Source organism: Campylobacter sp. RKI_CA19_01116, from assembly GCF_025771405.1.
Lineage (GTDB): Bacteria > Campylobacterota > Campylobacteria > Campylobacterales > Campylobacteraceae > Campylobacter_D.
Map to the genome: position 1 here is coordinate 56,934 of NZ_JAKMQF010000004.1, position 82,623 is coordinate 139,556.

The 82,623-nt window shown below is 29.9% G+C and carries 84 protein-coding genes, 2 tRNA genes, 1 other RNA gene and 1 pseudogene (1 of these 88 cut by a window edge); 37 read left to right on the top strand and 51 right to left on the bottom strand.

Annotation, left to right across the window (positions count from 1 at the left end; translation table 11 throughout):
• Both murA and L8U41_RS04305 read left to right on the top strand, forming a co-directional pair.
• A protein-coding gene (gene murA / locus L8U41_RS04300; protein WP_039618249.1) for a UDP-N-acetylglucosamine 1-carboxyvinyltransferase crosses the window boundary here: on the top strand, positions 1-250 show its final stretch. The gene continues 1,007 nt to the left of window position 1, outside the view; 250 of the gene's 1,257 nt are visible here — the last part of the coding sequence; the start codon falls outside the window, past its left edge; the stop codon is at positions 248-250.
• A complete protein-coding gene (locus L8U41_RS04305) occupies positions 247-1,407 on the top strand; it encodes a molybdopterin molybdotransferase MoeA (protein ID WP_263727911.1) in 1,161 nt (386 codons plus the stop codon). The genes murA and L8U41_RS04305 overlap by 4 nt, the downstream gene beginning before the upstream one ends.
• On the opposite strand, the gene L8U41_RS04310 is transcribed toward L8U41_RS04305, so the two are convergent.
• Entirely contained in the window at positions 1,404-1,838 is a 435-nt protein-coding gene (locus tag L8U41_RS04310) for a hypothetical protein (RefSeq protein WP_263727912.1), read from the bottom strand. The genes L8U41_RS04305 and L8U41_RS04310 overlap by 4 nt on opposite strands.
• Before the next feature lie 12 nt (positions 1,839-1,850).
• Positions 1,851-2,129, bottom strand: coding sequence for a hypothetical protein (locus tag L8U41_RS04315; protein ID WP_263727913.1), 279 nt, complete (start codon positions 2,127-2,129; stop codon positions 1,851-1,853).
• Positions 2,130-2,238: 109 nt separating this feature from the next.
• On the opposite strand from L8U41_RS04315, the gene L8U41_RS04320 reads away from it, so the two are divergent.
• From L8U41_RS04320 to murG, 9 genes are all read left to right on the top strand, one after another.
• A tRNA-Gly gene (locus L8U41_RS04320) sits at positions 2,239-2,313 on the top strand.
• A gap of 71 nt (positions 2,314-2,384) precedes the next feature.
• A complete protein-coding gene (gene flgA / locus L8U41_RS04325) occupies positions 2,385-3,053 on the top strand; it encodes a flagellar basal body P-ring formation chaperone FlgA (RefSeq protein ID WP_052243086.1) in 669 nt (222 codons plus the stop codon).
• Positions 3,050-3,628 (top strand): UbiX family flavin prenyltransferase, encoded by a 579-nt coding sequence (locus tag L8U41_RS04330; RefSeq protein ID WP_263727914.1) that lies wholly within the window; start codon positions 3,050-3,052, stop codon positions 3,626-3,628. The genes flgA and L8U41_RS04330 overlap by 4 nt, the downstream gene beginning before the upstream one ends.
• Complete coding sequence (gene coaD / locus L8U41_RS04335; RefSeq protein WP_080956334.1) at positions 3,628-4,107, top strand: pantetheine-phosphate adenylyltransferase; 480 nt, start codon at positions 3,628-3,630, stop codon at positions 4,105-4,107. Before L8U41_RS04330 ends, coaD begins: the two co-directional genes overlap by 1 nt.
• A complete protein-coding gene (gene tmk, locus L8U41_RS04340) occupies positions 4,098-4,682 on the top strand; it encodes a dTMP kinase (protein ID WP_263727915.1) in 585 nt (194 codons plus the stop codon). Before coaD ends, tmk begins: the two co-directional genes overlap by 10 nt.
• Complete coding sequence (gene hisS / locus L8U41_RS04345; RefSeq protein ID WP_263727916.1) at positions 4,675-5,901, top strand: histidine--tRNA ligase; 1,227 nt, start codon at positions 4,675-4,677, stop codon at positions 5,899-5,901. Before tmk ends, hisS begins: the two co-directional genes overlap by 8 nt.
• Positions 5,898-7,727: a biosynthetic arginine decarboxylase gene (speA, locus tag L8U41_RS04350; RefSeq protein ID WP_214100648.1), complete on the top strand. Its 1,830-nt coding sequence runs from the start codon at positions 5,898-5,900 to the stop codon at positions 7,725-7,727. Before hisS ends, speA begins: the two co-directional genes overlap by 4 nt.
• Positions 7,724-8,329 carry a serine O-acetyltransferase gene (gene cysE, locus L8U41_RS04355; RefSeq protein WP_263727917.1) on the top strand — a complete coding sequence of 202 codons (606 nt, stop codon included), beginning with the start codon at positions 7,724-7,726 and terminating at the stop codon, positions 8,327-8,329. Before speA ends, cysE begins: the two co-directional genes overlap by 4 nt.
• A complete protein-coding gene (gene murG / locus L8U41_RS04360; protein ID WP_263727918.1) occupies positions 8,326-9,357 on the top strand; it encodes an undecaprenyldiphospho-muramoylpentapeptide beta-N-acetylglucosaminyltransferase in 1,032 nt (343 codons plus the stop codon). The genes cysE and murG overlap by 4 nt, the downstream gene beginning before the upstream one ends.
• Here murG and L8U41_RS04365 read toward each other — a convergent pair.
• The 5 genes from L8U41_RS04365 to L8U41_RS04385 are packed head-to-tail and all read right to left on the bottom strand — an operon-like array spanning position 9,350 to position 12,591.
• Entirely contained in the window at positions 9,350-9,967 is a 618-nt protein-coding gene (locus tag L8U41_RS04365) for a YggS family pyridoxal phosphate-dependent enzyme (protein WP_263727919.1), read from the bottom strand. The two genes, murG and L8U41_RS04365, sit on opposite strands and share 8 nt — an antisense overlap.
• Before the next feature lie 6 nt (positions 9,968-9,973).
• Positions 9,974-11,221 carry an RNA polymerase factor sigma-54 gene (locus L8U41_RS04370; protein ID WP_263727920.1) on the bottom strand — a complete coding sequence of 416 codons (1,248 nt, stop codon included), beginning with the start codon at positions 11,219-11,221 and terminating at the stop codon, positions 9,974-9,976.
• Positions 11,221-11,946: an LPS export ABC transporter ATP-binding protein gene (lptB, locus tag L8U41_RS04375; RefSeq protein WP_263727921.1), complete on the bottom strand. Its 726-nt coding sequence runs from the start codon at positions 11,944-11,946 to the stop codon at positions 11,221-11,223. The genes L8U41_RS04370 and lptB overlap by 1 nt, the downstream gene beginning before the upstream one ends.
• Positions 11,939-12,346 (bottom strand): tRNA (adenosine(37)-N6)-threonylcarbamoyltransferase complex ATPase subunit type 1 TsaE, encoded by a 408-nt coding sequence (tsaE, locus tag L8U41_RS04380; protein WP_263727922.1) that lies wholly within the window; start codon positions 12,344-12,346, stop codon positions 11,939-11,941. Before tsaE ends, lptB begins: the two co-directional genes overlap by 8 nt.
• A complete protein-coding gene (locus L8U41_RS04385) occupies positions 12,343-12,591 on the bottom strand; it encodes an RNA-binding S4 domain-containing protein (protein ID WP_039618276.1) in 249 nt (82 codons plus the stop codon). The genes tsaE and L8U41_RS04385 overlap by 4 nt, the downstream gene beginning before the upstream one ends.
• Positions 12,592-12,704: 113 nt before the next feature.
• Here L8U41_RS04385 and L8U41_RS04390 point away from each other — a divergent pair, with 113 nt between their 5' ends.
• The 9 genes from L8U41_RS04390 (at position 12,705) to rnpB (ending at position 18,961) form a co-directional block, all read left to right on the top strand.
• Positions 12,705-13,925 (top strand): argininosuccinate synthase, encoded by a 1,221-nt coding sequence (locus tag L8U41_RS04390; protein ID WP_263727923.1) that lies wholly within the window; start codon positions 12,705-12,707, stop codon positions 13,923-13,925.
• Positions 13,926-13,937: 12 nt separating this feature from the next.
• Complete coding sequence (gene rplI, locus L8U41_RS04395; protein ID WP_263708379.1) at positions 13,938-14,381, top strand: 50S ribosomal protein L9; 444 nt, start codon at positions 13,938-13,940, stop codon at positions 14,379-14,381.
• Positions 14,381-14,923, top strand: a complete 543-nt coding sequence (gene hslV / locus L8U41_RS04400; protein WP_133318899.1) for an ATP-dependent protease subunit HslV — start codon at positions 14,381-14,383, stop codon at positions 14,921-14,923. Before rplI ends, hslV begins: the two co-directional genes overlap by 1 nt.
• A complete protein-coding gene (gene hslU / locus L8U41_RS04405) occupies positions 14,920-16,239 on the top strand; it encodes an ATP-dependent protease ATPase subunit HslU (RefSeq protein WP_263727005.1) in 1,320 nt (439 codons plus the stop codon). Before hslV ends, hslU begins: the two co-directional genes overlap by 4 nt.
• The gene (era, locus tag L8U41_RS04410; protein ID WP_214100655.1) at positions 16,236-17,108 is read left to right on the top strand and encodes a GTPase Era; all 873 of its coding nucleotides are present in this window, start codon (positions 16,236-16,238) and stop codon (positions 17,106-17,108) included. The genes hslU and era overlap by 4 nt, the downstream gene beginning before the upstream one ends.
• A complete protein-coding gene (locus L8U41_RS04415) occupies positions 17,098-17,535 on the top strand; it encodes a hypothetical protein (RefSeq protein WP_263727924.1) in 438 nt (145 codons plus the stop codon). Before era ends, L8U41_RS04415 begins: the two co-directional genes overlap by 11 nt.
• A 135-nt stretch (positions 17,536-17,670) precedes the next feature.
• Positions 17,671-18,108 (top strand): hypothetical protein, encoded by a 438-nt coding sequence (locus L8U41_RS04420; protein WP_263727925.1) that lies wholly within the window; start codon positions 17,671-17,673, stop codon positions 18,106-18,108.
• Positions 18,071-18,610, top strand: a complete 540-nt coding sequence (locus L8U41_RS04425) for a hypothetical protein (RefSeq protein WP_263727926.1) — start codon at positions 18,071-18,073, stop codon at positions 18,608-18,610. Before L8U41_RS04420 ends, L8U41_RS04425 begins: the two co-directional genes overlap by 38 nt.
• A gap of 26 nt (positions 18,611-18,636) precedes the next feature.
• Positions 18,637-18,961: RNase P RNA component class A (gene rnpB / locus L8U41_RS04430), an RNA gene on the top strand.
• On the opposite strand, the gene L8U41_RS04435 is transcribed toward rnpB, so the two are convergent.
• The 17 genes from L8U41_RS04435 to L8U41_RS04515 form a co-directional block, all read right to left on the bottom strand.
• Positions 18,956-19,192, bottom strand: coding sequence for a hypothetical protein (locus tag L8U41_RS04435; RefSeq protein ID WP_263679417.1), 237 nt, complete (start codon positions 19,190-19,192; stop codon positions 18,956-18,958). The two genes, rnpB and L8U41_RS04435, sit on opposite strands and share 6 nt — an antisense overlap.
• Positions 19,168-19,539 carry a flagellar export chaperone FliS gene (gene fliS / locus L8U41_RS04440; RefSeq protein ID WP_263663313.1) on the bottom strand — a complete coding sequence of 124 codons (372 nt, stop codon included), beginning with the start codon at positions 19,537-19,539 and terminating at the stop codon, positions 19,168-19,170. The genes L8U41_RS04435 and fliS overlap by 25 nt, the downstream gene beginning before the upstream one ends.
• Before the next feature lie 18 nt (positions 19,540-19,557).
• Positions 19,558-21,861, bottom strand: a complete 2,304-nt coding sequence (gene fliD / locus L8U41_RS04445) for a flagellar filament capping protein FliD (protein WP_263727927.1) — start codon at positions 21,859-21,861, stop codon at positions 19,558-19,560.
• Between the two features lie 2 nt (positions 21,862-21,863).
• Positions 21,864-22,205: a FlaG family protein gene (locus tag L8U41_RS04450; protein WP_263679419.1), complete on the bottom strand. Its 342-nt coding sequence runs from the start codon at positions 22,203-22,205 to the stop codon at positions 21,864-21,866.
• A 121-nt stretch (positions 22,206-22,326) separates the two neighbouring features.
• Positions 22,327-24,120 carry a menaquinone biosynthesis decarboxylase gene (locus L8U41_RS04455; protein WP_263727928.1) on the bottom strand — a complete coding sequence of 598 codons (1,794 nt, stop codon included), beginning with the start codon at positions 24,118-24,120 and terminating at the stop codon, positions 22,327-22,329.
• The gene (hemC, locus tag L8U41_RS04460; RefSeq protein WP_263727929.1) at positions 24,121-25,047 is read right to left on the bottom strand and encodes a hydroxymethylbilane synthase; all 927 of its coding nucleotides are present in this window, start codon (positions 25,045-25,047) and stop codon (positions 24,121-24,123) included.
• Positions 25,038-25,433 (bottom strand): FxsA family protein, encoded by a 396-nt coding sequence (locus L8U41_RS04465; protein ID WP_263682265.1) that lies wholly within the window; start codon positions 25,431-25,433, stop codon positions 25,038-25,040. The genes hemC and L8U41_RS04465 overlap by 10 nt, the downstream gene beginning before the upstream one ends.
• Positions 25,430-27,130, bottom strand: a complete 1,701-nt coding sequence (locus tag L8U41_RS04470) for a proline--tRNA ligase (RefSeq protein ID WP_263727956.1) — start codon at positions 27,128-27,130, stop codon at positions 25,430-25,432. The genes L8U41_RS04465 and L8U41_RS04470 overlap by 4 nt, the downstream gene beginning before the upstream one ends.
• Positions 27,117-28,424 carry a glutamyl-tRNA reductase gene (gene hemA / locus L8U41_RS04475; protein WP_263727930.1) on the bottom strand — a complete coding sequence of 436 codons (1,308 nt, stop codon included), beginning with the start codon at positions 28,422-28,424 and terminating at the stop codon, positions 27,117-27,119. The genes L8U41_RS04470 and hemA overlap by 14 nt, the downstream gene beginning before the upstream one ends.
• Positions 28,424-29,317, bottom strand: a complete 894-nt coding sequence (locus L8U41_RS04480) for a polyprenyl synthetase family protein (protein ID WP_263727931.1) — start codon at positions 29,315-29,317, stop codon at positions 28,424-28,426. The genes hemA and L8U41_RS04480 overlap by 1 nt, the downstream gene beginning before the upstream one ends.
• Before the next feature lie 47 nt (positions 29,318-29,364).
• A complete protein-coding gene (locus L8U41_RS04485; RefSeq protein WP_263679458.1) occupies positions 29,365-29,772 on the bottom strand; it encodes an exporting protein in 408 nt (135 codons plus the stop codon).
• A gap of 29 nt (positions 29,773-29,801) precedes the next feature.
• Positions 29,802-30,065: a DUF2018 family protein gene (locus L8U41_RS04490; protein ID WP_039618310.1), complete on the bottom strand. Its 264-nt coding sequence runs from the start codon at positions 30,063-30,065 to the stop codon at positions 29,802-29,804.
• Positions 30,066-30,069: 4 nt separating this feature from the next.
• A complete protein-coding gene (locus L8U41_RS04495; protein ID WP_263706173.1) occupies positions 30,070-30,696 on the bottom strand; it encodes an HAD family hydrolase in 627 nt (208 codons plus the stop codon).
• On the bottom strand, positions 30,693-31,025 hold the full coding sequence (locus L8U41_RS04500; protein ID WP_257396833.1) for a hypothetical protein: 333 nt from the start codon (positions 31,023-31,025) through the stop codon (positions 30,693-30,695). Before L8U41_RS04500 ends, L8U41_RS04495 begins: the two co-directional genes overlap by 4 nt.
• Positions 31,022-32,647, bottom strand: a complete 1,626-nt coding sequence (locus L8U41_RS04505; protein ID WP_263663303.1) for a cation:proton antiporter — start codon at positions 32,645-32,647, stop codon at positions 31,022-31,024. Before L8U41_RS04505 ends, L8U41_RS04500 begins: the two co-directional genes overlap by 4 nt.
• A gap of 24 nt (positions 32,648-32,671) precedes the next feature.
• A complete protein-coding gene (locus L8U41_RS04510; RefSeq protein ID WP_039668403.1) occupies positions 32,672-33,046 on the bottom strand; it encodes a heat shock protein transcriptional repressor HspR in 375 nt (124 codons plus the stop codon).
• A gap of 12 nt (positions 33,047-33,058) precedes the next feature.
• Positions 33,059-33,931, bottom strand: a complete 873-nt coding sequence (locus tag L8U41_RS04515; RefSeq protein WP_039628332.1) for a co-chaperone-curved DNA binding protein A — start codon at positions 33,929-33,931, stop codon at positions 33,059-33,061.
• A 150-nt stretch (positions 33,932-34,081) separates the two neighbouring features.
• On the opposite strand from L8U41_RS04515, the gene L8U41_RS04520 reads away from it, so the two are divergent.
• The 7 genes from L8U41_RS04520 to L8U41_RS04550 are packed head-to-tail and all read left to right on the top strand — an operon-like array spanning position 34,082 to position 40,942.
• Positions 34,082-35,500, top strand: a complete 1,419-nt coding sequence (locus tag L8U41_RS04520) for a DegQ family serine endoprotease (protein ID WP_263727932.1) — start codon at positions 34,082-34,084, stop codon at positions 35,498-35,500.
• Positions 35,501-35,512: 12 nt separating this feature from the next.
• Positions 35,513-36,187, top strand: coding sequence for a response regulator transcription factor (locus tag L8U41_RS04525; RefSeq protein ID WP_039626094.1), 675 nt, complete (start codon positions 35,513-35,515; stop codon positions 36,185-36,187).
• Positions 36,184-37,425 (top strand): ArsS family sensor histidine kinase, encoded by a 1,242-nt coding sequence (locus L8U41_RS04530; RefSeq protein ID WP_263727933.1) that lies wholly within the window; start codon positions 36,184-36,186, stop codon positions 37,423-37,425. Before L8U41_RS04525 ends, L8U41_RS04530 begins: the two co-directional genes overlap by 4 nt.
• Positions 37,426-37,432: 7 nt before the next feature.
• Positions 37,433-39,460 (top strand): ATP-dependent helicase, encoded by a 2,028-nt coding sequence (locus tag L8U41_RS04535; RefSeq protein WP_263727934.1) that lies wholly within the window; start codon positions 37,433-37,435, stop codon positions 39,458-39,460.
• Positions 39,461-39,514: 54 nt separating this feature from the next.
• Positions 39,515-40,039 carry a thiol peroxidase gene (gene tpx / locus L8U41_RS04540; protein WP_039641481.1) on the top strand — a complete coding sequence of 175 codons (525 nt, stop codon included), beginning with the start codon at positions 39,515-39,517 and terminating at the stop codon, positions 40,037-40,039.
• A gap of 39 nt (positions 40,040-40,078) precedes the next feature.
• Positions 40,079-40,684: a Crp/Fnr family transcriptional regulator gene (locus L8U41_RS04545; protein ID WP_263727935.1), complete on the top strand. Its 606-nt coding sequence runs from the start codon at positions 40,079-40,081 to the stop codon at positions 40,682-40,684.
• A gap of 57 nt (positions 40,685-40,741) precedes the next feature.
• Positions 40,742-40,942, top strand: coding sequence for a DUF2892 domain-containing protein (locus L8U41_RS04550; protein WP_012661495.1), 201 nt, complete (start codon positions 40,742-40,744; stop codon positions 40,940-40,942).
• Here the strand turns inward: L8U41_RS04550 and msrA are convergent.
• From msrA to L8U41_RS04625, 15 genes and pseudogenes are all read right to left on the bottom strand, one after another.
• Positions 40,939-41,444 (bottom strand): annotated as a pseudogene (msrA, locus tag L8U41_RS04555) (peptide-methionine (S)-S-oxide reductase MsrA). The gene L8U41_RS04550 and the pseudogene msrA overlap by 4 nt on opposite strands.
• Positions 41,434-41,799: a hydrogenase maturation nickel metallochaperone HypA gene (locus L8U41_RS04560; RefSeq protein WP_263727936.1), complete on the bottom strand. Its 366-nt coding sequence runs from the start codon at positions 41,797-41,799 to the stop codon at positions 41,434-41,436. Before L8U41_RS04560 ends, msrA begins: the two are co-directional and overlap by 11 nt.
• Entirely contained in the window at positions 41,799-42,770 is a 972-nt protein-coding gene (hypE, locus tag L8U41_RS04565; RefSeq protein ID WP_263727937.1) for a hydrogenase expression/formation protein HypE, read from the bottom strand. The genes L8U41_RS04560 and hypE overlap by 1 nt, the downstream gene beginning before the upstream one ends.
• Before the next feature lies 1 nt (position 42,771).
• Positions 42,772-43,863 (bottom strand): hydrogenase formation protein HypD, encoded by a 1,092-nt coding sequence (gene hypD / locus L8U41_RS04570; protein WP_263727938.1) that lies wholly within the window; start codon positions 43,861-43,863, stop codon positions 42,772-42,774.
• Entirely contained in the window at positions 43,850-44,131 is a 282-nt protein-coding gene (locus tag L8U41_RS04575) for a HypC/HybG/HupF family hydrogenase formation chaperone (protein WP_012661500.1), read from the bottom strand. Before L8U41_RS04575 ends, hypD begins: the two co-directional genes overlap by 14 nt.
• Entirely contained in the window at positions 44,131-44,865 is a 735-nt protein-coding gene (hypB, locus tag L8U41_RS04580; RefSeq protein ID WP_263727939.1) for a hydrogenase nickel incorporation protein HypB, read from the bottom strand. Before hypB ends, L8U41_RS04575 begins: the two co-directional genes overlap by 1 nt.
• 63 nt (positions 44,866-44,928) lie before the next feature.
• On the bottom strand, positions 44,929-47,127 hold the full coding sequence (gene hypF, locus L8U41_RS04585) for a carbamoyltransferase HypF (RefSeq protein WP_263727940.1): 2,199 nt from the start codon (positions 47,125-47,127) through the stop codon (positions 44,929-44,931).
• Positions 47,108-48,622, bottom strand: coding sequence for a hypothetical protein (locus L8U41_RS04590; RefSeq protein WP_263727941.1), 1,515 nt, complete (start codon positions 48,620-48,622; stop codon positions 47,108-47,110). Before L8U41_RS04590 ends, hypF begins: the two co-directional genes overlap by 20 nt.
• 100 nt (positions 48,623-48,722) lie before the next feature.
• Positions 48,723-49,544, bottom strand: a complete 822-nt coding sequence (gene pepE / locus L8U41_RS04595) for a dipeptidase PepE (RefSeq protein ID WP_263727942.1) — start codon at positions 49,542-49,544, stop codon at positions 48,723-48,725.
• A 73-nt stretch (positions 49,545-49,617) separates the two neighbouring features.
• Positions 49,618-50,283 (bottom strand): M48 family metallopeptidase, encoded by a 666-nt coding sequence (locus tag L8U41_RS04600; protein ID WP_263727943.1) that lies wholly within the window; start codon positions 50,281-50,283, stop codon positions 49,618-49,620.
• Positions 50,259-51,575 (bottom strand): MATE family efflux transporter, encoded by a 1,317-nt coding sequence (locus tag L8U41_RS04605; protein WP_263727944.1) that lies wholly within the window; start codon positions 51,573-51,575, stop codon positions 50,259-50,261. The genes L8U41_RS04600 and L8U41_RS04605 overlap by 25 nt, the downstream gene beginning before the upstream one ends.
• A gap of 155 nt (positions 51,576-51,730) precedes the next feature.
• Positions 51,731-52,471: a phosphate ABC transporter ATP-binding protein PstB gene (pstB, locus tag L8U41_RS04610; RefSeq protein WP_214100477.1), complete on the bottom strand. Its 741-nt coding sequence runs from the start codon at positions 52,469-52,471 to the stop codon at positions 51,731-51,733.
• Positions 52,468-53,556, bottom strand: coding sequence for a phosphate ABC transporter permease PstA (gene pstA / locus L8U41_RS04615; protein ID WP_263727945.1), 1,089 nt, complete (start codon positions 53,554-53,556; stop codon positions 52,468-52,470). The genes pstB and pstA overlap by 4 nt, the downstream gene beginning before the upstream one ends.
• Positions 53,553-54,467, bottom strand: coding sequence for a phosphate ABC transporter permease subunit PstC (gene pstC / locus L8U41_RS04620; RefSeq protein ID WP_263727946.1), 915 nt, complete (start codon positions 54,465-54,467; stop codon positions 53,553-53,555). The genes pstA and pstC overlap by 4 nt, the downstream gene beginning before the upstream one ends.
• A gap of 16 nt (positions 54,468-54,483) precedes the next feature.
• Positions 54,484-55,467: a substrate-binding domain-containing protein gene (locus tag L8U41_RS04625; protein WP_263727947.1), complete on the bottom strand. Its 984-nt coding sequence runs from the start codon at positions 55,465-55,467 to the stop codon at positions 54,484-54,486.
• An 85-nt stretch (positions 55,468-55,552) separates the two neighbouring features.
• Here L8U41_RS04625 and L8U41_RS04630 point away from each other — a divergent pair, with 85 nt between their 5' ends.
• From L8U41_RS04630 to ccsA, 8 genes are all read left to right on the top strand, one after another.
• Positions 55,553-56,212, top strand: coding sequence for a response regulator transcription factor (locus L8U41_RS04630; RefSeq protein WP_257904279.1), 660 nt, complete (start codon positions 55,553-55,555; stop codon positions 56,210-56,212).
• A gap of 56 nt (positions 56,213-56,268) precedes the next feature.
• Positions 56,269-57,495, top strand: coding sequence for a sensor histidine kinase (locus L8U41_RS04635; protein ID WP_263727948.1), 1,227 nt, complete (start codon positions 56,269-56,271; stop codon positions 57,493-57,495).
• A 78-nt stretch (positions 57,496-57,573) separates the two neighbouring features.
• Positions 57,574-58,068, top strand: coding sequence for a non-heme ferritin (gene ftnA / locus L8U41_RS04640; RefSeq protein WP_012661514.1), 495 nt, complete (start codon positions 57,574-57,576; stop codon positions 58,066-58,068).
• 106 nt (positions 58,069-58,174) lie between these two features.
• The gene (locus L8U41_RS04645) at positions 58,175-58,810 is read left to right on the top strand and encodes a helix-turn-helix transcriptional regulator (protein ID WP_263702654.1); all 636 of its coding nucleotides are present in this window, start codon (positions 58,175-58,177) and stop codon (positions 58,808-58,810) included.
• A gap of 181 nt (positions 58,811-58,991) precedes the next feature.
• Positions 58,992-60,929: a cytochrome c family protein gene (locus L8U41_RS04650; protein WP_263727949.1), complete on the top strand. Its 1,938-nt coding sequence runs from the start codon at positions 58,992-58,994 to the stop codon at positions 60,927-60,929.
• A gap of 95 nt (positions 60,930-61,024) precedes the next feature.
• Positions 61,025-63,043 (top strand): rhodanese-like domain-containing protein, encoded by a 2,019-nt coding sequence (locus L8U41_RS04655; RefSeq protein WP_412175024.1) that lies wholly within the window; start codon positions 61,025-61,027, stop codon positions 63,041-63,043.
• 56 nt (positions 63,044-63,099) lie between these two features.
• Positions 63,100-63,699 carry a SoxW family protein gene (locus L8U41_RS04660; protein ID WP_263702658.1) on the top strand — a complete coding sequence of 200 codons (600 nt, stop codon included), beginning with the start codon at positions 63,100-63,102 and terminating at the stop codon, positions 63,697-63,699.
• A 9-nt stretch (positions 63,700-63,708) separates the two neighbouring features.
• Positions 63,709-66,408, top strand: coding sequence for a cytochrome c biogenesis protein (gene ccsA, locus L8U41_RS04665; RefSeq protein WP_263727951.1), 2,700 nt, complete (start codon positions 63,709-63,711; stop codon positions 66,406-66,408).
• A gap of 1 nt (position 66,409) precedes the next feature.
• Here the strand turns inward: ccsA and L8U41_RS04670 are convergent, their stop codons facing one another.
• The 10 genes from L8U41_RS04670 to L8U41_RS04715 form a co-directional block, all read right to left on the bottom strand.
• Positions 66,410-66,634: a hypothetical protein gene (locus tag L8U41_RS04670; RefSeq protein WP_039618362.1), complete on the bottom strand. Its 225-nt coding sequence runs from the start codon at positions 66,632-66,634 to the stop codon at positions 66,410-66,412.
• Complete coding sequence (gene lpxD / locus L8U41_RS04675) at positions 66,627-67,586, bottom strand: UDP-3-O-(3-hydroxymyristoyl)glucosamine N-acyltransferase (protein WP_263727952.1); 960 nt, start codon at positions 67,584-67,586, stop codon at positions 66,627-66,629. The genes L8U41_RS04670 and lpxD overlap by 8 nt, the downstream gene beginning before the upstream one ends.
• Positions 67,583-68,050: an acetolactate synthase small subunit gene (gene ilvN, locus L8U41_RS04680; RefSeq protein ID WP_039628356.1), complete on the bottom strand. Its 468-nt coding sequence runs from the start codon at positions 68,048-68,050 to the stop codon at positions 67,583-67,585. Before ilvN ends, lpxD begins: the two co-directional genes overlap by 4 nt.
• Positions 68,047-69,756: an acetolactate synthase large subunit gene (locus tag L8U41_RS04685; RefSeq protein WP_263702665.1), complete on the bottom strand. Its 1,710-nt coding sequence runs from the start codon at positions 69,754-69,756 to the stop codon at positions 68,047-68,049. Before L8U41_RS04685 ends, ilvN begins: the two co-directional genes overlap by 4 nt.
• Positions 69,757-69,839: 83 nt before the next feature.
• Complete coding sequence (locus tag L8U41_RS04690) at positions 69,840-70,397, bottom strand: 2-oxoacid:acceptor oxidoreductase family protein (protein WP_263702666.1); 558 nt, start codon at positions 70,395-70,397, stop codon at positions 69,840-69,842.
• Complete coding sequence (locus tag L8U41_RS04695) at positions 70,394-71,239, bottom strand: 2-oxoglutarate ferredoxin oxidoreductase subunit beta (RefSeq protein ID WP_263702667.1); 846 nt, start codon at positions 71,237-71,239, stop codon at positions 70,394-70,396. The genes L8U41_RS04690 and L8U41_RS04695 overlap by 4 nt, the downstream gene beginning before the upstream one ends.
• A 1-nt stretch (position 71,240) precedes the next feature.
• Positions 71,241-72,365, bottom strand: coding sequence for a 2-oxoglutarate synthase subunit alpha (locus L8U41_RS04700; RefSeq protein ID WP_039626148.1), 1,125 nt, complete (start codon positions 72,363-72,365; stop codon positions 71,241-71,243).
• A gap of 8 nt (positions 72,366-72,373) precedes the next feature.
• The gene (locus L8U41_RS04705; RefSeq protein WP_039668439.1) at positions 72,374-72,688 is read right to left on the bottom strand and encodes a 2-oxoglutarate:acceptor oxidoreductase, delta subunit; all 315 of its coding nucleotides are present in this window, start codon (positions 72,686-72,688) and stop codon (positions 72,374-72,376) included.
• 171 nt (positions 72,689-72,859) lie between these two features.
• Positions 72,860-73,756: a malate dehydrogenase gene (locus tag L8U41_RS04710; RefSeq protein ID WP_263727953.1), complete on the bottom strand. Its 897-nt coding sequence runs from the start codon at positions 73,754-73,756 to the stop codon at positions 72,860-72,862.
• Positions 73,757-73,774: 18 nt separating this feature from the next.
• Positions 73,775-76,276 carry an AsmA-like C-terminal domain-containing protein gene (locus L8U41_RS04715; protein WP_263727954.1) on the bottom strand — a complete coding sequence of 834 codons (2,502 nt, stop codon included), beginning with the start codon at positions 76,274-76,276 and terminating at the stop codon, positions 73,775-73,777.
• On the opposite strand from L8U41_RS04715, the gene mltG reads away from it, so the two are divergent.
• Positions 76,263-77,216, top strand: a complete 954-nt coding sequence (gene mltG, locus L8U41_RS04720) for an endolytic transglycosylase MltG (protein ID WP_263727955.1) — start codon at positions 76,263-76,265, stop codon at positions 77,214-77,216. The genes L8U41_RS04715 and mltG overlap by 14 nt on opposite strands.
• On the opposite strand, the gene L8U41_RS04725 is transcribed toward mltG, so the two are convergent.
• Together L8U41_RS04725 and flgL are read right to left on the bottom strand one after the other, a co-directional pair.
• Entirely contained in the window at positions 77,217-79,745 is a 2,529-nt protein-coding gene (locus L8U41_RS04725) for a DNA translocase FtsK (RefSeq protein WP_412175025.1), read from the bottom strand.
• A 353-nt stretch (positions 79,746-80,098) separates the two neighbouring features.
• Entirely contained in the window at positions 80,099-82,321 is a 2,223-nt protein-coding gene (flgL, locus tag L8U41_RS04730) for a flagellar hook-associated protein FlgL (RefSeq protein ID WP_263679453.1), read from the bottom strand.
• Between the two features lie 157 nt (positions 82,322-82,478).
• On the opposite strand from flgL, the gene L8U41_RS04735 reads away from it, so the two are divergent.
• A tRNA-Leu gene (locus L8U41_RS04735) sits at positions 82,479-82,565 on the top strand.
• Positions 82,566-82,623 lie beyond the last annotated feature (58 nt).

Here is an 82,623-nt window from a genome sequence, read left to right on the forward strand (position 1 = left end):
TGAGCTTTTAAGAATGGGAGCTGATATAAGATTAAACGGGCATATTGCTACTATAAATGGTACTAAAGAGCTTTTGGGGGCTGATGTTATGGCTACTGATTTGCGCGCATCTTCTGCTTTGATTTTAGCGGCTTTAGCAGCTAAAGGCACAAGTAAAATTCATAGAATTTATCATCTTGATAGAGGGTATGAAAATTTAGAAGAAAAATTTAAGAAACTAGGCGCAAGTATAAGAAGGCTTGAAGAATGAGAGATATTTTTGCAACTTTAGATTTTTTAAAAGAACAAATCAAAGCAAAAAATGAATTTCAAAGAGTAAATTTGACGCAAGCTTTGGGGTGTATTTTATATGAAGATGTTTTTGTGAAAAAAAACCTACCCGCTTTTGATAATTCTGCCCTAGATGGCTATGTGCTAAATTATACACATAAGAATGAATTACTAGAAATAAAAGGAAGCATTTTAGCAGGCGATAAAAATGATTATATTTTAGAAAAAAATGAATGCTATAAAATTATGACAGGAGCTAAAATTCCTCAAAATGCAAATACCATTTTAATGTTTGAAGAAGCTTTGCTTGAAGATGAAAAACTCAACGCTAAAAATGCTAAAGAAAACAATGCTATCCGTTTTAAAGGCGAGGAAGCAAAGCTTGGAGAGCTTTTGTTTAAAAAGGGGCAAAAAATCACTTCAGGTATGGTAGCTATGCTTGCTGCTCAAGGAATTTATGAGTTAAATGTCGTTAAAAAATTGCGTGTTGGAATTTTTTCAAGTGGAGATGAGCTTGTAGAACCTTGGGAAAATGCTGATGAATACAGCATATATAATGCAAATGCTTTTGGAATTTATGCTATTTTGCAAGATTATGCTGATGTTGAGTATTTAGGACTTATAAAAGATGATTTAAATGCATATAAAAAGCTTTTAAAAAATAAAGAATTTGATATGCTTATAAGCAGTGGTGGTGCTAGCGTGGGTGAGGCTGATTTTATCAAACAAGCTTTGCTTGAGTGTGATTTTAGCCCTATTTTTGAAAAAGTAAATGCTAAACTTTGTAAGCATGTAAAACTTTTTAGCAAAAGCGATATGCTTTTTCTAGCTCTACCAGGAAATCCTTTAGCTTCTTTAGTTTCAACGCATATTTTTGCAAAAAATATACTCAATTTACTTTATGGTAAAGAACTTTTGGAATTTGATAAAGCAAGATTGACTAAAGATTTAAATTTCAAAGGCCAAAGAAATGATTTTGCTTTTGGAAAATTAGTCGATGGATATTTTAAACCAAGCGAAACTAAATTTGGCTCAGGTATGCTAAAACCTTTATGTGAAAACACGCATATTTTAATCACGCAAATTGATGATATAAAATTAGCAAAAGATCAAGAAGTTAAAGTTTTAAAAATTTAAGCATTATATATAGGTGCTGAAAATACATTAAAAGTTTTTTCTTCTTTTTGATTTTGCTTTTCTTTAAACTGCCAAAAGCTTGTGCTGTGTTTTAAGTTATCATAATCTGAGCCTTGTATAGTGTTTAAATTTTCTGTTTTTGATGTTATTTTGTTATTTAATTGCTGATTAACTTTTTCTTTGGTTTGTTCTTCGAGCTTGATTTTAATTTGTTCTTTATAGCTTTGTTCATCTAAAACCATTTTCTTTTCATATTGTTTTGTTTCTTCGTTAAAAACTAACTCTTCTTTGTATTTTTTCATTTTATCTTCGGCAAATTTTTTATTTTGCTTTATCAAATAATCAAAAGGTAAATCATAAAGAGATGTTTTTTTGTCTTGACTTTTGTGATTATTTGAAAATAATTGTTGGAAATTATTAGAAATATTCATTTTTTTCTCCATTTAAATTTTTAAAAGACTATTTAGAATTTTTTCTTCATTTTTTTGGTATTTACTTTGGCGTAATTTCTCCCAAGCATATACGCCATAATCTTTAGAAATCGAACCTATATTTAAATCTGTATTACTAAAAGCATTGTTGCTATCTTTTTTATACTCTTTTTCCTCTTTGTCTTTAAGTGCATTAAGTGTAGCTTGAAATTCATCTGAAGATGTGTTTTTTTCTTTGATTTTTGTCATATTATTTAGGGTTAACGGACTATTTTTATCATTTACTTGCATGAGAACTCCTTTTTTAAAATTTAATAACTATAAGCAAAAAACATTCCTTAATTTTAAAAACTTGACAATAAAATAAAGTTTTGATAAAATCACACTCTACTTTCAAAATGCGGGAATAGCTCAGGGGTAGAGCACAACCTTGCCAAGGTTGGGGTCGCGAGTTCGAATCTCGTTTCCCGCTCCACTTCTTTTAACTAAAATCAAACTTTTTTAATGTATTATACGATTAATATATTTTTATAAAAGGTCGCTGTATTGTTTTTTAAGCAAATCATTCTAGTTTTATTTTTCTATACTTTTAGTTTTGCTTCGAATTTTGATGAAGTAAAATTAGCTTTGATTAAAGAATTTAAGACAAATTATCCGCAACTAGAAATCATTTCTTTAGATCTTAACACTCAATCAAGTTTACCTGCTGATTTTAATCAATACATTTTTTTAAAACTAGGTAATCATAATTTTGATAGAGCAGATGGTTTTGTAAAGGCTGAATTTAAAACTCCAGAGCAGTTTAAAAAAAATATATTTTTTAAGTATTTTTTAAAGGCAAAATTGGAAGTTTTACAAACCACGCGCCCTATTGCGCGTAATGAAAATTTAAGTCCTGCTAGTTTTAAAATTTTAAAAATTCCTTTTGATAAAGCTCCCCAAGGTGTATTAAAAAAAGATGAAATCGCAAATTTAATAGCCAAAAGTAATATAAGAGAAAATATGATTTTAAAATATAATATGTTTAAAACCAAAACCCTTATACAAAGAAATGATTCTGTTTACGGGGTTATCAAAGATGGGGATTTAAGCATGATAATAGAATTAAAAGCCTTACAAAGCGGGAATTTAAACCAAAGAATTCGCCTTAAAAATAAAGATGGAAAAGTCGTGCATGGTAAAGTTATTAGTAAAAATTATGTGGAGCTAAAATGAAAAAAATTTTAGTAGGTATTAGCGGGGCTAGTTCTTGTGAACTTGGCTTTTTATTGTTAAAACATTTAAAAGAAAAAGGGCAAATTTATGCCATTATAAGTAAAAATGCAAAAATAAGCTTTACAAAAGAAAATTCTCTTTTAGAAAATATAGACTTTTTGCAATACATAAAAGATAAATTTGAACTTGAACATGTAAATTTTTTAGATAATGAAGATATTAGTCAATGCGTAGCAAGCGGATCTTTTGGCATAGAAACGACTTTTATCACACCTTGCTCGATTAACACTTTGGCAAAAATTGCTTGTGGTATAAATGATACTTTACTTACAAGAGCTGCAGGAGTGGCTTTAAAAGAACGTAAAAAACTCATACTTGGGGTAAGGGAAATGCCCTATTCTACTTTAAATTTAGAACAAATGGCTAAACTTTCTAGCTATGGAGTTATCATTGCTCCTCCTGTAATAGCAAGTTATGCTAAGATTGATAATTTGGAAAAATTATATGAATTTATCATAGGAAAATGGCTTGATCTAGCAAATATTGAGCATAATTTATACCAAAGGTGGCGATGATGGCTAGTTGTATATACCCAGGGACATTTGATCCTATCACTAATGGACATTTAGATGTGATCATTCGAGCTAGCAAGATGTTTGAAGAAGTAGTTGTTGCCATAGCTAAAAGTGAGAGTAAAAAGCCTATGTTTAGCTTAGAGCATAGAGAAAAAATGGTAAAAATTGCTACAAAAGACTTAAAAAATGTTAAAATTACAACTTTTGATAACTTACTAGTAGATCTTGCTAAAAATTTGCAAATAAATATCATTATAAGAGGCTTAAGAGCGGTGAGTGATTTTGAGTATGAATTACAACTTGGTTATGCAAATCACATGCTTTGGGAGGATTTTGAAACTATATATCTTATGCCAAATTTAAAAAATTCTTTTATTTCAAGCTCCATAGTAAGATCAATTTGTATGCATAATGGCGATGTGAGTAAGCTTGTGCCAAAAGAAATTATACCTTTATTAAAGGAGAGAGATTGTATATAGCTTTTGAAGGGGTTGATTGTGTAGGCAAAAGCACGCAAATAGAGCTTTTAAAAAAATATTTTCATAATGCATTTTTTACCAAAGAACCAGGTGGAAGTGAGCTTGGGGTGCATTTGAGAAAAATTTTATTAGAAAGTAAAATGCAATTTTCTAAAAAGGCTGAGCTTTTGCTTTTTTTGGCAGATAGAGCAAATTTAATCGACATGCATTTAGCGCATAATAAAAACAAACTTATCATTTCAGATCGTAGTTTTATTTCTAATATGGCTTATGCAAGATGTGATTTTGATCAAAATATTTTATTTGAGTTAAATTCTTTTGCCACAGGTGGGCTTTTTCCACAAAAGGTTGTGTTTTTGCATGGTTCTAAAGAGCTTATTGAGCAAAGACTTTCTAAAAAAGATTTAGATAGTATTGAAAAAAGAGGGATTGAATATTTTTTAAATATACAAAAAGCTTTAGAAGAAACTTTAGAGTTTTTAAAAACTAAAATAGATATAAAAATTTTAAAATTAGATGCTTCTTTGAGTATTGAAATTTTACATGAAAAGATTAAGGAATTTATAGATGATTAATGCTTTAAAAGGAATGAAAGATTTACAAGATGACCAAGCTATTCTTTATGAAAGAGTAGTTAAAACTTGTGAAGAAGTAGCTAAAAACTATGGTTTTACTTTTATTAATTGTCCGCATTTAGAACTTACTAAGCTTTTTAAAAGAAGTGTTGGAGAAAGCTCTGATATAGTTGGTAAGGAAATGTATGAATTTGTTGATAAAGCAGGCAATGATGTGTGTTTGAGGCCTGAAGGGACAGCTGGGGTGGTAAGATCATACATAGAAGCTAAAATGGATAAGGCTCAAAGTGTTAAAAGATGGTTTTATCATGGTTCTATGTTTCGCTATGAAAGACCACAAAAAGGAAGATTGCGTGAATTTCATCAATTTGGTGTAGAAAGCTTTGGTATAGCAAGTGTGTATGAGGATGCGAGCATTATTTTAATGCTAAATGAAATTTTTAAACGCTTAGAAATTCACACAAGCTTGAAAATTAATTCTTTAGGCTGTAAAGAATGTATAGGTGTATATAAAGAAAAACTCATAGCTTTTTTAAATTCTAAAGAAGGTTTTTGTGAAGATTGCTTAAGAAGAAAAGACTTAAACCCTATTAGAGTGCTTGATTGTAAAAATGATCATTGTCAAGGTTTAATCGAAAATGCGCCAAAACTAAGTGAAAATTTATGCCCATGTTGTAAAAAAAATTATGAAAAATTACAAAAACTTTTAAAAGAAAATGATGTTGAGTTTGAATGTGATGAGAAATTAGTGCGTGGGCTTGATTATTATTCTAAAAGTGCATTTGAGTTTGTTAGTGATGAAATCGGTGCAAAGGCTGCTGTGGCAGGTGGTGGAAGATATGATAGATTAATTGAATACTTAGATGGTAAAAGTGGCTATGGCGTGGGTTTTGCTATGGGTATAGAAAGGATTATGGCTATTTTAGAGCAAAAACAAAGCGTAAAGTCAAGAGAAGGAATTTATCTTTGTGCTATGGATGAAGCTTATATAGATACTATTTTTAAATTAGCAAATACTTTAAGAAAAAAACATAAAGTGCATTTAAGTTATGAAGCAAAAAAACTTGCAAAGCATTTAAACCAAGCAGATAATGCTAATGCTAAAATCTTTTTGTGTATAGGTGAAGATGAAATGCAAAAAGAAGAGATTTTTTATAAAAATTTAGAAAATAAAGATACTAAAAATATAAAATTAGCAAATTTGGAGAATGAGTTATGATTGATTATGGTATTAATATTTGGGGTGCGAATAATTTTATCATCGAAAATGGCAAAGTATGTGTAAATCATGGTAAAAAACCTGCCATTATAGATATAGTAAATACTTTGCGTGATGATGGTTATAAGGGGCCATTATTGCTTCGTTTTCCTCATTTAATCCATAAGCAAATTGAGCAGATTTATGAAAAATTTTCTAAAGCAAAAAAAGAATTTAACTATAAAGGTTCTTTTAATGCTGTGTATCCTTTAAAAGTCAATCAATATCCAGGTTTTGTAAAAAATTTAGTCAATTTAGGCAAAGAATACAACTATGGTTTAGAAGCAGGAAGCAAGGCCGAGCTTTTACTAGCCATGGCTTATAATAATGAAGGCGCTCCTATAACAGTTAATGGTTTTAAAGATAAAGAACTCATAAATATGGGCTTTATAGCGTGTGAAATGGGTCATAATATCACTTTAACTATGGAAGGACTTAATGAACTTGAAGCGATGATTGAAATTGCTAAAAATCGTTTTAAGCCAAAGCCAAATATAGGTTTAAGGGTGCGTTTGCATTCAGCTGGGGTAGGAATTTGGGCAAAAAGTGGTGGTATAAATTCAAAGTTTGGTTTAACATCTACTGAGCTTATTGAAGCGGTAAATCTTTTAAAAGCTAATAAGCTTTTAGATCAATTTACTATGATACATTTTCATTTAGGTTCGCAAATTACTGAAATTCATCCTTTAAAAAAAGCTCTAAATGAAGCGGGTAATATCTACACCGAGCTTAGAAAAATGGGGGCAAAAAATTTAAAAGCTATTAATCTTGGTGGAGGCTTAGCAGTGGAATACTCTCAGTTTAAAAATGAAACAAGTAGAAATTACACCTTAAGTGAGTATGCAAACGATGTTGTGTTTATTTTAAAAGGCATTGCAGAGCAAAAAAAAGACTTAGAGCCTGATATTTTTATAGAAAGTGGGCGTTTTGTAGCAGCTAATCATGCTGTTTTAGTAGCGCCTGTTTTAGAGCTTTTTTCTCAAGAATACACAGAAAGTAAGCTTTTGTTAAAAGATAAAAACCCAAAACTTATTGATGAACTTTATGATTTGTATAAAAACATTAAAGCTTCTAACGCGCTTGAGTATCTACATGATAGTATTGATCATATGGAGAGTATTTTAACCTTGTTTGATTTGGGTTATGTAGATTTACAAGATCGCTCTAATAGTGAAATTTTATTGCATTTGATTATGAGAAAAGCTATTTCTTTAGTAGGTGATCAAGCTGATTTATCGAGTTTGCAAAATGAAGTACAAGAAAAATATTTAGTGAATTTTTCAGTATTTCAGTCTTTACCTGATTTTTGGGGTTTAGAGCAAAATTTTCCTATCATGCCACTTGATAGACTTAATAAAAAACCTACAAGAAGTGCAAGTATATGGGATATAACTTGCGATAGTGATGGAGAAATTTCTTATTCTAAAGATAATCCTTTGTTTTTACATGATATTGATGTAGAAGCTGAAGATTATTTTTTAGGATTTTTCTTAGTGGGAGCTTATCAAGAAGTCCTTGGTATGAAGCATAATCTTTTTACACATCCAACCGAAGCTTGTATAAGTATTAATGAAAAGGGTTTTGAAGTAGAAAGCGTACTAGAGGCTCAATCTATTTTAGATACCTTAGAAGACCTTGATTATGATATTCATGCAATTATGGACAATATTAATGAAAAAATTTATGCTTCAAAACTTGTTAATGAAAATCAAAAAAAGCATATTTTGGGTGAAATTTATTTATTCTTAAATGATAATGGATATTTAAAAAGCATAGGTTCTAAATGAGTATTTTCAAACTAATCAAAGAAGATTTTTCTATGCCAAAACAAAAAGATCCTGCATATAGATCTTGGGTGGAATTAGTTTTTAACTATCCTGGTGTTTGGGCTGTGGTAAATTATCGCTTTGCGCATTTTTTTTACCAAAAAGGTTTTAAAAAAATAGCAAGGATTATTAGTGGAATTTCTCAGTTTTTTACCGGAGTTGATTTACACCCTGGAGCGCATTTAGGTAGAAGGATATTTATAGATCATGCAAGTGGGGTTGTGATTGGTGAGACTTCTATTATAGGTGATGATGTTTTGATTTATCAAGGTGTTACTTTGGGTGGAACGAGTTTAGATAAAAATACCAAAAGACACCCTACTATAGAAGATGGCGTGATCATAGGTTCTGGTGCTAAAATTTTAGGCAATATTACCATAGGTAAAAATGCAAAAATAGGCTCAAATGCAGTTGTATTAAAAGATGTTGGGTCAAATTTAACAGCTATTGGTATACCTGCTTATATTAAAGAACATGGTAAGATTGATTATGAAGAAAAAATCGCTAAATTAGAAGCAAGGCTTGCTATTTTAGAAGAAAAGCTAAATAAAGAGGATAAATGATAGCAATTACAGGTGGAGGCACAGGAGGACATTTAGCTATAGCTAGATGTTTATTGCAAAGTGTAAGAAAACAAGGCATAGAATGCATTTACATAGGAAGTGAAAATGGCCAAGATAGACTTTGGTTTGAAAATGAAGATGGTTTTTATAAAAAATACTTTCTAAGTTCTCAAGGCGTTGTTAATAAAAAAGGCTTAGCTAAGGTTCAATCGTTTTTGCATATTGTAAAACTTGCAAGAAAAACAAAACAAATTTTAAAAGAACATAATATTAAAGCAGTTTTTAGTGTGGGTGGATATAGCAGTGCTCCAGGCGCTTTTGGTGCTTTAATGGCAAATATCCCACTTTTAATCCATGAGCAAAATTCAAAAATAGGAAGTTTAAATTCACTTTTAAAGCCTTTTTCTAAAGCTTTTTTTACTGCTTTTGATGATCAAGTTAATAAAGCAAGTACTTTCTTTTGTCCTTATCCTATTAGTGAAATTTTTTCACAAAAAGCAAGAGTGAGAAAAGAATTAAAAAATATTATTTTTCTTGGTGGATCTCAAGGGGCTAAATTTATAAACGATCTTGCCTTAGAAAATGCTTTATACTTTAAAGAAAAAGATATAAATATCATTCACCAATGTGGTAAGAATGATTATGAAAGATGTAAAAAAGCTTATGAGGATTTAAATGTTAATGTAGAGCTTTTTGACTTTGATAAAAACATTATAGATAAAATTTCTAAAGCAGATTTAGCTATATCAAGATCAGGTGCAAGTAGTCTTTTTGAGCTTAGTGCAAATTTGCTTCCTTGTATTTTTATTCCTTATCCATATGCGGCTAAAAATCATCAGTATTTTAATGCTTTGTATTTAAAAGAGCGTAATTTGTGTGAAATTTTAACTCAAGAAGAGAAACATCAATTTTTAAATTTGGTAGAAAATTTCTCACTAGAAGAAAAATCTATAGCCTTGCAAGAGTTAAAAAGTGAAAATGGTGCAGATTTTATGATAGAAAAAGCAAAACAAATGGGGTTTATTTAAATAAAATACTCCCCAAACGCACCATATTTGAGCCACATTTTATAGCTAGTTCAAAATCCCCACTCATGCCCATAGAGCAAATTTTTGCCCCGTGTTTTTGTAAATTTTCATAGATTTTAAAAGTTTGCTCAAAACTTTCTTGAACTTTTTCCTCATCCATAGAACCTATACACATAATACCTATAAGGTTTAAATTTTTACACTCTTCTTGTATTTGCAAATACTCTTCTATGGCCTTATTTTGCTCTATGCCACTTTTAGAACTTTCATTGGCAGTATTTATTTCTAATAAAGTATCTAATTTATAATCAAGTCTTTTATCTACAGCTTTGGCGCTTTTTAAGCCATTACAAGATTGCCAAAGTAATGGGTTTTGTTTGATTAAAAGATTGATTTTATTACTTTGAAGATTACCTATAAAATGCCATTTGATTTTTAAGTCTTGAAGTTTTTCTTTTTTTAAAGCTAAAGCTTGGACTTGATTTTCTCCAAACTCTATAACACCTTGCTTAAAAAGCTCTCGAATTTGCTCATCTTGAACATACTTGCTAGCTGCTACTAAACGTACATTTTGTTTTATGGTTTTTTCAAAAATACTTTCTAAATTCATCTTTTCCTACATCAATTCATATAATTTTTTACGCTCACTTGAGCTTCCTATACCAAGTTGCATACGATATTTAGTAATAGTTCTACGCCCTAGTTGCACACTTGGGAATTCTTTTTGAGTGAGTTCAAGAATTTTTAAATCACTCAAAGGTTTTTTAGGATTTTCTTTTTTAATTAAATTACTAAGAAAATCTTTAATAGTTGCATTAGAAGTTTCACCATCATCAACTGCAGTAGTAAAGAAAGACTTTAAGGGTATTAAGCCTCTATCACAACTTAAGTATTTATTTGCAATTGCTCTTGAAATGGTAGAGGCATTTCTTTCAAGATCTTGTGCTAAGTCTTTAAGTTGCATAGGTTTGATATCTCCGCCCATGAAAAAATCATATTGATATTCTATAATCATAAGCCCTAGTTTATAAAGGGTAGCTTTACGCATGGCTAGTGCATCGATTAAATTTTTAGCATCTTTTAAATAAGCACTTAAAAACTCATGATCTAAACCATCTGCTTCAAAAGCAATTTCAGGGTAATAATCATCATTAATTTTAATTTTAATTTCACCATTTTCTTGATAAATAAATATATCAGGAATGATTTCCATGCTCTCTTCAAAATACTCTAAAAAAGGCGGAATAGAGATTTTTTTAATTATCGCTATAGCCTTTTTATACAAAGGATCTTTGATAAAATCTTTTGCATTTTCTAAATTTAAAATCAACATTTTGCAAAACTCATAAAGCTCATCATCTAAGTCAAAATGCTCTAATGCAAAAATAAAAGCTTCTTGATTGTCTTTTGCCCCTACTCCAACGGGATCAAGGTATTTAAATCTTTGTCTGATTTTTTCTATTTCTAGAGGATCAAATTCACCTAAAATTTCTTCATCATACTCAAAATAACCTTCATGATTTAAACATTCTATGATTTTTTCAGCAATGGTTTGGGATTTTTTAGTAGGAAAAAATGGTGGTATGATTTGCTCGCTTAAAAGTTCATACACATTTTTTACTTCCAAGCTTTTTGCATCAATCATTTGCGTGGTGGTGTTTTTGCTAAAATATTCTTGATAATATTTGTTTTGATTGTTTGTAATGCTTGAGTTTTCTTTGATCTCTATAAAAGGATTTTCTTTAGCAAATTCATCTAAGCTTTCTTTTAGATCTTCAATGTTAGCTTGCAATATAGGAAGCCAAGATCTTAAGGTTTGTGATAGTTTTGTTTTTTGTGTTATAGAGGTTTTTTGTTTAAGCATTATTCAAGTCTAAACTCACTTCCAAGATAGTATTTTTTAACATCTTCATTATGTGCAATTTCATTAGCATTGCCACTAGCTAGCAACCTTCCACTTCTAATTACATAAGCTCTATCGCAAATTGCTAGAGTTTCTCTTACATTATGATCAGTGATTAAAACACCTATATTCATAGCTTTTAAGTCATTAATCAAGCTTTGAATTTCACTCACTGCGATAGGATCAACCCCAGCAAATGGTTCATCAAGAAGTAAAAATTTAGGATCACACATAAGCGATCTTGCGATTTCACAACGCCTTCTTTCACCCCCACTTAAACTCATACCTTTTCTGTGTCTAATAGGTTCTATGCTAAGTAATTCTAGCATTCGTTCTATCTTTTGTTCTAATAAATTTTTATCCTTATATATTACTTGGGCAGCTAAAAGTAAATTTTCTTCTACGCTTAAGTCTTTAAAAACACTACTTTCTTGAGGTAAATACCCAATGCCAAGCTTTGCTCTTTTATTAAGCGGTTCTTTTGTGATATCTTGTGAGTCTAAAAACACCTGCCCACTTGTTGGTAAAATAAGCCCACATATCATATAAAAACTTGTAGTTTTTCCTGCTCCATTAGGCCCTAAAAGCCCCACAACTTCCCCACTTTGTACTTCTAGTGAAACATCGTGTATGATTTTTGTTTTTTTAATGATTTTTTCTAAATTTCTAGCTTCTAGCTTACTCATGTATTATATACTTTCTTTTATTTTCATAAGGAATGATTTGTAAAATTATATTAAAAATTTGATATTTATCTAAATATTTTTTTAATTTTTCATCACCCCACTCTACCAAATGCAAACCCTCTTCAAAAAAATTTTCAATCAAGCCATTTTTTAAAAGTCCATCAAAACCTTCTTGATAAATATCATAATGATATATTTTACCTTGTTGAAAATTATATGCTTGCATGATAGAAAATGTAGGAGAATTAAGCGTTTTTTCTACTCCAAGAAATTGAGCATAATTTTGCACCAAAGTAGTTTTACCGCTTGCTAAATCCCCTTGAAGTAAAATAACTCCATTTTTAGGTAAAATTTCACAAAGCTTATAAAGCTCATTTTGACTTAAAATCATTTCTTTCATTGAATTTTTACCACATATTTTTCTTGCATAGCTTTTGGTATGCTTTTGGTTGTTGGTATATCTAAGACTTTATAGATATTGGTATATTCTATAAATTTAATGCTTATTTCATCGCCAATTTTTACTTCTTTACTAGCTTTAACCACTTGATTGTTTATACTTACTACGCCACTTTTGCACATATCCTCTGAAATAGCACGACGCTTAGTAATGTTAACTACATTTAAAAACTTATCTATTCTCATAAAAATATTTTATCAAAAAATACAAGAAAATGTTATAAAATGTCTAAATATTTTACATTATATTAAGCTAAATTCGTTAAATTTTAAAATTATTTTTACAAAGAGGAAAGACAATGAAAAAAGATATCAAAAAAGTGGTTTTAGCATATTCTGGTGGACTTGATACAAGTATAATTTTAAAATGGTTACAAGATGAGTATAAATGTGAAGTGGTAACTTTTACAGCAGATATTGGACAAGGTGAAGAGCTTGAGCCTGCTAGAAAAAAAGCGCTTTCTTTGGGTGTAAAAGAAGAAAATATTTTTATTCAAGATTTAAAAGATGAATTTGTAAAAGATTATGTATTTCCTATGTTTAGAGCAAATGCTATTTACGAGGGAGAATATTTACTAGGTACAAGTATAGCAAGACCTTTGATAGCAAAAGCTTTAGTAGAAATAGCAAATAAAACAAAAGCAGATGCTATTAGTCATGGGGCAACAGGTAAAGGAAATGATCAAGTGCGTTTTGAATTAGGCGCTTTGGCGCTAAATCCAAATTTAGCCATTATTGCTCCTTGGAGAGAATGGGATTTAAATAGCCGTGAAAAACTCTTAGCTTATGCGCAAAAACATGGCATTGATATAGTTAAAAAGCCAGGTAAGTCACCTTATTCTATGGATGCAAATTTATTACATATTTCTTATGAGGGTTTAGTGCTTGAAGATCCTGCGGCTAAACCTGAAGCAGATATGTGGCGTTGGGTGAAAGATTTAAAAGAAACTCCAAATGAAAGCGAAGTGATAGAGCTTGAGTTTAGCAAAGGTGATTTGTGTGCTATTAATGGAGAAAAAATGACTCCTGCGCAGCTTTTAGCAAAACTTAACGAGCTTGGTGCAAAACATGGTGTAGGTCGTCTTGATATTGTTGAAAATCGCTATGTGGGTATGAAAAGTAGAGGTTGTTATGAAACTCCAGGTGGAAGTATACTTTTAAAAGCACACCGTGCTATAGAAAGCATCACTCTTGATAGAGAAGCAGCGCATTTAAAAGATGAATTGATGCCAAAATATGCAAGTTTGATTTATAATGGTTATTGGTTCTCACCTGAAAGATTAATGCTTCAAGCCTTAATTGATGAGTCACAAAAATATGTAAATGGTAAAGTTAAACTTGAATTATATAAAGGTAATGTAATGGTAATAGGCAGAGAAAGTGCGAATGATAGCTTATTTAGTGAGGCTTATTGCACTTTTGAAGAAGATGCTGTGTATGATCAAAAAGATGCAGCAGGTTTTATAAGATTAAATGCTTTAAGATTTATCATCGCAGGTAAAAATGGAAGAAAATTTTAAAAAAGGAAAACAATGAAAGTATTATTGATTAAAGATGTAAAAAGCTTAGGAAAAGCAGGAGAAGTTAAAGAAGTAAAAGATGGATATGGACAAAATTTTTTAATTGCCAAAGGTTTTGCTAAGGCTGCTACACATGAAGTTTTAAAACAATATGAAGCAGAGCAAAAGAAAAAGGCAGAAAATTTAAGATTTGAGCTTGCAAATTTGGAAAAAATAAAAGAAGAATTATCTAAAATCACTATTTGTATAGCTAAGCCTGTGGGAGCTAATGGAAGCTTGTTTGGTGGGGTTACTAAAGATGAAATCGCTCATGCACTAAAAGAGCAAAAAGGCATAGAGCTTGATAAAAAAAGCTTAGAATGTGATACTATAAAAGAACTTGGTGTGCATGAAATTTCAGCAAAATTAGGTCATGCGATTCATGCTGTATTTAAGCTAGAAGTTAAAGGAGAATAATGTTTCACGCAACTACAATTTTAGCTTATAAAGGTAAAAATAAGTCTGTAATTGGCGGAGATGGACAAGTAAGTTTTGGAAACACTGTTTTAAAAAATAATGCAGTTAAAATTAGAAAATTAAATAATGGAAAAGTATTAGCAGGCTTTGCAGGAAGCACTGCTGATGCTTTTAATCTTTTTGATATGTTTGAAAAACTACTTTCTAGTTCTAAGGGTGATTTATTAAAAGCTGCGATAGATTTTTCAAAAGAATGGCGTAAGGATAAATACCTAAGAAAACTTGAAGCAATGATGCTAGTATTAGATAGAGATCATATATTTTTACTTTCAGGAACTGGAGATGTAGTTGAACCTGAAGATGGCGCTATAGCTGCTATTGGTAGTGGGGGTAATTATGCACTTTCTGCTGCAAGAGCGTTGGCTAAACATTCAAATTTAGATGAAGAAGAATTAGTCAAAGAAAGCTTGCAAATAGCTGGTGAAATTTGCATTTATACTAATACAAATATTAAAACTTATGTAATTGAGGATGATAAATGAATTTAACTCCAAAAGAGATTGTGAAATTTTTAGATGATTATGTAATTGGGCAAAAAAATGCCAAAAAAATCATAGCAATTGCTTTAAGAAATCGTTATAGAAGAATGCAGCTTAGCCCTGAACTTCAAGATGATATCATGCCAAAAAATATTTTAATGATAGGATCAACTGGAGTTGGTAAAACAGAGATTGCAAGACGCCTTGCTAAGATGATGGGGCTTCCTTTTGTAAAAGTTGAAGCAAGCAAATATACTGAAGTTGGTTTTGTTGGGCGTGATGTAGAAAGTATGGTTAGAGATTTAGCTAATGCTGCTTTAAATTTAGTAAAAAATGAAGAAAAAGAAAAAAATAAAGAAAAGATTAATGAATTTATAGAAAATAAGATTTTAGAAAAACTTTTACCGCCTTTACCAAAGGGTGTTAGCGAAGAAAAACAAGAAGAGTATCAAAATTCTTTAGAAAAAATGCGTGTGAAATTAAAAGCTGGTGATTTAGATGATAGCACAATAGAAGTTGAAATTTCACAAAGTGTATTTGATACTAATCCAAATTTACCACCTGAAATGGGTGCTATGCAAGATATAGTAAAAGTTATTGGTGTGGGTAATAAAAAAGTTAAAAAAGAAATGAAAGTAAAAGATGCAAGAATAGCTTTAGTTCAAGAAGCAAGTGAGAAAATTCTTGATATGGAAAGTATTAAAGGCGAGGCTTTAAGAAGAGCAGAAAATGAAGGGATTATTTTTATCGATGAGATAGATAAAGTAGCGGTTTCAAGCTCAAATTCAAACCGCCAAGATCCAAGTAAAGAAGGGGTGCAAAGAGATTTGCTTCCTATAGTTGAAGGTAGTACTATACAAACTAAATTTGGACCTTTAAAAACTGATCATATTTTATTTATTGCAGCAGGTGCTTTTCATCTAAGTAAGCCAAGTGATTTAATCCCTGAACTTCAAGGGCGTTTTCCTTTAAGAGTTGAGCTTGATTCGCTAGATGAGGATGCTTTATATGCTATTTTAACAAGACCTAAAAATTCATTACTAACACAATATATTGAGCTTTTAAAAACTGAAAATGTAGAGCTTGTTTTTGAAGATGAAGCTATTAGAGAAATAGCAAAAATAGCAAGCAAGGCTAATGAAGAAATGCAAGATATTGGTGCAAGACGCTTACACACGGTGGTGGAAAAACTTTTGGAAGATATTAGTTTTGAAGCAGATGAATATGCTGGAAAAGTTTATAAAATAGATGATTTTAAAGTGCAAGTTAAGCTTGGAGATATCATAGAAAATAAAGATTTAGCTAGGTATATCTTGTGAAAAGTGGCTTTATAAGCATAGTGGGTAGAACTAATGCGGGAAAAAGTTCTATCCTTAATTCTTTATTAGAAGAAAAAGTTGCTATGGTTTCTCATAAGCAAAATGCTACAAGAAGAAAGATTAATGCGATTATAATGCATGAAAATCATCAGCTTATTTTTATAGATACGCCAGGTTTGCATGTAAGCTCTAAGGCTATGAATCAGCTTATGATTGATTTGGCGATTAAAAGCATTGCGGATTGTGATGTGATTTTATTTGTAGCTAGTATTTATGATGATATTAAAGATTATGAAAATTTTTTAAGTTTAAACCCTAAAGTGCCACATATTGTATTAATCAATAAGGTTGATTTAGTAAAAAAAGAGGTTTTGCTTAAAAAATTGAGTGAGTATTCTCAGTTTAGCTCACATTTTAGTGCTATTATCCCCTATTCTGCTAAGCAAAAATTTTATAAAAAAATTCTTTTAGATGAGATGATTAAGTATTTGCCTGAACATCCGTATTATTTTGATCCTGAGTTTATTACTACCACAAATGAAAAGGATATTTATAGAGATTTTATCTTAGAAGCTATATATGAAAATTTAAGTGATGAAATTCCTTATAGCACTGAAGTAAAAATAGAAAAAATCAAAGAACTAGAGCAAATTTATTATATCAATGCTATTATCATTACAGATAGTAATTCTCACAAAGGAATGATACTAGGTAAAGATGGAGCTACAATTAAGCGTATAGGCAAAGAAGCTAGGGTTAAAATAGAAAAATTAGCACAAAAAAAGGTAATGCTAAAATTATTCGTTCAACTTGAGAAAAATTGGCACAAAAACGAGCAAAACCTTAAGAAAATACTTTATGATGAGTAAGAAAACTATTCTAAAAGATTTTCTTGCTTATGAAAAGCTTTTATATATTAAATTTGCAAATCCTATTAGTGAAGATGAAATTTTAAAAAAGAGCTTTGAGGAGCTTGGTCTTAAAGATGATTTTTCTTATAAGCTAAAGTATTTTCAAGATAAATCTTTTGCATATGTATTCTTGTGCAAGTATGAAGATATTTTAGATATTGATTATATAATACCTGAACCCCTGCTTTTTGAAGTGTATTTTAAGAACGATGTAAATAGTGAAAATCTTGCATTATTATTTAAAGAAAAATATATAGTTTTAGTGGAGTATTTAGGATGTGATTTTCAAAATTGTAAAGTTATACCATTAAATGTTTATGATAAAATATATGAAGAAAAATTAAAAAATACTTATAAGCACATTATAAGCATAGATGATACTTAAAATCTTAGTAGTTTTGATAAATTTAATAGTAATATTTTTTATCAAAAATTACTAAAAAATTGCGATCAAGTCAAGATTAATTTTACCAACAAAGAAAAAATAAATCATTTAAAATCTTTTAGTTTTAAGATTTTATTGGCTTTTGTTTGTGGAGTTTTACTAGCTTTAGCTTATCCTTTGTATTTGTATACACAAAAATCATTTTATGAAAATGAGAAAACAAAATATGAAAATTTAATAAAAAAGCAAGATGATATTTTAGAACAGGTAAAAATTAATCAAAAGCAAAATCAAGAGTTTAAAAAACTACAAGAAGAAAATGAGTTAAAGGTTGATTTGTTACAAAAATTTTATGCAAATGCATTTTGTTATAAAGATTTTTATGATTTTTTAAAAGTTTTAAATTCTCATCAAGCTCATATAGAGGCTTTGCATGTTAAAAATAATGATTTTATTATAGAGCTTAAAAATGACTATGAATTTTATGAAGATTTTAAAAAGCATCATTTTGTATTAAAAAATAAAGAGGTTAATAATGGAAAAATCACTCTTGTTTTTGAAAAATCTTTATAAAAATTTAGAAAATATCTTTGCTAAGTTATCTGAGCGTGAATTTATATTGTCTTTGATAGTTGTTTTTGTTTTTGGTTTTTTCATGGTTTATATGGGTGTTTTTGACTATTTTGAAAAACAAATGAAGTTGTCAAAAGATGAACTATATAATTTACAAACAAAATACGAGCAAAAACAAGAAGTGATTTCTGATTTAAAAGAAGATGAAAATATATCTTATAATGATCGCTCGTTTTTAAGCATAAATAAAGATTATCAAAGTATCCTAAAAGATATAGAAAAGAATCTTAATGGAATTCAATCTTTGCAAATTCAAAGTTACAAAAGTCAAGATGAATATTTTGCTTATTATGAATTAAGATTAAGTTTTGTTGGCGATTTTATTTTTTTAACGCAGTTTTTGCAAAAATTAGATCCTTGTATAAAAGTTAAAAATTTAGAACTTGTAAAATATGAAAATAAATTAAAAATTACATTAAATCTTGTTTTTGCTCTGGTATAAAAATAATTTTTTTGGTAGAATTTGTCTAAACATGGCAAGCGATCGCTTCTTTTTGAAGAGGAAAGTCCGAGCTGCAATAAGACAAAGATTCCATCTAATGGATGGCTAGGGCAACCTAAGGGAAAGTGCAACAGAAAGAAAACTACCATATTTTATATGGAAAAGGTGAAACGGTAGAGTAAGAGCCTACCAGTAGCTTTGGTAACAAAGCTAGCTATGTAAACCCAATCTGCAGCAAGAAGGGGTGGTTTTTGTCTTATAATATAACCCTTCGCTTGAACTTGTTTGTAAAAACAAGTCTAGATAAATGATCGTTCTTGACAGAACTCGGCTTATAGCCATGTTTTACTTTATGTAAGCAGAAGCTTTTTTGAGTTTTTGTAAATTAACAGCTATTTCATCTTGCTTTTTTTTCATAAAAGCTATCGCTTCATTAGTTAGCGCTAAAGCCTCATTGGGACAATCTTTATAATCCGGTTTTTCCATAAGTTTAACTATTTTTTCTACATCTTCAGTATAGACAGCTAGTTTAAACTCATCAATCCATTTTTTTTCACTCATTTTTGGTGTACTTCTCTCCAAGCTTCTAATAAGCCTTTTACTACATTTATTACTTCATCTACTCTTGCTTCACTGTTTTCTATGTTTGCTAAAGAAAGAAGTTGTAATTCTCTAGTGTATAAGCCACTTAAATAATGTGCTACTTCGCCGCCCTTATCATAATCAAGACAATTTAACAATTCAATAAAAATAGCACTAGCTCTTTTTACATAATACACTCTTTCTTCTATATTTTCATTTTGTATAGCTATTTTTATCCTACTTGAAAAGCGTAAAATCCCACTATATAGCATTTCTATAAGTTTCTCTTGGGATTCTACACCAGTTTGATTTTGTGAATATGCGCTATAAACTGCACTATTTAGCATTTAAACCCTTTCTTTATTTTAAGAATTTTGATTATTTGCTGCATTGATCATATTTGCAATAACACTTGCTTGGTTATTTAGTTGTGCAATGATACCATCATATGCTGCCCATCTTGACCACATTGTATCATATCTACTTTCTATGGAAGCTTTGGTGCTTTCTATGGTTTCATTTAGATTTTTTGATTCTTTTGTTAAAGATGCTTTATAACCTCCAAATGAACCTTCAGAACTCATTATTTCACCCATGGTATTTTTTAGCATACCAAAAGTTCCAGTTTCTTCTTTATAAACTGAATATAAGGTTCTAGAACTTAAACCAAATTTTTTCAAAAATTCATTATCACCTTGAATTTCTAAGTTGCTACCTGAAGTTCCTTTGATTTTAAATTGAATTTGTTGATTTTCATTACCTTGGTTAATGATTTCAAAGCTAGCCTCTAAACCTTCTAAGCCAAAACTATTTATATGATCAACCAAATTTTTAGCTTTTTCAATATCATCTTTACCTGTTAATACAAAAGGATCTCCATTTGGAGTTTTGCTTAAATCTATGGTTGTATCATTATAAGTGATAGTAAAACTACCTTCTTTAAATTCTATATCTTGATTACCAAGATTACTTACTCTATCACCAGCTAAATCAATATCTTCAAAACCATTACTTCCTACGAAAAATTTTTCAGCTAATTCAGGATCTTCGTTAAATTTAGAGTTAAATTTTCCTGAATCAAAAGATAAAACACCATCGTTTAACGTTAAGCCATAATCAGCCAAAGATAAACTTACTTTAGAGGAAACTTCAATCCCTTCTGAACTTTCACTATCACCAACCGTAACAGTTCCATCTACTGTTATAGTTTGAAGTAAAATATTGTTTATCTCAGATTTTATATTATAAATTTCGCTAACACCTACAAAATTCCCTTGTACTCCTGCTTCTGGATCATATTTTGTCGCTGCATTAAGATTTATCATTAAATCATTATAAGCAGTGACTAAACTTTCTAAAGATTGCGCAAGTGCTTCAGTGTCTTGAGAAACGTTAAAGGTTATTTCTCCTTTTTGTTTTAATTCTAAGGTAACATCTGGAGCTATATCAGTGATAGTATTAGTTGGTCTTGTCATTTTAACACCATCTACACTAAAGATAGCGTCCATACCTTTTTGGATGTGATTTTCATTGTTTGAAGCTACATTGTAGCCTTGTGGAGTGCTAGTATCTAGAGTAATGCCAAATTTATCTTTCAATAGTGAAGTAGCTTTGCTATCTCTAGCATAATTGGCTTGATCTATATTTCCTTCAGTATCAGTTGCATAACCACCATCAAAAAGACTTAATTGCCCACCATTGGTAGCTCTAAAAGTAAAAGATTTTCCATCATCTCCAAAGCTTAATTCCACTTTTCCATTGGTTTGTTTTTTTAAATCTTCTGCTAAACTTTTATAAGTAGTATTCTCGTCTATATCAATGGTAAATCTATCATATCTTTCACCATTTTTAATAACAAAAGTAAAAGAGGTTTTTTCTCCTGGGTTAAGTAGTTTGTCATCAAAGCTTCCACTACTAATTTGTCCGCTTATTTTATCTTTATTTTCTTCTCCAGCACCTGTTGGTCTAAAACCATACAAACCACCAGCACTAATGCTATTTTTATCAAGTCCCCAACCCATAGCATTTAATAACTTTTCATCACCTGAAAAAGAAATATTATTTTTAGTTCCTGTTTCAGTACTTTGTACTACTAAGCGGTATGGATTATCTCTATCTCCTGTATTAACTATTTTAGCTTCTACTTTTCCACCTGTTGCGGCATTTATTTTTTCTGCAAGCTGAGATACAGTAGTGCTTTCATCAATATCGATTTTATAATCTTTTCCATCTTGGGTAATAGTAAAAGAAGTTTTGCCATCTACACCTTCTATACCCAAACTACCCATTACAGTAGCAGTTTTATCTTTAAATCCATTACTTTGATACACGTCTTTTTGTGCAAGTTGATCAACAATAACTTTCATGTTTGTAAGGTTAGATAAAGATCCTACTGTTAAACCAGCAGCAGCGCTATCTCCACTTACACTAGGTGATACTTTTTTCTTGTTAAATTGTGAAGCATCACCTAAGCTATTTACGGCTGTTTGAAACGCAAGTAGCTTAGCTTCAAGTTCTGCTAGGTCTTTTTGTCTTGAAGTATTAGTTTCAAGCTGTGAGTTATAAAGACCTAAATGCGCATTCATTTCTGCTTCTTTTAGCTTGTTTAATGTATCGCTTGTTAAAACTCCTGAACCTATTCCTAAACTTCCTAAACTACCTACTGCCATAATTAACTCTCCTTATCAAAAATAGTGCCAATAACACCTTGAAAATGTTCTATTAGCTTCATAACTTCCTCACTAGGAATTTTGCGTATTAACCTACCAGTATCTTTTTCGGTTACACTAACATACATTTCATTGATTTTATCATTATATGCAAAACGTACGTTTGTTTCTAGTGTTTCCATTTGATTATTAAGTTTTTCTGTTGCATTTTTCAATTTTTCATTTAAATTCTCATCTTGATTATTTAAATTAGTTTGCTGTTGATTTTCTTGAGATACTTTTCCAGTACTTTTTGTATTAAATTGTGCTGTGTTTGCATCCCTTTGAATATTTCCAATGTCCATTTTAAACTCCTTTTTAAAAGACTTTAAAATACTCTATCGACATAATTTTAAAAAACTTAATATTTAGATTAAAAATCTCTATATTATTAATAAGCAAAAAGTGTTCTCAAAAAGCTTAAAATTAAAAAATTTCAAACTTTTTGAATAATTTTTCATCATTTGGAAGTAAATTTCTTGTAATAAGTCTATCTATGACTTCTTTAGAGCAATTTGTCATTAAAGGCCATTCTTTATGATAATCTTCTAATGATCCTTTATTTGTTGCATCAATCGCAACGCAATCTTTTTTGATAAATATATCTCTTTTTGCATCTATATTATTTACCACACGCCAAATTAGCATATAAGGATTTTCTAAAATAGCATCTGAATCTAAGAAAACTAAAATTCTAAAATGTTTTTTATAAGTTTGTAATTTTTCAAAAACTTGAGTTATTTTTTCTTTTTTATCTATCAAAATCACGCAAACTGGAGCAAAGGTTTGAGTGTAAAATTGCTTTAATTTTAAAATACTTTGATCTTTTTCTTTAAAAAGTGAAAGTAAAGCCTCATCGCTTAGAATTTCAAGTTCAACTTTTTTCTCATCACCACATGCATCAAGCCCTGCTTTGCCACCATAACAATAAGTGCTTGAAGCATGGTCGAGTTGATCACAAATTCCTTCGCTAATAAGTAATTTTTCTTCATCAAAGCGATTGAGTATATAAGGTACGAGTTTGTCATAATCTTTCAAACAAGGCGCATTTTCATCAACAAAAATAGCATGTTTTACAAAACTCATTTGCCCTACTCCCCAAAAAGTATGCATTACTTGTTTTGCATGAGCTGGGTATTTTGCTTCTATTTTAGCCAAGATTAGATTATGAAAAACCCCATTTTCAGGCATGTTATAATCTATCAAATCAGGGGCATTTGTTTGAAGTAAAGGTAAAAAAACTCTTTCTGTTCCAAGTCCCATGTATTTATCTTCTAAAGGTGGTTTTCCCACAACAGTAGCTTGATAAATCGCATTTTTTTTAGCAAAGATTTTTTCTACTTTTAAAATAGGACAAAGTTCAACAGGGGTATAAAAACCTGTATGGTCTCCAAAAGGTCCCTCAGGTGCGAATTCATTTGGATCTACAAAGCCCTCAATTACAAAGTCACTATCATAAGGTACGTAAAGATGGTTACTTTTGCATTTTGCCAAAATGGCAGGTTTTTTCTTGATAAAACCATAAAGTAAAAGTTCAAAAATTCCTTTTGGCAAAGGCGCTTGAGCACACCAAATATATAAAGGATCTCCACCTATGGCTATGCTTACTGGCATTTTTTGATTTGCTTTTTTATACTCATGGAAAAAATGGCTCGCATCTTTGTGAATTTGCCAATGCATAAGCAAGGTTTTTTCATCAACTACTTGCAAACGATACATTCCAAGATTATTTTGCTTTCCATCTATACTTTGAGTATAAACTTGCCCCATGGTGATAAAAGGCGCAGCATCTTTTTCCCAAGTTTTTAAAATAGGCATATCATATAATGAATTTAAGCTTTTATAGTTGAATTCTCCATCTTTTTTAATGCGTTTTGGCGGGATATTTTTTAAATCAAGTAGGGTTTTGAAAAAATTTAATTTTGCACCAAAGCTTTGTGGTATATGCATTTTAAGTAAAGATCTAATTTCTTTAGCTACATCTTCATAGTCTTTTTCAAATGCTAATTTTAAAGCTTTTTCATTACAAAAAGTATTTAAAAGAACAGGATAATCGTATTTTTTACCATTTTTGACTGCATTAGTAAAAAGTAAGGCTTTTGAGTCTTCTTTTTTGACTTCTATATAAGCTAAATGTGCCATCTCAAGATCAACATCAACGGGTTCATGAATGGTTTTTAATAAATTATTTTTTTCTAAAAGATCTATGAATTTTTGCATTTATATCATACTCTCTGCTTCTTTTAAAATTTCTTTTGCACCTTTTGCTATCATTTCTTTAGCTAAAAGCTCGCCCGCTTTTGCGTAATCTTGCTTATTAATCATTCTTTTTTCTTTGAGAATTTTACTTGCATCAGGTAAGCCTACTATGGCGCGAATCTCTATTTTTTCATCAATGATTTTTGCATTAATACCTATAGGTACTTGGCAGCCACCTTCTAGAGTTTTTATAAAATCTCTTTCTATATGGGTTTCTATAAAGGCATTTTCATCATTTAAACATTCAAGGTATTTTAAAATTTGTTTATCATCAATGCTTTCTATACCTAAAGCTCCTTGGGAAGCTGCGGGTATCATCTCATCAAGTTCAAAAGCTCTAATGTATTTTATTTCTTTATCTAAACCTAAGCGTTTAATACCAGCTAAAGCCAAAATAATAGCGTCAAATTCTTTAGCTTTAAGTTTTTCTAAGCGCGAGTTGATATTACCTCTTAGAGAAATGATGTTTAAATCAGGCCTTAACGCTAAAAGTTGCATTCTTCTTCTAAGACTTGTAGTGCCTACTTTTGCACCTTTTGGAAGAGCATTTAAGCTCTCATAATACTCACTTAAAAAAGCATCATTTACCACTTCTCTTTTTGAAATAGCAGCTAAAACTAAGCCATCAGGAAAGAAGCTCGGCACATCTTTTAAGCTATGCACAGCTAAATGCGAATCGCCTCTTAACATACTTTCTTCAAGTTCTTTTGTAAAAAGTCCTTTTCCGCCTATTTTAGCCAAAGGTGAATCAAGTAAAACATCACCTTTAGTTTTAAAACCCTCTAAAGAAATTTCTAATTCAGGATGTGTTTGGGATAATTTGTTTTTTATATATTCGCTTTGCCATAATGCAAGTTGGCTTTTTCTTGTTGCGATGATTAATTGCATTTTTTATGCTCCTGTATGATTTCTACATCTATGATTTCTTCTTCGTTGTTTGTTTGATGATATTTTCTTTTTTGTTTTGTAAATAATTTTAATATCATCATGAAAAATAAGAGTAAAATTCCTAAAAATGTACTTAAAATTCCTGGTATTAAAAGCAAAATTCCTACTATGGTTAAAGAAAATAATTTAACCATACCAAATAAATTTGTATTGGTATTTTGCATAGTGATGAGATTTGTCCAAGTCTTTGCTAAAAACATTGCACCTAAAAACATACTTGCAAAAACTATCATAAAAAAATTTAAAAAACCAAAAAAGGTTATAAATAAAATACTGGCGATTAATTCTAAAATCAAAAATGCACTTAAATTTGTTTTTACCATCATAGAATTTTCTCTAAGTGTGAAATTACTTCTTGGGTTTTCAAAACTTGTTTTTCTAAGGTATTTCTATGAATCAACTCTACTTCATCATTTTCTAAGCCCTTGCCTACAACTAAAGCATAAGGAAAGCCCATTAATTCAAAATCATTAATCTTTACACCAAAACGCTCATTTCTATCATCAAATAAAATCTCTTTATCACTAAAATGAGTGTAAATTTGTTCAGCAAATTCCATAGCTTTTGTATCTTTTATATTAGAAACGATGATATCCAAAACAAAAGGAGCTAAAGTTTTATTCCAAATACAACCTTTTTCATCATGACTTGCTTCTATGGCAACAGCTACTAAACGGCTCACTCCCATACCATAACAACCCATAGTGAAAAATTGAGCTTTACCATTTTCATCTAAATAGCTTGCATTCATTGCTTTTGAGTATTTATTTCCAAGTTTAAAAATATGGCCTACTTCAATACCCTTGCTTTGCTTAAGCTTATGCTGGCATTTTGGACAAAGATCATGCTCTTTAACTGCCGCAAGATCTTTAAAGCGTTCTTTATTTAAATTTACAACATTGATTCCGACTAAATGATAATCTTTTTTATTTGCACCAATAATCATATTTGTTTCATTTTCAAGCTCATGGTCAATATAAAAATCAACGCCATTTAATCCTACAAAGCCGATAAATCCTGGCACTAAACCTGTTTTTTCTAATTCTTCTTCACTTACATCGGCCAACTCTAGTGCATTTGCTGCATTTAGTGCTTTAACTTCTTGTAATTCATCATCACCGCGTATAAAAAATACTACAATTTTTTCTTCATTTTCATAAATAGCTTTTTTAGCAATAGCTTTAATAGTATAGTAAGGGTTAATTTTAAAAAATTCCGCTAATTCTTCTATAGTTTTTACATTTGGAGTGTGAAATTGTGTAGCAAAGTCAGCTTCTGGCCTTTCATCTTCACAACTTTTTTTAGCTCTTTTTGCTGCTTCAATATTTGCAGCATAATCACAATGCTCACATAATAATATATCATCCTCGCCATTTTTAGCCAAAACCATAAATTCTTTTGAACCACTGCCACCAATAGCCCCGCTATCAGCTTCAACAGCTCTAAATTCAAGTCCTAATCTTGTAAGAATTTTACTATAAGTTTCATGCATAAGATTAAATTCTTTGTCTAAATCAGCTTCGCTAGCATGAAAGCTATAGCCATCTTTCATTAAAAATTCCCTACATCTTAAAAGTCCAAATCTAGGCCTAGCTTCATCTCTAAATTTAAGTCCTATTTGATACAAATGCAAAGGAAGTTGTTTGTAAGAATTTATTTTATTTCTTACTAAAGCTACCATAGCTTCTTCATGGGTTGGCCCTAAAACAAAATCATTTTCTTTTCTATCTTTAAAGCGTAAAAGCTCTTTACCAAAAACATTAAATCTCCCACTTTCTTTCCAAAGTTCAGCTGGGGTATTAAAACTTAAATTTACTTCTAAAGCCCCTGCTTTATCCATTTCTTCTTTGATGATATTTTTAATCTTATCTAAAACTCTTTTTCCTAAAGGTAAAAAATTATACAAACCACTTCCAATTTGTTCTACAAAGGCACCTTTAACTAAAAATATATGACTTGGTAAAGTAGCATCTTTTGGATTTTCTTTTGTGCTTATGGCATAAAATTTACTAAATTTCATGATTATTCTCCAAATTAAATTCACATTTATAAAGGTTTAAACCTTCCATATTTTCATTTTTTAAATCAAACACATAACGCATAGCATTAATTACTGAATCATTTTGCATAGTTCCGCTTAGTTTTTTTAAATTTACGCTAGGATGATGTAAAAATGCATTCATTACTTGTCTTATAAGCTTTCTTGCTTCTTCATGGTTTGAGTGCTTTAAATATCCTTTATCTATAGCCTTTTGTAATTGTTCTTTAGCGATTTCATCAGCTTGTAAGCGTAATTGCTTAACTAAAGGCAAGGTTGCTAGTTTGCTTAGATGTTGAAAAAACTCATTTGTCATAGTACCTACTATGGAATAAGCAATTTGGGCTTGGTGTTCTCTTAGGGTTAAATTTTTTCTTACAACTTCTTCTAAATCATCAACAGCATAAACTATATTTTTTTCATTTGCTTTTACATTAATATCCCTAGGCACTGCTATATCAAAAAAATATCTTTTATAATCTTTTTCTTCTAATAAATCATTGGTTATGATAGCATGTGGAGCGTTTGTGGCGCTAAAAAATATCTCATATTGATTTAGTACTTCTTTTAAATTTGCAATACTTTCATAGCTTGCATTTTCACCTAAATCCTCGCAAAGCTTTTGGGCGTTTTGTATATCTCTATTTAATATCAATACTTTAGCCTTGGCATTTAATAAATGCTTACAGGCTAGTTCGCTCATTTCCCCTGCACCTACTACAACAGCAGTTTTATTTTCTAAATTTAGGAGTTCTTTGGCTTTTGCTACTGCTACTGAAGCAACTGAAATAGGATTTTTAGAAATTTCGGTTTGATTTCTAACATTTGCCGCACATTTAAAAGCATAATGAACTGCTCTAGTTATATGCACACCACATCTTTGCTCTTGCAGGGCAAATTTATAAGCATCTTTTAATTGTCCAGCAATTTGTGTTTCACCAATAACCAAGCTATCAAGCGAACTTGCCACAGAAAATAAATGATGGATGGCTCCGCTATCTTCATAAAAATCAGCCTTGGTGCTTAAATTTTCTCTATCAACCCCACAAAGCAAACTAAGTGTTTTTAAAATATGCTCATTAATGCTTTCAACATCCCCAACAAAAAGAAAAATTTCAACCCTATTGCAAGTACTAAGCACTAAGCTTTCTAAAATTTTATTATTAGTATGGATTAGCTTTAGTAATTCTCTTTTTTTGTCTTCATTAGAAAAGGAAAGTTTTTCTCTAGTAGCAATATCTGTATTTTTATGTGTAAAACTGATGCAGTAATAATGCATTAAAATTCCCTTTCTATCATGCTTTTAATAATATCTTCTAAATCTTTTATATTGTATTTTTTTATAGCTTTTAGTGCATTATTTGCATAAGTGTTTAGTTCTTGGCCAACTTGATCAAAAATTTCATGCTCTTGCATTTTATTTTTAATCCAAGCAAGCTCATTCACACTTAAATCTTTCTTGTAATAAGACTTAAGTATTTCTTGATCTTGTGGATTTAATTTTTCATGTAAATACATATAAGCAAGAGTGGTTTTACCTTCTTTAAAATCATTCATAGCAGGTTTACCTAAAGTTTGCTCATCACCTTTGATATCTAAAATATCATCTACAATTTGAAAAGCTAAACCTAAATTTTTACCATATTCTGCAAAATCATCTTCATTTAAATTAGCAAGTATTGCCCCACACCTTGCACTAGCTTCGATTAAAATGGCTGTTTTATTATATATCATTTGTAAATAAGCGTTTTTATTAGTATTGAAAGTTTCGCTTAAATTTACATCCATTAATTCACCAACAGAAAGCATTACAACGGCATTAGAAATGATTTTTGCTAATTTTAAATCAATCAAAGAAAGCTCATAGAAGGCTTTTGAGTATAAAATATCTCCAAGCATGATGGCATTTTTAGCTCCAAATTGTGCATTGATAGACTTTACACCTCTTCTTAATTTTGCTTCATCAATCACATCATCGTGCAATAAGCTTGCAGCATGAATTAACTCTATAATAGCACAGATTTTATAGCTAATATCACTTTCCCCAGCTATTTTTAAAAGTAGTTTTGAGCGTAATTTTTTACCACCTTGAAGTTTTGAACTCATGGTTAAAATAGGCTCATAATTTAATTCAGATAAAAATTCATGCATATACTGATCGATCTTTTGCACTATGCTTTCCTTAGTTTTCTTATAATTATATTTTATTAAATTTTACTTTAGTTTTGATTAAGAGTGGCTTTTCTAGGGTCTAAAAATTCTACTTCTAATTTCTTATCTCTATCTTCTATATACACAGTAAAAATAGCCTCACCTTTTTTAAAATCACTAAATTCAAGTATCAATCTTGCTCTATCTATATGAGGATTTTTATAATCAGGCACTAAGGTTTGATCAACCCAGTTTAAATTTCTTCTTAAAGACATCACAAATTGTCTAGGGTATTTTTTATACTTTGAATGAACAATGATATTAGTTTGATCAAATAAAGTCCATGAGAAGTCAAAATAATAAATCTCATCAGGATAGTCAATTTCTTTTATTTTTACACTTGCTTTTTCATCTTTACTCAGGGTAAATTTATAAGTATAATCAAAAAATACTTCAGCCTTTAAAAAGTTAAACATCAAAAATAAAGATAAAAGTAAACGCAAAATCAACCCTCATGCCCTAAAATTTCAGCACTTAAGCCTATGTAAAAATCATTTTTTCTCTCATCTATTAAGAGTGAATTTTCCATTTGAAATTGCGCTACATCGCTTTCATTTAAATTATTTTTTTCTAAAAGCTCTATCATAGCGATATGATCGGCTAATAATTTTTCTAAAACATTTTCCAATGCACCTAAATTTGCATATTTTATTGTTTCAATAAATTTTTCTTTAGGGCTTTTTGCAAACATTTCATCAAAAATATCCATTTTTTTAACCTTTCATGTGAGTTTGAATTTTTTCTATTAAAGTAATTTTATCGTTAACTTCATCTAAATCTTTAGTTTCTTTTTGCCAAGAAATATGTATATAATCCATCTTAGCATTTTTAGCACAAAGTCTGTCTTTTAAACTATCGCCTATAAAAATACTTTTTTCATATTTTGCTTCATCTGCAATTAATCTTAGCATCATAGGATCAGGCTTAGCTTCTATACCATAACTAACACCTAGTATTTTATCAAAATATGAAAGAATATTTTGTTTTTTTAAAATAGGCACCAAGCTTTCTTGAGGTGCATTAGTAGCTATAGCCAGATAACAATCGTTTTTTTTACAAAATTCCAAAACCTCAAGCACACCATCAAAAAGCACCACACTTTGATCATAATGCTTAATAAAATATTTCTCATAACCTTCTTTAAAACTAGTATGTGAGTAAGTATCAACCCCATAAAAAATCTTAGCATAATTTTGCCCAGGAGTATTGATAGTATCTAAAATAAACTCTCTTTTTAAAGGTTCTAAATTTAAATCCGCTCTTATTTCATTTACCGCACATACTATAGCATTAGCACTATCTATAAGCGTGCCATCCATATCAAAAATTACATTTATCAATATTCATCCTTAAATTTAATTTTATGTTTGTCTTTTTTATAACTTTGATTATTTTTTAGCTTATATAAGGCATTGGCTTTTGAAGCTAGGGTTTTTTGATCCAAACTCTCATCTAAACACTCATTTACAAAAAGCTCTAAAGCCTTAGTATAAGTAGAATCCAAAAACACCGCTTGAACTTTTTCAAAGATTTTAGCATTTTTTTGCATTCTTTCTCTAAAAAGTGTTAAATCAAAATCTTCCCTTTTTAAAGCACTTACAGCAGAGTTGGTAAATTTTTCTAAAGCTCTTACATATTTAACTCTTAAAGCTTTTTCATCATTTTTCATTCTGCTGCACTTGTATTGATTCTACATTGTAATGCTTCTTGTACTAAATTTCTAGCTATTGAAGCTTCAGCATCTACAATGTGTAAATGTTTATCAGTGTGTGGGAAAATGATCTTAGCACCTGTACCACTTGTTTTTAAAACCGTTTGTATGGGTTTATTGAAATTAGAAAGCACTTGATAGAGCATATCAAGTTTAGCTTCATTGCTTATAGTTATAATAGCAACTGAACATTCTTCTATATTAGCTACCTTTAGTGTTTCTACTTGCGCTACACTAGCAAAAAAAACATTCTCATTTCTGCTACGCCCAAGTTCAACTAAATTTAAATCACTTTCTAAAACTAGATATGGAATACCTGTTTTTTTGATCTTTTGCACCACTTCTTGACCTAATCTTGTATAACCAAAAATGATAAAATGATCTTTCATTTTTTGATCACATAGATAAAATTTAGCCATATCATTTTGCTCACCTTCGGCTGCGTTGGCTATTTTTCTAAGATTATTTAAAATAAAAGGTGTTGCAACCATAGTGATGATAGAAACTATAATAAAAATTTGTGCTGTTTTTTCATCTATAAGCGAATTTACTTGCATTAGTGAAAACACCGCTAGAGCAAATTCTCCAATTTGAGAAATACTCAAAGCAGTTTTTAAAGCTACTCTTTTTCTCGTATAAAGGATTAAAAGACCATAAATTACTACAAATTTTATCAATAACACCAAGCTTACAAAAACAAAAATCAAAAACCAATTTTCAAAAACTATATGAAAATCAATTTGCAAGCCAACACTGATAAAGAAAAACCCTAAAAGTAAATCCCTAAAAGGAACCAAATCTGCTTCTATTTTATGTTTATATTTAGTTTCAGCTATCAAAGCTCCAGCTATGAATGCTCCAAGCGAGTAAGAAAAACCAAAAGAATGTGCTAAAAAGCTTGCTCCTATTACGGTAAAAAGTATAGTAGCGATGAAAATTTCATTTGCATTGGTCTTAATGATAAATTTTAAAACATAAGTAAAAAGGTATTTGCCTATAAAATAAAGCAAAACAAGTAAAATCACAGCACTGACTAAGGTTGTAAATAAAAGCTTTGAAATATCAGCGTTTTGAGAGCTAAATATATCAATCATTAATAGTAGTGGTATCACAGCAATATCTTGAAAAAGCAAAATTCCCAAAGCTTTTCGGCCATATTCTTCATTGATATCGCCACTATCATTAAGTATTTTTAAAACTATAGCTGTAGAAGATAAAGCTAGGGCAAAACCTGCTATCATTGCTATATGATTTGCTATACCTAAAATATAAGTTACAAGCAAAGTACAAACCAAGCCACAAGTTAGCATTTGTAAACTTCCATTTAAAAACACTTCTTTTTTCATTGCTAAAAGGTGTTTAAATGAAAATTCAAGCCCTATGGTAAACATTAAAAAAACTATACCAAACTCAGCCACATGGATAATGATTTCATTGGTGCTAAAACCATAAAATTCACGCACAAACAAACCTGTGGCTATATAGCCTATAATGGTTGGAATTCCAAATTTTTTAAGTATAACATTAAGTACGACAGCAACTGCTACTGCAGTTAAAAATAAAGTTATAAAAGCATCCACTCACCAACCTTTTGTAATGTTTTATTATTTTATTTTTTCTAAAAAAATTAAGTCAAAATTGCTTCTGTGTTTTACTACTGCTCTTGATTTTGAAGGATTATCTCTTCTATCAAGTTCTAATCTTAATTCTTCAATGGTATTTTCAAACTCATCAATTTTTGTTTTTAGCTTTAAAATCACATCAACACCAGCTAAATTAACTCCAAGATCTCTTGTTAAGCGTAAAATCATTTTGATTCTATCTATATCTTTTTGAGAATAAAGTCTCATTTTACCATCGGTTCTACTTGGTTCAACCAAACCTTCTTTTTCATATTGTCTTAGAGTTTGTGGGTGTATGCTTAAAACCTTTGCAACAACACTTATAAGATACACCGGTTCATCATAACTATGCTCCATTGCATACTCCTTTTAAGGTAATTTTTCTTCTAAAATTTTTACAAATTCAGGATCAAGGCTATTAATATCAGGTATTTTTACATTTAAAATTAAATACATATCTCCATAAAGGTCTGTTTTTCTATTTTGCACCCCATAGCCTTTAAGTCTGATTTTTTGATTGTTTTTTGAATTTGGTGGTATGGTGATTTTAACTTCTTTTCTTGGAGTATGTACGCTGATTTTATCTCCAAAGAGTGCTGTTTTTAAACTAATTTCAACCTTTTTGTATAAATCATCATCTTCTCTTTCATATTCATCACTTTTTTCAAGCTCTACCTTTAAAATCAAATCTCCTTTTTGTCCTTGAAAGCTTTTTCCTTTACCTCGTATGCGTAACTTTTCGCCATCTTTTATACCATGTGGAATTTTGATTTTAACTTGTTCGTTGTTGATATTTATAGTATGTTCACCACCTAAAATTCCTTTTTCAAAAGGAATTTTAACACTTGCTTGTAAGTCTAAATCCTCTTCAAAACCCCCAAAACCTCCAAAACCACTTCTAAAATTATTACTAGAGCTAAAGCCTCTGCCAAAACCCCCAAAGCCTCCGCCAAAAATATTATTCAAAATATCATTGATATCAGCTCCGCCTGCATTTCTTGAAAAATCATGAAAACTTTGCCCACCAAACATAGAATCACCATATCTATCATATTGAGCTCTTTTTTTCTCATCACTTAAAATTTCATAAGCGGCGTTAATTTCTTTAAATTTTTCCTCAGCACCTGCTTCTTTATTGATATCTGGGTGGTATTGTCTTGCTAATTTTCTATAAGCTTTTTTTATTTCATCTGCGCTAGCATTTTGCGAAACACCTAGTGTTTCATATAAACTATTACTCATTTTTTTATTCCTTATTTTTTATAAGATTATACCATAAACTTTAGTCTTAGTCAATCAAGTTTTATAAGTTTTAAAACTAAAGGTTTTATTTACAATTGCGTAAAAATAAAATTTTATACTTGCATAAATTGATTTTACAAAGGATAATACATGAAAAAAACTATGGTTCTTTCTTTGGCATTAGCAACTAGTCTTTTTAGTGCTAGTATTGATTTTAAACAAGCAGATGATAATGTAAAAAGATCTTTACCAACTGATAATCAAAATACTATACTCTCTTATCATGATTCTATACAAAAAGTTAAAAATTCAGTTGTGAATATCTCAACTTCTAAAACCGTTCAAAGTAATTCCTTTGGGATTGATGATTTTTTCAATGATCCTTATTTTAAACAATTTTTTGGTTTTGATTTTCCACAAGCTCCAAAAAGTAAAAAAAATAAAAAAGAAGTAGTAAGTTCGCTTGGATCTGGTGTAATTATTTCAAGCGATGGTTATATTATAACAAATAATCATGTTATAGAAGATGCTGAAAAAATTACTGTAAATTTACCTGATTCAAGTACTGAATATAAAGCTAAATTAATCGGAGCTGATCCTAAAACAGATTTAGCAGTGATAAAAATAGAAGCAAAAAACTTACCTGCTGTGATTTTTGCTGATTCGGATAAATTATTAGAAGGTGATGTAGTATTTGCCTTGGGTAATCCTTTTGGTGTTGGAAGTAGTGTTACAAGTGGAATTATCTCAGCTTTAAATAAAAATAATATAGGTTTAAATCAATATGAAAATTTCATTCAAACGGATGCTTCAATTAATCCTGGAAATTCAGGCGGGGCTTTAGTAGATAGCAGAGGGGCTCTAGTTGGGATAAATTCAGCCATACTTTCAAGAAGTGGAGGAAATAATGGTATAGGCTTTGCAATCCCTTCTAATATGGCAAAATCTATTGCACAAAAACTTATCGAGCATGGAAAAATAGAAAGAGGATATTTAGGTGTAGTTATAGGAGCTTTAACTCAAGATATTAAAAAAGCTTATACCAATCAAGAAGGAGCTTTAATAACAGAAGTTCAAAAAGACTCAGCAGCTTATAATGCGGGATTAAAAAGAGGTGATTTGATTATAAAAGTAGATAAAACTGTGATTAAAAGCCCTATGGATTTAAAAAATTATATAGGAAGTATTGATCCAAAACAAGCTATAGAGGTAACTTATGAAAGAGATAATAAAGTTAAAACAGCTAAATTTATGCTAAAAACAGATGAAAAATCGCTACAATATGAAAAAGATTATATTGATGGTTTAAAATTAGTAGAGCTTGATTCTAAAAATAAACAACAATACCGCATACCTGAAAATATTAGTGGTATTTTAATCACTGAAGTTACTCCAAAATCAAAAGCAGAAAAAATAGGCTTTGAGCAAGGTGATATTATTATAGGTATTGATCAATATGAAGTTTCAAATTTTAAAGAATTATCTAAGGCTTTAGAATTAAATAAAGGCAAAGAATATGTTAAAATTTGGATTAATAGAGGTGGTATGGTTAGAGCTTTACTTTTTTAAGAAAGGAAGAAAATGACAAATATTTTAATGATAGAAGATGATTTAGAATTAGCTGAGATTATAGCTGAATATTTAGAGCAATTTGATATGAAAGTAGATATTGCTCATGAACCTTATATAGGTCTTTCAAGACTTGCTTTAAATCCTTATGATTTAATCATTTTAGATTTAAGCTTGCCTGGACTTGATGGACTTGAAGTTTGTGAAGAAATTCGTAAAAAATATGATACACCTATTATCATTTCAAGTGCAAGACATGATATTAGCGATAAGGTTGCTGCGCTTGATTTGGGTGCAGATGATTATTTACCAAAACCATATAATCCTCAAGAACTTCAAGCAAGAATTAAAAGTCACTTAAGAAGAATTTCAAACACCAAAACCGCTCAAGCTCAAGTTAAAAAAGATCTTGTATATGATAAATATAAACACACTATTACCATGAAAGATCAAGAAATTAGCTTTACTAATGCTGAATTTGATATTTTGAGTTATTTAATTAAAAAAGAAGGTGGAGTGGTGAGTCGTGAAGAACTTGTGTATAATTGTAGCTCTATTAGTGAAGACTCTAGCAATAAAAGCATAGATGTAATCATTAGTAGAATCAGACAAAAAATCGGAGATGATCCTAAAACTCCAAAATACATTCATTCAATCAGAGGCATAGGATATAAATTAACTCAATGAACAAATCATCGATTTTTTATACTATAACCTTTGTTTTCTTGCTTGCTAGTGTTAGTGTGATTTTGGCATTTTTATGGCTTATAAAATATGATCAGCAAAATTACACTAATGAGCTTAATGCGAAATATTCTTTTATAGCCAATGCAAGATTATTGTATTTTAACCATGTAATTAGCGAAAAAGAATTTTATGAGCAAACAAAAAATTACAAAATGATAGAACTAACAACCCCATCTTCTATAAGAAAAATCATCTACAAAGCTGAAACCATAGCACGCGCTCAAACTAGCACAGGTGTAGTTGAAATCATTACTTTAGAAGATAATGTATATTTAAAAATCATTTTTGATGGTAAGCTTTATTTGTACAAAGATTTAGAATATCAAGGTTATCGTTATTTTGTGATTAAGCTTATTGCTAGTATAGTAGTAATGGTTTTATTGATTTTATATATTTTTATCATTAGAAAATTAAAACCACTTAGAGCTTTAAAAAGACAAATAGATAAATTTGGCGAAAATAAACTCAATGAAATTCAAAATGTTAGCAAGGGAAATGATGAAATTTCTCAAGTAGCAACAGCCTTTTATGAGTCTATTTTAAGAATTCAAAAACTAAACACTTCAAGGCAGTTTTTCTTAAGAAATATTATGCATGAGTTAAAAACCCCTATTACTAAAGGCTTAATCACTTTAGAAATGCTTGAAGATAGCAAATATAAAGAAAGATTAGTGGGTGCTTTTAATCGTTTAGAAATTTTGATTAATGAATTTGCAGCCATTGAACAAATTACTTCGGGTGCTGGTTTAATTAATTTAAAAAAATACAATATCTTAGATCTTTTAGATGAAGCTAAAGATATAGCTATGAGTGATGATGAAAAGGTAAAGATTAGTATAAAAGAAAGTTTTAGTGTCAATGTGGATTTTAAACTTTTTACTACTGCGATGAAAAATATGATAGATAATGCGACAAAATATTCTGATGAAAATTGCGTTACCATAGAAATAACTAAAGATTATCTTTGCTTTAAAAACAAAGGAAAAGCCTTAGATAAAGACTTGAAATACTACACTCAAGCCTTTACACAAGGAAAGAAAAACAAAGATAGTTTTGGACTTGGATTATATATTGTTAAGACTATTTTAGATTCTCATAAACTTGCGCTTTATTATGAATATAAAGATGGTATCAATCATTTTTATTTTAATGATATACAAAATATAATTTTAAACTAGGAAGCTCATGCCCTTATCGCGTTTAAATGAAGAACAATACAAAGCTGCTAGTGCTCCTTTTGGACACAATCTTATCATAGCAAGTGCAGGCACAGGTAAAACTTCGACCATAGTTGCAAGAATAGCCTTTTTACTTCAAAATGGTATAAAGCCTGAAAAAATTATGCTTTTAACCTTTACAAACAAAGCTAGTAAAGAAATGATAGAAAGACTTGGCAGGTATTTTGATAAAAGTATTACTTCAAAAATCACAGCAGGAACCTTTCATAGCACTGCTTATTCTTTGCTTAAAGAGTTAAATCATGATATTATTTTAAAACCTGCTAGTGAGCTTAAAATTCTTTTACGTTCCATTTTTGAAAAACGCACTTTTCATCATTTAAGCGACACTAAACCTTATATGCCAAGTTATTTGTATGATGTGTATTCTTTATTTCAAAATACTAATGCAAATTTAGATGAATTTTATAATTGGTTTTGTCAAAATTATGATGAACAAGCTGTTTATGCTGAAATTTATGAAGATATTTTAAAAGAATACGAAGAAGAAAAAGCACGTTTTAATTATGTGGATTTTAATGATTTATTGATCAAATTAAAACATGTTTTAGCTTCACATCATTTTGAATTTGATGAGATTTTGGTAGATGAGTACCAAGATACTAATACTTTACAAGGTTCATTAATTGATGCTTTTAAAAGTAAAAGTTTATTTTGTGTGGGGGATTATGACCAAAGTATTTATGCTTTTAATGGGGCTGATATTTCTATTATAGGAAGTTTTAAAGATAGATTTATCGATGCAAATATTTTTACTTTAAATAAAAACTATCGTTCTAGTAAAAATATACTTGCACTGGCTAATAAGGTAATTTTAAACAATGAAAGATTATATCCTAAAGAATTGATTGTAACTAGAGAAGGAGATTTTAAAGCACCAAGTTTGCTAACTTTCAATGAATTATTTGATCAATACTCTACCATAGCAAAAATAATCTTACAAAGTGGAGTTAATCTTGATGAAATCGCTGTTATTTTTAGAAACAATTCTAGTGCAGATGGAGTAGAAGTTGCCTTGAGAGAACTTGGTATAGCAAGCAAAAGAAAAGGCGGGGGAAGTTTTTTTGAAAGCTTGGAAGTTAAAAACTTTTGCTCTATGCTTGCAATCGTGCTTAATCCAAAAGATATCATGGCTTTTATACACTTACTTGAATATACCAAAGGAGTTGGCGGGGTTTTAGCAAAAGATATTTTTGACGCTTTATTAAAACTGGGACATTCTAGTTTGATTAAAGGTTTTTTAAATCCTGATAATAGTGTGAGTTTAAAAAAATACAAAAAACAAAGTTACCAACTAGGACTTTTTGATGATATTGAGGAGCTAGCCTCGCCTTCAAGATTTAATCTAAAAAGTGAATTTAACACCCACCCTATTTTAAGCCTTCCTAAAATCAACGAGCTTTGTGCGAAAAATCTTGAAAAAATTTATCTTTTTATTAAAAAAGCAAGCGAGTGTAAGGTTTCAACTCAGCTTGTAAATTTAATCTTAGAAAATGATTATTTTAAAGAAATTTGTGATATTTTAGCAACCAAGAGAGCGACTAATAAAAACTCCAATGTTGATTTAAATAAAAAAAATGAAATTTTAGAAAAAATCAATGCAAAAATGTTTGTATTAAAAGAACTTGCTAAAAATTACAGTGATAATTATAAATATTATAATTTTCTTACTCTTGGTGCTAGTGAAATGAGTAGCGGTAGTGGTGTTAATCTTTTAAGCATACATGCTAGTAAGGGGCTTGAGTTTGAGCTTGTATTTGTAATTGATCTTGCACAAGGAAGATTTCCCAATCAAAAACTCATGAGCATGGGTGGAAGTTTGGAAGAAGAAAGAAGGCTTTTTTATGTAGCAGTAACTAGAGCTAAGGATACTTTATACTTAAGCTATGCAAAATATGACAAGATTAAAAAAAGCAATTATCAACCCTCGTGTTTTCTAATCGAAGCAGGTATGTGCAAAGAAGAACAAAAATAAGACTTTATTAATCTTTTTATATTATGATTAATAAAAATCATTCAAGGAGAAAAAATGAATAGTGTATTATTCAAAGGAAATAAAGTAAATCTAAAAGGAAACAACATCCAAGTTGGCGATATGGCTCCAAATATCACCTTAAAAGCTAAAGATCTTTCAGGTGTTGAAATTGCTCCAAAAGGCAAAACTCAAATTATTATCAGCGTGCCAAGCCTTGATACTCCAGTATGTGCAACTGAAGCTAGAGAATTTAATAAAAAAGCAGCAGCAAGTGGTGTAGAAGTAATCGTAGTTAGCATGGACTTACCATTTGCTATGGGTCGTTTTTGCTCAACTGAAGGTATAGATAATTTAACTGTTGCAAGTGATTTTGTTTCTAAAGAATTTGGTGAAAAATATGGTGTTTTAATGGCTGATGGTCCACTTGAGGGAATTTTAGCTAGAGCAGTGTTTGTAGTTAAAGATGGTGTGGTTGCTTATAAAGAATTAGTAAATGAAGTAACAGAACTTCCAAATATGCAAGCTCTAGAAAGCTTCTTTAGTCAAAGTTGTGGATGTGGTGGTTGTGGTTGCCACTAAAATTTAAAAGCCTTTTATAGGCTTTTAAAACTTAAAAACATGGAAAATTTTCTTTCTCGTTTTGAAATAGAAAAACAAGATCTCAAACTTATACAAGAGCACTTACAAATAATAAACACTGAAAAAGACTTTAAGGTCAATGATAAATGTTTAGGATTTATAAAAATTTTAAAAGGTGAGCTTAGAGCTTTTATTTTAACCCCAAATGCAAAAGAAATAACACTTTTTCACCTTAAAGAAAATGACGAATGCGTTATTTGCTCTGAGTGTAATATGGATGGCATATCTTATGATGTTTTTATACAAAGTACTCAAAATACAAGCATAGCCATCATCCCCTCAACAATTTTTCAAATTTTAAAAGAAAAATACCCAAAAATTAATAATTATGTTTTAAGTTTAATCACCAAGCGTTTTAACACCTTAATCAAAGTTTTAGAACAAGCTTTATTTATGCCTTTATCTTCTAGAATTTGTGATTTTTTGAAAGAAAATGCTAGCAACAATACTTTAAAAATTACCCATGAAGCTTTAGCTAATCACTTAGGAAGCGCCAGAGAAGCCGTTTCAAGAATTTTAAAAGAATTAGAAAAAGAAGGTAAAATCAAACTTGAAAGATCTAAAATAATACTAATTTCTTTGTAACTTTATCACAGAAATACTTTTAAAATTTATTTATAATATCAACAAAAAGGAGAAATTATGAGTAAATTAGAAAGAGTGCTTAGAATAGCTTTAGCCATAGTGGCATTTTCTTTAGGAGTTTATTTTTCAACTTGGTGGGGATTATTGGGTTTAATTCCTTTATTAACAGGTATTTTTGCTGTTTGTCCTATAAGAGTACTTAGTGGAAAACAAGCTTGTCCACTTGGGGTTTGCCCTATTTCTAAAAAGAAAAACTAGGAATGATTTGCTAGTTTTTCTAGCTTTGGTGTAATGACAAATCTACAATAAGCTTGGCTGGGATTATTTTTAAAATATTTTTGATGATAATCCTCAGCCTTATAAAATTTTTCTAATTTTAAAACTTGTGTAACTATAGCTTTAGCATAATATTTTTGTGCTTTTTGTAAAAAATCACTAATGATTTTTAACTCCTCATTAGTTTGATAAAAAATAACTGATCTATATTGTATCCCCTCATCAGCACTTTGTTTATCTAAGCTTGTTGGATCATGCATTTTGAGAAAAATTTCTAAAATTTTTCTAATGAAATTTGTTTTTCATCATAAATTATCTTAGCTACTTCTATATTTTCATCGCCATTTATCACGCTTTCATAATTTGGATTTGGCTTACCACCGCTATAACCTACTTCTGTATAAACTACGCCTTTAATTTCATCAAACACAGCTTGAGTACACCAAAAACAACCCGCACCTAAAATGATTTCTTTATTTGTCATTGTTTTCTAAATTCTCGTTTTCTTTTAAAACAAGTTGCATAAGATAAAGTTCTTCTCCATCTATGATTTTTAAATCTTTATCTTCGCATTTTGGGCACCAAAAGATATTATTTTCAAGCACTCCACTAAAATGGCATTTTTGACACTCAACTACTACTTCTTGAATATGCATAATAAATTTAGCATTTTTACATAAGGGACTATTTTCTTTAAAAGTTTCAAAGCTTCTTTGTAAAAGTGGAGGCTCAACCCCACTTAAGCGCCCTATTTTAACATGCACTTCTTCAATAATTTTTCCTTGAGCATATTCTTCGCAAAGCTCTAGTAATGATTCTGTAATACTTAACTCATGCATTAGCAAATTCTTGGTAAAAGTTCGCCTTTTGGAGCTTCTAAAATGCGTTTTGCTCCATAAGCATTTTCTAAAACCACTCTTGCTTTTTCATTAGCTGTGATTTCACCTATAATAGCTGCATTAGCATTGAATTGTTTTAAAATTTCTAATGCTTTTTGCTCATCTTTTTTATCTACACAAATAATAAAAGTTCCTTCATTTGCAAGCTCATAAGGCTCATATCCAAAAAGCTCACAAACCCCTAAAACTTCATCACAAACTGGAATTTTTTCTTCATATATTAAAAGCTCTAAATTGCTTAATTTAGCCCATTCATTTAAAACCGCACTAAGTCCACCACGCGTAGCATCACGCATTGCTTTTATAGAAATATCTGTATTTAAAAGTGCTAAAACTTCATCTTTTAAGCTTTTACAATCACTTTGGATATTTGCCTCTAAATTATTTCTTTCAACCAAAACCGCACAACCATGAGCTCCAATATCCCTTGAAACTAAGATACTACAACCACTTTTTAATTCTTTGGTATTGATTTTTTGTATATTTTTACCTATACATGAAGTATTAATATATATTTCATCGCCTTTATTTTTAGGAACAACTTTAGTATCCCCACAAACTAGTTTTACTCCTGCTTTATCACATTCTTCTTTTATAGATTTTAGTATAATTTTTAACTTTTCTATCTCAAAACCCTCTTCTAAAATCAAAGCTAGTGATAAATATAGCGGTTTTGCTCCCACCATTAATACATCATTTACGCTACCACAAACTGCTAATTTTCCTATATTTATATCTTTTAAAAAGATAGGATTTAGTACAAAAGAATCGGTGCTAAAAGCTAAATCATCTAAAATAGCAGCGTCATTTGCTTCTTTTAAAACATCATTTTCAAAAATAGAAAAAATTTCATTTATCAAAGCATTCATTTCTTCGCCACCACCACCGTGGGCTAGAGTAATTTGTTTCATTTTATGCCTTATCTTGATAGTATTTATAATAAGCCGCACAAGCTCCTTCACTAGAAACCATACAGCTACCTATAGGATTTTTTGGAGTGCAAGCTTTTGCAAACACCTTACAATCATAAGGCTTAGCCAAGCCTCTTAAAATTTGACCACAAATACAAGCTTTACTCTCATCTTTACTTTGCACTTTACAATCAAACACTTTACTAGCATCTAAGTGCGCAAATTCATCTTTTAAACAAAGCCCACCATTTACAATCACTCCAAGACCTCTAAATTCAAAATCACAAGGTTTAAAGTATTTTTCTACTAAAGCCTTAGCTTTTAAATTTCCTTCTTTACTAACTACTCTGTGATATTCATTATAAACTTCAAAAGTATTTGCATTCATTTGCTCTACTATATTTAACACACTAAGCATTATATCAACTGGCTCAAAACCACTCACTGCTATAGGAGTTTTGTATTTTTTAGCAATAGGTTCATAAATATTTGATCCTGTGATAACGCTTACATGAGAAGGCCCCAAAAAGGCATCAATTATTACATTTTTATCTTGCATGATAGTTTCTACTGCGGGTGGAACTAATACATGATTGATATGAAAAAATAAATTTTTTAAATTTAAGGCTATACTTTTTTCTATAATCACCCCACTCATAGGTGTAGTTGTCTCAAAACCTATGGCAAAAAAGATTATATTTTTTTCAGGATTTTTTATGGCTATATCTATCACATCCAAAGGTGTATAAAGCGCTCTAATATCAGCTCCTTTGGCTCTAAGATCAATTAAGCTTTTATAACTTCCTGGCACTTTAAGCATATCACCTAATACACAAAAGATAGTATTTGGCATACTTGCAAGCTTTAAAGCTACATCAATACGCTCTCTTGGCATAACACATACAGGACAACCTGGGCCATGAACAAAATTAATTTCTTTTGGCAATAAATCAGGTAAACCAAATTTCATAATACTATGCGTATGTCCACCACAAATTTCCATGATATTAATAGGCTTAGTAATTTTAGAAGCAATAAGTTCTTTTAGGGCTAAAATTCTTTCTTTATCTCTAAAATCATTAATTAAATCCATTTTTTAGCCCCATATCGCCTTCGTTTTCATCAATTTGCCCATTTTGCATTTTCTCTGCTATATCAGCATAAATTTTTAAACTCTCTTGCGCAGCTTGAGTGTCGATTTTTTCCATAGCAAAACCCACATGTATAAGCACATAATCGCCTACTTTTAAAGGTTCGCTTATCAAGTCTAAACTCACCCTTCTTTTAACCCCTAAAGTTTCTACTATGGCTGAATTTAGCTCATCAATTTCTAAAATTTTAGAAGGTATAGAAAGACACATTAGTTAAGCTCCTTTTTCATTTTTAGATAATTTATCCAAAGATCAAATCCTGTTTTTGTTTTGCTATCTAAAATCATAATATCTATTTTAGGATTTAGCCTTTTAGCAGCCATAGAAGCTGCTTTAAAATCAAAGTCAAAATGCTGAGCTAAATCGGCTTTAGCAATGACTAATAAATCAGCCTTTCTAAACATCACTGGATATTTTTCTACCTTGTCACTACCTTCTGTTACTGAAAGTAAAACTACATTTAAATGCTCGCCCAAATCATAACTTGCAGGACATACTAAATTTCCCACATTTTCAACAAATACTATATCAAGCTCACTAAGTTTAAAATGATGTAAAGCTTCATGCACCATAAAAGCATCTAAATGGCAAGTTTGTCCTGTGGTGATTTGATGAGCTAAGCCTCCTGCTTTGATAATGCGATTTGCATCGTTATTAGTTTCTAAATCCCCTTCAACCACGGCTATTTTTAAATCATCTTTTAAAGTTTTTATAGTTTCTTCTAAAAGTGTTGTTTTACCGCTTCCTGGAGAACTCATTAGATTAATACAAAGAGTATTATATTCATTAAAATGCTCTCTATTATGAGCTGCTTGATGATCATTTTTTGATAAAATTTTACTAATAACATTAATAGTTTTTTCATCTTTTAAAGCTGGATTTTCATGATGGTGTTCATGATGATGTTCATGTCCATTAATAGAACAGCCACAATCTTTACACATAATCTTTCCTTTATATTTTTATTTTATTGTATATAAAAAAGTATTAAAAAAATATGAGTTTTATTAAGTTTTTAAAGATAAATAATGCACAAGCTGCCCAAGTGCAATAGAGCTATCATTGCAAGGAAATTGTAAAGAAGTTTTATAAGTGAATTTTTTTCGATCTAAAATTTCAAGTAAGGTTTTATTTTGAAATACCCCACCACACAAAAGCACTTCTTCTTTAAAATCTTTTGAATATTCTATAATTAAATTTACAATGCCATTAAGCAAACCTGTGCTAATTTTAACCTTATCTTTATCTTCTAAAGCTTGTAAAAAAGCATTTTTAAAGCAAATTTCTTTTTCTTGGATATCAAATTTGTAACTATAATCAAGATTTTTATCATAATATTTTTCCATCAAAAGTCCAATTTGTGCTTCATAATCAAGCTTTTGTATATCAAAAGCAAAAGCGCCAAAAGCATCAATAATCCTACCAAGAGAACTCGTATATAAAGAGCTTTGAGTGTAAATTTTTTTAAGATTATTTAATTTTACTTGAGAAAATTTAGCTAAAAACTCGCTAGCTTTGTTTTCTAAATTAAAATCAAAAATCAAAGCTAAAGCTAAATTTGTGATATTTTTAATATCTGCATTAATGAGTTTGAAATTTTTAAAATGATTTAACCTTTCATAGTTTTTTAAATTCGCTCTAAAAATCTCACCACCCCAAATTTTTCCATCATCTCCATAACCTGTTCCATCAAAAACAAAGGCTAAAACATCATTTTTGTAAATTTTGTGTTCAAATAAACAAGCACACAAATGTGCATAGTGATGTTGCACGCGAAAATTTTTATAATCTTTAAATTCTTTTACATAGTTAAATTGTGGGTGTTTATCGCTTAAAATATGGTCAAAATTTAGTTTATAAGAGTTTTGAAAGAAAGTTAAAATTTTAAAAAATCTCTCTTGTATGTCTAAACTTTTCATATCGCCTATATAAGGAGAAATAAAAATTTGATTTTTAAAAAAACAAGCAAATTCGTTTTTTAACTCACTTCCTAGAGCTAGAATATTTTCTTTTGTATTAAAAATATCTGCTGTATTGATATAAAGTGGATTAAGGCCTCTTGAAGTCCTTAAAAACATTACTTCTTTACCAATAACTTGAGCAATACTATCATCGCTTGAGTTGTGTATTGTTCTATCATAATCAAGATAAAAATCAAATACATCACTAAGTTGCTCTAAAAGTTTTGTTTCTTCATAAATAATGCTTTGTGAACTTAAATTAGCACTTGTTGCAATGATAGGTTTTTTAAAATGTTCAAAAAGCATTAAATGTGTTCCCATATAAGCTAACATAATACCTATTTTATTGGTATCTGATGCTAAGCTTTTATGGATATTTTTGCTATTTAAAATAACTATGGGTTTTAAATTTGAAGTTAAAAGTTTTGCTTCAGCTTCATTAATAAAAGCTAATTCTTGAGCCATTTTAAGATCTTTTACCATGATAGCAAAAGGCTTTTTAGGGCGATTTTTGCGTATTCTAAGTTCATTTATAGCATTTTCATTTGTACTATCACAAATTAAATGAAACCCACCCATACCTTTAAAAGCTATGATTTTACCTTCTTCTAAAAGCTTTGCAAGCAAGATAAAAGCTTTTTCATCTTTGGCTAAAATATCTTGATTTTTATCTTTTAAAAAAATAGTAATTTTACATTTTGGGCATGAGAGTGGTTGGGCATGAAAACGACGATTAGTAGGATCTTCATACTCGCTTTGACAAAAAGAACACATTTTAAACTCATCCATAGTCGTATTAACTCTATCATATGGAAGTTTTTTTATAATAGAAAATCTTGGCCCACAATTTGTACAAGTGATGAAAGGATATTTAAAACGCGGATTTTTCTCATCATAAAATTCATTATAACAATCCTCACAAAGAGCAAAATCACTTAAAATCGGGCTAAATTTTTCACTATCTTGTGAAGTACTTATACTAAATTCATTATAAGTTTTTTGAAGTTTTTTATAAGAAAAGCTAAAATCATCTATCCTAGCTAAAGGTGGTAAATTAGCAAAAAGTTTTTCTTTAAAAATTTCTAATTCATCATTACTACACTCAAGGATTATAACAACACCTAAGCTATTATTATAAACTTCACCTTTTAAATTAAGCTCTTTGGCTATATTAAAAACAAAAGGACGAAAGCCAACGCCTTGCACTAGCCCTTTAATATGAATTTCATATCCAAAGTGGGACATCACTTAACTTAAAAAATGGTATGTGTTTAAATACATTTTTACTAAGGCTTTTGTGCTCAAACAAACTTCCACTAAGCACAGCACAATCAACTTGCTCTTTAGCCTTTAAATCATCAAATAAATCCCTTAAAAAATACGCCAAACTCTCAACAACACCTAAGGCTATGATTTGATTTTCTACTCCAGCAAGCTTAAAACTCATCACGCTTCTTAAGGTCTTAGTATAGTCAAATTCTTTTTGCTCATTATGCTTAAAATCTATCCTAACACCTTTTGCCATTTTACTCTCATCTGCTAAGGCCAAAAGCGCTAATGCTGCTTTTTTCTCGTCTTCATCAAGCTCTAAAATCATCCCTACCATGCCAAAAAGATTAAAAAAATTATTAGCCATATTAAGTTCTTTTCGTACAAGAATAAATTCTTTTTCATAATTAGCTAGCAATCTCTTAGCAACATCATCTTGACTTATAGTTTCATAAAACTCATCAAAGCTTTTTGGTAAATTTAGTTTTAAAAGATTGATTTCTTTATCAAGTAAGATAATATCATCATTTCTTTTGCTAAGTTCTAAAAGCAAAGGCTTTTTGTCTTTAAAATCAGACAATATACAAGAAATTCTTGCAAAATTTTTATCTTCTTTTTGAAAAATCAAATTTTTAAACTCAGGTAAAATATAATCATAACCCCTACAAACTACTAGTTCATTTTCGATTAAAGCTACTTCAAAATCATCCTCAAAATGTTCTAGCTTTTTAAAATTTAAAAACTTAATTCCTTCTTTTTCAAGCTCAAAACACAAGGCAAACAAGAAAAGATTATCATATATTTTTATTTTAAAATACTCATGATTTAATTGATGATTTTGTCTAAAAATAGCATTAAATTTAAGTTTCATTAGAGGCTTTTCAACCCCTGCTAAGATTTTAAACTGCTCGTTATTACAAGAAAAAAACACATTGATATGCTTTGGATCACTTGGCATTAAAAAATCATCCAATGCTTCATTAAAAATTTCAAAAGCATATACTCCTTTTGAGTTTTTAAAATATATTTTTTCTTTGTTTTTTAATTTTTCTAAGGCTTTTTTTAAATTATCGCAGAAATTTTCTTTAGTGATTTTTATAAAATCTTCTTCTATCTTAAACTCTTCTTCTACAAAAACACCCCATTCATTTTCTAAAAGCTCGCCATTAGTATAAGCATTTGCATTAAGTCTTGTTAAAAAACTTCTTTTAGTGAAGTTTTTTTCTTTTTTTATAGGTGTAAAATCTTCTTCTATAACTTTTAAGTCGAATTTGTTTAAAAAAACACTGTGGCTGATATTTTCTAAATTAGAACAAAAGGCTTGAATTTCATCTTTTTCGCCTTTAACTTTAATAATGATTTTTTCATCTTTTTGCTCATAGTTATACACATAATCTTTAGCATAATAAGCTAACAAAAACTCAAAAATATCGTTTTTAGATTTATAATCAAAAGTAATTTCTAAAAGCAAGTTTAAAACCTTAAAATTAAATTTTTAAAGCATAAATATAACAATTTTAATTCTAAGGAAAGCTTAAACAAGCTATCTAAAATATAGATAGCTTGTTATTTTAGTAGTTAAATTCAGAACCGATAGCGATTTTTTGAATTTCTTTTTTGTTTTCAAGTTTTAAAAGTGGAGCATTTTTATCCATACCTAAAACTTTTGCTTTTTTTCCATCAAGTAATAATGCAACACCTTCAGGCAAAGCATAAACAACTACTTTAGGATTAACAATCAAAAACTCTTCAAGTCTTTCTTCGCGGCTTTCACCATTGTGTCCTACTGGCTTACCTGAGATAAAATGCGGGTTGATTTGATGAGGGAAGATATTAAAAGTGTTGAATGATTTTGGTTCAACTATAGGCATATCATTAGTTGTCATCATAGTTGCACCTGCTACGTTTGAGCCTGCTGACCAACCAACATAAGGCACACCCTCGCTTACTCTTTTTGCGATGAGTTCAACTAGGTTATTATTGTAAAGTTGATTTACAAGTTCAAAAGTATTTCCGCCTCCTACAAAAATCGCATCAGCACTTTTAACAATATCAACAGCATTACCTCTATGCACACTAATTATTTGAAGACCTAAACTCTCTAAAGCTTTAGCAACTTGTGCTTCATACTGTTCATAAGTTTTTCTAACACCTGCATAAGGTATAAATGCTACTTTTTTGCCTTTTAAGTTATTTTTTTCAACAAATTCTTTAAGCCAAGGTAAAGCATGGTTTAAATACCCAGTGTCTTTATAGCCTGAGCTTGAGAGCAATAAAGCTTTTTGCTTATCTTTTGGAAAATTAACCACATCGTTAGCATTTAAAGCCACACCGCTAAAAAGCATAGCAGCTAAACCAAGAACACCTACTTTTAACAAATTTCTTCTTTTCATTGTTTTTCCTTTAAAAGATATTTAAAAACAATTTATTTTAATAAATGATTTTTTAAATTAAAATAAATTTTTGTTAAAAAATAAGACTTTTTAGAAAAACCTCTCTTGTCTTGTAATCAGGCATTAATTTATGTAAAAAATCATAAAATTCTTTTTGATGATGTGGGTAGATTAAATGTGTAAGTTCATGCAAAATCACATATTCTATAGCTTTTATAGGTTTTTGCATGAGTTTTAAATTTAAGTTTATATATGCTTTTTGATGATTGCAAGAACCCCATCTTGAAATCATTTCTTTAATGCAAATTCTTTGCACTTTTCTCTTGTGGATAAATTGCCATTTTTTTATAAAATACTCAAAAATCACCCTAGCACTACGCCTTAAGAAAAGATCTAAGGACTTTTGATTTTTTGCAAAAATTTTATCTTTTTTTATAAGAACTTTTTTATGATTTTCGTTAAAAACTAGCTTGTATTTTTTACCTAAAAAATACAATTCATCACTTGCTAAAACTACTCTTTTTAAAGAAAGTTCTTTTTCTTTGGCTCTAATCCAACTTTCATTTTTTTCTAAAAATCTTAAAACATCTCTTTGCTCATAATATAGCGGTATACTAAGTTTGAAATTTAAATCCCTATCTATCCTAAGTCTTAGATATTTGAGTTTTTTCTTTTCAAAAGCAAAACGAAATTCTTTAAATTCTAAAATTCCTTTTATACTAGTGCTTTGCCTTGCCATTTTTTACTTTTCCATCTGTATGAATTGACTATACCGCGTAAAAACTCATCTGCACAAAAACCTATCCAAACTCCCAAAATTCCAAGTCCAGCATAAAAACAAAGCACATAACCAACTGGTAAAGAAACCCCAAGCATAAACACCACTCCACTTAAAAACGGAAACCTCGCATCACCACTTGCTCTTAGTGAATTTACCATGACTATATTAAAAGTTCTTGAAATTTCTAAGAAAATTGAAAGCGCAAAAAGCGGTATCATAAGCTCTTTTAAACTCTCTTCAAGCTTTACTACACCCATAGTGAAATCTTGCAAAACATAATTAAGTAAAGCTATAAAAGCACTTGCAACCACGCTAAAATACAAAGCTATCCAAGTATGTTTATAGGCCACATTTAAGTATTTTGCGCCGACTAATTTACCTATGATAATTTCATTTGCTACGCTTATGGCTTGTCCTACTAGCATGATAAGTAAAGAAATTTGAAAGTAAATCGTTTGAACGCTTAAATTTTCTTTACCCAAACTTGCTACAAAAGCAAAAGCTATGGTGTATTGTATAAACCATATCAAATGTTCTCCTGCTGCAAAGCCACCGATATTAAAAATCTTTTTAAGTACCACTTTTTCAAGGTTTATCATCTCTTTAATTTTAAGATGAATTTTGAGCTTAAAACTAAGTATTGCTATAAGCATACCAAAGGCTACCAAACGCCCAAGTATATTACTAAGCCCTACTCCAAAAAGCTCTAGCTTAGTAAAATGCAATACATAAAAATTTCCTATAAATATCACAACATTCATCAATAAGGTAGTAAACATAACCCAATAAGCCATATTATACACCCTAATAATAGCAGCCAAAACTATACCCATAGCATCAAAAAACAAACAAATTCCAAGCATATGCAAGTAAATTTCACTGTCTTTTAAAAGTTCATTTGGAATTTGCAAAAGATAGAGCAAAAACTCTCCATGCCATAAAATCAAACTTCCACACACAAAACCAAGCAAGGCATTTAAAAATAGACTTTGATGAATTGCCTTTCTTGCTAGAGTGTAATCCTTAGCTCCTAAAGCTTGAGCGATCACTACACTACAACCCACACTTAAAAAACTAAAAATAATAATAAATAAATCTGCTACTTGATTACCCGCACCCATAGCCCCAACTAAAAAGTTAGAATACTGCGAAACCATCACAGTGTTGATAATCAAAGAAAAATATCTTAAAAACATTTCAAGTAATATAGGCATACTAAGATGTTTAAGTGAAAGTTGTTTGCTTGCCATGAATACTCTTTTGATAAAAAGTAAAAAGTAATTTTACTTAAAAATTACTTTTTTAAAGATAAATATATTTTTAATTTTGCTGATTTCAAGAATAAACAAATGTATTTTAGAAATTTTGATTAATTATATCATCAAAATTTCTAAATAAATAAAAATTATCCAAAAGCTCCATTTAAATAAGCTTTTGTTTTTTCTTCTTTAGGATTTTCAAAAAATTCCTTACTCTCTCCAAATTCTACAAGCTCTCCTAAATGAAAAAACGCAGTATAATCAGCCACGCGCTTAGCTTGTTGCATGTTATGTGTTACCATAATCATGGAAAGATTATGACTTAATTCTTTAATAAGCTCTTCTATAACACTTGAAGATATAGGATCAAGTGCAGAAGTTGGTTCATCTAAAAGTAATAATTTTGGCTTTATAGCCAAAGCTCTTGCAATACAAAGGCGTTGCTGCTGACCACCTGAAAGTGCTAGAGCATTTTGTTTTAGTTTATCTTTAACCTCTTCAAAAAGCCCTACTTTTTTAAGACAATCTTCCACCAAAGCATCTTCTTCATCTTTGTTTTTAATCATCCCATGGAGTTTTGGAGCATAAGAAATATTATCATAAATGCTTTTTACAAAAACATTAGGTTGTTGAAATACCATTCCAACTTTTTTTCTAAGCACGACTAAATCTTGATTTTTAACATCTTTTCCATCAATCTCAACAAGACCATCGATTTTTGCTATTTTGTCATTCATCCTATTAAAACAACGCAAAAATGTGGATTTTCCACAGCCTGAAGCACCTATTAAAGCTGTGATTTTATTTTTTTGAATTTCCATATTAATATCAAATAAAGCTTGTTTTTTACCATAAAATAAATTTAGATTTGTTGTTTTTGCTATCATTTTAATTTTCCTTGAAAATATCTTCTTAAAAGTATTGCTGCTAAATTTAAAATCACCAAAAGAGATAAAAGCACTATAATCCCTGCTGCTGTTCTTTCTAAAAATGCACGCTCTGGCATAGCTGACCATGAAAAAATTTGAGCAGGTAAAACACTTGTTGGTGCAAAAACACTATTTGCTACATCAGGTATAAAAGCTATCATACCTATAATCATTAAAGGCGCAGTTTCGCCAATAGCCCCTGCTAAAGTTAAAATAGAACCTGTTAAAATCATAGGCATTGCCAAAGGTAGCATAATGCCTTTTATCATTTGAATTTTAGTCATGCCTAAAGCATATGCAGCATTTTTCATATTAATATCTACACTTTTTAAAGCAGCTTTAGTTGAAACAATAATAATAGGCAAACTCATAATAGCCAAAGTTAATCCCCCAACTAAAGCACTCGAACGCGGCATCCCAAAAAGATTAATAAATACTCCAAGTCCTAAAAGTCCAAATAAAATACTAGGAATGCTAGCTAAATTATTTATACATACTTCTATAAAATGCGTAAATACATTTTGCGGAGCAAATTCTTCTAAATAAATAGCTGCCCCAACTCCTATTGGAATGCTTACAACCATGCATACTAACATCACAAGCAAAGTTCCAACCACAGAGGCAAATATTCCTGAATTTTCAGGTGATTTAGAGTCTCCATTAAGGAAAAAATTTGTGTTAAAACTTAGCTTAATTTCTTGTTTTTGAACTAATTCATCAACTAAAGTTTTTTGTTCATCACTTAGTTTATTGTAGTTTTTTTTCATATATTGATCAACTTCAGAATTTGCTAAAAGCCAAGATTTTTCTTTGATTTGACCCGTTCTTATTTTCCTTTGTTCAGCACGCGATAAAAGCTCATACGAAGGGTTATTTCTATCAGCCTGGGCATAAATGTAAGTTTGCTTAAAAGCTCCTATCCCAAGATACCCTACGCTTGATAAAAAAACACAAAGAAAAATAAGGTTTATATAAAACCCCATTTTACAGAATCTTTTGAAATTTTTTGAAGCTTTTTTTCTTTGTTTAAAAAGTTTTTTCATAAATTTTTCCTTTTATGGAAGCGATTTATCAAATAAACGCTAAAAATATTAATGATTAATGTAATAATAAAAAGCACAAGCCCTAAAGAAAATGCACTTAAAGCTAAAGAACTATCAAAAGCTTGATCACCGCTTAATGCTTCTACTATTTTTACAGTCACTGTTGTCATATCTTCTAAAAAATTCATTGTTAAATTTGGACGCAGTGAAGCAGCCATAACAACAATCATTGTTTCACCTAAAGCTCTTGAAAGTCCTAAAAGACAAGCTGCAACTATACCTGGCATTGCTTCTGGTAAAATTACTGCAAATACGACTTCTTTTTTAGTCATACCTAAAGCATAAGCTCCATTTATCCTTTTTGAACTTACAGCTTCAATGCAATCTTGTGAGAGTGAAGCTACTATAGGAACTATCATGATACCCATGATAAAACCTGCACCTAGGGCGCTTTGAAAACTAGCTTTGATACCAAAAAGAGAAAAAAACCACACTATAAAAGGAGCTACAACTATGGCTGCGAAAAATCCAAAAACTACAGTAGGAATTCCTGCTATGATTTCTAAAATAGGTTTTAAATAGTTTTTAGATTTTTTACCTGCAAATACTCCAAGATAAATAGCACACATTATGCCTAAAGGTAAGGCTGTTAACATTGCTATTAATGAAATATAAAAAGTTCCCCAAAATAAACTCAAAGCACCAAAAACACCATGCTTGCTACTTCCATCAGCACCTACAAATGCAGCATCTGCTGCCCACTGACTTGAGAATAAAAAAGTAAATACGCTTTCTTTTTGAAAAAATTTTAATGCCTCTATTAAAATAGTTAGCATAATAGCAAAGCTTACTACTACGCTAACAAAAGCACAAAGAAAAAGCGTTAATTTTATTATTTTTTCTTTTATCAATTTTTCATCCTAAAAATTAAAAAACTTTCCCTGCTTTAACAAGCTCATCAGTTAATAAACCTTTTTCTTCTATATGTTTTTGGGTTTGTTTTAAAGTTTTTTCATCCAAAGGAACCAATCCTATTTTTTCTAATTCTGCTCCGCTTTTAGCTAAATCATCACTCATATAAATTTTTGCAAATTCAAATACTTCTGGATTTTTCTTAGCATTCATATATATAAACAAAGAACGAGCTAGTTTATATTTTCCTTCGGAAATATTCTTCTCATCAGCTTTTACACCATCAATATCAACTGCATTAATCTTATCATCATTACTAGCTAAAAATCCGTATCCAAAAAGCCCAAAAGCTTCTTTATCAACAGAAAGTTTTGAAACAATTAAATTATCGTTTTCTCCACTTGGTATAAATGCTCCATCTTGGCGTATAGTTTTATACACACCTTTATATTCAGGAATTTTTTTAGAAATATCTATCATTACAAGCTCTTCTATACTATCTCTTGTTCCTGAACTTGATGGAGGGCCATAGATGGTAATTTTTCTATTTGGTAAATTTTTATTGATTTGTTGCCAATTTGTATAAAGATTTGGGACTAATTTTCCATCTTGTGGAATTTCTTTAGCCAAAGCTAAAAATAACTCGTGTAAGCTTATATTTAATGGAGCATTGATTTTATTTTGAGCTAAAACTATGCCATCATAACCTATCATAATACCGACTATATCACTCACGCCTGATTTTTTACAAGTTTCAAATTCACTTGGCTTAATTGCTCTTGAAGCATTAGAAATATCAGTAATTCCTTCACAAAAAACTTTAAAACCACCGCCTGTGCCAAGACTTTCAACTATAGGTGTTTTTGTATTTTTTATAACAGCATATTCTTCAGCAACAAAAGAAGTAAAAGGATAGACAGTAGATGAACCTGCTATTTTTAATTCTGCTGCGTTTAGACTAACAAAAGTAGCTACACTTAAAGCCAAAAGTTTTTTCATTTTTTCTCCTTAGTTAAAAAGTAATGAAAATTTAAAAAAACTTGGAAACATTTTGGATACATGTATTTTTTGATATAATTTTTATATGTTAAATATTATTTTGATAGAAGATGATAAAGATTTAAATGAGTTAATTAGTTTAAGACTTAGTCAAGAAAATATAAAAATTTATAGTTATTTTGATTTTTTTGACTTAGAAACCTTTCTAGATACAAACGAAATAGACTTAATCATCATGGATAGAAATTTACCAAGTGGCGATAGTGTAGAGATGATAAAACAATTAAGAAAAAAAGGTTATATGGAGCCTGTGATTTTTCTTAGTGCAAAGACTTTACAAAAAGATATTTTAGAAGGTTTTGAGCAAGGCTGTGATGATTATATATGTAAACCCTTTGATTTTAATGAGCTTTTATTTAGAATTAAAGCTGTAACTAAAAGAAATAAAACTCCAAAAGAACAAATTTCTTATCAAGATTTTACCTTATATATAGAAGACAGAAAACTAACCTATAAAACAAATACATTTGAAAATTTATCAACCCTAGATGTAGAACTACTCAAGTGTTTTTTTAATTACAAAAATCAACTTCTAAGCCGTCAATTTTTAAGTGAGCAAGTATGGAAAAATGACACAACAAGCGATAAGACAATCAATACAGCTATTTTAAGATTAAAACAAAAAATTCCACAAATTAAAGAGAATATCATTTCAGTGCGCTCGGTAGGCTATAAATTGTGCTAAAAATAAAAACATTTTTCCTTTTTACACTTGGATTTTTTTGTATTGCTTTTTTTATATTGTTTTATTTTTTTAATGAAAGCTATATCAATACTACGGTAAAAAATACTTATGAGCAAAAACTAAAAACACTCAATGATGTTTTACAATTTCAGTTATTAGATACACTAAATTCTAACAATATCAAGCAATTTGCTCAAAATACTAGAGCAGATTTTATCATTAAACAAAATGATGATATTTTTTCATCATTAAAAGATTATTCTTATTTTCTAAAACATTTTAAGTCTAATTTTACCCATGATTTTTATAAGCAAAAAGAAATTTATTTTAAAGCTTATGCTTATAAAAACTATCAATACATCATCATTGTATATCCTAAAATACACTCTTTGGTGCAAAATTTTTGGATTAAAAATATTATTATTTTTTCTTTCTTTTTACTTGTACTTGTTGTGTTTTATTTTGTTGTATTTAATTTTTTCAAAAATTATTTTCAAGAATTATTATTGTTTGTTAAAAGTATCAAATCAAATACTAATTTCATTTTAAAATATAATTTCGTTTATGAATTAAAAAATTTAAATTTACGCTTATTGAAAATTAAAAAATTACTCATCAAGCAAGAATTAAAAAACAAAAAACAAGCTAAGAAAATTCAAACCAAAAACACCCAATTAAGCAATGTAATCAGCGCTATATCACATGAGCTTAAAAACCCTATAAGCGTTATAGATTTGAGCTTGCAATCTTTAAAAGAAACTAATGATGAAAATATGAAATTATTTTTACTTGAAAAAATTCACAAACAAAGCGTAAAAATCAACCAACTAACACACAAACTCAATTTTGTTTTTAATCTTAATTTTAATTCTTTAAATTTAGAAAAATTCGACCTATATGCTTTAAGTAAAAATTTATTAGAAAGTTTTAGAGATGATAGGTTGAAAATTCAAGGCCAAACAAGCTTTATCATAGCGGATAAATTTCTCATAGAGCAAGTCATCATTAATCTAATAGACAATGCCTTAAAATACAGCAAAAAAGAGGTGTTAATCATCATAAAAAATCAAAATTTTACTATCATAGATCAAGGTGTAGGCATAGAAGAAAAACACCTTAAATTTATAACAAAAAAATTCTACAAAGCAAACTCAACACAAAATAACTCTTTTGGACTAGGATTGTTTTTGGTTAAAAAAATACTCACTTTACACAAAAGTTCTTTAAAAATTCAATCTAACCTACAAAAAGGTAGTATTTTTTCTTTTAGTATTAATTTATAATTTTTATAAATACACTTATTAATGTATTTTTAATGTAGTTCTAACTAATATAACAAAAATAATTCATAAGGAGAAAAAATGCTTTCTAAAGAAGTAGTGGCTTTATTAAACGAGCAAATCAACAAAGAAATGTATGCAGCAAATTTATATTTGAGTATGAGTTCATGGTGCTATGAGCATAGCTTTGATGGTGCGGGTGCGTTTTTGTTTGAGCATGCAAGAGAAGAAAGTGATCATGCTAGAAAACTCATCACTTATTTGAATGAAACTGATTCTAAAGTAGAATTAAAAGAAGTTAAAAAACCTGATAGTGATTTTAAATCATTGCTTGATGTGTTTGAAAAAACTTTTGAGCATGAGCAAAGCATTACCGCTTCTATTAATAATCTTGTAGATTTTATGCTTTCAAGTAAAGATTATTCTACTTTTAATTTCTTGCAATGGTATGTAAGCGAACAACACGAAGAAGAAGCGCTTTTTAGAGGTATAGTAGATAAAATCAAACTCATAAGCGATAATGGCAATGGCTTATATATGGTAGATCAATACATCAAAAGCTTAATTAATAAATAATATTTAGCTTCCATAAAATTTGGAAGCTAAATATCTTTTAATTTAAAAGAATTCTTGCAAAATAAAAGTAAATTTGCTAAAATACTTTTTATTTAAAAGGATTTTTATGCAAATGAATGAAATTACTGATAAACTTAAATTTATACTCCAAAAAGAAGGCATAAAAAATGCCAAAGATTCTGATGTAGCTAAAATGCTAAATATTAATCCAGATACCTTTTATAGTATGAAATTTAGAAATTCCATACCTTATAAACAAATACTTCATTTTTTAAATGAAAGAAATATCAACATCAATGCATTTTTTTATGAAGACTCTCTTGAGAGCAATACTCCAGCACTTGATTTAAACTATAATGTCTTAAAATATTATGATGTTAATGCTTCTATGGGAGGTGGAGCTTTAAATGATAATGTAAGTTTTTCAGAAGTGATTATAGATGAAAAACTAAGTGATTTTTTTGGCTCTAAAAATTGTGATATCATCCCATGTATAGGCGATAGCATGGAGCCTGAAATTAAAGATGATTCTTTGTGCTTAGTAGATAAAAGCAAAAGCTTTAAAGAAGGTGGGGTTTTTGCAGTAAATACTAGAGATGGTTTGTTTATCAAACAAATTTTTAAAAGTAATAAAGGCGGGGTTTATCTACACTCTTTTAATCTAAGTTATGCAGATGTTCATTATCAAAATGGCGATTTTTTAATCGTGGGTAAGGTAGTGGGGACTATAAGTAGAATTTAGTATGTAGCAAATAACTTCTTTTTCTATATGATAATTTTTATTATTTAAATTAATAAAAAATAAATATAAATATATTTTAAGTTAATTTTTATTAAAAAATAGTCACAATTATACTTTAATAGTTAATAGATAATAAATAAGAGTATTTTTATCTTTTAACAAAACACGCGAAAGGGAAGTTATGAAACACAAATTAGCTAAGGTTGCTACCTATGCCTGTTTAGCCTTAGGTATAAGTTTAAGTTCGCAAGCTTTTGCTTCTTCAGAGCCTAGAACTCTTGATGGTTATGTAGCTCAAGAGGATGCATTTTTTGACTATCTTTACAAACATCACCCTATTTTTAAATATGAAAAAGAAGGGCGTTTGGTAGGTAAATTTACTCATAGTGATAGAACAGAAAACTGGGTTTTAAATCAAAATGGGGCTAAATTTGCTGCTGAGCATGATTTAAAACAAGCTTCTATTACTTATCGCTTGCCTTATGAATCTTTTTTGGATTTTCCAAACAAATTTGTAGGCCCAAAAAAATGCGGTGAGTGTCACCCTGCTCAATATGCTTCTTGGGAGCGTTCTCGCCATGCAAAAACCGTGCGTTTTCCGCATGAAATGGAAGAAGTTGGCGGAGCTGAAGGTTTAAAAAAACCTATGTATAACTCTCAAGCTACTATTTTACCTGATGGAATTTATCCAAATGATGTTTATGCTCTCATTGGAACACCAAGAACAAAATATGGTTTTATAGATAGATGGCTTGTGCGTGGAACTTACCATGTTGAAGATGGAAATTTGAGTGATTTAAGTGGTAAATTAACCGCCGGAGGTAATCAATTCTCAAGACTTTGGAGTGAGTTTTTAACCCCTGAAATGGCACAAAAAATAGCTGCTTTTGCACCTGGTTTTCCTACTAAAATGGAAGATTTTGGAGGAAATGGCTCTCAAGTATGGGGAACAAACTCTTATGCTGCAACTTATAAAGAAAAAGCAGTTTTCCAACCTGCTACTGCATATTGTGAAACCTGTCATACTTTTAAATTTGATTTTAAGAGTAAGGAAGAATTTTACAAAGCACTAGGTAATCCAAAAGAACTTCAAAAACATACCATCTCAAAAGGTATTACTTGCGAGGAATGCCACGGGGCTGGAGCACATCTTTATGGAGCAAGAGGTGCGGGTATGCCATCAAATTGTGAAAGATGTCATCAAAGATTTTCATATAATGAAGCTGATGCTAAAATCAATCCTAGAAAACCTTTCAATGCGTATTTTAAATCAAGTTGTCCTGCGTGTGGAACAGAAGGTGCTCAAATGTATTCTTCAGCACACTATGATAAGGGTATGAGATGTAATACTTGTCATGATCCACATGAAGTAACTTTTAATGATTGGAAAAGCGGTTATACTAAGACAAAACTTAAAAAAACTTGCAAAGATTGTCATGAAACCCAAGCAAGCTTTTTCAAAAAAGGTGGAATTCACGCAAAAGATAGCTGTACAGCTTGTCACATGCCAAATATGATGAGTTGTGAAAACTTTGGAGCGGTTCAAAACCCTGATAAAGGTGGGTTTGATAATGTTAGAGCTTCACATATTTGGAATATCAAAGTAGATAAAACCGCAAAAACACTTAACCCACCAGAAGGTAAAGAAAGATCACCTAAAGTTGGTGGTTGGACTATAGCTAGAGATGATGAGGGTAGATTTTTCCTTGATTTAATGTGGAGTTGTGGTAGAACTAGTTTTAGTGATATTAATCTAATGGGTCCTGGTGCAAGTGGTTGTCATAGTCCTGTGCAATCAACCTTACCTGAAAAACTTCACTTTAGCAATCAAGAAATGATTTATGATAAAGTAATGCAGTGGCAAAACCCTGTTAAAGAAGGTTATGAGAAAATTAGAAAAGGCATAGCAAATATTGATAAAACTTTTGCTGAAAAAACCAAACTTTCAGTAGAGCAAAAATCAAAAGTACTAAGCCTAACAAATCAAGCTCAAGCCATAGCTGATAGACTAGAAAAAGATGGTTCTTGGGGTGTTCATGGACCTGCTTATTCTAAGAAAATCATAGAAGAAGCTTTAATTTATATCCAAGAAGCACAAAATATCCTAAATGGTAAATAAAAACAAAGGAAGAATGAAAAATTCTTCCTTCAAATAAGGAGCTAGTCTTGAAAAATTTAATCACTCGACTTTTTATTGTCCTTTTTACTCTTTTTATGCCATCAGGATTTATTTTTGCTGAGGCTAATGGAGAAATAGGCTCAATAGAAGGTGTAAAAAGCATTAGCTTAGCACAAGCTCAAGAAATGCTAGATCAAAATAATACTTATTTTTTTGATGTCAACTCAGAGCAAGATAGACAAGCTAATGGCTATATACCTAATTCCATATCAACCTATGTGGAAAATTGGCAAAATTTACTACCTAATGATAAAAATGCAAATTTAGTATTTTATGGTTTAAATCGTTTTAGATTTGAAGCTTCTCAAGCTGCTGCAGTTGCTATAGAACTTGGCTATAAGAACTCTGTTGTAATGCTTGATGGCATTGAATCATGGGTAACTTCAGGTAGAAAAGTTGAAAAAATAGACACAGTTAAATGGGAAAAAGCTAAAGAAATTATCGAGTTTAAAGATACTATTCACTCAAGATTTAAATTTAGCAATACCCCATCTTGTCGTGATTGTCATGCTCAAAAAGGTAAAGGCATTAGGGCTGATATTGCAGCAAGTAAAAACTTAATCAATCAAAAATGCGCAACTTGCCATGAAAAAGCAAGCAATGCTTTAGCAAAAAGCGCTCATGGGGTGCAAGAGTTCTTACCTGCTCAAGATATACAAAAGAAAAAAGAAAAACCATCTTGTGCGACTTGTCACTCTATTCATGTTACCCCAAAACATTCAGGAATTTATTCACAAAAACAATTAGTCGATCAAAAATGCGCACAATGTCATAAACAAAAAAGCACAACTTTTCATATGACTTTCCATGGTAAAGGTATGGTATTAAGCACACCAGGTGAAACTCCAAGTGTTGCTACTTGTTCTGATTGTCATGGCAAACACAATATTTTAAAATCAAGTGAAAGAAGCTCAACTCTCTCGCCAATAAACCGTGTTCAAACTTGTAAAACATGTCACCCAAATGCAAATGAAAATTTCGTAAATTGGATGGCACATGCTGATCATAGTGATGGAGAAAAATATCCTGGATTACATGGTGCTTATATATTTATGACTATTTTGGTAATTTCTGTATTTGTTTTCTTTGGAGCTCATACTATACTTTGGTGCTTGCGTTTAATTGCTATGCGTATAAAATATCCTAAAGAATGGAAAGAAGCAAGAAAAGCAGCACATGAAGATAAAGTAAGAATAAGAAGATTTAGCACTTTCCATAGAATTCAGCATTTCTTTATGGCAGCTAGCTTTTTGGGTCTTGCGTTCTCAGGCTTACCACAAAAATTCTATGATTCAGCGTGGGCTAAACCTATGATTGATTTAATGGGTGGAGATATCATTAATGCAGCAACCATACATCATATTTCAGCTATAGTAATGTTTGCAGTATTTTTCTCTCACATTGGAGAAATCATCATTGTAAATTGGAAACGCCGTGATGTAGCAAGAGATCCAATCACTGGCAAAATAAGCTTTATGAAAGTTTTAAAAGCTACTTTTGGTCCTGATTCTTTAATGCCAAATTGGCAAGATTTTAAAGATATGAAAGATCATTTTAAATGGTTTTTTGGTTTTGGACCAAGACCGCAATTTGACCGCTGGACTTATTGGGAAAAATTTGATTATCTAGCAGTATTTTGGGGTATGTTTGTTATTGGTATTTCAGGGCTTATTTTATGGTTTCCTGCTTTCTTTGGTAAATTTTTACCAGGTGAAGCAATCAATTTAGCAACCCTACTTCACTCTGATGAAGCTTTACTTGCTACAGGATTTATTTTTGCAATTCACTTCTTTAATACACATTTTAGAGCAGATCGCTTCCCTATGGATATGGTGATTTTCTCAGGAAATGTTAGCGAAGAAGAGATTAAACAAGAAAGAAGCGTATGGTATAAACGCTTAAAAGAAAGTGGAAAATTAAGCACTTTATATGAAAATAAAAGTAATTTCAAAGCATATCAATGGCTAGCTAAACTTGCAGGATTTGCAATGCTAATCACTGGTTTGGTATTTTTATTTTTAATGCTTTATACTTTCTTTAACACTATCTTATAACCTTATTCGCTATAATAGCGAATAAGGACTTTTCCTAACTTTTTCAAGGATTTTAAATGTTTAAAACAATACTCACACTTAGTTTTTTAAGTATTTTTTTTATAGCTTGTTCTAATGAAGAAAAACTTGATTCTAATTTAATCTCAAGCGGTACACAAATTTCTAAAGAAAATTTGCAAAAAGCAAATGATTTAGATAAAAAATCTTATGAAGAAATAGCTCATTTATTTAAAGATAATACAAATATAAAAAGTGGTGATAAAAATATTTTAATCATTTTCAGCGCAAATCATTGTCTTTATTGTGATAAATTAAAAGAAGAGATTAAAAATGATAAAAAAATACAAGAACTTATAAAAGAAAAATACAGCTCATATTATATAAATATAAGCTATAAAAAAATTCATACATTTTATAAAAACCACAAAAGCGACTTAAGTACAGCTGAACTTTCTAGTATTTATGATATAGTAGCCACCCCTACTATTGTAATTTTAAACAAAAACAGTCAAACTTTGCTAAATTATCCTGGTTTTATTAGCGCAAAAAGATTAGGCGCTACAATGGAGTTTTTAAACCAAAAAGAAAATCAAAATTTAGACGAAGCAGCCATAGCACAAAAACTTATACATTTTTATAAAGAAAATAATATTTAAGGGTTAAAAATGCAGTATTTTTTTTCTTTTGCGATGAGTTTTTTACTAATGAGCATATACGCCATAGCTTGCGCTGTGGCAACCTTTATAGAAAATGATTTTGGTATTAGCGCAGCTAAAGCTTTGATTTATAATAATGCTTGGTTTGATATGTTGCATTTATTACTAGGTTTAAATTTAATCGGAGTGATATTTTATAACAAGCTTTTTCAAAAGAAAAAATACTCTATCTTGCTTTTGCATTTATCTTTTATAGTGATTTTAATCGGTGCTGGACTTACTAGATATTTTGGCTTAGAAGGAGGAATGCATATAAGAGAAAATCAAAGCTCTAACACCATAGTTGCTAGGGAAGAATTTATAAAAATTACTGATTTTGATACTAATGCTAGTTTTGAATTTCCTATTAGCTTTACCCCACTAACTCAAAAGCATTTTGAAAAAACTATTGACTTAAATGGCGAAAAATTAATCATAAGCTCCATCAAATACACTCCGCAAAAAGATTCTATTACACCTGCTAGCTTAAAATTAAATATTAATTATCAAAAAGCAAATACACAAATAATCTTAAATCCAAATTTTACAAACAAACAAGCAATGCATTTTAACTTACAGGGAAAAAATTTTACTATCAATTGGGGGCCCAAAGAAATCAAACTTCCTTTTGCATTACACTTAAAAGATTTTATACTTGAGCGTTATTTAGGCTCTATGAGTCCATCTTCTTATACTTCAAAAATTCAAATCATAGATGAGCAAAATAATATTAACTTAGATTATGATATTTTTATGAATAATATTCTTGATTATGGTGGATATAGATTTTTTCAAAGCTCTTATGATCAAGATGAGAAAGGCACCATACTTTTAGTCAATAAAGATCCTGGTAAAATTCCTACTTATATAGGTTATACTTTATTGATTTTAGGATTTTTATGGGTTTTATTTGACAAAAACTCAAGATTTCATCGTTTAAGTGTTTATTTAAAAAAAGGTCAAAGTTTTATATTGTTTATTTTGCTTTTTGCAAATTTACAAACTCCACTTTTTGCACAAGAAAATAAAAATGAAATTTTAAATTTAATCTCAAATTTGCAAAAAAATTCCTATGGGCATTCTCTAAATTTTGCAAGATTACTTGTGCAAGATCATAATGGTAGAATCAAACCTTTAGATACTTTGGCAATGGAGTTTGTTTATAAAATCACTCAAAAAGAAAAATTTTTAAATCTTCACTATGATCAAATTTTTCTAGCAATGATGATTTATCCTAAAGAATTTAGAAAAATCAAAATGATAGCTACAAAAACAAGCAAACTAAGAGAATTAATAGGTGCAGATATAAATGAAAAATACATAGCATTTGATGATGTGTTTGATAATGGGATATATAAACTGAGTAATTATATTGAGGAAGCTAACCGCAAAAAGCCCTCACTAAGAACTAGCTTTGATAAAGATTTGCTAGCCTTAGATGAAAAAATAAATCATGCATATTATATTTATAGTGGTCAAGCTTTAACTATTTTTCCTGATATTAATGAGCAAAGTTTAAAGTGGTATTCTCCGGTGCAAATTTTACCTTTTGCAAAAGAAGATGTAGAGCGTTTACAAATGCTTTTAGTTAGCTATTTTTTACAAGTTCGTAATGGTGTTGAAAATAATCAATGGCAAGATGCAAATGAAATTTTACAATCCTTAAAAGACTTTCAAAATCATTATGGAAGCAGTGTTTTACCACCAAAAGAAAGATTAGATCTTGAAATACTGCTTAATCATTATAATATCTTTGATAATCTAACTTTTGTTTATATTAGCTTTGCGTTAGTTTTTTTCTTTTTAAGTTTTTATACTATATTAAAAAATATTTCTTTATCTGCCTTTGTATATAGATTTTTTTACATCATTTTAAGCATGTGTGTAATCATACATGCGCTAGCTTTAATCATTCGTTGGTATGTAGGTGGGCATGCTCCTTGGAGTAATGCTTATGAAAGTATGATTTACATAGCTTTTGCTTGTGCGATAAGCGCTGTGATATTTTTTAAAAAATCACTTTTGGCTTTATGTAGTGCGAGCTTTTTAGCAGGTATTTCACTTTTTGTAGCTCATCTTGGCTTTATGGATCCTCAAATTGGAAATCTAATACCTGTTTTAAAATCATATTGGCTTAATATTCATGTATCGATTATAACAGCAAGCTATGGATTTTTAGCACTTTGTTTTATTATAGGGATTTTGAGTTTAATTCTTTTTACTTTAAGAAGTAAAAATAAAAATATAGATTTAAATATCACCAAACTACACTGCGTTAATGAAATGTCTATGATAATAGGGCTTGCAATGCTTACAATAGGAAATTTTTTAGGCGGAGTTTGGGCTAATGAAAGCTGGGGAAGATATTGGGGTTGGGATCCAAAAGAAACTTGGGCTTTGATTTCTATTGTAGTTTATACCATGGTATTACACTTAAGATTTATTTTCAAAACTTATTTTATTTTTGTTTTTGCAAGTGCTAGCGTTTTAGCCTTTTATAGTATATTAATGACTTATTTTGGAGTAAATTTTTACCTTTCTGGACTTCATTCTTATGCAAATGGCGACGCCTTCCCTATACCAACTTTTATATATGTTTTGATTGTGCTTAATTTTGTTTTAATTATTAGCGCAGGAAGAAAACGGGATTTAAATACGCCTAGTTTCTAAACTAGGCTTTGCTTTTTTCTATTTCTTGAAGTGCTAGGATAAGATCTTTTAAATTTTCATAAGGAATATGAACTTTCCAATCTATTCCATTTTCCTTTTTTAAAGCCACACCTATACTTAAGACATCATTGCTTCCTATACCATAAGGATTAGAAAGATTACAAAGGCTTATTTCTCCACTTTTACTACCATGTAATTCTATAGTTTTAAATACTTTTTTACTCATGTTTATCCCTAAAAGCTGTGATAATTTTTGCTTGAAATTTTAGCCAATCTTTTTGAAGCATGATAGGAAAACCACCATAAACCCTAGCACCTTCTAAATTTTTAGTGACCCCGCCTCTTGCGGCTATGGTGGCAAAATCTCCTATTTCTAAATGCCCGCTTGTAGCACTTTGTCCACCCATAGTAACATTTTTACCTAAAATACTTGAACCTGAAATTCCACTTTGAGCTACTATAAGACAATTCTCCCCTACTTCACAATTATGCCCTACTTGAACAAGATTATCAATCTTTGTACCTTGCTTTATGATAGTACTTTCAAAAACTGCTCTATCAATAGTCGTGCAAGCTCCAACTTCTACAAAATCTTCTAAAATAACATTTCCATTATGATAAATCTTATAATGCTCGCCATTTTTTGTATGCGCATAACCAAAACCATCACTACCTATAACACAATTTGCCAGCAAATGGCATTTTTTACCTATTTTAGTGTCATTATAAATCACAACATTTGGATGGATTATAGTATATTCACCTATACTTACATTATCGCCTATATAAGCACCTGCCATTATCACTACATGATCAGCTATTTGGACATTTTCGCCTATATAAACATTTGGCATAATCTTAGCACTTTTAGCGATTTTAGAATTTTTCTTTTCACTAGAAATTAAAGGTTTTGCAAAAAGCTTACTTAAAAGTGCAAAAGATAAATGTGGATTATCAACAACTAGCTTAATACAATCTTTTGAAACTAAATTTTCAAATTCTTTGGAGACTAATATAGCCCCAGCTCCACTAGTTGCAATTTTTTTAGAGTTTTTTTCTCCATCGCAATAACTAAGTTCAGTAAAACTTGCATTATTCAAAGAATTCAAAGCTGTAATTTCTATATCATCTCCACAATATTCTATGCCTAAAAATTTAGCAATTTCACTAATTTTCATTTTACCTCCATTAAAATAGAACCACTTCTAACAACACTAATAGGATTATACTTTTTCATGGTTTTTAAAAAGTTATCGATATTTTTTGCATTATCACTTGCCATTACTATAATAAACTCATCATCACTATAAGTCACACTGCCATTATAAGCTTTTAATATAGCATCTAAGCCTGCAAAATTTTCATTTAAAGCAATCTTTACCAAAGCTGTTTCTTTTTCTATAAAATCACTAGAATCAATCACCTTATAAGTAGGTATGAGTTTATGAAGTTGTTTAATAATTTGCTCAAAAACTTTTTCATCACCTAATGTTACGATGTTTATCCTTGAGAATTCTTTGTCATCAAGTGGAGCAACTGTAAGAGATTCTATATTATAACCACGCCCTGAAAAAAGCCCAACAACGCGTGATAATACCCCATGTTCATTTAATACAATGACAGAAATTACCCTTCTTTTCATTTTTTATCCTTGTTTTTATAACTAGGTAAAATCATATTATAAATTGCTCCACCTGCAGGCACCATAGGTAATACATCTTCATAACGATCTATAGCTACATTTAAAACACAAGTTTTTTTAGATTCTAAGGCTGCTTTAAAAGCTTTTTGAAATTCTTCTTTACTAAAGACATTATAACCTTCACAATGAAAACCTTTAGCAATAGTAACAAAATCAGGCTGGCTTGTTAAATCTGTATTAGAAAATCTTTCTTTATAAAACATACTTTGCCATTGTCTTACCATGCCTAAAAAAGAATTATTTAAAATGATATTAATCACTTTGATTCCATAGGCACTTGCTGTCATTAGTTCTTGGATATTCATTAAAAAAGAACCATCACCTACAAAATTTACCACCATTTCTTCACCCACAGCTAATTTAGCTCCAAGCGCAGCTGGTAAAGAATAACCCATAGTCCCTTGCCCACCGCTTGTTGCAAGTTGTCTTGCATAATTAAAAGGATAAAATTGTGCTACCCACATTTGATGTTGCCCTACATCAGTAATTATCCTTACATCAGGAGCTAATCTAGCACATTCTTCTATAACCCATTGAGGTTTTAAAACTTCATCACTATCTTCATAGATTAAAGGATATAACTGTTGATATCTTTGTAAAGTTTTAAACCATTCTTGGTATTTTGTATTATCAAAACTTTCTTTTTTTAATTCTTCTAAGGTATCTAAAATAACACTTTTAATATCCCCAACTATAGGAAAATGCGCTTCGATGATTTTAGAAATAGAGCTTGGATCTATATCAATATGAACGATTTTTGCACCCTTGGCAAACTCACTTGTTTTACCAGTAATCCTATCATCAAACCTAGCACCCACAGCAATGAGCAAATCACACTCACTTAAAGCAATATTTGCACAATAACTCCCATGCATACCTGCCATTTTTAAATTAAGCTTATCATCACTTCTTAAAGTCCCTAGAGCCATCAAAGTTTCAACTGCAGGAATTTGACAAAAATGAATTAATTCTCTTAATTCATCACTAGCATTAGAAGCCACACAACCTCCACCTAGGTAAAATAAAGGTTTTTGAGCATTTTTAATCAAACTTACTAATTTTTTAATTTGCTTGATATTTCCTTTATAGGTTGGCTTGTAAGTTTTCATAGAAATTTCTTTAGGATAATGCCATTTACCTATAGCAGCAGTAACATCTTTAGGTATATCAATATGCACAGGCCCTTTTCTACCTGTGGTTGCAATATAAAAAGCTTCTTTTAAAATTTTAGGTAATTCTTCAATATTTTTTACTAAATAATTATGTTTTACACAAGGCCTTGAAATACCTATAGCATCGATTTCTTGAAAAGCATCGGTTCCTATTAAAGAATTTGCAACTTGAGCTGAAATTAAAACTAAAGGTATAGAATCACTATAAGCAGTAGCCAAGCCTGTAACTGTATTGGTAAAACCAGGTCCACTTGTAACTACTGCCACACCAACCTCACCACTCATTCTAGCATAAGCATCAGCACTATGTAAGGCCGCTTGCTCGTGTCTAACTAAAATGTGTTTAAAATGAGTTTGCTTATAAATTTCATCATAAATATTTAAAGCCGCACCACCAGGATAACCAAAAACTACTTTAACATTTTCTTCTTTTAATGCTTCACAAATCATTTGCGAGCCATTTAGCTCTTTCATTATTTTACCTTTTTGCTTAAAATGGAAAATATTATAACGATAATTTAATAAATATTATTTTATAAGGAGAGTTTCTTGAAAAATCAAGAAACTACTTGTGCTTTTTTAGCGTATTCTATACCTAAATCAAAAGCTTTTGCATTTGCTTCTTTAGTTTTTGCAGGTACCATATCAAGCATAGTTTGTTTTAACGCATCAATATCAATACATTTGCTCATATAAGCAGCTATAGCTAAAGCAACAACTGATTGAGTGGCTACATTACCTACTTCTTCTTTAGCTATAGTAATAATAGGAATTTCAAAAATTTTCCATCTAGCATAATCTTCTTTGCTTGGATGAACTAAATTTGGCTCTACAACTATAACACCGCCATCACAAACACCATCTTTGAAACTATGATAACCCTTATCAGCAGTTGAAAGCATAAAACTAACTTCACCTTCTACTGCATAAGGAAAAAAGATTTCACTTTCATCAATGATAATATCAACCTTAGTTGGTCCACCTCTAACTTGAGAAGTATAAGTAGAAGCTTTAAAAGCATTGCATCCTTCTTTAATGGCAGCTTTAGCTAAAATTTCACCTGCAGTGATAACCCCTTGTCCACCTTCACCGCAAAATCTTAATTGATATTTCATTTTAATGCTCCTAAATCAACCATTCTTTTTTCTTTCAAGGCTCTTCTAACTTCTTCATAAGCCTCACAATATTCTGTTTTACTTTCATCTTGATGCAAAATTCCTGTAGGGAATTTATCTGCTCTTTGCTCATAGTCTAATTGTTCAAATTTAGACTTATCCACACAACGATTTTTAATCCAATCAAGCATGCTTACAGCTTCACCCATTTTATTTTTTCTACCAAGATTAATATGGCAGTTTGAAAATACATCTACAAAACTATAACCTTTGTGTGATAAAGCTTTAAAAATGATATTTTCAAGTTTATTTGCCTCAATAACATTTGTTCTTGCTACAAAAGAAGCCCCAGCAGCTTTAGTAAGCTCACAAGCGTCAAAATTTGGATCTATATTACCTGCTTGAGCAGTAACAGTATAAAAACCTTGTGGGGTAGTTGGTGAAGTTTGTGAATTTGTAAGACCATAAATAAAATTATTAATTAAAATATGAGTTAAATCTATATTTCTTCTACATCCATGGATAGTGTGATTTCCACCAATTGCTAAAGTATCACCATCCCCACTTACTACGATTACATGTTTTTTAGGATTTGCCAGTTTAATCCCTGTTGCATAAGCAATAGCTCTACCATGGGTAGTATGCACTGTATTACAATTTACATAAGAACTCATTCTACCACTACAACCTATACCAGAAACTAAGCAAACATCATCCATATTCCAGCCAAGTTTTTGAATAGCCCTAATAATAGCTTTTAAAACAACTCCATCCCCACAACCCCAGCACCATTGTGTTGGAAGTTTATCCACTCTTAAATATTCATCGTAATTAAAAGCCATTTTACATATTCTCCTTTACTTTAGCAATAATTTCACTTGGGGTTATAGGGCGACCATTTGCACGGTGTAAGCTAATAAAATCATCTCTTTTGCTTACTCTTTGAATTTCTTCTAAATATTGCCCCATATTAAGCTCGCTAACCATAACTTTTTCAAATTTAGATACCACTTGAGCTATTTTTTTCTCAGCTACTGGATAAAGCGTGATAGGTCTAAAAAGCCCTACTTTTAAACCCTCTTCTCTAAGTCTTAAGATAGCTTCTTTAGCAGATCTTGCAACACTACCATAAGCAATGATTAAAAACTGCGCATCATCACACATAAACTCTTCATAAGTACAAATTTCATCGGTATTATTTTTAATCTTACCAAACAATCTTTTCATATTTTTATCTACTATCGCTCCATCTTCGGTTGGAAAACCTATATCTCCATGATGAAGTCCTGTGATATGATAACGATAACCTTCAAAGAAAGGATTTAGTGTAGCAGCTTCATTTTCCCCTGCCGCATAAGGTTTATAATCTTTTTTATCTCCTGTAAATTTTTTACGGTTAATAATTTCTAATTCTTCTAAATCAGGTAATTTAGCCTTACCATTCATATGTCCTATGGTTTCATCTAAAAGCAAAAATACCGGAGTCATGTATTTTTCAGCTAAATTAAAAGCTCTAATAGTTTCAGTGTAAGCTTCCTCTAATGAAGCAGGAGCTAAAGCTATACTTGCATAATCTCCATGTGTTGGAGCTTTGGCTTGAAACAAATCTCCTTGTGCAACTCTTGTTGGAAGACCAGTGGATGGACCACCTCTCATAACATTTACAATTACTAGTGGAATTTCAGCTATAAAACCCAAACCAATTTGCTCAGCTTTTAAAGAAATTCCAGGTCCACTACTTGCTGTCATAGACTTAACACCACTCATAGAAGCACCCAAAGCCACACTAATACCTGAAATTTCATCTTCCATTTGTATAAAAGTACCATCATTTTTTGGTAGCATATGGCTTAATTCATGTGCTATTTCAGAACTTGGGGTAATTGGATAACCACCAAAAAATTTACAGCCACAATCAATCGCAGCTTTTGCTACTAAAACATTACCTGTTGATATCACTTCTCTCATTGTTTTTCCTATGCGTTTAATTTTTTATATTTATTTTCTTTAACAGCTTGTGCTCTTTCTTTGGCTTCTGGCGTAAGCTTTGCAAATTTAAACTCATCTCTTTTTGCAACAAAAATTGCAAAATCAGGGCAGTGACTTTCACATTCACTACAGCCTATACAAGAATCAGGATGAACCACTTCTATCATCTGTCCTAAAACTGCACTGATTTCATCTCTCATTGCTAAAACTCCAGCTGGACAATAGCTAACACAGATATTACAAGCTTTACATCTTGCTTCATCAACCCAAACCGGTGTATTTTCTGGGGCTACCATTAAAATTCCTTTCTAATTTTTTGTTATTTTTAATGATTTTTTATCAAAAGTTATTTTTAAAACAAACTTTTTATTATAGCGAATTTATAGCATGAGTAAATATTATTTAAGATATAAAGTAAAACAAATAGGTATTTATAACGCAAAGTAACATTAGGAGTAAAAAACTCCTAAAAATTATTTATAATTATATTGAATGAGAGAATTTTCTAATGCAATTTGTTCTTGATCGTCTAATTTTAACTCCAAAATTTCAAGCACCCCATCAAGACTTATCCTTGCCATAGCACCAAAAGCTTTTTCTTTTATGCCGTATTCTCCATCTAAAATCACACATATTGGTAAAAATTCTCCACTTTTTAAAGCCTCTATCATCCTCACACAAGCACTTGCAGGGGCTAAATATGCTGAAGTTTTTAAGTGTTTAATAATTTTAGCACCACCGGTTTTAACTTCTTGTTCTATTTGAACAAGATCATATTCATTTAAAACCTCATTTAATGCTTTGTTTTGAACTTTACTTTGAGATTTTACTAAAACCATGCTATCATTGTGAAAACCTATAAGCTTAGTATCTATATAAGAAGTTTTTATATTTAGTTTTTTACCCACTTCATATTTAAATCTAGCATTATCCAAAACGCCTGCCATAGCAATGATTTTCTTTGATGAAAATAATTTACTTTCATAAAGAGCATCCAGTAAAAAATCTACAGGATTGCTTACTATAATAAACAAAGGATCGTTGTTAAATTTTTTAATATTATTGGCACACTCAAGCATAATTTTAGCATTAATAGCAAAAAGCTCATCCCTACTTTGACCTTCTTTTCTAGCTACTCCCGCACTAAAAACAACCACTTGAGAATCTTTTGAGTGCGCATAATCATCCGTGCAAGTTATTTTAATATCAAAATTAAAAGCAGCTATGCTCTGACTTAATTCCAATTCTCTAGCAAAAAGCAAATCTTTATTAATATCAATCAAAACAAGCTCATCAACCAACTCTCTTAAAATCAAAGCATAAGCAGTACTTACACCAACATTTCCTGCGCCTATGATAGTGATTTTCATTTTTTCTCCTTTTTGCGTTTATTTCACTAAATTAGCTGGTAATTCAAAAATATTTTTAATTAAATGATAAGGAAGTTGCAAGCTTTGTGCAATAAGCTGGGTCTTAAATTCAGGTTCATCCACTGTTCCGCTTAATTTAATTTGTGTACTAATTTGCCTATCTTTACCTAATATAATTTGATTGATAATTGGAACTTTGGAAATAACCGAACTGGCTGATTTTAGCGTTCTAAGTTCTAATAAACCATCCACTTGATTGCTTCTTAAATTGATTTTAACTTGACCTAACACATCTGCACTATCACCATTAAAATTAAGTGCGTCTATTTCAAAAAGATCTTTTTTACGATTAAAACTTATACCAGCATTTTCAACACTAAAGCCTTTTTCATTAAAGGTAGGCGCCTTAAATAAAATTAAACTAGGTATGGTATCAATAAAACTTAAAAGCTGTTGATGAAATTTCAAATCTTTTAAATAAGTATCTTTAAATAAGAACTTACCTTTGAAAAAATCAGTACTATTGCCATCTACATAAAGATTAAACTCACCTTTTTCAAAAACATTTTGGCGCATAAAGGTGTTTAGAAAATCATCATCCATTTTTAAAGCTCTAATTTGCATTTGATTTTCTTTAAACAAAAAATCAAATCTAGATTCATTTCTATTTGCCCAAGCTTTTACGGAATCTTTTTTAATTTTAGCGTCAAATTGATCAAAATCTAAGGTTTTATTAAAATCTTTTAAAATCAAATCTATATTTTTACCACTAATATTATAAGTTGAATTTTCAAGAGTATCTAAAGTATTTTCTGTATCTTGCTGAGAAATCAATAAATTAATATTATTTAAAGTAATATTTACATCATCATTGTCTTTTTGTGCAAAAATACTACCACTTACACTAGTTAAATTAAAATCATTACCTTTTATTTTTATATTAAAACTATCATATTCATAAGGATTATTATCTTTATAGAGCAAAAATGATTCAAAAGTAGTATTATTAATATCTACATTAAAATCTTGGAAATTTAAAGTATTTAAAGATAATTCCCCATCATGCACTTTATTTTTTTGCATTAATTTAGAATAATTTTTATATTTTGCAAGTTTTTCAACATAAACAGACATACCTTGATCAAAATTTAAAGTTGTGGTAAATTCTTTATTATATAAACTAATATTTTTATCAAAATCAAGGCTTAAATCAAGAAATTTATTTTCCATTTTTAAGCTCTCTTGTGGTAGTTCTAAGTTTGTTATAAAGGTTTTAAAATCACCTTTTTTTTGCTTCAAATCAACACTTGCATTAAGATCACCATTAATCATACTACTTTGCACGCTTGCATTTTGTATATCTAGCTTATCTTTTTTTAAAGTAAGATTTGCTTGAGTTATCTTAAAATCACTTATATTTGTATTTGAATTAATAATATTAAAACTACCATTATAAGTAATTTTCTCAGGATGGTCAAAAGGAATTTTTAATACTAAATCAGTCTTTGCGACACCATTATTTTGTAAAAATGGTAATTTTATATCATATAAAAGCAAAATTTTATTAACCCTATAATCAGCTCTAGCATTATCACTTTTAATACGTATATAAATTCCTGCTTTTTCATTTAACATATTATCTATATAAATTTGACTTTGAGTTAAATCATAATTATTAAAACGCAAATCATCATAAATAAAATCAAGTCTTTGTTTAGCAAATTCAAGTCTTACAAAAGGACTTACGATAGGATCTATGCCTTTATCTAAAACTACTTTTAAATTATTTACATAACCTTTGGCATTGATATCGTTTAAATAATATCTATGCTTTCCAAAGTCTGCAAAACCGCTTAATTTTTCTATAAAATAAAAATCAGCCTTTACCTTACCACCCACCCAAAGAGCAAGATTAGAAGGCAAATGCACTCCATTTTCTACTAAAATATCAAAAATTTGCGAAATATTATTTGAACTGATATTTTCTAATTCATAAGCAATCTCTTCTCTTTTGAGTGAAAATTTAACATCACTTTTTAAAAAATCACTATCGATTTTACCTTTAAAAGTATAAAATTTTGTCTTAGGATTAATAAGCAAGGAGCCAATTATGCTAAGATTATGATCTTTTAAAAGAAAATTATCAATATTAGCTTGTATATTTTTATCACTAATTTTTAAATTCACTTTTACTAAAAGATTTTTACTGTTTACAAAAAATAAATTATTTTTATAAATTAACTCCACAGGATAGTTATTGACAAACATTTCATCAATATTGATTTCTTGAAAAAACCAATAAATATATTTTACATCTTTAATAAGCTGCACAGCTTTACTTGCGCTAGTTTCATTTTGAGCACTTTGACTTTGAGAATTTACTACGACTTTTTTAGCATTTAAAATGAGTTTTTTATCTAATTTAATATATAATTTCTCTAACTTAATAGAAGAAAATTCTAATTTTTCTATATAAATTCCATTTTTGAGGTAAATAAACAAAGCAATGAAAAGTATCATAGGTAATGCTAAACATTTAAGAATTTTTTTAATATGTTGTGACTTGATTTTAATTTTTCTTTTATCCATTTTTTATTATCTACTTTTACCTATAAAAACAAACTCTGTGGTTTTTATACCACAAGGTTCTGTTAGCAAGATTATAACGCAATTAGATAAAAATAACTATAAAATGAGCAGTATTGATAAATATGCTTTATATTTTTTGGGCCATCCACAATCTGGCTGGATAAATATAGGCACAAAAGAACTAAATAGAGCTGAATTTTTACATAAGCTTACCGTCGCTAAAGCAGCGCTTGAAACTATTACTTTAATTCCTGGAGAAACAACTGAAATTTTCTTTGAAGAATTAGCACCAAAGTTAAATTTAAATGCTAAAATCTTAATGCAGGAATTTTATAAACAAAGTCCTTTTAAAGAAGGTATGCTTTTTCCTGAAACTTATAAAATTCCAAAAGGTATCACAGAAGAGCTTTTAGTAAAATATCTTTTGGCTTACTCTGTAAGTGAATTTAAAAAACTTTCTTATAAAATTTTTAGAGAATATAATGAAAAAAAATGGCATGAGTATATCATCATAGCTTCCATTATACAAAAAGAAGCAGCAAATAATGAAGAAATGCCTATAGTTTCATCTGTAATTAGAAATCGTTTAAGAAAAGGTATGAAGCTTCAAATGGATGGAACATTAAATTATGGAAAATACTCTCATGAAAAAATCACTCCACAAAGAATAAGATCAGATAATAGTTCTTACAATACTTATAAATTTAATGGCATACCAAAAGAAGCTGTGTGCAATGTTTCATTTGAAGCTATCAAGGCAGCTATTTTTCCTGCTAAAACAGAATATTTATACTTTGTAAGAGATAAAAAAACTAATAAGCATATTTTTACCTCTACTTTAAAAGATCATAACAAGGCAATAAGAAATTGATTATAAAATTTCTCTTTGGCCTTTTGCATCAGGTTCGCTTAAAACACCTGTTTGTGAAAGTTGTTCTATAATATTTGCTGCGCGGTTATAGCCTATTTTTAAGCGTCTTTGCAAATAAGAAATACTAGTTTTTCTATCTTCTAAGATTACAGCCTTTGCTTCTTCATAAAGTTCATCTAAATCCCCATCATCAAATTCACTTCTTTTATAAGATCCATCTTGGCTATCATCTTTTAAAAAGCTCTCATCATATTCTACTACTTGTTGAGCTTTTAAAAACTCTACTATATTTTCGATTTCATTTTCGCTTGCAAAAGGTGCATGCAAACGCACTAAACCACTCATACCGGGAGGGGTAAATAAACAATCCCCACGCCCTAGTAAGCTTTCAGCACCCATAGAATCTAAAATAACCTTAGAGTCTATCTTTTGCCCTACTTTATAAGAAATTCTACTTGGTAAATTTGCTTTTACAACACCAGTAACAACATCTACTGAAGGGCGTTGTGTAGCTACGATTAAGTGGATTCCACTTGCTCTTGCCATTTGTGCTAAGCGACCTATATAAAACTCAACATCCTTACCCGCAGTCATCATTAAATCAGCCAACTCATCGATAATCACTACAATAAATGGTAAGATTTCACCACCTTGTTCTTTGATTTTTTCATTGTAATTTTCTATATTTTTAGTTTTTGCTTCAGCCATCAAACGATACCTGCGTTCCATTTCAGCCACCATATTTGATAAAGCATTTACCGCCTTTTTAGGATCAGTAATTACCGGTGTAAGTAAATGTGGAATATCATTATAAATACTAAATTCAAGCATTTTTGGATCTATCATCATAAGTCTTAAGGTTTTTGGTGAATTTCTATAAAGCAAAGATAAAAGCATAGAGTTAATTCCCACACTTTTACCACTTCCTGTAGTTCCTGCTATTAAAAGATGAGGAAGCTTTTTAAGATCTGTGATGAAAGGATCACCTACTATATCCTTACCTAAAGCTATAGTTAAAGGTGAGCTAGAATTTTTAAATACCTCACTTTCTAAAATTTCTCTTAAGTAAATCGTATCGATTTTTTCATTTGGGACTTCAATTCCTACTACATCTTTACCTGGGATTGGAGCTTGAATTCTTATAGTTTGAGCTTTTAAAGCCATAGCCAAATCATCTTGTAAAGATAAAATTTTACTCACTTTAACATCTGCTGCTGGACGAAATTCAAAAGTAGTTACAACAGGACCTGTGTAAGTTCTAACTACATCGCCACCTATTTTAAAGCGTCTTAATTTTTCCAATAAATCATAAATTTTTCTATCGATTTCTTCTTCATTGATTTCACTTTTGCCTTCTTTTGGCATGGTTAAAAAATCTAAAGGTGGTAAAGAAAAATCTTTTGGTTTTTCAAAATTTCCAAAATCAAGATCTTTCAATAAAACTTTATTTTCACTCACTTCATTAGTGATAGAATGGTGTGTTTTGTTTTCTACTACTTCCACTATAGGCTCTTGAGTAATTTCAAATGGAACTTTTTCTTCTTTAACTTCAATTTGTACTTCTTCTACCACAAAAGGACTTTCATAGTTTCTTTTACCTCTTAGTTCTTCTATACTAACAGGCTTAGCAAAATCATCTTCACTAAAATCAAGTTCTTTTACTTCATTTTGCGGAATAAAATCTTCATCTTTAAAATCTTTCACCCCTAAAAAGCTAGTTTTATTTTGAATTTTTTTAAACTCAGCTTCTTTTTGTGCTTCTATAGCATTTAATTCTTCAATTTTTTTAAAATCCTCATTAAGTTCTTCTAAAATTTTTTCTTTTTGTAAAGCTTTATACTCTTCTAGCAATTTAGCTTTTTGCAGCATTTGCTCACGCTCTTTAAGCTCTTTGGCAAATAAAGAATTTTCTTCTATCACTTCTTCTTTGTTTTCATTTAAGTCCATATTACGTCTTTTATAACTTGGCTCATCTAAATTTTTACTTTTTAAAGTTTGAGTATAAATATCTTCACTATTATTTTTATATTTTGACAAATACTCTTCAGGGGTCATTTCATCTTCCTTTATATTTATTTGACTAGCTTTTTGAGCAAAACTTGCAATAGGCTCTGAAAGCTCATGAATATAACTTGAGCTTAATTTTTTATCCTCTTCACTAATTATCACTTCTTCTAATTCTTGATTTTTCAAATCTTCAAGATTGAATTTTTTATTTTCTTGAACCTCTTGTTTTGGCAACTCTTCTTTCTCAACGAGTTCTTCTTTTTTTTCTTTAATTAAAAGCTCTTGCTTAAGTTTTTCTTGCTCTTCTTTGGTTTCATTTTCATACTTATCACCACCAAAAAAGCCAAAAATTTTATTTTTAATTAAAGTTTCGAGTTTTAAATAAAAATCAAAATCAAGATCTATTTTAAACACTTCTTTGATAATTTGCGGAAAAGAAATACTAAAAGCAAAAGCTAAAAGCAAAATCACTAAGATTAAACTTCCTATTTTTCCAAAAAGTCCATCTAAAATCACAAACATAGCAGAAGCTATATAACCTTTATCTTGCAAAAATGCTGAAGCAAAAATAAGCGAAGCAAAAATGCAAGTAAAGATAGCTACACTAAATCTACGCTCAATAAGTTCAAAGTTATAATCATTTTTATATAAAAGATAATTAAACCAAAAAAAGACAAAAGGATAAAATTTAGTCAATGAGCCAAATAAAAAATAGCTAAGTTTTGCTAAAGAGTATCCTATAATACTTACTAAAGCTTGATCAGGTATCAAAGCACTTAGACAAAAATAAAAAATAAAAACATTAGAAATGATAAAAATAGCTTCTTTTTTTATAACACATCCTTTTATAAATAAAAAAGCTATTATATCAAAAATTATAAGTAGTTTAATAAACTCATTTGAGAAATTTTAGAAGTAGCTGAAAGCATAGCTTGATAAGAAACCATAGTTTGCATAAACATCATATATGTTTGCCCATAATCAGCATCAGTCACTCCACTTTTTATAGAAGCAACATTAACATTTAAAAAAGTCATTCTTTTGTTTGTTTCTTCTATGTTGTTAGTATAAGCTCCTATGGTTGTTTGCATTTTTCTAACATGATCTTGTAAATGATCAATCCTTTCTAATGCGCCTTGTAAACCTGTATTTCTAGGATCACTTCCTTCTGAATCAGCCCTCATGCTACCGTTTAAAACCGCATCTATCATCTCGTCCAAATCTTTAATCAAATCAATATTTGGATCATCGATAGTTAAAGAATTATTTGCACTAAATACAAAACCTGAACCATTGCTTACTTCTCCTGCTGGGGGAAAGCCGCTATTTGAATTTGAATCTTTGATGGTAAGACCTATATTTGTATTAGTTGAAAATTTATCAGTAATACTTATACGACCTTTATAGTCCATACTAACCTCAACAAAACCCTTAGAATCAGCTATGTCTTGTTGGATAGTTTGAAAATCATTATTATTAATAGTTCCGTTTGCATTTGGAGTAATAGTTGCTGTAGGAACATTATCGCTTGCAAACATACCTATAATATCATTTAACTGACCATAGGTAATATCTTCAGGTCTTGTTTGCATACCCACTGAGGTTCCAGTTGCTTCATTATATTGAGAATGAGTAATAGGAAAACTAATGGTTTGATCCGGATTATTTGGATCAGGATAACTTACAGTAGAATTTTCTAAATCAATAGTTACATTATATTTTTGACCGCTTCTAGAAGTGATTTCCATTTGAAGTTGTTGGCCATCCATGCTACCATTAGCATTTGCAACGACTTCACTTAATTTTGTACTATCAGTAGCATACTCACTAGTGCCTTTAATCACTTGAGAAACATTTCCAAAAACAGTATTGCCATCTTTTTCAAAAGGCACATCAAAGTCAGCTCCATTGGTTTTATTACCATTGATATTGCTTTTTATAAAGTCTGTTTTGTAAATATCAACAGTAAATTGCTCACCGCCAACTTCCACAGTTACTGGACTTTTAGTATTATTTAAATCTCCATTATGCGCTGCTTGCATAATGCGATTGGTAACTTCGTCCATGCTGATACCTTCTCTTTGAGCAGCCTCACTTAAGGCTTTAATTTGCTCTGCGTCTTGAAGTTGTGGTGTCATGGCAACTGCATGAAAATCTAAAGAACTACTTCCTTCTTTTAAACTCTTTATTTCTATTTGGCCACTATCATTCAATGCGACCTTAACAACCTCATTTCCCTCTGTGTTGCCATATAGCTTTCCAATATTTTCTAAAACATCTTCAATTTTAGCATCAGGATCTATATCCAAAGTGGCTTTAAAACTTGTTCCATCGGGTCTAACGCCTTGAATATACATTGATGAGTGTGGAAAAGGAAGTTTCTCATCATAACTATCTTCGAAATTTTTATCAGGATCAAGTTTGCCATTTTGAACATAATTTTGGCCTATTAAATGCGAAAATTTAGACTCTCCTGTTAAATATTCTTTTTTATCCGGATAACGAGCATCAGTGAAAGAAACATTTGTTGAAATGATTTTATTTATATTTGAATCAGGTTTAAAAAATAAATCCCAACCAGGTATATTATAAGGAATTTGCGTGCCAGCACCACTAACCACAAAAATATTATCTTTATTGCCAGTATAGTTTCCATATTTATCAAAAGGCATATTAGCACTATTTGATCCTGCAAACAAATACTGCCCATTAATGCTAGTATTGGCAATATTTACAATAGAATCTCTCACAAGTTTAAGTTCTTTCGCTATAGCTTCTCTTGATTCTTGAGAGTTACCATCGCTTGCAGCTTTTGTTAAGAGTGTTTTAAATTTTTCCAAAAGTTCAGTGATATTTTTTAAAGCCGTATCTGTGTTTTTTGCTAATTCCATAGCTGATTGAGTTCCTTCAATTACCTGACCTATATTAGCTAGTTCATATTCTAATCTTGAACCATTAATATAAGTATTGGCATTTTCCCAAGAGTGCTGTATAAGTTGACCTGTTTGTAATTGCAAATTATATTTATTAAGTAAAGACTGACCATCCGTGTAATTTTGTATAGAAGTGTAGTAAGTATACTGGTTACTAATTCTCATTATCTTGCTCCGCAAATAAATTTTTTAATTATTTACAAGCAAAAAAAGTTCCAATTTTAAAGATATTTTAATTTACTATATAAATATTTTTATATTGCTTTAATTTTTTTTTAGTATAATTTTACATTCTATATTTTTAATCTAAAATCTTAAAAAAGCCCGAGTGGTGAAACTGGTAGACGCGCCAGACTCAAAATCTGGTAAGGGCAACCTTGTGTCGGTTCGAGTCCGACCTCGGGCACCATTTGTTTTTTTACTCCCAAGTGTTTTTTTGGTAAATTATATTCAAAATATTAAAAAAG

Bases quoted from the DNA above. Each gene is read 5' to 3' on its own strand.
- L8U41_RS04510 (WP_039668403.1), bottom strand. From the start codon at position 33,046: ATGGAGCATAGTTATGATGAACCGGTGTATCTTATAAGTGTTGTTGCA.
- L8U41_RS04415 (WP_263727924.1), top strand. From the start codon at position 17,098: ATGATGAGTAAGAAAACTATTCTAAAAGATTTTCTTGCTTATGAAAAG.
- L8U41_RS04660 (WP_263702658.1), top strand. From the start codon at position 63,100: ATGTTTAAAACAATACTCACACTTAGTTTTTTAAGTATTTTTTTTATA.
- L8U41_RS04490 (WP_039618310.1), bottom strand. From the start codon at position 30,065: ATGGATATTTTTGATGAAATGTTTGCAAAAAGCCCTAAAGAAAAATTT.
- L8U41_RS04450 (WP_263679419.1), bottom strand. From the start codon at position 22,205: ATGGACATTGGAAATATTCAAAGGGATGCAAACACAGCACAATTTAAT.
- L8U41_RS04650 (WP_263727949.1), top strand. From the start codon at position 58,992: ATGAAACACAAATTAGCTAAGGTTGCTACCTATGCCTGTTTAGCCTTA.
- cysE (WP_263727917.1), top strand. From the start codon at position 7,724: ATGAGTATTTTCAAACTAATCAAAGAAGATTTTTCTATGCCAAAACAA.
- L8U41_RS04560 (WP_263727936.1), bottom strand. From the start codon at position 41,799: ATGCATGAGTTAAGTATTACAGAATCATTACTAGAGCTTTGCGAAGAA.
- L8U41_RS04310 (WP_263727912.1), bottom strand. From the start codon at position 1,838: ATGAATATTTCTAATAATTTCCAACAATTATTTTCAAATAATCACAAA.
- L8U41_RS04550 (WP_012661495.1), top strand. From the start codon at position 40,742: ATGAGTAAATTAGAAAGAGTGCTTAGAATAGCTTTAGCCATAGTGGCA.
- lpxD (WP_263727952.1), bottom strand. From the start codon at position 67,586: ATGAAAATTAGTGAAATTGCTAAATTTTTAGGCATAGAATATTGTGGA.
- hisS (WP_263727916.1), top strand. From the start codon at position 4,675: ATGATTAATGCTTTAAAAGGAATGAAAGATTTACAAGATGACCAAGCT.
- L8U41_RS04485 (WP_263679458.1), bottom strand. From the start codon at position 29,772: ATGTTTAACTTTTTAAAGGCTGAAGTATTTTTTGATTATACTTATAAA.
- L8U41_RS04500 (WP_257396833.1), bottom strand. From the start codon at position 31,025: ATGAAAAATGATGAAAAAGCTTTAAGAGTTAAATATGTAAGAGCTTTA.
- L8U41_RS04605 (WP_263727944.1), bottom strand. From the start codon at position 51,575: ATGGCAAGCAAACAACTTTCACTTAAACATCTTAGTATGCCTATATTA.
- L8U41_RS04535 (WP_263727934.1), top strand. From the start codon at position 37,433: ATGCCCTTATCGCGTTTAAATGAAGAACAATACAAAGCTGCTAGTGCT.
- speA (WP_214100648.1), top strand. From the start codon at position 5,898: ATGATTGATTATGGTATTAATATTTGGGGTGCGAATAATTTTATCATC.
- coaD (WP_080956334.1), top strand. From the start codon at position 3,628: ATGGCTAGTTGTATATACCCAGGGACATTTGATCCTATCACTAATGGA.
- L8U41_RS04520 (WP_263727932.1), top strand. From the start codon at position 34,082: ATGAAAAAAACTATGGTTCTTTCTTTGGCATTAGCAACTAGTCTTTTT.
- L8U41_RS04625 (WP_263727947.1), bottom strand. From the start codon at position 55,467: ATGAAAAAACTTTTGGCTTTAAGTGTAGCTACTTTTGTTAGTCTAAAC.
- L8U41_RS04385 (WP_039618276.1), bottom strand. From the start codon at position 12,591: ATGAGAATAGATAAGTTTTTAAATGTAGTTAACATTACTAAGCGTCGT.
- mltG (WP_263727955.1), top strand. From the start codon at position 76,263: ATGAAAAGTATCATAGGTAATGCTAAACATTTAAGAATTTTTTTAATA.
- L8U41_RS04670 (WP_039618362.1), bottom strand. From the start codon at position 66,634: ATGAGTAAAAAAGTATTTAAAACTATAGAATTACATGGTAGTAAAAGT.
- tsaE (WP_263727922.1), bottom strand. From the start codon at position 12,346: ATGAAAGAAATGATTTTAAGTCAAAATGAGCTTTATAAGCTTTGTGAA.
- L8U41_RS04575 (WP_012661500.1), bottom strand. From the start codon at position 44,131: ATGTGTCTTTCTATACCTTCTAAAATTTTAGAAATTGATGAGCTAAAT.
- L8U41_RS04645 (WP_263702654.1), top strand. From the start codon at position 58,175: ATGCAAATGAATGAAATTACTGATAAACTTAAATTTATACTCCAAAAA.
- L8U41_RS04455 (WP_263727928.1), bottom strand. From the start codon at position 24,120: ATGCAAAAATTCATAGATCTTTTAGAAAAAAATAATTTATTAAAAACC.
- L8U41_RS04700 (WP_039626148.1), bottom strand. From the start codon at position 72,365: ATGAGAGAAGTGATATCAACAGGTAATGTTTTAGTAGCAAAAGCTGCG.
- fliD (WP_263727927.1), bottom strand. From the start codon at position 21,861: ATGGCAGTAGGTAGTTTAGGAAGTTTAGGAATAGGTTCAGGAGTTTTA.
- hemA (WP_263727930.1), bottom strand. From the start codon at position 28,424: ATGCATTATTACTGCATCAGTTTTACACATAAAAATACAGATATTGCT.
- L8U41_RS04695 (WP_263702667.1), bottom strand. From the start codon at position 71,239: ATGGCTTTTAATTACGATGAATATTTAAGAGTGGATAAACTTCCAACA.
- L8U41_RS04710 (WP_263727953.1), bottom strand. From the start codon at position 73,756: ATGAAAATCACTATCATAGGCGCAGGAAATGTTGGTGTAAGTACTGCT.
- L8U41_RS04715 (WP_263727954.1), bottom strand. From the start codon at position 76,276: ATGATACTTTTCATTGCTTTGTTTATTTACCTCAAAAATGGAATTTAT.
- L8U41_RS04365 (WP_263727919.1), bottom strand. From the start codon at position 9,967: ATGAATTTAGAAAGTATTTTTGAAAAAACCATAAAACAAAATGTACGT.
- fliS (WP_263663313.1), bottom strand. From the start codon at position 19,539: ATGCTAAATAGTGCAGTTTATAGCGCATATTCACAAAATCAAACTGGT.
- tpx (WP_039641481.1), top strand. From the start codon at position 39,515: ATGAATAGTGTATTATTCAAAGGAAATAAAGTAAATCTAAAAGGAAAC.
- flgL (WP_263679453.1), bottom strand. From the start codon at position 82,321: ATGAGAATTAGTAACCAGTATACTTACTACACTTCTATACAAAATTAC.
- ftnA (WP_012661514.1), top strand. From the start codon at position 57,574: ATGCTTTCTAAAGAAGTAGTGGCTTTATTAAACGAGCAAATCAACAAA.
- hemC (WP_263727929.1), bottom strand. From the start codon at position 25,047: ATGCAATTAATCATCGCAACAAGAAAAAGCCAACTTGCATTATGGCAA.
- L8U41_RS04690 (WP_263702666.1), bottom strand. From the start codon at position 70,397: ATGAAATATCAATTAAGATTTTGCGGTGAAGGTGGACAAGGGGTTATC.
- L8U41_RS04465 (WP_263682265.1), bottom strand. From the start codon at position 25,433: ATGATGGTAAAAACAAATTTAAGTGCATTTTTGATTTTAGAATTAATC.
- L8U41_RS04685 (WP_263702665.1), bottom strand. From the start codon at position 69,756: ATGAAAGAGCTAAATGGCTCGCAAATGATTTGTGAAGCATTAAAAGAA.
- L8U41_RS04655 (WP_412175024.1), top strand. From the start codon at position 61,025: ATGCCATCAGGATTTATTTTTGCTGAGGCTAATGGAGAAATAGGCTCA.
- L8U41_RS04600 (WP_263727943.1), bottom strand. From the start codon at position 50,283: ATGGCAAGGCAAAGCACTAGTATAAAAGGAATTTTAGAATTTAAAGAA.
- L8U41_RS04390 (WP_263727923.1), top strand. From the start codon at position 12,705: ATGAAAAAAGATATCAAAAAAGTGGTTTTAGCATATTCTGGTGGACTT.
- murG (WP_263727918.1), top strand. From the start codon at position 8,326: ATGATAGCAATTACAGGTGGAGGCACAGGAGGACATTTAGCTATAGCT.
- pstA (WP_263727945.1), bottom strand. From the start codon at position 53,556: ATGAAAAAACTTTTTAAACAAAGAAAAAAAGCTTCAAAAAATTTCAAA.
- lptB (WP_263727921.1), bottom strand. From the start codon at position 11,946: ATGAGTAAGCTAGAAGCTAGAAATTTAGAAAAAATCATTAAAAAAACA.
- L8U41_RS04530 (WP_263727933.1), top strand. From the start codon at position 36,184: ATGAACAAATCATCGATTTTTTATACTATAACCTTTGTTTTCTTGCTT.
- L8U41_RS04305 (WP_263727911.1), top strand. From the start codon at position 247: ATGAGAGATATTTTTGCAACTTTAGATTTTTTAAAAGAACAAATCAAA.
- L8U41_RS04425 (WP_263727926.1), top strand. From the start codon at position 18,071: ATGGAAAAATCACTCTTGTTTTTGAAAAATCTTTATAAAAATTTAGAA.
- pstB (WP_214100477.1), bottom strand. From the start codon at position 52,471: ATGATAGCAAAAACAACAAATCTAAATTTATTTTATGGTAAAAAACAA.
- hypB (WP_263727939.1), bottom strand. From the start codon at position 44,865: ATGTGTAAAGATTGTGGCTGTTCTATTAATGGACATGAACATCATCAT.
- L8U41_RS04315 (WP_263727913.1), bottom strand. From the start codon at position 2,129: ATGCAAGTAAATGATAAAAATAGTCCGTTAACCCTAAATAATATGACA.
- ccsA (WP_263727951.1), top strand. From the start codon at position 63,709: ATGCAGTATTTTTTTTCTTTTGCGATGAGTTTTTTACTAATGAGCATA.
- L8U41_RS04525 (WP_039626094.1), top strand. From the start codon at position 35,513: ATGACAAATATTTTAATGATAGAAGATGATTTAGAATTAGCTGAGATT.
- hypD (WP_263727938.1), bottom strand. From the start codon at position 43,863: ATGGATTTAATTAATGATTTTAGAGATAAAGAAAGAATTTTAGCCCTA.
- hypE (WP_263727937.1), bottom strand. From the start codon at position 42,770: ATGAAACAAATTACTCTAGCCCACGGTGGTGGTGGCGAAGAAATGAAT.
- hypF (WP_263727940.1), bottom strand. From the start codon at position 47,127: ATGTCCCACTTTGGATATGAAATTCATATTAAAGGGCTAGTGCAAGGC.
- L8U41_RS04370 (WP_263727920.1), bottom strand. From the start codon at position 11,221: ATGCTTAAACAAAAAACCTCTATAACACAAAAAACAAAACTATCACAA.
- rplI (WP_263708379.1), top strand. From the start codon at position 13,938: ATGAAAGTATTATTGATTAAAGATGTAAAAAGCTTAGGAAAAGCAGGA.
- ilvN (WP_039628356.1), bottom strand. From the start codon at position 68,050: ATGAAAAGAAGGGTAATTTCTGTCATTGTATTAAATGAACATGGGGTA.
- hslU (WP_263727005.1), top strand. From the start codon at position 14,920: ATGAATTTAACTCCAAAAGAGATTGTGAAATTTTTAGATGATTATGTA.
- L8U41_RS04330 (WP_263727914.1), top strand. From the start codon at position 3,050: ATGAAAAAAATTTTAGTAGGTATTAGCGGGGCTAGTTCTTGTGAACTT.
- L8U41_RS04725 (WP_412175025.1), bottom strand. From the start codon at position 79,745: ATGTTTGTGATTTTAGATGGACTTTTTGGAAAAATAGGAAGTTTAATC.
- L8U41_RS04515 (WP_039628332.1), bottom strand. From the start codon at position 33,931: ATGAGTAATAGTTTATATGAAACACTAGGTGTTTCGCAAAATGCTAGC.
- L8U41_RS04545 (WP_263727935.1), top strand. From the start codon at position 40,079: ATGGAAAATTTTCTTTCTCGTTTTGAAATAGAAAAACAAGATCTCAAA.
- pepE (WP_263727942.1), bottom strand. From the start codon at position 49,544: ATGAAAAGAAGAAATTTGTTAAAAGTAGGTGTTCTTGGTTTAGCTGCT.
- hslV (WP_133318899.1), top strand. From the start codon at position 14,381: ATGTTTCACGCAACTACAATTTTAGCTTATAAAGGTAAAAATAAGTCT.
- L8U41_RS04630 (WP_257904279.1), top strand. From the start codon at position 55,553: ATGTTAAATATTATTTTGATAGAAGATGATAAAGATTTAAATGAGTTA.